The organism is Flavitalea plasmicola (genome assembly GCF_030546645.1).
Taxonomy (GTDB): Bacteria; Bacteroidota; Bacteroidia; order Chitinophagales; family Chitinophagaceae; genus Puia.
Genome location: NZ_JAUOTO010000012.1, coordinates 1 through 115343, shown reverse-complemented (window position 1 = coordinate 115343; position 115343 = coordinate 1). Strand labels below are relative to the sequence as shown.

94 protein-coding genes (1 of these 94 running past the window's edge) are annotated in these 115343 nt (G+C 52.3%); 48 read left to right on the top strand and 46 right to left on the bottom strand.

From position 1 onward, the window contains the following. Together Q4E93_RS33350 and Q4E93_RS33345 are read left to right on the top strand one after the other, a co-directional pair. A protein-coding gene (locus Q4E93_RS33350) for a prenyltransferase/squalene oxidase repeat-containing protein (protein ID WP_303592299.1) crosses the window boundary here: on the top strand, window positions 1-343 show its 3' portion. Its footprint begins 887 nt before the window's first position; the window shows 343 of its 1230 coding nt (coding positions 888-1230); the start codon falls outside the window, past its left edge; the stop codon is at window positions 341-343. Continuing rightward, window positions 325-1137, top strand: coding sequence for a WecB/TagA/CpsF family glycosyltransferase (locus tag Q4E93_RS33345; protein ID WP_303592297.1), 813 nt, complete (start codon window positions 325-327; stop codon window positions 1135-1137). Before Q4E93_RS33350 ends, Q4E93_RS33345 begins: the two co-directional genes overlap by 19 nt. On the opposite strand, the gene Q4E93_RS33340 is transcribed toward Q4E93_RS33345, so the two are convergent. The 9 genes from Q4E93_RS33340 to wecB form a co-directional block, all read right to left on the bottom strand. After that, entirely contained in the window at window positions 1116-3866 is a 2751-nt protein-coding gene (locus tag Q4E93_RS33340; protein ID WP_303592294.1) for an O-antigen ligase family protein, read from the bottom strand. The genes Q4E93_RS33345 and Q4E93_RS33340 overlap by 22 nt on opposite strands. Window positions 3867-3873: 7 nt before the next feature. After that, window positions 3874-6024, bottom strand: coding sequence for a bi-domain-containing oxidoreductase (locus tag Q4E93_RS33335; protein WP_303592292.1), 2151 nt, complete (start codon window positions 6022-6024; stop codon window positions 3874-3876). Beyond that, window positions 6021-6911: a class I SAM-dependent methyltransferase gene (locus Q4E93_RS33330; protein WP_303592290.1), complete on the bottom strand. Its 891-nt coding sequence runs from the start codon at window positions 6909-6911 to the stop codon at window positions 6021-6023. The genes Q4E93_RS33335 and Q4E93_RS33330 overlap by 4 nt, the downstream gene beginning before the upstream one ends. Before the next feature lie 62 nt (window positions 6912-6973). Then, on the bottom strand, window positions 6974-8887 hold the full coding sequence (gene asnB / locus Q4E93_RS33325; RefSeq protein WP_303592289.1) for an asparagine synthase (glutamine-hydrolyzing): 1914 nt from the start codon (window positions 8885-8887) through the stop codon (window positions 6974-6976). A 29-nt stretch (window positions 8888-8916) separates the two neighbouring features. Further along, window positions 8917-10014, bottom strand: a complete 1098-nt coding sequence (locus tag Q4E93_RS33320; RefSeq protein ID WP_303592288.1) for a glycosyltransferase family 4 protein — start codon at window positions 10012-10014, stop codon at window positions 8917-8919. Beyond that, window positions 10011-11114: a glycosyltransferase family 4 protein gene (locus Q4E93_RS33315; RefSeq protein ID WP_303592287.1), complete on the bottom strand. Its 1104-nt coding sequence runs from the start codon at window positions 11112-11114 to the stop codon at window positions 10011-10013. Before Q4E93_RS33315 ends, Q4E93_RS33320 begins: the two co-directional genes overlap by 4 nt. Further along, window positions 11092-12357, bottom strand: coding sequence for a hypothetical protein (locus Q4E93_RS33310; RefSeq protein ID WP_303592285.1), 1266 nt, complete (start codon window positions 12355-12357; stop codon window positions 11092-11094). The genes Q4E93_RS33315 and Q4E93_RS33310 overlap by 23 nt, the downstream gene beginning before the upstream one ends. A 15-nt stretch (window positions 12358-12372) precedes the next feature. Continuing rightward, window positions 12373-13704 (bottom strand): oligosaccharide flippase family protein, encoded by a 1332-nt coding sequence (locus Q4E93_RS33305; protein WP_303592283.1) that lies wholly within the window; start codon window positions 13702-13704, stop codon window positions 12373-12375. 56 nt (window positions 13705-13760) lie between these two features. Continuing rightward, on the bottom strand, window positions 13761-14855 hold the full coding sequence (gene wecB, locus Q4E93_RS33300) for a non-hydrolyzing UDP-N-acetylglucosamine 2-epimerase (protein WP_303592282.1): 1095 nt from the start codon (window positions 14853-14855) through the stop codon (window positions 13761-13763). A 271-nt stretch (window positions 14856-15126) separates the two neighbouring features. Between wecB and Q4E93_RS33295 the strand changes: the two genes are divergently transcribed. The 5 genes from Q4E93_RS33295 (at window position 15127) to Q4E93_RS33275 (ending at window position 19487) form a co-directional block, all read left to right on the top strand. After that, on the top strand, window positions 15127-15861 hold the full coding sequence (locus tag Q4E93_RS33295; protein WP_303592281.1) for a sugar transferase: 735 nt from the start codon (window positions 15127-15129) through the stop codon (window positions 15859-15861). A gap of 326 nt (window positions 15862-16187) precedes the next feature. Beyond that, the gene (locus tag Q4E93_RS33290) at window positions 16188-16943 is read left to right on the top strand and encodes a sugar transferase (RefSeq protein ID WP_303592280.1); all 756 of its coding nucleotides are present in this window, start codon (window positions 16188-16190) and stop codon (window positions 16941-16943) included. Between the two features lie 41 nt (window positions 16944-16984). Further along, a complete protein-coding gene (locus Q4E93_RS33285) occupies window positions 16985-17467 on the top strand; it encodes a hypothetical protein (protein WP_303592279.1) in 483 nt (160 codons plus the stop codon). Window positions 17468-17479: 12 nt separating this feature from the next. Next, on the top strand, window positions 17480-18886 hold the full coding sequence (locus Q4E93_RS33280; RefSeq protein ID WP_303592278.1) for a glycosyltransferase family 39 protein: 1407 nt from the start codon (window positions 17480-17482) through the stop codon (window positions 18884-18886). A 139-nt stretch (window positions 18887-19025) separates the two neighbouring features. Beyond that, window positions 19026-19487: a DUF983 domain-containing protein gene (locus Q4E93_RS33275; RefSeq protein WP_303592277.1), complete on the top strand. Its 462-nt coding sequence runs from the start codon at window positions 19026-19028 to the stop codon at window positions 19485-19487. A 26-nt stretch (window positions 19488-19513) separates the two neighbouring features. Here the strand turns inward: Q4E93_RS33275 and Q4E93_RS33270 are convergent, their stop codons facing one another. The 3 genes from Q4E93_RS33270 to Q4E93_RS33260 all read right to left on the bottom strand — a co-directional run bounded on the left by Q4E93_RS33270 (window position 19514) and on the right by Q4E93_RS33260 (window position 23885). Next, window positions 19514-21058 (bottom strand): YifB family Mg chelatase-like AAA ATPase, encoded by a 1545-nt coding sequence (locus Q4E93_RS33270; RefSeq protein WP_303592276.1) that lies wholly within the window; start codon window positions 21056-21058, stop codon window positions 19514-19516. A gap of 108 nt (window positions 21059-21166) precedes the next feature. Further along, entirely contained in the window at window positions 21167-22483 is a 1317-nt protein-coding gene (locus tag Q4E93_RS33265; protein WP_303592275.1) for a MutS-related protein, read from the bottom strand. 7 nt (window positions 22484-22490) lie between these two features. Beyond that, entirely contained in the window at window positions 22491-23885 is a 1395-nt protein-coding gene (locus Q4E93_RS33260) for a dihydroorotase (RefSeq protein ID WP_303592274.1), read from the bottom strand. Between the two features lie 29 nt (window positions 23886-23914). Between Q4E93_RS33260 and Q4E93_RS33255 the strand changes: the two genes are divergently transcribed. Then, entirely contained in the window at window positions 23915-25618 is a 1704-nt protein-coding gene (locus tag Q4E93_RS33255) for a hypothetical protein (RefSeq protein WP_303592273.1), read from the top strand. A gap of 17 nt (window positions 25619-25635) precedes the next feature. Here the strand turns inward: Q4E93_RS33255 and trhA are convergent, their stop codons facing one another. The 3 genes from trhA to ubiE form a co-directional block, all read right to left on the bottom strand. Beyond that, window positions 25636-26262 carry a PAQR family membrane homeostasis protein TrhA gene (gene trhA / locus Q4E93_RS33250; protein ID WP_303592272.1) on the bottom strand — a complete coding sequence of 209 codons (627 nt, stop codon included), beginning with the start codon at window positions 26260-26262 and terminating at the stop codon, window positions 25636-25638. Further along, window positions 26262-26987 (bottom strand): type IX secretion/gliding motility protein PorT/SprT, encoded by a 726-nt coding sequence (porT, locus tag Q4E93_RS33245; RefSeq protein WP_303592271.1) that lies wholly within the window; start codon window positions 26985-26987, stop codon window positions 26262-26264. The genes trhA and porT overlap by 1 nt, the downstream gene beginning before the upstream one ends. A 177-nt stretch (window positions 26988-27164) precedes the next feature. Further along, window positions 27165-27914: a bifunctional demethylmenaquinone methyltransferase/2-methoxy-6-polyprenyl-1,4-benzoquinol methylase UbiE gene (ubiE, locus tag Q4E93_RS33240; protein WP_303592270.1), complete on the bottom strand. Its 750-nt coding sequence runs from the start codon at window positions 27912-27914 to the stop codon at window positions 27165-27167. 42 nt (window positions 27915-27956) lie between these two features. Between ubiE and yihA the strand changes: the two genes are divergently transcribed. Beyond that, the gene (gene yihA, locus Q4E93_RS33235) at window positions 27957-28565 is read left to right on the top strand and encodes a ribosome biogenesis GTP-binding protein YihA/YsxC (protein WP_303592269.1); all 609 of its coding nucleotides are present in this window, start codon (window positions 27957-27959) and stop codon (window positions 28563-28565) included. A 112-nt stretch (window positions 28566-28677) separates the two neighbouring features. Here yihA and Q4E93_RS33230 read toward each other — a convergent pair whose 3' ends face one another. From Q4E93_RS33230 to Q4E93_RS33150, 17 genes are all read right to left on the bottom strand, one after another. Next, window positions 28678-29151 carry a ribonuclease H-like YkuK family protein gene (locus tag Q4E93_RS33230; protein ID WP_303592268.1) on the bottom strand — a complete coding sequence of 158 codons (474 nt, stop codon included), beginning with the start codon at window positions 29149-29151 and terminating at the stop codon, window positions 28678-28680. 133 nt (window positions 29152-29284) lie between these two features. Then, window positions 29285-29644 (bottom strand): CoA-binding protein, encoded by a 360-nt coding sequence (locus tag Q4E93_RS33225; RefSeq protein WP_303592267.1) that lies wholly within the window; start codon window positions 29642-29644, stop codon window positions 29285-29287. A gap of 27 nt (window positions 29645-29671) precedes the next feature. Next, window positions 29672-30634: an APC family permease gene (locus tag Q4E93_RS33220; protein ID WP_303592266.1), complete on the bottom strand. Its 963-nt coding sequence runs from the start codon at window positions 30632-30634 to the stop codon at window positions 29672-29674. A 19-nt stretch (window positions 30635-30653) separates the two neighbouring features. Continuing rightward, complete coding sequence (locus Q4E93_RS33215) at window positions 30654-31667, bottom strand: TIGR01777 family oxidoreductase (protein ID WP_303592265.1); 1014 nt, start codon at window positions 31665-31667, stop codon at window positions 30654-30656. A gap of 40 nt (window positions 31668-31707) precedes the next feature. Continuing rightward, the gene (locus tag Q4E93_RS33210; RefSeq protein WP_303592264.1) at window positions 31708-32079 is read right to left on the bottom strand and encodes a hypothetical protein; all 372 of its coding nucleotides are present in this window, start codon (window positions 32077-32079) and stop codon (window positions 31708-31710) included. A 159-nt stretch (window positions 32080-32238) separates the two neighbouring features. Continuing rightward, complete coding sequence (locus tag Q4E93_RS33205; RefSeq protein ID WP_303592263.1) at window positions 32239-32757, bottom strand: GbsR/MarR family transcriptional regulator; 519 nt, start codon at window positions 32755-32757, stop codon at window positions 32239-32241. A gap of 169 nt (window positions 32758-32926) precedes the next feature. After that, window positions 32927-33340: an energy transducer TonB gene (locus tag Q4E93_RS33200; RefSeq protein ID WP_303592262.1), complete on the bottom strand. Its 414-nt coding sequence runs from the start codon at window positions 33338-33340 to the stop codon at window positions 32927-32929. Between the two features lie 67 nt (window positions 33341-33407). Further along, a complete protein-coding gene (locus tag Q4E93_RS33195) occupies window positions 33408-34850 on the bottom strand; it encodes a hypothetical protein (protein ID WP_303592261.1) in 1443 nt (480 codons plus the stop codon). A gap of 26 nt (window positions 34851-34876) precedes the next feature. After that, a complete protein-coding gene (locus Q4E93_RS33190; protein ID WP_303592260.1) occupies window positions 34877-36016 on the bottom strand; it encodes an NAD(P)/FAD-dependent oxidoreductase in 1140 nt (379 codons plus the stop codon). Further along, window positions 36009-36716: a methyltransferase domain-containing protein gene (locus tag Q4E93_RS33185; protein WP_303592259.1), complete on the bottom strand. Its 708-nt coding sequence runs from the start codon at window positions 36714-36716 to the stop codon at window positions 36009-36011. The genes Q4E93_RS33190 and Q4E93_RS33185 overlap by 8 nt, the downstream gene beginning before the upstream one ends. Window positions 36717-36788: 72 nt before the next feature. Further along, a complete protein-coding gene (locus Q4E93_RS33180; RefSeq protein ID WP_303592258.1) occupies window positions 36789-37880 on the bottom strand; it encodes a type III polyketide synthase in 1092 nt (363 codons plus the stop codon). Window positions 37881-37937: 57 nt separating this feature from the next. Next, window positions 37938-38795, bottom strand: coding sequence for a UbiA family prenyltransferase (locus tag Q4E93_RS33175; RefSeq protein WP_303592257.1), 858 nt, complete (start codon window positions 38793-38795; stop codon window positions 37938-37940). A gap of 2 nt (window positions 38796-38797) precedes the next feature. Beyond that, window positions 38798-39607 (bottom strand): chitinase, encoded by an 810-nt coding sequence (locus Q4E93_RS33170; protein WP_303592256.1) that lies wholly within the window; start codon window positions 39605-39607, stop codon window positions 38798-38800. A gap of 66 nt (window positions 39608-39673) precedes the next feature. Beyond that, a complete protein-coding gene (locus Q4E93_RS33165; protein ID WP_303592255.1) occupies window positions 39674-41401 on the bottom strand; it encodes a DEAD/DEAH box helicase in 1728 nt (575 codons plus the stop codon). A gap of 546 nt (window positions 41402-41947) precedes the next feature. Next, window positions 41948-43633, bottom strand: coding sequence for a pyruvate dehydrogenase complex dihydrolipoamide acetyltransferase (locus Q4E93_RS33160; protein WP_303592254.1), 1686 nt, complete (start codon window positions 43631-43633; stop codon window positions 41948-41950). A gap of 150 nt (window positions 43634-43783) precedes the next feature. Further along, entirely contained in the window at window positions 43784-47317 is a 3534-nt protein-coding gene (locus Q4E93_RS33155; RefSeq protein WP_303592253.1) for a trifunctional glycoside hydrolase family 18/polysaccharide deacetylase/glycosyltransferase family 2 protein, read from the bottom strand. A gap of 181 nt (window positions 47318-47498) precedes the next feature. Further along, window positions 47499-49367, bottom strand: a complete 1869-nt coding sequence (locus Q4E93_RS33150) for a DNA polymerase III subunit gamma/tau (protein ID WP_303592252.1) — start codon at window positions 49365-49367, stop codon at window positions 47499-47501. Between the two features lie 131 nt (window positions 49368-49498). On the opposite strand from Q4E93_RS33150, the gene Q4E93_RS33145 reads away from it, so the two are divergent. The 7 genes from Q4E93_RS33145 (at window position 49499) to Q4E93_RS33115 (ending at window position 58867) form a co-directional block, all read left to right on the top strand. Further along, complete coding sequence (locus Q4E93_RS33145) at window positions 49499-50671, top strand: hypothetical protein (RefSeq protein WP_303592251.1); 1173 nt, start codon at window positions 49499-49501, stop codon at window positions 50669-50671. Continuing rightward, on the top strand, window positions 50668-51084 hold the full coding sequence (locus Q4E93_RS33140; RefSeq protein WP_303592250.1) for an SH3 domain-containing protein: 417 nt from the start codon (window positions 50668-50670) through the stop codon (window positions 51082-51084). Before Q4E93_RS33145 ends, Q4E93_RS33140 begins: the two co-directional genes overlap by 4 nt. A 74-nt stretch (window positions 51085-51158) precedes the next feature. After that, window positions 51159-51794, top strand: a complete 636-nt coding sequence (locus tag Q4E93_RS33135; protein WP_303592249.1) for a TetR/AcrR family transcriptional regulator — start codon at window positions 51159-51161, stop codon at window positions 51792-51794. Between the two features lie 93 nt (window positions 51795-51887). Continuing rightward, on the top strand, window positions 51888-53291 hold the full coding sequence (locus Q4E93_RS33130) for a TolC family protein (protein ID WP_303592248.1): 1404 nt from the start codon (window positions 51888-51890) through the stop codon (window positions 53289-53291). Between the two features lie 37 nt (window positions 53292-53328). Then, window positions 53329-54411, top strand: a complete 1083-nt coding sequence (locus Q4E93_RS33125; RefSeq protein ID WP_303592247.1) for an efflux RND transporter periplasmic adaptor subunit — start codon at window positions 53329-53331, stop codon at window positions 54409-54411. 6 nt (window positions 54412-54417) lie between these two features. After that, entirely contained in the window at window positions 54418-57480 is a 3063-nt protein-coding gene (locus Q4E93_RS33120; RefSeq protein WP_303592246.1) for an efflux RND transporter permease subunit, read from the top strand. Between the two features lie 133 nt (window positions 57481-57613). Further along, window positions 57614-58867 carry an outer membrane protein assembly factor BamB family protein gene (locus tag Q4E93_RS33115; protein WP_303592245.1) on the top strand — a complete coding sequence of 418 codons (1254 nt, stop codon included), beginning with the start codon at window positions 57614-57616 and terminating at the stop codon, window positions 58865-58867. 28 nt (window positions 58868-58895) lie between these two features. On the opposite strand, the gene Q4E93_RS33110 is transcribed toward Q4E93_RS33115, so the two are convergent. After that, the gene (locus tag Q4E93_RS33110) at window positions 58896-60065 is read right to left on the bottom strand and encodes a hypothetical protein (RefSeq protein ID WP_303592244.1); all 1170 of its coding nucleotides are present in this window, start codon (window positions 60063-60065) and stop codon (window positions 58896-58898) included. 122 nt (window positions 60066-60187) lie between these two features. Between Q4E93_RS33110 and atpD the strand changes: the two genes are divergently transcribed. From atpD to Q4E93_RS33090, 4 genes are all read left to right on the top strand, one after another. Then, on the top strand, window positions 60188-61687 hold the full coding sequence (gene atpD / locus Q4E93_RS33105; RefSeq protein WP_303592243.1) for a F0F1 ATP synthase subunit beta: 1500 nt from the start codon (window positions 60188-60190) through the stop codon (window positions 61685-61687). A 93-nt stretch (window positions 61688-61780) separates the two neighbouring features. Continuing rightward, on the top strand, window positions 61781-62044 hold the full coding sequence (atpC, locus tag Q4E93_RS33100) for an ATP synthase F1 subunit epsilon (protein WP_303592242.1): 264 nt from the start codon (window positions 61781-61783) through the stop codon (window positions 62042-62044). A gap of 231 nt (window positions 62045-62275) precedes the next feature. Then, window positions 62276-62914 carry a DUF4136 domain-containing protein gene (locus Q4E93_RS33095; protein WP_303592241.1) on the top strand — a complete coding sequence of 213 codons (639 nt, stop codon included), beginning with the start codon at window positions 62276-62278 and terminating at the stop codon, window positions 62912-62914. Between the two features lie 29 nt (window positions 62915-62943). Further along, complete coding sequence (locus Q4E93_RS33090; protein WP_303592240.1) at window positions 62944-63564, top strand: outer membrane beta-barrel protein; 621 nt, start codon at window positions 62944-62946, stop codon at window positions 63562-63564. A 57-nt stretch (window positions 63565-63621) separates the two neighbouring features. Here the strand turns inward: Q4E93_RS33090 and Q4E93_RS33085 are convergent, their stop codons facing one another. After that, window positions 63622-64173, bottom strand: a complete 552-nt coding sequence (locus tag Q4E93_RS33085; RefSeq protein WP_303592239.1) for a YqgE/AlgH family protein — start codon at window positions 64171-64173, stop codon at window positions 63622-63624. 249 nt (window positions 64174-64422) lie between these two features. Here Q4E93_RS33085 and Q4E93_RS33080 point away from each other — a divergent pair, with 249 nt between their 5' ends. Then, window positions 64423-65781, top strand: coding sequence for a sensor histidine kinase (locus Q4E93_RS33080; protein WP_303592238.1), 1359 nt, complete (start codon window positions 64423-64425; stop codon window positions 65779-65781). Here the strand turns inward: Q4E93_RS33080 and Q4E93_RS33075 are convergent. Beyond that, entirely contained in the window at window positions 65750-67087 is a 1338-nt protein-coding gene (locus tag Q4E93_RS33075) for an S-adenosylmethionine:tRNA ribosyltransferase-isomerase (RefSeq protein WP_303592237.1), read from the bottom strand. The two genes, Q4E93_RS33080 and Q4E93_RS33075, sit on opposite strands and share 32 nt — an antisense overlap. Window positions 67088-67150: 63 nt before the next feature. Here Q4E93_RS33075 and Q4E93_RS33070 point away from each other — a divergent pair, with 63 nt between their 5' ends. Beyond that, a complete protein-coding gene (locus tag Q4E93_RS33070) occupies window positions 67151-67942 on the top strand; it encodes a GNAT family N-acetyltransferase (protein ID WP_303592236.1) in 792 nt (263 codons plus the stop codon). Window positions 67943-68032: 90 nt separating this feature from the next. Here Q4E93_RS33070 and Q4E93_RS33065 read toward each other — a convergent pair whose 3' ends face one another. After that, on the bottom strand, window positions 68033-68437 hold the full coding sequence (locus Q4E93_RS33065) for a hypothetical protein (RefSeq protein ID WP_303592235.1): 405 nt from the start codon (window positions 68435-68437) through the stop codon (window positions 68033-68035). A 241-nt stretch (window positions 68438-68678) separates the two neighbouring features. Between Q4E93_RS33065 and mraZ the strand changes: the two genes are divergently transcribed. The 14 genes from mraZ (at window position 68679) to Q4E93_RS32995 (ending at window position 86348) form a co-directional block, all read left to right on the top strand. Further along, window positions 68679-69140, top strand: a complete 462-nt coding sequence (gene mraZ, locus Q4E93_RS33060) for a division/cell wall cluster transcriptional repressor MraZ (protein ID WP_303592234.1) — start codon at window positions 68679-68681, stop codon at window positions 69138-69140. Between the two features lie 26 nt (window positions 69141-69166). After that, the gene (gene rsmH, locus Q4E93_RS33055; RefSeq protein ID WP_317505212.1) at window positions 69167-70057 is read left to right on the top strand and encodes a 16S rRNA (cytosine(1402)-N(4))-methyltransferase RsmH; all 891 of its coding nucleotides are present in this window, start codon (window positions 69167-69169) and stop codon (window positions 70055-70057) included. Window position 70058: 1 nt separating this feature from the next. Then, complete coding sequence (locus tag Q4E93_RS33050) at window positions 70059-70460, top strand: FtsL-like putative cell division protein (protein ID WP_303592232.1); 402 nt, start codon at window positions 70059-70061, stop codon at window positions 70458-70460. A 1-nt stretch (window position 70461) separates the two neighbouring features. Next, entirely contained in the window at window positions 70462-72567 is a 2106-nt protein-coding gene (locus Q4E93_RS33045; protein WP_303592231.1) for a penicillin-binding protein, read from the top strand. A gap of 21 nt (window positions 72568-72588) precedes the next feature. Beyond that, complete coding sequence (locus Q4E93_RS33040; protein WP_303592230.1) at window positions 72589-74055, top strand: UDP-N-acetylmuramoyl-L-alanyl-D-glutamate--2,6-diaminopimelate ligase; 1467 nt, start codon at window positions 72589-72591, stop codon at window positions 74053-74055. Between the two features lie 118 nt (window positions 74056-74173). Continuing rightward, on the top strand, window positions 74174-75472 hold the full coding sequence (gene mraY / locus Q4E93_RS33035) for a phospho-N-acetylmuramoyl-pentapeptide-transferase (protein ID WP_303592229.1): 1299 nt from the start codon (window positions 74174-74176) through the stop codon (window positions 75470-75472). A gap of 205 nt (window positions 75473-75677) precedes the next feature. Then, window positions 75678-77018 (top strand): UDP-N-acetylmuramoyl-L-alanine--D-glutamate ligase, encoded by a 1341-nt coding sequence (gene murD / locus Q4E93_RS33030; RefSeq protein ID WP_303592228.1) that lies wholly within the window; start codon window positions 75678-75680, stop codon window positions 77016-77018. Between the two features lie 13 nt (window positions 77019-77031). Further along, window positions 77032-78288, top strand: a complete 1257-nt coding sequence (locus Q4E93_RS33025) for an FtsW/RodA/SpoVE family cell cycle protein (RefSeq protein WP_303592227.1) — start codon at window positions 77032-77034, stop codon at window positions 78286-78288. Further along, window positions 78285-79379, top strand: a complete 1095-nt coding sequence (gene murG, locus Q4E93_RS33020) for an undecaprenyldiphospho-muramoylpentapeptide beta-N-acetylglucosaminyltransferase (protein WP_303592226.1) — start codon at window positions 78285-78287, stop codon at window positions 79377-79379. The genes Q4E93_RS33025 and murG overlap by 4 nt, the downstream gene beginning before the upstream one ends. Beyond that, entirely contained in the window at window positions 79367-80728 is a 1362-nt protein-coding gene (gene murC / locus Q4E93_RS33015; RefSeq protein WP_303592225.1) for a UDP-N-acetylmuramate--L-alanine ligase, read from the top strand. Before murG ends, murC begins: the two co-directional genes overlap by 13 nt. 105 nt (window positions 80729-80833) lie before the next feature. Next, complete coding sequence (locus Q4E93_RS33010) at window positions 80834-81853, top strand: cell division protein FtsQ/DivIB (RefSeq protein WP_303592224.1); 1020 nt, start codon at window positions 80834-80836, stop codon at window positions 81851-81853. 45 nt (window positions 81854-81898) lie between these two features. Further along, a complete protein-coding gene (gene ftsA, locus Q4E93_RS33005) occupies window positions 81899-83287 on the top strand; it encodes a cell division protein FtsA (RefSeq protein WP_303592223.1) in 1389 nt (462 codons plus the stop codon). A 40-nt stretch (window positions 83288-83327) separates the two neighbouring features. Further along, window positions 83328-85271: a cell division protein FtsZ gene (gene ftsZ, locus Q4E93_RS33000; protein ID WP_303592222.1), complete on the top strand. Its 1944-nt coding sequence runs from the start codon at window positions 83328-83330 to the stop codon at window positions 85269-85271. Between the two features lie 135 nt (window positions 85272-85406). Beyond that, window positions 85407-86348, top strand: a complete 942-nt coding sequence (locus Q4E93_RS32995) for a TIGR01777 family oxidoreductase (RefSeq protein WP_303592221.1) — start codon at window positions 85407-85409, stop codon at window positions 86346-86348. On the opposite strand, the gene Q4E93_RS32990 is transcribed toward Q4E93_RS32995, so the two are convergent. From Q4E93_RS32990 to Q4E93_RS32950, 9 genes are all read right to left on the bottom strand, one after another. Next, window positions 86345-87148 carry an ABC transporter permease gene (locus tag Q4E93_RS32990; protein WP_303592220.1) on the bottom strand — a complete coding sequence of 268 codons (804 nt, stop codon included), beginning with the start codon at window positions 87146-87148 and terminating at the stop codon, window positions 86345-86347. The genes Q4E93_RS32995 and Q4E93_RS32990 overlap by 4 nt on opposite strands. Before the next feature lie 5 nt (window positions 87149-87153). After that, window positions 87154-88050 carry an ABC transporter ATP-binding protein gene (locus Q4E93_RS32985; RefSeq protein ID WP_303592219.1) on the bottom strand — a complete coding sequence of 299 codons (897 nt, stop codon included), beginning with the start codon at window positions 88048-88050 and terminating at the stop codon, window positions 87154-87156. 37 nt (window positions 88051-88087) lie between these two features. Continuing rightward, complete coding sequence (locus Q4E93_RS32980; protein ID WP_303592218.1) at window positions 88088-88744, bottom strand: zinc metalloprotease; 657 nt, start codon at window positions 88742-88744, stop codon at window positions 88088-88090. 22 nt (window positions 88745-88766) lie between these two features. Further along, window positions 88767-89891, bottom strand: coding sequence for a TlpA disulfide reductase family protein (locus Q4E93_RS32975; RefSeq protein WP_303592217.1), 1125 nt, complete (start codon window positions 89889-89891; stop codon window positions 88767-88769). A gap of 14 nt (window positions 89892-89905) precedes the next feature. Then, window positions 89906-92308: a 3-hydroxyacyl-CoA dehydrogenase/enoyl-CoA hydratase family protein gene (locus tag Q4E93_RS32970; RefSeq protein ID WP_303592216.1), complete on the bottom strand. Its 2403-nt coding sequence runs from the start codon at window positions 92306-92308 to the stop codon at window positions 89906-89908. A 102-nt stretch (window positions 92309-92410) separates the two neighbouring features. Next, entirely contained in the window at window positions 92411-93049 is a 639-nt protein-coding gene (locus Q4E93_RS32965; RefSeq protein WP_303592215.1) for a hypothetical protein, read from the bottom strand. Window positions 93050-93295: 246 nt separating this feature from the next. Further along, a complete protein-coding gene (locus Q4E93_RS32960; protein WP_303592214.1) occupies window positions 93296-93721 on the bottom strand; it encodes an OB-fold protein in 426 nt (141 codons plus the stop codon). Window positions 93722-93866: 145 nt separating this feature from the next. Then, window positions 93867-96005, bottom strand: coding sequence for a methionine--tRNA ligase (gene metG, locus Q4E93_RS32955; protein WP_303592213.1), 2139 nt, complete (start codon window positions 96003-96005; stop codon window positions 93867-93869). A 60-nt stretch (window positions 96006-96065) separates the two neighbouring features. Further along, window positions 96066-96950 (bottom strand): hypothetical protein, encoded by an 885-nt coding sequence (locus tag Q4E93_RS32950; RefSeq protein WP_303592212.1) that lies wholly within the window; start codon window positions 96948-96950, stop codon window positions 96066-96068. An 80-nt stretch (window positions 96951-97030) separates the two neighbouring features. On the opposite strand from Q4E93_RS32950, the gene Q4E93_RS32945 reads away from it, so the two are divergent. From Q4E93_RS32945 to Q4E93_RS32930, 4 genes are all read left to right on the top strand, one after another. After that, window positions 97031-98056 carry a S66 peptidase family protein gene (locus tag Q4E93_RS32945; RefSeq protein WP_303592211.1) on the top strand — a complete coding sequence of 342 codons (1026 nt, stop codon included), beginning with the start codon at window positions 97031-97033 and terminating at the stop codon, window positions 98054-98056. A gap of 5 nt (window positions 98057-98061) precedes the next feature. Beyond that, entirely contained in the window at window positions 98062-98961 is a 900-nt protein-coding gene (locus Q4E93_RS32940; RefSeq protein ID WP_303592210.1) for a S66 peptidase family protein, read from the top strand. A gap of 87 nt (window positions 98962-99048) precedes the next feature. After that, window positions 99049-99888 carry an OmpA family protein gene (locus Q4E93_RS32935; protein WP_303592209.1) on the top strand — a complete coding sequence of 280 codons (840 nt, stop codon included), beginning with the start codon at window positions 99049-99051 and terminating at the stop codon, window positions 99886-99888. Window positions 99889-100033: 145 nt separating this feature from the next. Continuing rightward, window positions 100034-100864, top strand: coding sequence for a hypothetical protein (locus Q4E93_RS32930; RefSeq protein ID WP_303592208.1), 831 nt, complete (start codon window positions 100034-100036; stop codon window positions 100862-100864). Here Q4E93_RS32930 and Q4E93_RS32925 read toward each other — a convergent pair. Then, on the bottom strand, window positions 100851-102305 hold the full coding sequence (locus Q4E93_RS32925) for a serine hydrolase domain-containing protein (protein ID WP_303592207.1): 1455 nt from the start codon (window positions 102303-102305) through the stop codon (window positions 100851-100853). The genes Q4E93_RS32930 and Q4E93_RS32925 overlap by 14 nt on opposite strands. A 215-nt stretch (window positions 102306-102520) precedes the next feature. Here Q4E93_RS32925 and Q4E93_RS32920 point away from each other — a divergent pair, with 215 nt between their 5' ends. From Q4E93_RS32920 to Q4E93_RS32885, 8 genes are all read left to right on the top strand, one after another. After that, entirely contained in the window at window positions 102521-104260 is a 1740-nt protein-coding gene (locus Q4E93_RS32920) for a carbamoyltransferase N-terminal domain-containing protein (RefSeq protein WP_303592206.1), read from the top strand. 76 nt (window positions 104261-104336) lie between these two features. Continuing rightward, a complete protein-coding gene (locus Q4E93_RS32915; RefSeq protein ID WP_303592205.1) occupies window positions 104337-105272 on the top strand; it encodes a hydrogen peroxide-inducible genes activator in 936 nt (311 codons plus the stop codon). Window positions 105273-105347: 75 nt separating this feature from the next. Continuing rightward, window positions 105348-106112, top strand: coding sequence for an FkbM family methyltransferase (locus tag Q4E93_RS32910; protein ID WP_303592204.1), 765 nt, complete (start codon window positions 105348-105350; stop codon window positions 106110-106112). A 179-nt stretch (window positions 106113-106291) separates the two neighbouring features. Beyond that, window positions 106292-108157, top strand: coding sequence for an asparagine synthase (glutamine-hydrolyzing) (asnB, locus tag Q4E93_RS32905; protein WP_303592203.1), 1866 nt, complete (start codon window positions 106292-106294; stop codon window positions 108155-108157). A 25-nt stretch (window positions 108158-108182) separates the two neighbouring features. Then, complete coding sequence (locus Q4E93_RS32900) at window positions 108183-109949, top strand: carbamoyltransferase family protein (protein WP_303592202.1); 1767 nt, start codon at window positions 108183-108185, stop codon at window positions 109947-109949. A 32-nt stretch (window positions 109950-109981) separates the two neighbouring features. After that, window positions 109982-112081, top strand: coding sequence for an SGNH/GDSL hydrolase family protein (locus Q4E93_RS32895; protein WP_303592201.1), 2100 nt, complete (start codon window positions 109982-109984; stop codon window positions 112079-112081). 13 nt (window positions 112082-112094) lie between these two features. Beyond that, window positions 112095-114167 (top strand): carbamoyltransferase family protein, encoded by a 2073-nt coding sequence (locus tag Q4E93_RS32890; protein WP_303592200.1) that lies wholly within the window; start codon window positions 112095-112097, stop codon window positions 114165-114167. A 271-nt stretch (window positions 114168-114438) separates the two neighbouring features. Then, the coding region (locus Q4E93_RS32885) for a condensation domain-containing protein (RefSeq protein ID WP_303592199.1) at window positions 114439-115343 on the top strand (905 nt) is incomplete at its 3' end.

Here is a 115343-nt window from a genome sequence, read left to right as displayed (position 1 = left end):
AGAGAAAGGATTCCGGTATTACCTGGATAATTTCTTCACCAAAGAAGGTATTCCCAAATATTATGATAAAGCGATATATCCGGTGGATATTCATTCGCCGGCGCAGCTGATCGCAACCTTATATAAACTTAACCGTATTGACCAGCATCGGGACCTGGCAGAAAAGGTGCTGAATTGGACAATTAACAATATGCAAAGCCGTAAAGGATACTTTTTTTACCAAAAAAAGCGTTTTCTCAGCAGCCATATCTGTTATATGCGTTGGGCACAGGCCTGGATGTTTTATGCTTTAACCTATTATTTTATATCCTTAAATACCAAAGAATGGACGAACGAGTTGTAGTATTAGGCACACCGATAGACAATCTGAATATGACGGAAACGGTTAATCGTATTGTAGGAGCTATCCGTGGTGACAGGCATCTGCACCATACGGTGGTGAATGCGGGTAAGATCGTCAATATGCAGCGGGATGCCCAATTGCGGGAGAGTGTGGTGAACGCGGATATTATCAATGCGGATGGCCAGGGTGTGGTATGGGCGTCCAGGATCCTGGGCAAGCCCCTGAAAGAAAGGGTGGCAGGCATCGATCTGATGGAAGAGCTGGTAAGGGTAGCCTACCTGGATGGGTATAAAGTATTTTTCCTGGGCGCTAAAGAAGACATCGTCAGGAGCGTGGTTGAGCATTACTCCGATATATATTCACCCGAGATCATTGCCGGCTATCGCAACGGCTATTTCAAAAAAGAGGATGAACCAGCCATCGCAAGGCAGATAGCCGCCTCCGGAGCCAATATTCTTTTCGTGGCCATTTCTTCTCCTACGAAAGAGAACTTTCTTTTCCAGCAGCGTGATGTGCTGAAGAAAGTGAATTTCATCATGGGGGTAGGAGGCAGCTTCGACGTGGTGAGCGGCCTGGTGAAAAGGGCGCCATTATGGATGCAGAAGGCGGGGCTGGAATGGCTGTATCGCGTTTACCAGGAGCCCAGGCGGATGTTCATGCGCTACCTGGTGGGTAATGCCCGCTTTATCTCCCTGGTGATCAAGCATAGGTTCAGGCCACGCGCTGCCGCAGCCGCCGCACCTTCTGTGGCATTCAGGCCGGCACGACCTGCTTACCACAGGTCCATCAGGTAGGCCGCGCTGTTATATGCTTCGAATGTTCTGAGGATATGTCCTCTTTGCTGCAATTCATTTATCATAGAACGTTCTTCCCCCCGGGAGCCGTCGAAAGGATATACGTGTGAGAATACGAGCCACACATGCCCTTTAACGTCCCGTAATTCTTTTGCATAGCCCGGCCAGTCGCCGGGGTGCGAATTCCCATACAGGGTAGGTATACCTGAAAACAGCACCCTGCCAGTTTCCTTATAGTAATTAAAAGCGTGCCTGCCACCATAATAGATATACGTGGATTCGCCGGGCTGCACGTACCGGTTCATGCTGGCGATGACCGGTCTTATCTCTTCATTGTTCATCGGCAGCAGCCGGAAAAGCCTCAGGGAGAAGGCCACTGTACATAGCCCTGAAAGGGCCAGGACATAGGCGGGCTTCCTCGTTAATAATGTTGTCAGGCCGTAAAGGCCGCCTGCAAGAACGATGATGTACAATGGCAGCTGGTAAAGGATCAGCCGCAGGTCGAAGGGGTACATTTTCAGGGCGGAAAGGAGCAGGTGAAGGGCTATGGGCGCTACGCTGAGGTAAAGGAGCCGGTAGCGCTTTGCCTTTAGCAGGTACAGCAGTCCGCCCAAGTACAAAAGGATCGTAAGCGTTTCGAAGCCGGCAATGCCCGGCAGCAGTTCATAAAAGACCTGGTGTATCCTTGATCCGATCCAATGCCGCCCAGCAGTTCCTGCCGGGTTGCCCGGCATAAACGACTCCCGCCAATATTCTTTCATGATCTTTGCGGTCGGGTGATGCCAGATGAATAGTTTGTAATTTATGGCGAAACAGATCGCCCACAGGGGGAGCGCCGCAAAAACGGCGGTTCTGTCCTTTCCCTGCCGGATGGCCTGATACAGGAGCCATGTCCCGACCGTACAGAGGGGGATCACGGCGATATTGGAGATGAAGATGGCCGCCGCACCGGTGAGGGCCAGGAGCACCAGTCTGTATCGTTGTACAAATGCATTTTCAGAAAAGGCGACGAGATAGATGGCCAGTAAGACGGTGAGGTCCGTCGCATATTGCTTGACCTCGGAAGCGTAATAGATGAATTTGGGTGTAATGCCCAACAGGCAGCAGGCTGTCCCTGCGATGTATTTGTTCTTTGTCAGGGCCAGGCAGGCATAGTATGCCAATACCAGGGCCAGGATGGAGCAAATAAGAGGGAAAAGCCGGAGCGCCATTTCAGAATTTCCGAATATGCGGGTGGAAGCTTTTTCTATGAACAGGAAAAGAACGGGAGCCACCTGGCTATGGTCCAGTGGCTGGAGGAGTCCTGTGAAGCTCTTTTCCACGATGTTCAGGGCCAGCATTGCCTCATCGAGCCAAAGGCTGCGGTCGTGCAGGAACTGGTAGATAGCAATAGCCGCAAGGAGAATGAAGACAAGCCTGGTTAAGGTGGACCAGGAGGAGGCGGCAAAGGATCTCCGGGTGCCGTCTTCACCGCCCGAAGCAGGGTCCCGCCGGGCATAAAGCGCGTAAAAGAACATGAAGTAATTCAACCCCTGCTGTCTTTCCAATAAGGATTCCGTCAGGAATATGAGACAGGTGATCACGATGAAGGCAAGGTAGGAGGTGCGGTAGGCTGTATTCGGGAAAGGCGCCCATAGCATACCCAGGAACAGCAGGATGCCCGGTATCCCATAAATGGCGAGGTATTCCAGGAACTGGTCATGTGCATTGTAGTTGTGTAGTGCGAGGTCCTGAAAATCGGCTGCCAGGTAAGCTTCATGCCGGATGTGTTTAATATCGCCTTCTGTCGTACCCCAGGGGAGATGGTCCCTGGCGATACCCAGGTGTGTCTCCCATTTTGCCATCCGCATGGTGAGGACATTGCGTTCCTCGTAATGATCCGTAGCCTTCAGGTCCCGATGCTTCAGCAGCTCGATCTTTTCCATCTTCAGCGGGTTGAAGTACATAAAAGCGGCTGCGCAACCCAGCAGCAGGCATATGAAGCCTATGCGGGCGCCTGCGCTGATGCCCTGCCGGCCGAGAAAGATGAAGGTGCAATACAGGAGGATAGTGACAAATGCGATCAGTGCTGTCATGGAGTTCAGAAGGAAGAGCGATATGGTCAGAAGAAGAAAGACCAGGGCGGGGAGGATCAGGGAGGGCAGTTTTTTGGGCCGCAGGCGGTCTCCATAATGCCTGATAAGGATAAAGATCGCCTGTACGGCGGACATGGCCACCACGGTGGGATGCCAGTCATTGAACACCCGGGTAAGGCCGTATGAGCTGAACTTATTATAGGGAGCCTGTCCGAGGACCACGGAATGCTGATGGCTGAAGGTCTCGTCGAAGAAGGCATAGACCAGGGCTGCGATGAGGGACAGGCAGACGGAGAAGAGAAAACATCTTTCCGCACGTCGTACCAGATCCTTGTCGATGCGCTGGTATGTTCCCAGTACCAACGGATACAGCAGAAATGGAAGCTTGGTGGACAAAGTGCTTAACGCTTCTCCTTTATCATGGGAGAAGAAGGCTTGTATGACTATATACAGATAGAGTGCGGCGGGAAAAAAGAAAGCCGGCTGTTTGAAAGCAGACGGCTCCCAGAGCCAGTCCTTCTGACATAGGCGACAAATAGCCAGAAGGATCAGCAATGGTAAAGTAAGGAAGTAAAATCCGGAGGGAATGCTGAGGGCCATGCCCAAAATGGCGAAATCTGCGATCTTTTTAAAAGGAGGCCGAGTGTTGGTCATTAACAATTTAAAGGCTTTGAGGGACACCGGTCCTGAGACTGTCCAGGATCTTAAACGTCGCCGCGGTCGTTTGTCGTATAGACTCGAAATCTATCGGCATCTGACTGCCTTCGGACACTGCGCGTAAAAACGCCTGGACCTCCTCTTTATGTCCCTTTCCCTGCAAATTAAGGTTCTTTACCTTATTACGCTGATGCAATTCCCCTTTTTTAAAATCGTGTATGATCCCCACTTTGCCGTCGCCAAAGATCTCCACCCTTTCTTTGGAGAGGGATTTATCGCCCCCTGCCGTATAGGTCAGCGTGCCTACCGACCCATCTTTGAAATGGATGGTAATACAGATATTGTCTTCATTGGTGAGCTTGTCGTTGTCTCCGTTGATACAGGCGGCATATACTTTTACGGGCAGGCTTCCGGTGAAATACTGCATCAGATCGATGAAATGGCACGCTTCGCCGATGATGCGTCCTCCGCCTGTGGCCGGGTCCTGGATCCAGTGTTCTTTTGGAATGAAGCCTGCGTTGACCCTGTAATTGATGACCAGGGGTTGTGCCGGCTTGCCAATGGCTGCTTTTAATGCCTGTGCGACGGGAGAAAAGCGTCTGTTGAACCCGATCATGAGGCGTCCTCCGTGCTGCCCGATATGCTGGCTGATGGCTTCCAGCTCTTCGGGATGGAGGGCCAGTGGCTTTTCGACGAATACGCTTTTGCCGGCCTGCAGGGACCTCAGCACATAATGGGCGTGTGTGTTGTGGGGGGTGGCGATAAAGACGGTGTTGATCTGTCCGTTCGAAAAAACGTCCTGGCTATCGGAGGATGCATTGGCAAAAGAGAATTTCTCCGCCACGTTCTTTGCCGTGATACCCCTGGAGGTTACGACAGTGGTCAGTGCGGCTCCCCAGGTCTTTATGTGTGGGATCAGGTAGTTCTGGGCGAAGCTGCCGGCTCCGATGACGCCGACATGGATACCTCCTGTTGCTGCGGAGGAGGACTGTTTTAAGCGGATGCTGGAGGCGGGAGGCGTGTTACCCGGGGTGTATCTTAGCAGGATGCCGCTGTGCGGCTCCTTCACTTTTCCCAGTACGATATCGTAGGCGGCATCGGCTTTATCGATATCGAAGACATGGCTGATCAGGCGTTTTACGTTGACCTTGCCCTGGGCGATGAGATCGAGGAATGCCTCCATGTTCCGTTGCTCTGTCCATCTCACATAGCTGTAGGGATAGTCCTGGCCATGCTCTTCATAGGAAGGGTCATAACGGCCGGGTCCATAGGAGCAGGACATACGCAGGTCCAGCTCTTTCCGGTAGTAATGCGGGTCCCTGGGGACTTCCATCCGTACGGCGCCTACGACGATCACTCTTCCCTTTTTCCTTGCAATCTCGCCCGCCAGCTCGATGGGGTCGTTGGAATCCGATGCGGCCGTAATGATAATGCTGTCGAAGCCATGTCCCTGTGTAAAGGCGGTAAGCCTGGTTGCCAGATCCGGGTCGTTGCGATGAAGGCTTGCGTCGGCGCCCAGCTCTGCCGCGAGTTCGAGCAGCTTGTCGGAGATATCGATGGCTGCTACGCGGCAGCCATTGGCTTTGAGCAGCTGGCAGGTGATCTGCCCCAGCAGCCCCAGGCCGATGACGGCGACTTTTTCGCCCAGCCGTGGATCTGCCTGCCGTACGCCCTGGAGGGCAATGGCGCCCAGCGTGGTGAAGCTGGCTTCCTCAAAGCTGACGTTGTCGGGAATTCTGGCGACGAGATTGCGGGGAACGCTGACGATCTCTGCATGGGAGGCGTAGTCCTGTCCGGCACAGGCCACCCTGTCGCCCGGCTGAAAAGATCCGTCATTGTCCAAATAGGCCATCACCTCTCCCGCCGTGCTATATCCCAGGGCTTTCAGGGTGTCCAGCTTGGTCCTCACTTTTTCCAGCGTCGCCTTCAGGCCTTCTCTTTTTATATTTTGCAGGACCTGGGCTACCAGGTCGGGTCTTTGTCTTGCCTTTCCCAGGAGGTTGGCTTTGCCCACTTTCACGGTGCTGCGCTCCGTGCCCGCGCTGATCAGGGAATAGTGATTGGCTACCAGTACCATCCCGTCTGCAAGAGAGGGGGGAGGTACTTCATCCACAAAAAGTTCGCCTGTCTTAAAGTTCTGTATAACCTGTTTCATTTAGTAGCTTTTATCCATAAATGCCATCCATATTTATGCGCCAGCGTTCGTTTGAATGCCGCGGGCATGAGATGCTGGAGGCCCAGCAAATGCCGTTCGTTCAGGAAATGAACGGAGGTCGAAAAAGAATGAAAGGCGCTGAACAGCTGTCTGGCCGTGCGTTTGGACCAGACGGAAGAATAGACATTATCGGGTCCGTCTGTGCTGCGGTGCAGAAATTTCTTCATGCTGAAATAGCTGAGGCCTTCATTTTTCAGATGGTGTTTATGCCGGTTGATCCTTTCGGGGCTTTCTCCCGTGAGCTTTGACACAAGCTTGTCCAGGAAAGGGAGTGCGGTAAGGGCCATCAGGCCTGTTCTGCGAAGGAGGCCGATGCTGATGTAATAGTTGAATGACTTTTTGTAGTACAGCATGATCACGGCTTGTCCGCCTGGCTTCAGGACACGATGGATCTCTGCCACGATGGCGCCGATCCTGGGCGAATGATGGATGACGCCATGGGAATAGACGATGTCGAAGCTGTTGTCTTCATATGGGATCTTTTCGGCGTTGGCGACGGTGACCTCCTGGTAAGGTTTTTCGAAGAGGTGGAACCTTTCCTTCACACGCCGTACAGACTCTTCGGTGAGGTCGATGCCGTAATATATGGCGCCCCGGTTGATCAGCTGCATGGAGTCCGCGCCTTGTCCCAGTCCTATCTCGAGGGTCTTTTTGCCCTTGAAGTCGATGGCGTCCAGTTCCTCCAGGATATGGCCTTCGGTCCTATAACGGAAATCGTCGTATTGCGTGTAGAACGTTTTGTCTTTCTGGTAATCAATAAAATTGCTGCCGACGGGATTTTCGTTCCAGAATTTCCTGATATCCGCAGTGTCTTTATTCTCTTGCATGTAAGGTTGTAATGTGGATTTATCCTGGCTGCAAAGTTAGCGTCTTCCTGGTTAATTATACCCTAATTATGGGCGTCTTCGTCCAAATAGGCCCGGCACCACAGCTCGACTGTAAGGAGCTGATAGATCCGGTAAGCATTGTCCTCCAACCCCCGGCGGTCGTCCGCGATGAGCTTTTGGATGCTGGCGTATTGGAAGATGCCTCTTTTTTCCACGGCTTCCCGTGAGAGCAGCCGGTCCACCATGTCTTTCAGCGGACCGCTGATCCAGGACCGGATGGGCGCTCCGAAAGAGGCTTTGGGCCGATAGATGATCTTATGGGGCAGCCATCGTTCGGCGGCTTTTTTAAGAATATATTTGGACATGCCTTTCCGGTATTTAAGACTGCCGTCGATGGACATGGCCGTCTCTACGAGCTTTTTGTCGATGAAGGGGACCCTGACCTCCACGGAGGCGGCCATCGAAGCCCTGTCGGTGTAGGTAAGGTTCAGGCCTACCATGAAGAGGTGGATATCGGTGTTGCACATTTGATTGATAACATCTCCTTCGTAATGTTCGTTGAAAAAATGGGCGTGCTGCTGCCGCAGGCGGGTATAGTCTGCGTTGATATCTTTGCGGAACAGGGATTGCAGTTCCTGCCGGTCATAGTAAGAATAGCTTCGCATGTATGCCTCCTCCACGGGCAGGCCGGCAAAGGAGAGAAAGCGTTTAGCCCAGCGGGTGAGGCGGATGCCTTTGCCGCCGGCCTTTACGGGCAGGGTCCTGACCAGGGCGCCAATGGTTTTCCGGATGACTCCGGGGAGGCGCTGGTAACGGGCTGCCAGGAGGGTTGCTTTCTGGCGGCGGTAACCGAAGAAGAGCTCGTCGGCGCCCATGCCGGACAAGAGGACCTTTACGCCTTTATCGCGGGCCGCCTTGCAGATGAGATAGGTATTGATGGCTGCGGGGTCGCCGATGGGCTCGTCCAATGTGTATACGATACGCGGCAGGTCCTTTACGATATCTGCGTTGAGCATGATCTCGTGGTGATCGAACCCGAATTGTTGCGCCAGCTCCCTGGCATACCGCTCATCCTCGGGCATCTGCTCTATTTTTTTGTCTGCTGTGTCCGTAGCGATGGTGTAAGTGGAGAGTTGAGGGTTGACCTCTTTTGCGATGACGGAGATGAGAGAGGAATCCAATCCTCCGCTGAGAAAGCTGCTGACGGGGACGTCGGCCACCATGTGGCGGTGCACCGACTCACTCACGGACTGCTGCACCAGCGCGATGGCTTCCGCTTCGTCTTTATGGGTGATGCTGGCTTCGGGGCGCCACCAGCGGGTGAGGGTGGGGGTAAGCGGGAATGTCCCTGCGTTCAATTCCATGTAATGACCGGGAGGCAGTTTGTTGCACGCGGCGAACATCGATTCGTTGCCGGGGACCCATAGATAGTTCATTGCGGCCACGAGGGCAAACGTATTCAGGGTCTTATCGAATCCGGGAATGCGGGTGAGGGTCTTCAGCTCGGAGGCGAAGGCCAGCCCCTCGCCTGTCAGCGTGTAGAAAAGGGGTTTGATGCCGAAGTGATCCCTGGCAAAAAAAAGTTGGCGGGTCTGTATGTCAAAGACAACGAAGGCAAACATGCCGATGAGGGAATCCAGGCACCGGGGGCCTTCCAGTCTGTAGAGCTCCAGCAGCACCTCGGTATCGGAGGTGGTATTGAACTGAATGTGGGGCGCCTGCCCGAGGATCTTTTCCTTCAGCTCCCTGTAATTATAGATCTCGCCGTTGAACACCATTGCCAGCCCGTCTTTGACAAAAGGCTGGTCCGACCTTTCGTGAAGATCGATGATGGACAGCCGCTGCTGTGTGAAGATGACATTCCCATTCTGCCAGGCGTGTGCGCTGTCAGGGCCCCGATGGGATTGCAGGCGGCCTGCGATCTCTATCAGCTTCTCCCCGTCCGGCATATTAATAAATCCCGCAATTCCACACATAATTAATGGTTTGGCGACGTCATCCGTGATTACCGGATGATGTCCAGTATTTTCAACATATCCTGCTCAAAGCGAGGTAACGTAAATTTTGTCATAAATCTTTCGCGCGCCGCGGCTCCCATGGCGATCCTTTTTGCCGGGTCTTCCAGCAGGAGCAGGATCTTATCCGCCAGGGCGGAGATGTCGCGCTGGTCTATCAATAAGCCCGACACGCCTTCTTCGATCATATCCGGGATGCCGCCTTCCCTGGTGGTTACGATGGGTAGTCCCCATTGCATGGCTTCCAGCAGCACCAGGGGGAAGGCCTCGTTGGGATAATAAGTTGGGAAGACGAAGAGGTCTGCCTGCCGTAACTCTTCCAGCTTTTCTTCTTTATAGCGGGGGCCGCAGACGGTGATGAGGTCGTTTAGTTTTTTTTGCCGGATATGGTCGTTCAATTCTTCTATGCTGACGTCGTAGGGTTTTCCCACCAGCCGCAGGTGAAAATTCCGATGGGTTGCCGCCACTTTTTCCAGGGCGTCGATGAGGTCTATGATCCCCTTGCTCCGGACATAGTTGGAGAGGAACAGGAGCCTCACCGCACCGGGGTTGGGGACTCTTTCGACGGCTGTTGTCAATTCCACCGGGATCCCATAGGGCAGGATAAATTTTTCCTTATAAGTCATGCCTTTCAGATCGTTGGTCAGCTGTTGTGAGAGCACTATGACATGCGTATGGGAGAATACGCGCCGGGCCACCCATCGGAACAGGGTGCTGTTCCCGGCTCCGGCCGCAATCCCTTTGCCGTGCAGATGGAACAGGAGCTTGCCCCCCAGCAGCTTGACGAGGCCAACGTATGCCGCATCCCTGTAGAAGGCAAACCCGCTGGGGCTGAAAGTAAAATACACCAGGTCGGGGCGGTGCCGGATGAGGCCGGACAATATCCTGAAAAAGAGCCGTAGGCTGTCGAAGATCTTGGTGAGGGACATATGGCCTATCTTCCCGATGTCCCGGGAGGTGGTGATATCGATGACCTTCAGGCGATAGTGATCATTGATCAGGGCGCTATCGACAAAGTGCTGGTTCATGAGGGAAGCTCCATGAACGGGAGGTGGCAGGTGCACGATACATAAGAGTGATCTTTTCATGAGGTTGCTTTATGGTCCTGCGTGGCGAAGGTACAGGCATCGATCAATGCGGTTGCGGCCCTCTCATGCGTAAAGCGTTGCGCGAATGTACTGGCTTTGGAAGAAAATGCGGTCCATTTTTTCTCATCGTGCAGGAGGGCCAGGCATCTTTCGGCCCAGGCTTCTTCCTGCAGGGGTATAATATAGCCATTCTCACCGTCTTTGATCAGCTCTTCGGCACAGCCTGCATAAGGGGTCAGCAGGACGGGTGTGCCGGCCGCCGCCGCTTCGTTGGCTACGACACCCCAGGCGTCATATGCGGTGGGGAACAGGAAAAGCCTGGAACTGGCGTAATGTGCCGGAAGCTCTTCCTGCCGGGCATAGCCGCCGTAGTCGAAATCGATGCCGGCTGCTGTCAGCGCGGTGAACATGGTGTCCTTCAGCGGGCCATCCCCCAGCAGCAGGACCCTGAGGTCTTTCTTTTTCGCTGCAAGGAGGGCCGCCACTTGTATAAAGAAAAGAGGGTTCTTTCTTTCGGTGAACTGGCCGGAGAAGAGCAGGTCGTATTTCCTGTCCTGAAAGGACCGGGTATTACTGAACAGCTCGTTGGTGATGGTGTAATGGCTTATGAAGATGCTTTCGGGGCGGACGCCATAGGTCTGATAGTAGGCAGAACCTTTTTCGCTGCAGGCGATGAAGGCCGCGCTGCGTCCGTACACCAGCCTGCGGACCATTTTATGCGCCCATGAAAGATGCGGCTCCGACAGGGCCCAGGCATCCGAGATGGGAATATGTTTTGCGCCATGCAGGCGGCAGTAAAGGAAGGCGTACAACATGGTGGGATTAAACCCGCCGGTGATGACAACGTCGGGCCTGTATGCCTTTAGCGCCGCGAACACGGACCAGTTGTTGTGCACAAAGGTGGCCCCGTCCTTTTTGGCGGATGTCTTTCCTTCCAGGAATACGTGCTGGAATTGCATAGGGGGGATATTCCATTTCCGGTTGGGCTCGATGCGGGTGCAGAAAAAGATCTTAAAGCCTTCTTGCAGCCGTCGATGGATGATATTCCAGCCCGGCACCCGGTATGGAGCGGGCATATTAGTTACCAGCGCTACCCTCATGGTCTTCTTTTTCGATTCTGTTGATGCTGCCCAGCGCAAAAAGCTGCGCCATCAGGCTGAAAGTAAATATAGTCGTTTCCTCGAAGAACCAGGCGGCCAGGAGGAGCAGGAAGAAAGCCAGCGAAAAGATCTCTTTCCGGCGGATGAAGTGGGCGAGATACAGGCCTGCCATATACAGCAGCAGGATCAGCCCGGTGAAGCCGGCGGACAGTATGGTGGTGAGATAAGCGTTCTCGGTAAGGCTGGAGGCTGCGATGTTGATATTGGGAACGCGTCGTTTCACCGTCAGATAGTGATCGACATTGTTGTTGTAGATGAAATGCTGCCATCCCCCATGGCTGATGGTAACCATGACGGCTTTTACCAATTTGTCCCTGCCAGTGCCGGAGGCGCTGAAGAGGCGGCGGTTGGCCATCATGGCGGCGGCAAAGTCTGCATTACCAGCCAGGTAGCTGCTGTCGGAGGCAAGCGTGCTGTCCCGGGCGAGCATTTCCCTGCGGAGCTGTTCGATCACCCTGGGGTCCATACGGAAGGCGGCCTGCTGCGAGAGCAGGGTCAGCAGTAAAAAAAGACCGATATACATGGATGGCAATAGCAGGAGCGCAGGCATTTTGCGCCAGCGTTTGAACGCGATGATGAAGAGATAGGCTCCGCTCATGCCAATGTACAGGCGGCTTTTTATAAACAGGAATACGAGGGTGAGGGCGCAGATCGCCACCATGAGGAGGATCTTCAGTCCCCGGGACGACGGGAGCCGGATGGTCGAGAGCAGGGTCTCACAGAGATAGATGAAGATGGCGAATACGAGAATGCACAGGGCGTTATGCGACTCCAGGATGAACTTGTATCTTAATGAGCCGTCGTACATCATCAGGTAGAACCAGGGGTAGAAAATGCCCGCGAACAGGACCAGGGCATACAGGGACAGGAAGACTGCCAGCCGTCTGTCCGTCGTTCCTATGCCTGCGGTAAATTTTTCCAGGAAGATCCAGAACAGGGCGATGGAGAAAATGACCCGCAGCACTTCGGCCCTGCGTGTGATGACAAGCAGGGGCACCAGGATCAGCAGGGTGATGACCGTTGATCTTTTTTTAAGAAGGGTTCGCACATTCAGCAATATGAAAAGAATACTGGCCAGGGGAGATATCTTCTTCAGGAAGACTGCCCAGTCGGATATTACTTTTGTGACGATCGCAATGTTGAGGTCGGCTGTCTTATGCAGCCTGTTGAGTATCTGTCTCACAGGTGTAAGGTTGATTTATGAATCAGCGTCCTTGTGCTGTTGTTGTTTCCAGTCTGTCAATTCTTTTGCCAATATTTTCCTGAAGGCGATGAAGCCCGCTATGCAACCCAGGAACTCCAGGACATTCCGGGTGATCAGCACGGGCATCAACCCGTACCGGGGCACCATCACGAGCAGGACAATTATATTGAAGGCAGCGAGGAACAGCTGGACCTGGAAGACCAGTTTGTCTTTTCCCAGGACGATGAGCCCATCGCTGATGAAAACGTTGTTCAATGCCGTAAAGAAGGGCAGGAAGGCCAGCATGCGCATACAGAGGATCATCTGCTGAAAATAATCGCCGTACACCAGCCGGATGATCCAGGGCGCGAAAGCCAGGATGAGGATACCCAGCCCAAAGGTGCTGCCTGCCATCAGCAGAAAATAGCCTTTAAAGTCTTTTTTATAGCGGGGCTTATCCCTGATCCAGGCGCTGGACAGTTTGGGAAAGAACACCTGGCGGATGGGGAAAATGGCCATGACCTGGAAGGCAATGATCAGCTTTAGCGCCGCCGAATAGCTGCCCAGGATGGAAGATGGCAGAAAGAAACCCAGCAGGACCGCAGAAAGGTTGAGCGTGATCTGGGCTATGATACCGCTGGTGAGAAAAATATAGAGCCCTTTTTTCAATGCCAGCAGCACAACGCGCCAGGGCTTCCAACGGATGTGGAGGTGAAAGGTCCTGGTGGCTGCGAAGAAGCTGATGACGCCGATAAGGATATAGCTAAGCGAGTAATTCAGGTTGACCCACTGATAATCGTCTCGCTGGCGGATGGTGATGAACAGGAGTCCTGTGGACAGGGCCTTGATAAGGAAGTTCATCACGGCCAGGGACCGCACTTTTCCCAACCCCTGAAAGATATAGGGAGGATAGAAGTAATGACCGAATACTATGAGATAGGTGAGGATAAACAGGAGGTTGGAGAACCGGTCGGGCCAGATCACGGCCAGCAGGCTGAATAGCAGGGTGGCGGCAAGCAGCAGGTATGATTTCGCAGTGAAGATGGTGCTGAAGAGACTGTTTATTTTCACCGGGTTGTCCACCGCCCTGCTGAAGCTCCTGGTGCCCGTCACATGAAACTCGTAATTCACGATGGTGATGAAATAAAGTGTTATATAGGTGGCGAATTCCGTTCTTCCGAACAGGTCGACGCCGATGGTCCGGATGAGATGAGTGGTAGCGAGGAAGGGAAAGAGATAGTTGGCTGCCTGGATGATGCCCACCCAGAGAACATCCAGCCTTGTCTGCCTGTCAATGGCTTTCAGGTGGGAGAATGAAGAGGAGACATGACCTAAGAGTTTTTGCATCCACAGATAAGTTTAGACAATTCACATGGCGTAATCGTGCGGACATACTATTAAAATCACATTAAAAATTGATAGACTGCCTGGCAGATCCTTTCGGCAGCCTTGCCGTCCCAAAGTTCGGGAATACTTCCTTTCTTGACGTTTCCACCGAGTACTTCGGCAATGATCCGGTCTGCATTCGACATATCTGTTCCTGCCAGGTAGTTTGTCCCTATTTTGACGGTGATGGGCCGTTCGGTATTGTCGCGCAAAGTTACGCAGGGAATTCCGAGATAAGTACTTTCTTCCTGAATGCCACCGCTGTCCGTGATAATGAGCCGTGCATTTTTAACGAGGCACAAAAAATCGATGTACCCGATGGGCTCCGTGAGGATCAGTTCCGGCGAGATGTCTTTTTCAAGACCGAAGGTCCTGATATTGCTCCTTGTCCTGGGATGCACGGGAAAAAGGACCTTTCTTCCCTGTGCGTATTTGTTCAGCAGACGAAGTATGCCTGACAGGCTCTCCGGCGTGTCCACGTTGGAAGGCCGGTGGATGGTGGCAAGAAGATAGCCTGCTTTTGGCAATTCCAGCTGTTGAAGAATTCCGGATGCATCGATAAGAGAAAGGTTGCTCACCAGGCTGTCGATCATCACATTGCCTGTGAAGAAGACCTTGCTTGCGTCGATGCCTTCCTTTTTCAGGTGCTCCAGCCCGCTCTCTTCGGTGACGAACAGCAGATCTGAAATCGCGTCGGTGAGGATCCTGTTGATCTCTTCCGGCATTTCCCTGTCAAAGCTCCGCAGCCCTGCTTCCACATGCGCTACGGGAATATGCATTTTTTTTGCCACCAGGCTGCATGCAATGGTGGAGTTGACATCACCGGCTACGATCACCAGGTCGGGTCTTTGTTCCAGCAGGATCTTTTCAAACGCCACCATGATGCCGGCTGTTTGAACGGCATGTGAACCGGAGCCGATGCCCAGGTAGAAATCCGGCGTGGGCAAGCCCAGCTCGTCGAAAAAGATCTTCGACATTTTTTCGTCATAGTGCTGGCCGGTGTGGCATATCAAATGACGGATCTTATCCTTATATTTCAAAAATTCGAAATGGATCGGCGCGATCTTCATGAAGTTTGGGCGGGCACCTACGACAGAAATTACCGTTTGCATATTGGTCCGCAAATTAGCGAAATAGATATCAGGTCATGCGGAATGAAAGGCGTTTATTTTTTAAAATCCGATATGAAAGCAGGCAAAATATGCCCTGGATGCGGGTTTCAGAGAAATTTTCACATTGCCCGCAATAATAAACAGGAGGGCCGGACGTTTGAGCAATGGTTTTATATTGAAAGAGATGCAACTATTCCGGAATGAATAATGTCAATTTATAATCTGTCCGGAGTTTAACAAAACAGCGCATCGTAAACTGAAAAACACATTCATGGTCGGAAGAGAACAGGAAAGAAAGATGATAACGAAGAGGGCGTTTAAGCGTGAAGAGGGGATGACACTGAGGGGTTATTTCCTGGAGCGAAATAGTTATTTAATTGTTAAACGTTGCTTTGATATCCTCTTTTCCCTGTCGGTGATTGTTTTTGTGCTGAGCTGGCTGTTGCCTTTACTGGCGCTCGTGATCAGGCTGGATTCCAGGGGGCCTGTCTTTTTTATCCAGAAGAGAGTAGGGTTCCTGGGACGCAGTTTTTATTGTATCAAGCTGCGGACGATGTGCGTCAATCCAGAGGCAAACACGCTCCAGGCACGGGAAAACGACCCCCGGGTGACTAAGTTCGGCCGGTTTCTCCGTAAGTCTAACCTGGATGAATTGCCACAGTTCCTGAATGTATTAGCCGGACATATGAGCGTCATAGGCCCGAGGCCGCATATGCATGAGGATTGCCGCGCCTTTTCGCAGGTGGTGGCGGCTTACAAATTCAGGAATATCCTCAAGCCTGGCATCTCCGGACTGGCCCAGATAAAGGGTTATCGCGGACCGGCGAATAGCTTTGATAAGGTCTTTAAACGGTACCAATGGGATGCGTTCTATGTCAGAAACGCCAGCTTTTCGCTGGATATGCGCATTATCCGTGAGACGATCGTGCAGACCCTGGCATACCTGAAACCATCCCGGTCTGTCCTGGAAGCAGAACCCCACCATCCTGCTCTTTCTTCCATTTAGCGCTGTTTTTAATGGTGCGGAGGGGTTTCAGTTCCTTAAAATTTTATTAAATAAAGCGTTAATGCAACGTTTCCAGGCCGGTAGGTGTCATAAGTGGTAGTGATTGATTTACACGATTGTAAGCCTGGTTTTACCCGAAAACAATTCTATTACCAATAAGTGGTACCAGAATTGCCGTATAAATTTGTTTCCTTTGCGCGAAATATGGAATTCTATTTGTTGAGTACTCTGATTACCTGAGCCGCATGATGCGGCTCGTCGAAAGACAGACATTGGTACGGATTTCATATTACAGTATCAAGTGGAAAAAACCAATCCTTATCGACATGCGTAGCACAATCGTTGAATCGAAGATGAATTACCCGAAGAACTGGCAGGATGATGAACAATTGCAGATCCGCGAGCATTTTAATAGCAAGTACCCTTATCTTGTTTATAAGAGGAGCATGGACATTCTCACGTCCCTGCTGATGATCGTACTTGTTTTCCCCTGGTTATTCCCCTTGTTGATCCTGCTGATCAAATTGGATTCGAGGGGCCCGGCCTTCTTTAAGCAAAAGAGAGTAGGCTTTCTGGGCAGGACATTCTGGTGTTATAAGTTCCGCACGATGTATGTGAATGATATGGCCGATACGCGCCAGGCCGTGCGTAACGATCCCCGCGTCACGCGACTGGGCAAGTTCCTGCGCAATACCTGTCTTGACGAGCTGCCCCAGTTCTTCAACGTGTTGCTGGGACACATGAGCGTCGTCGGCCCCAGGCCGCACATGCTGAAGGACTCCCGGGAGTTTTCATCGCAGGTGGCTAACTATAAGTTCCGCTATCTTTCCCGTCCCGGTATCACGGGTCTCTCCCAGGTGAGGGGCTATCGGGGGCCGGCCACCAGCTTTCAAAGCATTTTCCGCCGTTATCAATGGGATGCGTATTATGTACGCAATGTGAGCTTTATCCTGGACCTCCGGATCATGGCGGAGACGGGGACGCTGATGATCAAATCGGTGCTGAATAAGAACAAGCCTGTGCCGGTGGGCAAGAGCGTGTTCGAACGTGGCACGATGACGGCAGCGAAAAAGATCGCTTAGGTATTGGGAGGTTTGGACAGAGATAGTTAGTTTTAAGAACTATGAGGGCATTCCTACTGACCATCATTTCCACATTGACCGTAGCATTGGTGCTTGGTCTCGGCTATAACCGCGTCTGGTTCGTTGATAAGCCCCTGTATTACTGGGGCTCTTTCATTAAGGAGAGCCGGTCTCCGGCGGGGCCCGGGCAGATCCGTAAAGCCCGATATGGGATGGCCTACACCGTATGTATGCAAGTAAAGGAGGCCATGGCTAAACAACCTGTCAGCAATCCAGTCTTACTTTTTGAACCCAACGGCTATTACCGCGACTCACTGCATATGGATCTGCATTTACCGGAGCCGGCGGTCTTTTATTACTATACGGGGCTCAGAGGGGTATGGATGCATTCGCCCGGTGTCGAAAAAGCCAACTATTTCGTACGGTGTAATAATAAAGCAGAAGTGAAGCTGGAACCCATCGGGTCATCCGGACAATTGCAAATAATACTGGCCCGTTATCAGAAATTCCTGTCTATATTGTAGCCTCCATCTCACATGACATTGTTTTTATTGATCTGCTGTCATTTCTTTTCAGGGTACGGGTTATTGGACCTTTTCAATATCCGGCAGAAACCGCTGGTCACGCTGCCGCTGGCACTGTTGACGGGTGTTGCCGTCGCCTCCTGCGTTCCCTTTCTCCTGCAGCTGGCCTATTGCCCGCTGTATCCCGCAACGGTATTCGGCGCCCTGGGCCTCAGCTGCCTGTTGTTGAATATCCGCGGCCTGGCCCGTGCCTACAGGAAATGGCCCCGCATCGGCAGGAACATGATGCCGCGTCTGCGCATACGCGTGTACGAGCTGCCCTTTATCCTTATCCTGAGCTTCCTTGTCTTCGTCAGCGTGTGGAGATGCTATTATCAACCGCCTACTTCCCGCGATGCGCTTTCCGGGCCGGAAGCGATCGCAGAATATGCTGTAAGAGAGCATACCTTGATCAATTCTTTTTTTACGACAGACCTGTCTACCACCAATAATCAATTCAAATCGCCTTACCTCACCAGCCTTCAGGTGATCTATAAAATGGCAGGCTATCCATTCGGGCAGATCTGGTTGAGCATTATTTTCATAAGCTATACCCTGTTGCTCTACCAGGTGCTGAAAGTAACCTTACATCCCATACTGGCCGGATTGCTTTTATTATTGATGACGGCGACGCCGGAGATCTATGCTTATACCTTCCTGATCCTTTACGATTACAGTAATATGGTCTTCCTCTTCCTGAGCCTGTACTTCCTGATCGACAGCCTGGAGAGCAGGCGCAGGTCGTATTTTTATTTTGCCGCGCTGCTGATGGGGATCGCTACCTATATACGGTCCGAGACACTGGTGCTGGCAGCGCTCTTCACGCCCATTCTCTGGATCAGGCAGCACCGGGATGGAGAGCCGATCGTAAAGATGGCGTGGACTACCGGTATATTTATATTGCCCTCCCTGCTGAGCTATTATTTTACCATCAGTTTATATAACAACCATTATCTGCCCGTGCACTATGATATAGCTGCGCTGGTAAACCCTCATCCTTTCCATCTGCGGCCTTTGTTCAAGGCTTATGGGGACATCTTCAAAGAGTTGATGGTCAGCGAATATGGTGTCCGTCTATGGGGATATATCATGTTCGTATGGGCGGGCGTATTCCTGGCGGAGCTGGTGATCCTGCGGCGATTTACCAGGGCGGCCCGCAATTGGCTGTATGCCATCGGTATAGTCTTTGCCGGCCTGGGCCTGCTGGAGTTCCTGCTGCCCTTGTTCGAACTTGCCTACGCGGCAAAAAGGGGGTTGTTCAAGATCATTCCGCTCATGGTGATGTACCTGGCCAATAGCCAGCTGCTTATCCGGCTGTCAGCACGCATCAGTCAATGGGAACAGGGGCGGTCATTGGGAAGCAGGAGCCAGCAGGGATAACATCGGTCGCATGGGCGGATGGTTTAGTGGTAAGATCAGGGCGATAAAATGAAAAATACCATTGAAGCCGTCAAAAACGCAATTGCTGCCACGGGGGCTATGGTAACTTCGTGGCGGGATATCAATAAAGCCCTTTGTTATGTGTGCCAATAAAGACAGCCATCGACCGGGACTGATCATTAGCGTCCTGCGCAATAAATGCCCCCGTTGCCGGAGGGGTGAACTGTTCACCGGGCGGAATCCATACGATCTGAAGCGGATGATGAAGATGCCGGAACATTGCTCCGTGTGCGGGCAGCCTTTTGAGATAGAGGTAGGTTTCTATTATGGGACGGGCTTTGTGAGCTATGCGCTGGCGGTGTTGGTTTCGGCCATCACCTTTATCGCCTGGAAGCTGACGTTGGGAATGTCGCTGCAGGACAACCGGCTGTTCTGGTGGCTGGGGGTGAACGCTATTTTGCTGTTGGCGCTGCAGCCGGTGCTGATGCGGCTGTCGAGGACCATATGGATCTATTTTTTTGTGTGGTATGATCCTGCGTGGATGGAGGGGCCGCCAGGAGTGCCAGAAAGGATCAACGAGGATCTGAAGAATGATTGGTGAGCGTTAGTCAGGCTGAACGGAAAGGACTAGGCTCCCCACCCTTCCTTGTCGAGGCACCTGAACTGGATCGCTTCTGCCATATGTTCTGTCCGGATGTTCTCTTCACCTGCCAGGTCCGCGATGGTACGGGCTACTTTGAGGATACGATCATAAGCGCGGGCGGATAAGTGAAGGCGGTTCATGGCGTCTCTCAGGAGGTGCTCTCCGGCGGTGTCGATGCGGCAGGATTCTTTTATCATTTTACTGGTCATGTGCGCATTGGTGACCTGTTTATTGTAACGCCGGATCTGCGCTTCCCGTGCTTGTATCACGCGGGTTCGGATGGTGGATGAGGTTTCACCACTGCTCTCCGCAGAGAGGTCTGCATAAGGGACAGGCACCACTTCCACGTGCAGGTCAATGCGATCCAGCAGGGGGCCGGATATCTTGTTTAGGTATTTCTGCACGGCGCCGGGATAACAGTTACATTCTTTATCGGGGTGATTGTAATAGCCGCAGGGGCAGGGATTCATAGCGGCCAGCAGCATGAAGTTGGCGGGAAAATCCACGGACATCTTTGCTCTGCTGACAGTGACCCTTCCATCTTCCATGGGCTGTCGCATGACTTCCAGGACTGACCGGTGGAACTCCGGCAGCTCGTCCAGGAAGAGGACGCCGTTGTGGGCGAGGGAGATCTCCCCTGGCTGGGGTATGCCGCCGCCGCCTACCAGGGCATTGGCGGATACGGTATGGTGGGGACTGCGAAAGGGCCGCTGGATGATCAGGGCGCTATGGTCCGGCAACTTGCCTGCTACGCTGTGGATTTTGGTTGTCTCCAGCGCTTCCTGCAAGCTAAGGGGCGGAAGAATGGTGGGCAGCCTTTTGGCCAGCATGGTCTTGCCTGCGCCGGGCGCGCCGATGAGGAGCACGTTGTGGCTACCCGCGGCTGCGATCTCCAGGGCGCGTTTGATGTAGTCCTGTCCTTTGACGTCGGAGAAGTCCAGCTCGTCCGGCTTTGCGGCCGTCATTGCCTGACGGGAAGAAGGGATAGCCGAGCGATCCACGGCTTCTTCCAGGCAACCGTTCCGGAAGAAGCCAATGACTTCACGGAGATGGCTGAATGAAAATATATCCAGCTCTTTTACAATGGCCGCTTCCTGCGCATTTTGCCGGGGTAGGATCAGCCCTTTGAAGCCTTCTTTCCTGGCCTGAATAGCGATGGGCAGCGCACCTTTGATCGAATGAATGGAGCCTCCCAGTCCCAGCTCTCCCATGATGACATAGTCCTGTAATTGCCGCCTGATGCCTGGCAGCTGATCTGTTGCGGCCAGGACGCCCAGGGCGATGGGCAGATCGAAGGCGGCGCCTGATTTACGGATGCCCGCCGGCGCAAGGTTTACGATCAATTTGGTGCGGGGCATGTAGTAGCCATTGGTCTTGATGGCGCTCTCCACTCTTTGTATACTTTCCTTTACGGCATTGTCAGGAAGGCCGACGATGAATGTGTGGAGCCCTTCGGTCACATTCACTTCGACGGTGATCGTGATCGCCTCTACTCCGTACACGGCACTTCCAAAAGTCTTCACCAGCATGACGATGAGGATAAGTTAGCTGACGAAGCTAGAAATTACTTCAATGCGAATGGGAAAAAGATGGGTGAGGTTCCACGCGGTGTTCCACGGGCGCCGTGTAACGGCCGGTCAAAGCCGTTCCAGCATTTCCACGACCTTCTCTCTTTTCAGGATGAGATAGCCGATGCGATCGTTGCTGATGCCTTCCTTCAATTGATAGCTGAACTCCAGCTGATCGTCCTGGACGGCCGTCTCGAAGTACCGGAAGGAAATGTTCGGGTATTGCTTCAGCTCATCACCTATCTCATACAGGTGGGTGGAAAGAATGAACAGGGATTGCCGGATCTTTATCAGTCCTTTGATGACGGCGGTCGAACATTTCATGGCATCCTGGACATTGGTGCCTTTGAACAGCTCGTCTATCAGCACCAGCCATTTCTTTTTATCGCTGATCTTGACCAGGGTGTCCCGGATCCGCTGGACCTCGTTGAAGAAATAGCTTTCCCCTTTAGAGATGTTGTCGACTACATTGATATTGCTGAGGATGCCGTCGAACAGGCTAAGCCGCATTTCTTGGGCGGGCACGCCCATACCCAGGTGTGCCAGGAATACGGATACGCCTACGGCACGGATGAAGGTGCTTTTGCCGGCCATGTTCGCGCCCGTGAGGAAGAGGAAGTTGGTGGTATTGTCCAGCTGTATATCATAGGACACGGGTGTGGGCAGTAAAAGGTGGTACAGCGCGCTTACTTCCATATAGGGATCATCGCTGCTGGTGAAAGTGGGAAAGACCAGATGATATTTCCGGAGGGCCATGGCCATGGAATACCAGGCATCCAGGCGGCTGTAGATCTCGATGAGCCCCTGCATGGGGGTCTTGAACCTCTCCCGGATGTGATAGCCATAGTGGACGACCTGTATGGCATTTAGTTTGGCTCCGGGCGCTTGTTTGGCCAGGGATTGGATGACTTCATGGTCCAGCAGCCTGCGACCTCTTTCCAGAAGGGTCGCCAGCATGGGGGGGCAGTCGGGGGTATGGAGCATGGCGACCAGCTGGGTCATGCCGCGTGCGAAATCCGCAAAATGACCGACGGAATAGCGTACCAGGGAATAATCGGGGGCATGGAAGATCTTATAGCCCCATGCGCCGGGCAGGTTGTGGGACTGAGGTATCGCGTCGATGGACGTTTCATAGAATCTTTCCATCACCATCACGGTGCCGTTGCTGATGGTGAGCGGCCATTCATCCGCCTTTGAAAGGATGAGGGAAATGATCTGCTGGGTTTCCAGGATCGGGCCAAGGCTGTTGAAAGGCTTGTTGAAATAATTCAGCAGCTGATCCCGGCCGCCCTGGGTACGGGTGAGGTCCAGCTTATGGAAGATGGAGAATTCTTCTTCCTGGCTGAAAAGGGAAAGGTCCGAATATGTCGTGTTATCAATTTCCATAAAATTCTTATAGATCAAAAGCTAATCGATGTCCCCATTGAGATTCATCAAAGCCTTGATTTCCATAAACCAGGTGGCCGTTTACGAAAGTATGTGTCACAGTGGCCGGGAAACGGAAGCCTTCCAGGGGACTCCACCCGCATTTATACAGGATATTATTTTTTTCCACCACAGAGGGCTGCTGCAGGTCGACAATGACGAGATCGCCCCAGTACCCTTCCCGGATATAGCCCCGTTCCGCGATCCGGAAGCATTGGGCCACGGCATGGCTCATTTTCTCCACCACCTTTTCCAGGCTGATCCTCCCCTCCCGCACATAGTGCAGCATCAGCAGGAGCGAATGCTGCACCAGGGGAAGGCCCGCGTGGGCCTTTTCGTAACCGTCGCCTTCGCCAGCGGGGGGCGCCGGGACGAGGCTTCCATCTTCCAGGCGGACCCAGCCCTTTTCTTCCAGGGTATGGGGCGCATGATCGGTGGCTATCAGGTCCAGGCGGTCGTCCAGCAGGGCTTTCCATAAAGCTTCGCGGTTGTGGGGCGCCTTGATGGCGGGATTGCATTTGATCCGGTTGCCCAGCGTCGCATAATCATCACTGGTAAAATGCAAATGGTGTACGCATACTTCGGCTGTGATCCTTTTTTGCTCCAGGGGTAATAAATTACTGAAAAGCTGCATCTCTTTTTCGGTGGACAGGTGGAATACATGCAGCCGGGAGCCATATTTCTTGGCGAACTGGATGGCGGTGAGCGATGACTCGAAACAGGCTTCCTCATTCCTGATCCGGGGATGGTCGGCGGCTACGAGACCCCTGTTCTCCTTTTTAATGTTCTCCAGGTTCTGCCGGATGATCTTCTCGTCCTCGCAGTGTGTGGCGATGAGCACTTCACTCTCCCGGAACAGTTTGTCGAGGGTGAGATAATTGTCTACGAGCAGATTGCCTGTAGAGGCTCCCATGAAGATCTTGATACCGCAGACCTCCTTTTTTTTCTCATTGGTGCGCAGCGCTTCTTCCGCATTGTCGTTGGAAGTGCCCATATAAAAAGAATAGTTGGCCAGCGAGCTCCGGGCTCCAATGGCGTATTTATCCTCCAGCAACGCCTGCGTGAAGACGGGGGGCAGGGTATTGGGCATTTCCATGAAAGAGGTGACGCCGCCGGCTACGGCGGCCTTCGCTTCTGTATAGATGTTAGCCTTATGGGTTAGCCCCGGCTCACGGAAATGCACCTGGTCGTCGATGACGCCGGGCAATAAATGCTTGCCTTCGCCGTTGATCTCGGTGACAGCGAAGTCCACCGGGATACCCTTTGCTATTTTTTCGATCCGGCCGTTCTTTAGTAATAAATCTGCGGTAATGATCTTACCTTCGTTGACTATGGATATATTCCTGATCAGGTAATTATGCATAATAAAAATTGATCTACTCTTTGTATTCTATGCAATTTATAAAAACCACTGCAAGACTGCTGATAATTCTGGGAATGCCTGTCTTTTCCTACGCCCAATCCACCTTCCTGCCACAGGGCTCCAAGTTCGAGCATTTCCTGGACAGGATGGAGATCCTGCAGCAACGGGATGCCGAGCTGAACATTACTACCGATAAGCCTATCAGCCGCCGCAGCGCCGTTCGCATCTCTGAATTGGCGGACAGCCTATATAAGTTCTATCCTTACGACGACATCTACCACATATCGAAAGTGGACCGGCAGAACCTGCAATCCCTGCTGATGAACAATACGGAATGGGTTACGGGCAGCAAGGACAGCTTTCAAAGCAAAAAGCCCTGGTGGAATACTTTTTATAAGGACAAAGCGAACTTTCTGCAGGTGAATGAAAAGGATTTTTTCCTGGTGGTCAATCCTGTCATCCAGCAGGTGCAGTCGTATGAGACCGGCAATAAGGCCCGGGTCTTCCTCAATTCCAAGGGACTTACGCTCCGGGGGCTCATTGCGGGGAAGCTGGGTTTCTCCGCCTATCTTACGGATAACCAGGAGCGGGGCCCGGCGTATGTGATGGACAGGGTAGCCCAATTCCAGGCTGTGCCCGGAGCAGGTTATTACAAGACCTTTAAGCAGACGGGCGTGGATTACTATGACAACAGGGCCTCTATCTATTTTAATGCCTGGAAGTACGTCGATTTCCAGTTTGGCTATGATAAGAATTTTATCGGGAATGGCTACCGCAGCCTGTTCCTCAGTGATTTCACAGCCCCCTATCTTTTCCTGAAATTCAATGTCCGCATCTGGAAGCTGAACTACCAGAATATTTATATGGAGCTGGTGACGCAGCATTTACCGGGCGACTATCAGTATCCCAAAAAATACGCCACCATTCACCACCTCAGCGTGAATGCCGCACCCTGGCTGAATGTAGGCCTCTTTGAAAATATCACTTTTAGCCGGCCGGACCATTACGAATTCTCATATCTCAATCCCGTGATCTTCCTGCCGGCAGCGCAGCAGCAGAACGGAAGCCCCGACAAGAGCACGGTGGGCCTGGATTTCAAGGCTAACGTCGGTCATGTGACCCAGGTATATGGACAATTGCTCTTCAATGAATTTGTCCTGAAGGAGATCCGTCATTATTCCAACGGATGGTGGGGTAATAAGCAGGGATTGCAATTGGGCGTGAAATATATCGATGCTTTCAATGTGAAGAACCTGGACGTGCGGCTGGAAACCAATGTGGTCCGGCCTTTTACCTACCAGCACGGGGATTCCATCACCGAATATTCTCATTATAACCAGCCGCTGGCCCACCCATTGGGAGCTAATTTCGCGGAGTTCCTCGCGATCGTGCATTATCAGCCGGCCTATAAGTGGACGATGGAAGGGAAGATCATCTATTATAAACAGGGACTGGACTCTGCCGGGATCAATTTCGGCAGCAATATCTTCGAAAGTTACCTGACACGTCCCCGGGATTATGGCTTCAGCATTGGATCAGGGGTGCCGGCGAAATGTTTGAATATGTCAGGCTATGTATCTTATGAGTGGAAGGAAAATCTCTCCTTTGACCTGTCCGTGCAGTACAGGAAATATTCCGTCGACGATCCCACCAATACATATCATAGCACCAGCTCCACGATGTTCAGCGCGGGGGTGCGGCTGAATATGTTCCGGCGGCAGTATGATTATTAGCCGGGCCGTGATTGCTGCTACATGGCCAGCAATACGGCCACATAATGGCAAAGGGCGGCGGCCAGCACGAATGTATGCCAGACGGCATGGGTGTACGCATACTTGTCCCAGAGATAGAAACATGCACCTATGGAGTACAGCACCGCTCCGGTGATAATGAATACCAGCACTGAGGCGGGCAGATGATCGAAGAATCTTCGTCCACCAGCCACCATTATCCATCCCATGGCCAGGTAGATGATCGTGGAGACGATCTCGTATTTTCCCGTGGAAAAGATCTTGAAAATAGTGCCCGCGGCCGTCAGGGACCAGAGCACTATCAGCAGGCTGGCCCCGAAGGTATTGTCCATGTATACCAACAGAAAAGGGGTATAAGTACCGGATATGAAGAAGAAGATGCTGATATGATCCAGGATCTTGAATATCCGTCTTATGGCCGGGTCCAGGGCCAGATGGAAGATGGTGGATACGGTGAAGGTCATCAAAAAACAAAAGCCGTAAATACCCGATCCAATGATACCGTGCGTATTGCCGTGGGCGGTGGCGATGCCGGTGAGGACAGGCAGCCCGGCTACGCCGAAAAGAATGCCTGCGCCATGGATAAGGGCATTGACGATCTCCTGTTTACGGGTGTAGCTTTCCATCAGCCTTCGAAGATAATGGAGAATATGATCTGCCTGGTCCTGATCTTATCGATGACATTGGAATACTGGAGGCTGGGGTCCCGGCTATGGACATTTTTGATACCCTGGCTGAACTTCAGCTCCGGAGAAAGAATAAATACGGGCATATAGATCTGGAAGCCGATGCCGGCTTCCACGCTGAGGTCGGAAGAGCTGAGCTTTACCAGGTTCTCCGCTTTGCGGGCGGAAGAGTTGGATGCGAGGTCATATCGGTAATTGATCCCGCCCATCATGTAGACCCTGAAATTACCGATGCGGTCCGAGAGGAATTTTACCTGTGCGGGAAAGCCCAGCAACAGGGACTGGATCTGTTTGGTGGTCAACTTTTGCTCGCCATCGGGCGGGTAGTTGATATGGTAGGAAATGCTGTTGCTGCTGAAAATGAACTCCGGGAAGGCAAAGCGAAATTCCAGGTGATTGGCCAGGTGAAAGGTGAACATACCGGAAACGCCGAAGCCACCGCTGTTTACGGGGTTGACATACAATACACTATCGGAGGCCAGGAAGGTCGGATGGGCATTGACCTGCAAATGCGAGTTGTCGTACAGGAAACCAATGCCCAAATAGTATCTTTTGCTGTCATGGTCCGGAAGGTTCAGATAGTCCCTCAATTGAGCCGAAGTCCGGCTTCCCGCCATCATCAACCCCATCAGCAATATCACGGAAAAAATACCCTTCTTGGTCATAAACACGTTAGAATTCATAAATAGCTTAAAATCAGTAAATTAAAATCCTGTTCTGTATGATGACTACGGCCTGAAGGTAAATATTGTCAATAGGCGTGAATTAGGTAGGTAAAAATAACGGTAAAGGGGTAACAAAATTGCGATCCTGCGGGCTAATCGGATGATTTTAGGGACTTGTTAACGGGGTTTTTCGCCGGTGTAAATGGAGCAGATGCCCAGGCTAAGCCGTTTGAGCCGGGTGTGGGCGAATCCATTGGCGCCCAGGATCCGGAGGAGCTCTTTGCCTTCGGGAAAGGCTTTAACGGAATCGTTGAGGTATTGATAGGCTTCGCCGCTGCGGGAGACCATTTTCCCGATGCCTGGGGCTACGATGTTGAGGTAAAGGTTATACAGCTGCCGGATCACCGGGGTCCTGGGATGGGAGAATTCAAGGATCACCAGCCGTCCGCCGGGCTGCAGGACCCGCAGCATTTCATGCAGGCCTTTTTCCAGGTTCTCGAAGTTCCGGACGCCAAAGGCCACGGTGATGGCATCAAAGCTATTGTCAGGATGCTGGATGTTCTCGCTGTCGCCTTCCTGCAGTTCGATCTTTCCGCCCAGCTGTAGCTTTGCGATCTTCTGGCGACCTATTTCCAGCATGCCAGTGGAAATATCGATGCCCGTGATCTTTTCGGGGGAAAGGTACCGGGTCATGAAGATGGCCATGTCGGCCGTCCCTGTGGCTACGTCGAGGATATGACGGGGGCGCAGGTCCAGCAGCTCCCGGATGGCCCGTCGCCGCCAGTAGATATCGATCCCGCCGGAGAGGAAGCGGTTGAGGAAGTCATAGCGGAAAGCGATCCTGTCGAACATCGTAGCTATCTGCTGCTTTTTCCCCAGCTCCGAATCCTTGAAGGGGACGACCTTATCGTGCGTATACTCTGCCATAAGGCGGCAAAGTTACGTAACTTGCCGGCTTAACGAATCATTATGATCATCCGCTCATCCGCTTATGTCATCAGCAGCCCGGATCATACCAAGAGCCCGGCGCCCGACCGGCCCGAATATGCTTTTATCGGAAGAAGCAATGTGGGGAAGTCGTCCCTGATCAACATGCTTACCGGGAATGAAAAGCTGGCCAAGACCTCCGGTACTCCCGGCAAGACGCAGCTGATCAATCATTTCAATATCAATGACGAATGGTATATCGTGGATCTCCCCGGCTATGGCTTTGCAAAGGTTTCGCAGTCGGATCGGAGAAGGTGGGAGCAGATGATCGAAAACTATCTGCGTAAGCGGGAGAACCTGGAGACGGTGTTCGTATTGATCGACGCCCGCCATAGCCCGCAGAAGATAGACCTTGAATTCCTGGAACGACTTCGGAAATGGAATATCCCTTTCTGCCTGGTGTTCACCAAGTCCGATAAAGAAACCCAACGCGTCGTCAGCAAGAATGTCAAAGACTTCCTGGAAAAAATGCGTGCTACCTGGCAGTTCCTTCCCCAGCATTTCGTCACCAGCGCTATCAAGAAGATGGGGCGGGACAAGATCCTTGCCCTGATCGAAGAAATGAATGGAGAGTTCAATACCGAAGGTTGATTACGCGGATATGACTTTGAGCAGTTTTTACTTTATTTTATGGGAGACAATTCCTTGAGCCGTGATGGGATCACGACTGCCAGAGAAGAAAATCAGTCGAAGAGACGACGCGTCAGTTCACTACCTTATTTGCGCAGCTGCTGCTGGCAAATGCTTCAGGTTTTGCTTTGAAGGCAAAGCCCATACCGAGTATGTAGCCCATTGCTTCCTTCAGTGCATCATTGCTCTTGAAATGAGGGTTAGTATTGATGTCGGCATGTACTTCCATGTCTACATCATACTTTGAAAAGAGATTGCATAGTTCATACGCGATCTCGATGCTTTTGGCAACTTCCACCAGCATACGTTCTTTGATCGTGTACTGGTGCCTGGTCTTCTCATTGTGAATGAACATGAAACCTCCATGTCCTTCACGCAGGAAAACGATTACCGTAGCAAATTCCGTTTCAAGGCCTTTAACCTGGGAGTCAGTGCCAATGCAGACTTTCAGACGATAGCCCTTTTCGGTCTCACGTCTGATCGCGTTTTCAACAGCTTCGATGATGGGCAGTTCGATCGGGTCGCCATTAAACTTTCGCCATAGCATATTAAAAAGGATTTTCCGAATTTAACGAAAAACCGGCGATTATCAAAATCGCAGGCAGGTTATTGTAGTGTTAAGTTGTAGGGCGATGGGGCTGTATATGCGCGTGGATAGGGTGGTATAGGTGCAGGGGGCCTTAGTATTGACCGGTGCTGAGCATGACGAGGGTACAGGCTTGCATGGGTTCGATACCGTTGGTTCTGGCCAGCTTTTCCAGCTCGGGGTTTTCGGCGCCGGGGTTAAAGATGATCCGTTTGGGATGTAAGGAGAGGATGTAATCGTAGTACTGCTGCTGCGTCTTTGCGTTCAGGTATAGCGTGACGGTGTCTACATCCGGGATGGCTATTTGTTCGGTGCCGAGGTCTACGTCGGCAACTTTGCCTTTTCGTTTGGCGATGGCGACTACGGGATGGCCTTTGCTGCGGAGCCGGTTGACGGCGAGGTAGCTGTAGCGCTGGGGGTTATCGGAGGCCCCGAGCACGAGTGTCTTTTTCATTTGAGCAGGCATGTCTAAATATAACATTTATCCCTGGCATCTTGTTTGGATGACCTGTAAAATATTGGATTGGATGTCTTTCATGATGAGGCCGGCCCACCAGCTGGCGTAAAAATTAAAGGTTGTCTTCAGGGTGAAGTGGCTGTACAGGTGTAGTCGATAGTAGCTGTCACCCAGCTTTTGCAGTTGGTAGGTCCCATCCAGCACGTCGAAGTAGTCTCCACCGATGACCACATGCTTATCCATGGTCGTGGATGGGATCTTATAAGGATCGGCTTTTATGCTGAAATGCATTTTTTCCCGTGGTATATATTCTTTGACGATCTCTTCGAAGACCAATCCTTTGCTGAATATGGCCTCGCGGCTTCCCCCTACGCCGGCATAGTCCAATTCGGCGCGGATGGGCCGTGGAAACCTCAGCCAGCTGGTAAGTGTGCCATGGTCCTGCTGCTGGCTGATGGACCGGACGCGCACTACATTGTTCCAGATGGTATCCGCGCCGGCATGGATATCGATGAAGGTGTATGCTTCATAGCGGGTGGGAAGGGCAGGAATAAAGTGTTCGATGGAGGACAGCAGGAATGGCAGGCAAAGTACCAGGCTGACCTGGAGCTTGTCAGTAGGATGATCCCGCCGGTGTCGGAAATACCCTGCTGTCAGGCCTCCCAGAGAGGCAAAGATCAGGAAGATGGGCAGGATCATTAACCAGCAGGCCCAGCCTTCGATGGCGAACAGCAGGGTGATCATAAGGAATACGAGAATCGGAATCCAGGGGGCGAAGACCCGGAACAGGATCTTTTTTGTCTTTTCTTTTTCAGAGAGCAGGATGGTGAGATAGCCGACACCGAAGGGTACGCCGATGAAGAAGCTGATAGACATTACTGTTGCAAAACTTCGGAAGATGTCGAGGTCGAAGACCAGGCGCAGGATCAGTGCGTAGGCGACGGGGATCGATAATACGATTAGCCAGGGTTTTAGTTGGGGGTTCATAATCGGCGATTAAAAGACTTCAGAAAAAATGATATTTCTTACGGGGGATCTTTTCAATAACTGCATTCATCGCTTCCCCGACGTCGGGATAACGAAATATGAAGCCTGCATCCTGCAATTTAGCAGGCAGCACCCAACGGCTTTTCAGGACCAGTTCGGTCTCGGTACCGATGAGCAGCGCCCCGATCTTCAACATCCAGGTGAAAGCGGGCAGTCCGAGGCGGTGGCCTGTGGCTTTGCGAAGGCTTTGCATGAATTGCCAGTTGCTGACGGGTTTTGGGGAGCAAACGTTGTAGGTGCCTTCCATTTTGGGGCGTTGATACAGCCATCGCACGACACGGCAAAGATCTTCGATATGCACCCAGCTGTACATCTGCCTGCCACTGCCTTGCTTGCCCCCCAACCCGAATTTCAGCAGATGGAGATAGGGGACGATGACGCCGCCAGGACCCAGGGTGATGGCCATGCGCAACGCTATCTTGCGGGTGAAGGGGGCCCGTTGTTCATCGAAGACCTGCTCCCATTTTTTGCATACGGCTACGGAGAAGCCTTCCCCGGTCTCGCCGGTGTATTCGTCCTGGGGGCGATCTTCTGCATGCCGGTAAATGGTGGCGGAGGCAGCATTGATCCAGACCTTGGGAGGGACGACGGCATCCCGTATTGCCAGGCCGATCGCGCGGGTGCTGTCGACGCGGCTGTCGAAGATCTCCTGTTTATTTTTGGCGGTATACCGGCAGTTGACGCTTTTACCTGCCAGGTTGATCACTAAGTCGCAGCCATCGATGGCCGCTGCCCAATGCTTTTCGATCCGCAGGCCATCCCAGGGAAAGTACCTTATGTTATAGCCGTCGGACTTAGTCAGGAGCCTGTTGGTGTAGGCATTGTTGGCAGCGGATGTGGGATGCGCACCATTTTTTTCGGACGCTGTCCTGCGCCCCAGGATCACCACTTCATTGTCTTTGCCGAAAAAGGCAGCCAGGGCCTGACCGATGAAGCCGGTGCCGCCTGCTATGACTATCTTTTTATTTTTCATAATGCATGTTGTTAAAGGATGAGAGGGGCGCAGTCGACCTTCATTTGCCGGGGTACAATCTCTTTTCCACCAGGGCTTTTTTGCGCAGCTTGAAGAACACCAGCATGTTGAAGAAATGCATGCCGCCCAGGATCAGGATGATGGCCCCCACCTTTACGCTGAGCTCTTCCACCAGCGCCCTGGCGTCGGCAATTCTATCTGTGATGGTCAGCGTATAGACGGCATAGCCGATGTTCACGAGGTAGAAGCCTACCAGGAGCAGGTTGTTCACGGCGTTGGCCAGCTCCTGGTTGCCATGGAAAATATCGATCAGGAAGACCTTCCCGTTACGGAATAAAGTACGGGCTACCCAGATGGTGAGTGTGAGCGTGAGCAGTAAGTAAATGCTGTAGCTGATAAGGATGTAAGACATAAAAAAACAGTTTTGGGGTGATACAAATTGATTTATGTTATTGAACTTTCAATATTTATTGAAAGAATAAGCCTTAAGAAAAGCCGCATCGCGGCTGAAGTGTTATTTCACGGTCAAATGCTTCCTGTCGACAGTCATTCTGTCCGGGCTGCGGCCTTATCAATCTCTCTTTCCGCCGAACAGCTTCATCAGGCTGCCGAGGAACCAGTGCTCATCGGCCCGGATCATGGTGTCCAGCGTCCTGTCGGCCTGGTCGCTGAACTTGCGGATATTGTTGATGGTATCCGTGAAGGTCTTTACTGCCTTGTCCCGCTTGTCTCCTTCCACATCGCTCAGCTCCTTCAGTACGGGGATCATCAGGTCCAGCTCGCGCTTCTTCCGTTCTTTTACGATCTGCCGGGCTACTTTCCAGATGTCCTTTTCCGCGGTGAAAAATTCTTTTCGTTCTCCGGGCACGATAACCTTCTGAACGAGTCCCCAGTCGATGAGCTCGCGGACGTTCATATTTACATTGCCCCGGCTGATGCTCAATTCTTCCATCACTTCGTCTGCGCTGAGGGGGTCGGGGCTTATCAGCAGCAGAGCATGGATCTGGGCCATGGTCCGGTTGATCCCCCAATTGGTGCCAAATCGTCCCCAGTCGGCAATGAATTTCGCTTTCGCTTCTGCCAGTTGCATCCGTCTTCTTTTAAGTTAAACCGTCCGGATGTAGTTCCTTCGCACATCCCCTTGACGATATAAAGATAAGCAAGGTTTCTGAACTTTCAAAAGTTATTGAAAGTTTATTTTTTGGAGAGAATGGGGGGCATCGTTCCATAGCTGCTGTTAAAGCATGCGCGGTAAAGCTTTATTTTCGTTCCAGCCGGAAGACGATGGGTTGTTTTTTCCAGGACCGTACCTTCCTCCCATCCTGCACGGCGGGAATCCATTTTGGGGATTCTTTGATGACCCTCAGGGCTTCTTCCTGGAGAAGTGGGTCGCCGGTGAGGGCGACGATCGAAGACAGGCTGCCGTCCCTTTCGACAATGAATTGCAGCACGACGGTGCCCTGTATTTCCCGTTTGTAGGCTTTTTTTGGATAGACGAAGTGACTGTTGAGAAATTCCAGCCAGGCCTTCGGTCCGCCGGGGAATTCGGATTCGATCTCCACTTTTGTAAAGGGTTGCACGGTAGTAACGTACTGGCGATGAGTGGTGTCGGATTGAGCATGGGCCGTGACGGCTGCTGCAAGGATGAAAAGGGTAAATGCCAGGGGCTTCATGAAAAGGGGTTTAGTCCCACAAGAAAAGAAAAAAACCGCAAACGTTCAACCCGCCGGGATGATTAAATTAATAGGGCGGGCAGCTGTTCTTTTTATCTTCTTTGTCGCTGAAGCCGCTGCCGGGCCTGATCACCAGTGCAAGATAGAGGCCTCCGTTGGCCATCCTGTTCTTCGAGACGATGGTGGCGAGATTGTGGAAGCCCAGTAATAAAGGGCCAGCCTTGGCGGCGCCACCGATCCAGAACTTACCGTCCGTGGTGATATTGATGGGCAGGTAGAGGCCCAGCCTTTTTGTCTCCCATCGGGGAGTGAGGGTGAGCAGGCTGAGATCTTTGACCACCAGTCTTTTTGCGTCGCTCTTCCAGGGCATGTTCAAAGAGAGATTGGCATTGATGGAGAAGTTATTTTGTATGGGTCTGTCCACATTGATGACGAGCCTGGTGGGGTTCCAGATCTTAAAAAGGCCTCCCAACTGGGTAATGTTATTCACGATGGTGGCCAGGCTGTCATTGAATTCGGCAAGAGTGTTGGTCGTGTCGAATTTTGCATTGAGGGCCGAATCGGAGACATCGGTTCGGGGCCTGCTGGCCGCCCGGCTTTGGGAGCCGTATCTATAAACATTCTGGCCGACATCCAGCAAGGCTACGCCGATCTTCCATTCATATTCATGCCAGGCTTCCGTCTTTTCAGCATTGTTGATCACGGCCTGCCGCTTGATCCAGTACTCCACTCCGAGGTCGACGGCTGCCCCGGGCCGGCTGTTGCCGAAGAGGTCTTTCAGGTTCTGCGAGGTGCTGTGATCGTTCTTCCATCTGTCGTAGTTGCTGGAATAGCCATACCGGGCGCTGCCGGCTTTCATAAAATAGATCGTTTGGGCGCCGGAGACTCCTCGGCCAACGGTGGCGCCATTGAGCTGGGCGAAGGCGCCGGAGACTCCTCGCATAGCCTTGAGGGTTATGCCCGCATTGAGCCGCCTGGCTTCATCGTCTATGAGGGTCCGGCTGTACGTGGCAAAAAACTCCAGCCAGCTGCTGGTGGTCATGCTCCCGTTGTAGACGGTGCCTTCGTTGATGTTGAAGAACTGGTTCATATTCCGGAGGGAATCGTGGTAATTGGCGGGTCCTGTCCGGACGGCCCCATATCCCCTGAGGTTGGCTCCGAAAGCAATGGCTTGTTTTTTATCAAGCGCTATACGGGCATTTAATAGATGGATATTGAAGTCAAAAGCGATAAAGCGTTTAAAGTTGCCTGGTTTCCATTGATAGCCGATGGTATCTCCTGCTTTCAGCATTGACCAGTTATGGAGGACGACGGCGTTGGTGGAATTTTTCACCTGGGTGGAAAACAATGTTATATCCCAGGGATAGGGGGTGCTGAGGATGGAAGCGGGATTGTTGGCTACGCCGAGGCTGCCGGCAAAGGGAGATCCTTCGATGGCATGATAGTTTTGCGCAAGGCAGACGACCGGAAAGATCAGCCCCCATAAAAGTCCATAAACTACGGATCTCATTTTATTATTGATTTTGTCCAAACCCCTTAGAACGGCTGCCCGTGGGTCTGCCGGATCAAAAATGACACCAATTTAGGAAATGGTTTCAGGGAATGAATTAAAAGATTGGTACGTTTTTCACTTCCGAACCAGCGCTGGAGCTGGCGCCCCACCCATAAGCGCCTGCCGAACTGATGGCTCCACTGGTCTTCGTATTCCTGTTCCATCTCATGCCGCGCGATCTGGCCTTTTAAAAAGGCGTCGATGCTGCGGAACGCCATCTTGCTGCCATGCAGCGCCATGCTCATGCCGTTGCCGGACAACGGAGGGATCATCCCGGCGCAGTCCCCTACGAATAGGATATGATGCTCCACCCTGGCCCTTCGTTCAAAGCTGATCTGCGAGATCGTCAACGGCGCTTCGAATAGCTTTACCCCTGAAGAAAAGATGTCGGAAAGATAAGGGTTTTGCCAAAGGATATTTTTTTCCATCTCAGGAATAGAATTACCGTTCGCCTGGAGGTTGGCCGCGGTGGTCATATAGCATAGGCAATAGCGTCCATCTTCGATCCTGGAAATGCCGCAATAGCCGTCCCTGAAGTTATGCAGCCCGATGAGATCTGCCGGGAGATTGGTCTGAAGGTGGTATTTCACCCCGATATAATTATTCAGCTTGTCGGATCTTTTCCGGGTGAAAGGCCGTTTCCATTTGATATCCAGGTTGCTCCGCTTGCCTGCTGTAACACAGGCGACCCTGGCCTGGTAGATAGCGTCGGCTGTATGGATACGGAAAGCAGACCGTTGAAAAACAATGTCTGTGACCCTGGTTTCTTCCATCACGACCACGCCGCAGTCACGGGCAATGGCTGCCAGCGCAGCATCGATCTTATACCGGCTGATGCCAAATCCGCCCAGTGGCAATTCATGTTCGATGGACTCGCCGTTCGGCGCCGAGACCAGGACCCTTTTTATCACCGGCAGCCCCCAATCGCTCAGTGGAAGGCCCAGCTCTTCCAGGAAATTCCAGCTTTCAAGGCTTATATATTCTCCGCAGACCTTATGAAAAGGATAGCGGTCTTTTTCGAATAGCACTACAGCATATCCTGCCCTGGCCATCTGTATGGAAAGCGCCAGCCCGGCCAGTCCCCCGCCCGCAATGGCAATGTCATATGAAACGGAACTATTCAACTAAAAAACTTTTGCTTATCAGCCATCGGAATGCCCACTTCCATTGGATCCTGAAACCGTCGATACCTGCAAGGCGGAGCAATTCCCGCCATTCCCTGCGGGTAAAGCCTCTCAATACGGAGAGTGGAGCATCGTTTTTCACCAAATAGGATCCGGAGAACCATTTCGTCAGCCATCGGATGGACTGGTAAGCCAGGTAATGCCGGTGCAGGTCATTGATAAACCATCCAACTCCCGTATTCGCCTCCATCCATTTCAATTGGAACACCAGCTCGTCGTCCGTAAAATGGTGACAGAACAAGGAAGAGAAAATAATATCCGGCTTCTCCCTGCCGAAAGTAATGTGGCGGTAATCGGAATGTATCCACCGTGCTTCCCCGTCCTTCCATCCTTCCTTCGCCACCTCTATGCAGTGAGCATTGTGGTCAATACCGGTGACGCGTAAGCGTATATGCTTCCTGCGGCACCAGCGTACCAGCGCGCGCAGGTTGTCTCCGCCACCGCACCCTATCTCACAGATGCTAACATCCTTTCTGCCGGCGAGCAGCTGCCGCAACCCGCTGACACTGATGGCATGACCGCCCAGCCAGGTGTTGATGACATCCAGCTCAAACATATTCCGCCGGATATCTTCAAAAGGTATATCGTCCCTGTCCAGCAATTCCTTCTGATAACTTCTCTTTGACAGATCTATGGTCATGCGATTAATGGGGTAACAACGTTGAACAAAATACGAAGGATAAATGGATCGTCCGCTAAAAAGGTGTTAAGATTAGCGCGTACTGGCTATAAAGCTTTCCATGGTGAGTCCAGGACCGAAAGCGGCTCCGAACACCACATTCGGTGTACCATAGTCGAAAGACGACAGCATACGCTCCAATACAAACAAGATCGTGGCAGAAGACATGTTCCCGTATTCTTTTAGTACCTGGAAGGAGGTGTCCAGGTGACCGTTGGTGAAATGCATGCTTTTATAAATGGCTTCCAGGATCTTTTTGCCCCCCGGATGGATACACCAGTGACTCACGCTCTTCCGCGGGATATGGTGTTTTTCCAGTGCATGGCTTACCAGCCCCGCGAAGTCTTCTTCGATCAGTTCCGGGACATAGCTGCTCAGCCCCATCTGGAATCCTGTGGAAGACAGCTGCCAGGACATGTCCTTTTTCCCCTGGGGCATGATCTCCGAATAAAAGCCGTCAATATGGATGCCTTGTGCCGGATCGTCGTCTTTGGTCACGAGTACGGCAGCCGAGCCATCCGAAAATAAAAGGCTGGACAAAAGGTTGTTCATCGTGGGTTCCCGCTGGAAATGCAGGGTGCACAGTTCCGTACATACCACCAGTATTTTCGCAGCTGCGCCGCTGTTGCACAGCGCATCGGCCAGCTTTAGGGCATGGATAGCCGCATAGCACCCCATGAAATTGACTGAAGTACGAAAAACGGTATTGGGCAAACCCAACGAGGCGACGATCTCCAGGTCCAGGCCAGGGGCGCTCATGCCGGTGCAGCTCACGGTAATGAGATGAGTGACCTCTTGCGGGTCGAGCCTGCCATCCAGGCATTTCCGGATTGCTTCCAGGGAAAGGGGCGCCGCATACTTCCCATACCACTGCATCCTTGCCTCCAATGAAGGAAAAGGCTCCAGGTTCTCCGTGGCCGGGTAAAACTGCCATTCCCGGGCGGGCCTGGTATAGTCGCTGATGACGGAATACCGAATGTCGATGCCGCTCTGGTGATAAAGGAATTGAAGTTTCCTGTTGCCTGCTTCATTCATGGCATAGATCCGCTGCATAAATGAGAGGATCTCCTGCTGCCGATGTGCATAGGCCGGGACTGCCGTACCGATAGAGACTATTTTGCTCAAAATAAAGGAGGTTTTAAGCTACTATATACGGATCAAATGATTGCCAAGATTGTGCCATTACGCTGAACCCATGATCAACACGGCGATAAAACCGGCGTTGGTGCATAGGGACGCCAGCAGGTTCATACGCATCGTGTTGGCAAAATCAGCCTTTCCCGGATCTTTCCATACTTTCCCGGCCCATATAAAAAAATAAACGAGGATAGGCAGCATGCAGGTTGCCAGCACATAAAATTCTCTTATCTGAAGGGTTACAAAGAAATACCCGGTCATCAGGAGCATGGCCACGGTGTAGATCGTTGCGGTAAAAATAAAGCTTCCCCGCAGGCCCAGCAGCATGCTGATCGTTCTTACGCCATCTTTTCTGTCAGCCTCATGTTGATATATCTGTGTGAGGGGGTAAAACCCTCCGATAAGCAAAGAGCTTATGATCATCGCCTCCGGGGGCACATCGAAGGTTCTCCGCACATGACTTCCATGGTATACGATGAAAAATACCAACGCGCCCTGGCAGATGATGACGGTAAGATAACCGATGACAGGCAGTCGTTTCAAACGTATCCGCCGGTAGCTATAAGCCCTTGAAGCCAGGATATAGATGGCCAGTCCCGCGATGAAGGTGGGGCTGATCAGGATGCCGAGCAGGAGGGCCAGGAGATCCATGGCGACTGTGATGCGAAAGAGCTGGGGAGTGGGGGCGGGAGGATGTTCCAGTCCGCCGATGGGGCTGGTGTCCCTGTCCATATAGCTGTTGTATCCGTTGCTGGCGGGGTAGACCAGCACATGCAGGATAAAGAAGATCAGCAGTGCGCGGGGCCAATCCCTTTCCAGTACCTGGCTGAGGGCAAACCAATACACGGGCATCAGGAAAAAGGAGAAGTGAAAACGCAGTAGCTGTAAGGTGCTCTTGTACATAATTAATTTCCATATGTCCCCATGCCTTTGCAATCGCAATCTTTTTCTACGGAGACTTTTAGCAATACGGCGAAATGCCGGTAGAATCCTATTCTTTCCTGTCTTGCGTCTTTGCCTGCAGGGGTCTCTGTCCTGCATTCGACGCCGCCATTGATGATGTTGATGGTCATGCCGAAACCGGGCGTACGCCGGGCGGCGCGGTCGGCGGCGGTGGGCTGCCATTTGCCGCAGATCACATCGTGACAGGAAGGTTTTGGCGTCTGGGCTTTCATCCAGAACCAGAGGGCTGTCCGGAAAGCGACGGCTCCATCCTTGCCGACCATTTCGGGATTTTCCAGCAGCGGCAAGCCCAGTTCCTGGCCTGCCAGGCCATAGTTGTAGGCATAGGTCAGCTGCAGTGGGCCTCTGCCATAGTATGATTTGCCGGCCACGGGCTTATAGGGGCTGGTCCCGCCTGTGTTGTATTGGGTACAATGCCCGTCCAGGCAGGCCTGTTCGTCTGTGTAGACCAATCCCCAGGAATAGGGGCCTCCCTTTGCGCCAGACCATCCACTGGTAGTCTCGTGAGCGGCATGGGCAAAAAAGGCGGCCAGCTCCCGAAGCCGGATTTCTCTCGTGCCTTCTCCCGCAAAGGCGGGAAAGGTTGCGGCGGCCTTGATAAGGGCTTCGTAAGTATAGATGGGGTGGTGATGAGGAAATAATTGCTCATACTGTTGGCGCGTGAGCAGGGATGCGAGCCCTTCACCGGCAGATGGCCGGCTGTCGCCGAAGGGGGCCAGCGATAGCAGGAGGATGAAGGAAAGTGCGTACATGACTACAATGTACGCAAAAAAAAAGACCGGCATTTGCCGGTCTTTTTAAATTCCTTTTTTAAGATATTACCATTTCTCGTCCCCTTCGCTCTGGTTGAGCTTCAGGTTGGCAAGAAAATTCTTCTGCTCTTCTGCCGTGCGGGCCGGCTGCTGTGGTTCCCGTTTGACGGGTTCGCGTTGCTGCGGTTCTCTTTTGGGTTCGCGCTTGCTGAGGTCCGGCTGCTGGGGTTCTCTTTTAGGCTCACGTTTGTTGAGATCCAGTTGCAGGGGTTCTCTCCTTGCTTCGCGTTTGGAAGGGTCCAGCTGCTGCGGCTCTCTTCTGAGTTCCCGTTTGTTATGATCCGCCTGCTGATCAATATTCTTTTGTACAGGCTGCTGGGGCTGGCTTTCCAGCGCCTCGAGCTCTGCAAGGGAAGAGACGGCGCCTTTGCGGATGACGTCCTGCCCGGGTCTTTGCGGCCTGCCGTTGCGTCCGGCGGGTGCTACATTGCTGCGACCGTCCCGACGGCCGTTGTTTGAGCGATCGCTATGCTGGCGGCCATTGTTCCCATTGCCGTTGTTTTGACGACCTCTGCTGCCACCGTTGCGGTTGCCTGCTCCCTGAACGGACGCTTCAACTGTCCTGGCGACGGTGTAGTTACCCAGGGGATGCGGATGATCTTCCACTACGGGCACTTTCAGACCGATGAGCTTTTCGATGTCGCGGAGAAATTCTTTTTCCTCGGCGTCACAGAAAGATAGGGCGATACCGCTGGCGCCTGCACGACCCGTTCTGCCGATGCGATGCACATAGGTCTCCGGTACGTTGGGTAATTCGAAGTTGATGACATGCGTCAGCTCGTCAATGTCGATGCCCCTGGCGGCGATATCCGTGGCTACGAGGATCCTTGTCTGGCGTGTCTTGAAATTCAGGAGCGCACGTTGACGGGCATTCTGCGATTTGTTGCCGTGAATAGCCTCGGCGCGGATACCCGCGCGGGTGAGGCCCTGGGCAACTTTATCCGCGCCATGTTTGGTGCGGGTGAAGACAAGCGCCGTGGCGATGGGTTGCGTCTTCAGGATATGCAGTAATAATGACCGTTTGTCTTTCTTATCGACAAAGTACATGGATTGCTGAATGGTTTCCGCGGTGGAAGAGACCGGTGTCACTTCAACTTTGGAAGGATTGACCAGGATCGAAGCCGAAAGCTTCTGGATCTCCGGCGGCATGGTGGCGGAAAAGAACAGGGACTGCCTTTTCTGGGGCAGACGGGCGATGATCTTTTTCACGTCGTGGACGAAACCCATGTCCAGCATCCTGTCCGCCTCGTCGAGTACGAAGAAGGCGATGTCCTTCAAATTGATATGCCGCTGTTCCATCAGGTCCAGCAGGCGGCCGGGCGTGGCCACGAGGATATCGATCCCCCTGCGGAGCGCCTGTACCTGGGATTGCTGCGGAACGCCGCCGAAAATGACCAGATGCTCCATTCCCGTATGCCTGCCATAAGCGGCAAAGCTGTCCCCGATCTGGATGGCCAGCTCGCGGGTGGGAGTGAGGATCAATGCTTTTATAGGACGCTGTGCCCGGAGGCCTGTGTCCTGTTTGACGCCGGCGGCATCCTCGCAGAGGAGCTGCAGCATGGGGATGGCAAAAGCTGCTGTCTTGCCCGTACCTGTCTGGGCGCAGCCCAGCAGGTCTTTTCGTTCAAGGATGATAGGTATTGCTTGTGCCTGGATAGGAGTCGGCGTAGTATAACCCTCCTCCTGTACAGCCTTTAGTAAAGGCTCTATGAGCTTTAAATCTTGAAAAGACAATTGAAAAACATTTAAATTGAAAAAAGGACCTGTCTACTCATCAATATCCTTCAGGAGTTTACACGAAGGTTGTCACGAAAGCTGATAGAAAGGAATAATAACGCATGCAAAGGTAAGCATTTCATTTGGGATGACCTAATCTGGGTGACTGGAGGCCTTTTTTGGGAGATTTTTTAACTTTTTCTCAAATTCAACATAAAAAAATTTTGTGGTCTAAAAAGGCCGCACTATATTTGTTCTGTCAACGGCTAAGGACAGAGAAAACAACCTCCTGGTTAAGGCTTTTAAGGTTGGTCCGGGGCCGGAAATATAGAGAGATTCGCAAGGCAGGTGATTCAAGCTTGCCCACTCTGATTCGTAGGTCAATTCCTGATTTATAAATAATTAAGACTTTTAAAGTTTGGTTGGAATAGCAAGGACACAGTTCTGAAGGGCCGGTGTGTTTACACGTGTGCCTTAAAGGATAAGGTTTAAAAAAGGGAGCTCATTTCTATGAGCTCCCTCTATTATTTTAGTCCATGAGGGTTTAAATAAGCCCTCACCAGCCTATAGCATCATTCTAAGCGGCTCTTCCAGCAACGTCTTCAAGGTCTGGAGGAAGGCCGAACCCGTAGCTCCGTCTACCACGCGGTGGTCACAGCTGAGGGTCAGCTTCATAATATTTCCCGGGACGATGGCGCCGTTCTTTACCACAGGCACCTGCTGTATGGCGCTTACGGCCAGGATACAAGCGTCCGGCGGATTGATGATCGCGGTGAACTCATCCACGCCGAACATGCCCATGTTGGAAATGGTGAAGGTGCTGCCCTCCCATTCGGACGGCTGCAGCTTCTTGGCCTTGGCCCTTTGCGCAAGATCCTTTACTTCCGTGGCTATCTGTGACAATGATTTCGTATCGGCAAAACGTACCACGGGCACCAGCAGCCCGTCTTCGATGGCCACTGCAACGCCGATGTTGACGTGGTGGTTGACCCGGATCTTATCGCCCATCCAGCTGCTGTTGACGGCGGGATGCTGTTTCAATGCAACGGAGGCGGCTTTCAGCACGAGGTCGTTGAAAGATATTTTAACGGGAGAAACTTCGTTCAGCTTAGCCCGGCTTTCCACTGCCTTGTCCATATCGATGGCCATGGTGACGTAGAAGTGGGGAGCAGAGAATTTACTTTCCGCCAGGCGTTTGGCGATGACCTTACGCATCTGCGATACAGGCACGTCGTCGAAGCTTACCTGGCCCAGCGGGGCGGCGGGTATAGCGGATTTGGCGGTGGCGGCTGCTGGTTGTGATGTCTGTGCTGCGGGCGCTGTGGCTTTGCCGGGGACAAAACTGTCCACGTCCTTTTTTACGATGCGTCCGTTGTCGCCACTGCCGGCGACCTGGGTGATGTCGATGCCTTTTTCGGCCGCCAGCTTCTTGGCCAGGGGAGAAGCTTTTATGCGACCATCCGCGCTTACGGACATTCCTCCTGCAGCGGGGGCGGCTCCATTGGCGACAGAGGCCGGTGCAGCTGCGGCGGCAGGCTGCGCCGTTCCGGCTGCGACTGGCGCTGCAACACCTTTATTTTTGGCGGCGGCGACAATCTTTTGCAGGTCTACCTTGGATTCATCACCGATGACAGCCAGCAGATCGTTGACGGCGATCTTTTCTCCTTTCTGGGCGCCTATATGCAATAGTTTTCCATCCTTATAGCTTTCCAGCTCCATCGTGGCCTTGTCGGTCTCGATGTCGGCAAGCACCTCACCCTTTTTAACGGTGTCCCCTACCTTCTTATGCCAGTCGGCTATCACGCCTTCGGTCATGGTATCGCTGAGGCGGGGCATGAGGATGACGCCTTCTAATTTTGAGATGTCCTCTGCCTGGGCGGCCGGCGCTGCGGGAGCGCTTGCGGGGGCCGCAGTTGGTGCGGGAGCTGCGGCCTGAGCCGGAGCGGCCTTCTGTTCAGCCGCCGGAGCTGTCGTCGCCCCTCCGCCTTTTACCAGGGAGGAAATATCCTCACCGGGAGCGCCGATGATGGCCAGCAATTCGTTCACCTGTACCTTACCTCCCTTATCCGTGCCTACAAACAGCAGCGTACCATCCTTATAACTTTCCAGGTCCATGGTGGCCTTATCCGTCTCTACCTCAGCCAAAAGATCCCCTTTCTTAACGGAATCCCCTACTTTCTTATGCCAGGCGGCAATTACCCCTTCGGTCATCGTATCACTTAATCGGGGCATCAATATAACTTCAGCCATAACGCAGTCTTAAAATTTGAGCCGTGAAATTACGGAATTTATCAACAACAGCTTCAAGCGACAAGCTACAAGCTGCCAGTGAGCTTATTTAAGCTGGGAGAGATATATAAAGTCCTGGCTTGTAGCTTGCGGCTAGCGGCTTGTAGCTTCTTACGCGGCTTTGACGTTTCCGGTACGTTTAAGCACTCCCCAATGCTGCAATTCGCCTTTCAGCGCCCGCCGGACGGCCCTGAACAATACGGACCAGGTCAGCCAGCGCCAGATCAGCCGCTGGGGTATCAGCCACACCAGCTTCGTCAACCGCTCCTTCTCGAAGCTGAAAGCCAGCAAGGCCACCAGCAGGTCTACCAGCATGAACACCAGGTAATAGCCTGCGATCTTGGACGCATTCCCTGTCAGCAGCCCGACGAGCATAAAAAAATCCGCCAGGGGTATGACAAAGGGTATGATATATTGAAAGATCAGGATGTTGGGTAATGCCACCCAGCCCAGCCATCTGTATTTCCAGTTGAGCAGAGCGTCCCTGTTCTTCCAGAAGGTCTGCATGACACCATAGCTCCAGCGGAAACGCTGTTTCAGGAACATCTTCAGGGTCTCCGGCGCCTCTGTCATAGCAATGGCCCTATTGTCATTCTCGATGACATAACCACAGCGCAGGATCCGCACCGTAAGATCGCAGTCTTCGGCCAGCGTGTCGGTGGTAAAGCCTCCCGCCTCTTCGATGGCCTTTTTACGGAAAGCCCCGATAGCGCCCGGCACCACTGTAATGGCATTCAGCCAGGCGAAAGCTTTTCTATCGAAATTCTGGCTGCTGATGTATTCGATGGATTGCCACCGGGTCAGCAGATTGACCTCGTTGCCTACTTTCACATTCCCTGCCACGGCGCCCACAACGCCCAGCCCTGTCATGCCTTCATCGGTGACGAGGCGGCGCTCCTTCACGCTCCTGCCCCTGCGCTCGCCAAAATGCTCCATCAGGCGGGAAACGGCATCCTTCTTAAGCTTTGTGTCCGCATCGATGCAAATGACATAATCGGCTGCGGATTGGGCAATGCCGTAGTTCAGGGCGGACGCTTTGCCGCCATTGGGCTTATACAGCACCCTTACCTTGGGGTTGCCCGCAAAGGCATTGTTCACCCGCTCGTAGGTATTGTCATTACTGCCGTCGTCTATAAATATGATCTCGAAATTAGGATAGTCTCCCAGGAGCAGGCTTTCCACCGAGCTCACGGCATTTACTTCTTCGTTATAGGCCGGTACGATAACGCTCACCAGGGGCGCATCCTTTCCATCGGGTGACCAGAAAGGCGTCATGGCATCTTTCTTTTCCTTAATGAATTCCCGGGTGGCGATGAATGCCATGAGAAGTACCCTGCCTACCGACAGGATCATGAATACGATGAAAAGAGAGAAGAGAATATGCCCGCTCCAATAACCCAGTTCGGCAAAGTAATAATTGATCTGCAGCAGGAAATAACCACTGCTTTTTGGTACGGGCGGCATCATCTCTTCCTTTGTTTTGCCCAATATGTCGGCCACCGTGGTGAACTTGAATTTTCTTGCCTGGAAATATTCGATGATCCTGGGGAGCGCCTCTACCGTGGCGCTACGGTCATCACCGCCCGCGTCATGCAGCAGAATAATGTTGCCGCTGAGGCCCGAGGCCGTCATATCGTTTTTCCGCTGGACGATCCTGTCAAATATACTGTCCGCCGGAGTCCCGGGTTCCCAGTCCAGGGGATCGATGGACTCTCCGATGTCCAGGTAGTTTTTTGTACGGGCAATGGCTACCGGGATCAACTCTTCCCATTTTTCAGGCTCGAAATCCGCATTGTAGGGCGCCCTGAACATGATAGTGGAATGACCTGTTATACATTCTATCAGCAGACGTGTGGACTCCATTTCCAGGATGGCCCTTCGCTGGCTGACCTTGGCGATGTTCGGATGGGTGAACGTATGATTGCCGATCTCATGTCCTTCCTTGAAGATCCGCTTCACGATAGGGATATTGTTTTCCGCGTTGATCCCTACGATGAAGAAAGTGGCGGGGACATGGTATTTCGAGAGTATATCCAGGATCTTTGGCGTGTAGTTGGGGTCCGGGCCGTCATCGAAGGTCAGCACCAGCTTCATGGAATCATTGGTGCCGTATTTCCGGGCGACAAAGCGGGAAGGCAGGGTGTCGTAGGATTCTTCGCTGATGAGCATCTCGCCGGTGTTGACTTCCGGCGTGATCCGGCCATTGGTTGGCGTAGCGATGATATCCAATATCTCCCCGGAACCTTCATAGTCCACAAAGTCGGCATTCGCCATGGCATCGACCTTGCTGAACTCGGAGAAGTTGAAATGGCCCAGGGCATTCTTCTGCATGTCTTTATCATAAAAATACCAGACCCGGGGATCCTCGTCCCCCAATCTCCAGACGGCGGTGCCTGCGATGCCATATTCCGTGGCAAAACGCAGCGCGTTGAAAACGGTTGCCGCATCCGTGAACTGCACCTGGTGCCGGACGCTGTCGTCATCTTCGTATTCGTAATGAAGGTTGTAAGAGTCATTGTCAAAATCGATCTTGGCTTCGTTGTCCTTGGCCGTAAACAGCGCCTGCTGGTAGCTGACGGTCCTGGCGGAGACCTCTTTGCCCATTTTCCAGTCATAACCATAGGCCGCCAGGCAGAGTATCAGCTTTTGCATGGGGATCTTTTTGACGGCGTCGTCCACGGCCCCTTCGATCCACCGCTGATGGGACACCGGACCGGGACCCGTGTTATCCGAATACTGATCGTAGGCCATCAAAAAAACATAATCATTGTATTTGGACAGCTCTTTGAAGTTGTAGTCCTCATTGAAGGGAATAACGTCCTGGGTTACCAGTAAGTGCCTGGCATGGAGCTGGTTGTACAGGTCGCGCTGGAACTCCACCAGGGGCTCGTTCTTTTTCTCCTGCAGCTCTTCGAAATCGACATTCACGCCCACGAAGTCGTTTTTCTCCAGTATTTTGATCACATCGTTGATCAGGCGTTGTTTTTTCACCGGGTCGTTGATGATCCTGTGTACGGCATCACCCCGGAAGACCTCCTTAAAGTTATTGGACAGGATGGGCATGATCTTCACGCCCGAAGCCTTCATGACCTTCCAGGCCCGGTCGTCAATGGTCGTGAACACCGTGTCCGCCGTCGGGTCTATGAAGATCCATTCGGGTATTACCAGGTTGATCCTGGAAATATATTCCTGCAGGGATAAAAAGCTTTGGGCGTCCCAGTCTACGTAGAAAGCGGCCCGTATGCCCGTGGGGAATTTGGTGAACGAGCGGAAGCTGGTGTCTATCCGGAAGTTCTGTATGATGGACGATTTGTCGGAATCCCTCCTGGACTGGCCGGGAAAAGCTCCTGAGCGGTAAGGTACTTTTTCGTTGATGTATTTGCGGAACCCCCCGTATTGTTTGAGCAGGTTATTGTCTTTGTTCAGGAGCCGGTTCGTATCCAGCACTTTCTTGTACAGCTGGCTTTGTTCCTTGATCCTGGGCAGGTCGGGCGTATAGCCCCTGTTGACGGCTATGGAAAAAATGACAATACCCAGCAGAAGGAGCAGAACGATCAGCCTTCCTCCCCATTTCCACCGTTGCCAACGGCCGGGGGAACTTGTTTGAAATATCTGCCGTTTGGAGTGAGTCGAATTGCCTGTCATAGATAAGTAAATGTCCGGAAAAAGGGTTTATCGAAAAAATACCCCTTTTCCCGGAAAAGTTTTATGTCTGTCCTTTGGACGACGGACCTTTGGTCCTTATTGGCAAAATTCCCGCCAACCAGGTATATATCAAAAATCTGATATTTTATTTAACTGGGATTTATAAAATGGCACCACGCCATCAATAGTCGAGCTCCAGTTTGAGACGATCCTTCAGCTCTTTCACCAGGGGGTATTGCCCGACTATTTGCTGGAATTGTTCCCGTGTGTTCATCGGTCTTTCGACGGGCTCCTCCGAACCCGCCCTTTCCTCAACGATCACGGTGAAAGAGACGGCCCTGTTGGCGAATTCTTTTTGCAGGAATTCCGATAAGGTCCGTTTTTCACTTTCAATGAACCGCTGTTCGAGGTTATTGGCGGTGACGGCGGTGAAGTTTTGGGCATCTATGATCCTTAGCTCGGCCAGCTCCAGGCTTTGTACGGCCGGGTTCTTGTTCTCGCGCAGCTGCTGTGCGTAGGCTGCCCATGCTTTTGCCAGGGCGGCCGGCTCCAGCGGCCGGGCTTCCGAGCCATTGCTTTGCTGACGGGAGGAAAATTGCTGCCTGATCTTTGACAATGATCCCAGCGAGGCGTTCCCGGCTGTCTTTACGGCAGTGTCGACCATTAGTCTGGCGCCTTTTGAGGGTGAGGCTGTCGAAGTGGCAGCGTTGGCAGGTGTCCCTTGGGCCGGCCCGGTCAGGACTTCCTGGTGTTGGGGTGCAGCGGGTTGTTCTGAAGCTTTTGCCATGACCTGCGTGGCGGCAACAGCTGTTTCATTCGATGCTGGCGCGCTTATACGGACAGTGGCCTTTGGATTCACCGGCTCCATAGCCGGAATATTCCGGAAAGACACGGGTCTTACTGTGTCAAGGACTTTTTTTTTGCCGCCCCCGGGTTCCCCTGTCAGCTGAAGGGCCTGTCCCAGGTAGGCCAGCTTGATCAGTGCCAGCTCCACGTGCAGCCGCTTGTTACGCGCCGCCTTATAATTGATCTCGGCCTCGTTCAATACGTTCAATGCGCTGATGAGCCAGGCGGCATCGGTTCCCCTGCCCGCGGCAATATACCTGTCCCTGAAGCTTTCTACCACTTCCAGCAGGGCGGCCACTTTCTCGTCCTTGCAGACCAGGAGGTTCCGGATGAATTCGGCCAGGCCGTTGATCACGAGGTCCCCTTCAAACCCTTTCCGGTTTATGTCATCATAAATGAGCAGGGCGTCTGACAGCAGCTGCTGCTGCATGGCTTCGAGGAGCCTGAAATAATAATCCGCATCCAGGATATTCAGGTGCTCCAGCGTATTCCTGTAGCTGAGCGCTCCATTGGTAAAGCTGACGATCTTATCCAGTATGCTAAGCGCGTCCCGCATACAGCCTTCGCTCTTTTGGGCGATCACCTGCAAGGCTGCTTTTTCTGCTTTGATCTCTTCCTTATCGCATATTTCCTGCAGGTGCTCCACCGTATCGATGGTGGTGATCCGCTTGAAATCGAAGATCTGGCACCTGGAGAGGATGGTGGGAAGGATCTTGTGCTTTTCGGTGGTCGCCAGGATAAAGATCGCGTAGGGGGGCGGCTCTTCCAGGGTCTTGAGGAATGCATTGAAAGCCGAAGAGCTGAGCATATGCACCTCATCGATGATATAGACCTTGTACCTGCTGGACTGGGGAGGTGCGATCCGGACCTGTTCCACCAGCGTCCGGATATCATCCACGGAGTTGTTGCTCGCGGCATCCAGCTCATGGATGCTGAGCGAAGTGCCCTCGTTGAAGGAGACGCAGGAGTGGCAAATATTGCAGGCTTCCCCATGTTGGTCACGGTTCTCGCAATTGATGGTTTTCGCCAGAATACGGGCACAGGTGGTCTTTCCTACTCCCCTGGGGCCGCAAAACAGGAAAGCATGTGCTAATTGATTGTTTTTGATGGCGTTCTTGAGGGTAGTCGTGATATGTGACTGCCCCACCACCGTAGAAAAATCCTGGGGCCTGTACTTTCTTGCCGAGACAATAAATTTATCCATGGGTATAGCTCCTATGGCAAACCTACCACAAATCCCACTATAGGCAATGAAATTTTTGTCCTTCTTGCCGTAGACAGGAGACCTGGGTTTTTTGGTATATTTGGGCCTGCCGGTAAACCGGCGCAAACCTTATGCGCAAGAAAAAATGCCCTGTCCTGTTGCTGCTGTTGATGGCGATAGTGCCCTCTTTTCTATCCACCAGCTCCTGTAAAAAAACAGTTACCCACACCATCATCGATACATTCCGGCATGCCTGGCAGCCAGTGACTTACTTCAATTTTTATGGAGAGCCGGCATTGAACAGTGTGTCTGCAGGGGATACTGCATTGCTGGTAGCCACCAACGGAGGCGTCGTCAGCCTGCCTGTGACTCATCAAAGCTTCGATTATTTCTTCAAGCTGCCCTTCCCCGCCATAACCCTGGACCATCCTGCCAGCGGCCCTCCTTTTATCAATGGCCGCCTTTGCGTGTACGCTACGGACAGCTTGCTGCAGCTGTTCAATGTGGCCGGGTATAATTCATTGTCGGTGCTCACTTATAAACCCGTTTATTCAGACGACGCGTATCCCAGGTTCCAGACTGCGCATACACCCGCATGGGACCGATGGCCTACCTCCGACTTCCCCGTCATCAGGAGCCACTACCTGCTGACCCCCGTAGAGGATGCCCATGACAGGAGCACGGTCCGCTTCGATCTGCTGACTTTCGATTCGGCGAAAGCCCTTTCTCCTACGAGCTTCGGCGATACTTTCGGCATAAAGCATTTGTTTCTTCACCCGGCGCCGGGCACCCTGGGCTTTAGCGGCAGCGCCTATCTGTGTGCCACCTTCTTCGATAAGTTCTTTGTATTTTATGAGAATCAGTTCTTCCGGATTGACACGACGGGGGATATTAAAGCCTTTGGGTACACGCCGGCGCCTTATTCCCAGGGATTATTCATCAACAATATGTTCACTTATGGGAATATCCTGTTCGTAAAAGGGTTCGGTGTCTTTTTCTATTCGTTGGACCAGGGTGAAAGCTGGCAGCTGTACAATGAATTCAACAATTCCGTCGGCATCCTCACCTTCCGCAACATCGGCAATGACCTTTATGCCACGGCCACTACCCTGGATATGCAAATATGGAAAGTAGCCCTCAATCAACGCAACCTGGTCTTCAGCGAGCTCAATAATGACGGACTGCAAGGCAATCTTGTCACGTCCATCACCCGGTGCGGTAAATACGTTTTTGCCACGACCCCGACCGGTGTATATCACCGGGATACTGCTGTATTTGATCAACTTAAAAACCCTGTCAGATGAACCGTCCGTTGAAATGGATATGCGCCCTGTTGCTTGTCATTCCAGCCGCCGGAATTTTTTGGGGCTGCAGCAAGGACAAAGGGTTGACGCCCGACGCCCTTGTGGGCCGATGGCAATACCAGAACAGCACATACGACACCAGCGCCACCGGGAAGAGCGCTCCTCCCGTGACAATTTATGACGCCAGCTTTGCGGCCGATGTCGGTGAGACCCTGGAGTTTAAGAAAGGCGATACCGTCTATTATTCTTACCAGGGTGTGACTACCTGGAGCAATTATGCTGTTAAAGGTCATCAACTCATCCTTATTGGCAGCGCCTTCAGCGATACGCTGATGATCTACGCTTTGAATGCCAATCTATTAACCATTGGCTGGGAAAAACCCACCTACAAGGCGCATTTCAGCCGGCAGTAGTATTTTAAAAAAAAGAGCCTAAAAATTTGGATTATTTACAGCGTTAAGTAAATTTGTGCTGTTAATAATTTAATATGGGAATCGCAGAGAGAAAAGAGAAGCAGAAACTGGAGATCCGTAAAATGATCCTGGAGGCCTCGATGCAGCTGTTTGTAGAAGAGGGATTCAATAATGTGTCCATTCGCCGTATAGCGGACATCATCGAATACAGCCCCACCACCATCTACCTTTATTTCAAAGATAAAGACGAGATCTTTTTCAATCTGCATGAGATCGGCTTTCAGAAGATGCTGGAGATGAACAAGGAACTGGATGATATCCAGAACCCTTTATTGCGTCTCCGTAAAATGGGAGAGAACTATATCCGGTTTGGCATGGAGAACCCTGAATACTATGACCTGATGTTCATCCAGCGGGAGCCGATGAAAAAGCTGACGGAGATGGGATGTGATTGGAAGAACGGGGACGCGGCGCTTACCCGGCTGAGGGATACATTGATAGAAGCCATGGAGAAAGGGTATATCGCTCAAACGGATCCGATTGTGCTTAGTCTTTCTATCTGGAGCATGGTGCATGGACTGGTGTCCCTGGCAACGCGGGAACGACTGGAAAAGCTGGTGCCAGAGAAGGGGCAGATCCTGCCTGTGATCATGCAATCCGTCGACTGGCTGGTGAAGTCGCTGGATATTTCAGGCAAGGCTGCTTTATAGTATCCTGTATTTGCCCTGTGTGCCCTTGAGGGCATTTTTTTCACCCTATTACTTAACATCGTTAATAAAATTCACGACACCAATAAATTAAACATGGTACCAAAATTAATTTCACTCTGCTTTGGGTTGCTGTTGGCCCTTGGCGTTACCGCACAGGATAAAGTGCTGGAAGGATATATCCGCTATGGGCTGGACAGCAACCTGGTGCTGCGCCAGCAGGGCTACGATCTGCAAAAGGCACTGATCGATCTGAAAAGAGCGCAATCCCTTTTTTATCCCCAGGCCGGCTTTAGCTCCCAATACACACTGGCGCATGGCGGCCGTAGTCAGGACATACCCGTGGGCGATCTGCTGAATGGCGTTTATTCCACGCTTAACCAGCTCACTGCCTCCAATAAGTTCCCGCAGGTGGGTAACCAGACCATCCAGTTCCTGCCTAACGATTACCATGATACGAAAGTGGAGGTGACCCTGCCATTGATCAATACGGACCTCCGGCATAACCGGGAAGTCAGCGGCGAGATGATCAATGCCCGGCGGGCCGACCTGGATGTTTACCGGCGGGAGCTGGTGCAGCAGATCCGCCAGGGTTACTACCAATATCTACAGGCGGGCAAGGCAGTGGAGATCTATACCAATGCACTGGGGCTGGTGAAAGAGAACCGGAGGGTGAGCGAGAAATTCGTGGAGAACAGGATGGCCACGAAAGAGATCGTTCTCCGTGCGCAGGCGCAGGTGAGCCAGGTGGAATCTTCGCTCATCGAGGCAAAGAATAAGATCCGCAATGCGAGGGCTTACTTTAATTTTTTACTCAACAGGCCGCTGGATGCGGACGTACAGACGGATGAAGCGTTGTTCTCATTGAAGACGGACACCACCGGGGCCATCGCGCGCGGAGGCCTGCCACCGACTGTCGCGGATGCCGCCGTACTCCGTCTTTCTCCCGGTGTGCCTGCAGGCCGGGAAGAGCTGGCCAAGCTGGGCAGCATGCAGCGGATACTGGCCTCCAACCTCCGGTATACCCGCAATTATCTCGTTCCCAAGCTCAATGCTTTTTATGATGTGGGGTTCCAGGGTTTTGGCTTCCGCTTCAACAGCGATCAGTTCTACCAGATGGCAGGCCTGCAGCTGGTGTGGCCCCTTTTTAAAGCAAATGATAATAAGTATAAGGTGCGTCAGTCGGAGATCGATGTCAGGGCGGTGGGAGATCAGTACAGGCAGCTGACGCAGCAGCTGACGCTGCAGGTACAGACAAGCGCCAACGATTATTCTTCGGCGGTGGAAGCGCTGCAATCCCTGATGGATGAGGTCGCGAGCACCCGCGAAACTTACCGGCTGGCGGAACGCCGGTTCAAGGAGGGCAACGCCATCCAGATCGAGCTGATCGACGCGCGCACGCAGATGACGAGCGCGGAGCTCCGGTATTCCCTGGCATGCCTGACTGTGTTGAACCGGGCTGCCGAGCTGGAAAGAGTGACGGCAGCTTACAAATTCTGACCTGATATTTCAAATAAGTAATGATAAACTACAAACCATGAATCGGACATTTTTACGGAGCCTTCGTTTTCCCCTCGCGGCAATCCTTGCATTCGCCCTGGTGAAATGCGGTGACAATAAGGCTGCCACTGCCAGCCAAAGAACGGGAGAGGATCCCATCCTGGTAAAACAGCAGCCCATCACGGTGGGCAATTACAGCCGTACGCTGCAGTATTCGGGACTGATCGCTTCGAATGCGGAAGCCCGTCTGTCATTCAAGATAGGAGGCATCGTCTCCCGGATCTATGTAAAAGAGGGAGATCATGTGGCACGGGGGCAGCTGCTGGCAACGCTTGATCTGACGGAGATCGACGCACAGGTGCAGCAGGCTTCGCAGAACCTGGAAAAATCAAAAAGGGATGAGGGCCGGATCAACAACCTGTACCGGGATACGGTGGCTTCCCTGGAGCAGCTGCAAAATACCCATACGCAGGTGGGCGTGGCTACGGAAGCTTTGCGTATCGCCCGTTTCAACCAGCAATATGCGCAGATCCATGCTCCCTCCGCAGGCGCCATCCTGCAGAAATTCATGAACGAGGGGGAGCTGGCCACTGCAGGGAACGCGGTCTTTCTTTTTAACGGTACGACCGCTGCCGATTGGGTGGTCCGTTTTGGCGTATCGGACCGCGACTGGGTGGTGTTGAAAAAAGGCGATAAGGCGACGGTCTATATAGAAGCCTACCCCGGTGTGTCCTTCACCGGTGCTATCACAAAAATGGCAGAGGGCGCCGATCCTACGAATGGCACCTACCCCATCGAAGTGACGGTGTCGGCGGGTGGCCACAAGCTGGCCCCGGGGCTGTTCTGCAATCTGACCTTGCAGCCTTCATCCCGCCAGCCCCTGACGATCATTCCCATCGAAGCGCTGGTGGAAGGCGACGGCAAGACCGGGTTCGTCTATACGTTGAATACAGATCGCCGTACGGTGAGGAAGCGCCCCATAAGGATCGCCTTTTTGTCGAAGGATAAAGTGGCGGTGAGCGAAGGGCTGGACAGCGTGGACCGGGTGATCACCGAGGGCGTGAGCTATCTGACGGCGGCGGCTGTGGTGAAAGTTGCTAATGATACCATTTCAAAATAACTTCTTATGCGAATTACGGATTTTTCAGTTAAGAACTACCAGTTCACCCTCATCGTATTCGTGATGCTGGCAGCCATTGGCGTAAACTCTCTGCTGAACATGCCCCGGGGTGAAGACCCGGACATAAAAGCGCCCCAGTTCTCCGCCATTATTATCTACCCGGGCACCAGTCCCAAGGACATGGAAGAGCTCGTGGTGGATCCCATCGAGAAAAGGATCAATGAAATGGATGATATCAAGCGGATCCGCAGCCAGATAGACGACGGCCTGGCCGTTATCCAGATCGAATTCAAGTACGAAATGGATCCGGATAAGAAATATCAGGACGTGGTCCGTGAGCTGGATGCCATCCGGCCGGACCTCCCCGCGGACATCCAAAGCATCAAAGTGCAGAAGTTCACGCCTTCGGACGTCAATATCCTGCAGGTGGCCCTTGTAAGCGAGTCGACCCCTTATAAGGACATGGAAGAGTGGAGCAAAAAATTGAAGGAGAGGCTGGAGAAGATCAAGACACTTAAGAACGTGGATAACTGGGCTTTTCCAAAGCAGCAGGTCCGCGTGTCCCTGAACCTGGAGAAGCTGGCGCAAAATAAGATCCCGCTGAATGTCCTGCTCCGCGCCATGCAGAGCGAGAACGTAAATATTCCCGGAGGCAGCATCGAGATGGGCGCGCGTAAGTTCAATATAAAGACGAGTGGTGATTATAAGAACGTGGAAGAGATCCGGAATACCATCGTCAGCAGCGTCGGCGGCAGGATCATCTATGTCAGGGACCTGGCGGATGTGGACTTTAATTATGAAGAGCAACAGTACATCGGAAGGCTCAATGGCAAGCCGGCTGTCTTCGTCACGGCCAGCCGGAAGTCGGGTACGAATATCTTTGCCGTGGAGAAGGAGATGGAGCCTGTGCTGGAAAAGTTCCGGAAGGAATTGCCGCCTTCGATCGTGTTTGAGAAAAGCTTTAACAATGCGGAGAGCGTCCATACCCGCCTTGGTCATTTTACGATGGACTTTGTCATAGCCATCTTTTTGGTGCTGCTGACCTTACTTCCGCTGGGTCCCCGTGCCTCTGTCGTGGTGATGATCTCCATTCCGCTGTCCCTGGCGATCGGATTGTTCTTACTGGACCTTTTTCATATCACCATCAATCAGCTGAGCATCGTCGGTATGGTGGTGGCCCTGGGGCTGCTGGTGGACGACAGCATCGTGGTGGTGGAAAATATCGAGCGCTATCTGCGGATGGGTTATGGGAAGAAGGAAGCCGCCATGGCCGCCACGCGGCAGATCGGACTGGCTGTCCTTGGCTGCACGGCGACACTGATCTTTGCCTTTCTGCCCCTGATGTTCCTGCCGGAGGGCGCGGGGGACTTTATCCGCAGCCTTCCGGCAGCGGTGGTCACTACGGTGCTGGCCTCCCTGTTCGTATCGCTTACCATCGTGCCTTTTCTTTCCAGCCGGATCCTCAGCGGGCACGAGCACCCCGATGGCAATTTCTTTTTGCGCGGCCTGAAGAAGTTCATCAACGGATCTTACCGCCGGCTGCTGCATGCCGCGATCGGCCGGCCTGTGCTTACCCTGCTGGTGGCCCTGGCGATCTTTGTGGGATGTCTTTTTTTGGTGCCGGTGGTGGGATTCAGCGTCTTTCCGGCCTCGGAGAAGCCGATGTTCCTGGTGAATATCGAGACGCCGCTGGGCGCCAGCCTGCCGGCGACGGACTCCGTGGCCCGATGGGTCGAGCAGGAGATCAACCATGTACCGGACCTGAAGAACTATGTCACCAATGTGGGCAGGGGCAATCCGCGGATCTATTACAATGTCATACCACAGAACGAGGTGAGCAACTATGCGCAGCTGTTCATCCAGCTGAAGGAGACGCCGCCTGTCAAAAAGAGACAGCTGATCGACATGCTGCGGAAGAAGTTTAAAGACTATCCCGGCGCCCGCATCGAAGTGAAGGACTTCGAGCAAGGACCGCCGATTGAGGCGCCCATTGCCATCCGTCTCTTCTCCGATGACCTGGATACTTTGCGCTCGCTGGCATTTCGGGTGGAAGATCTGCTTAAGCGGACGTCCGGCACCTTGTATGTGAAGAATGAGCTTACGACGTTGAAGACGGATATCAAGGTGAAGGTCAATAAAGACAAGGCCGGCATCCTGGGTGTTCCTGTCAATGAGATCGACCGGACCGTCCGGCTGGCAGTTGCGGGACTTGACATCGGTAAGTTCCGAAAGGAGAATGGAGATGACTATAACATCAATGTCTGTCTGCCCCGGGCGCAGCGGCAGTCGCTGGACGCATTGGATAAAGTGTATGTCAGCGCTTACAACGGCACTTCCATTCCCCTGAGCCAGCTGGCCGACGTCCAGTTCCAGAGCAGCCCTACCAGCATCCACCATTATGATAAGGATAGGTATACTACGGTGACGGCTTTTGTACAGAATGGCTTTAATACGACGCGTGTGACGGATGACGTGCTTGGACAGCTGAATAAGATGGCTTTTCCCAGGGGCGCTTTTTACAAGGCGGCGGGTGAAGTGGAAAGTAAGGAAGAGAGTTTTGGCGGCCTGGGCACGATCATCCTGATCACGGTGTTTGGCATCCTGGGGATCCTTATTTTGGAATTCAAGACCTTCCGGGGTACGCTCATCGTGCTGTCCGTAGTGCCGCTGGGGATCATCGGCGCTGTGCTGGCACTCCTGTTCTCAGGGAATACTTTCTCTTTTGTGGCGGTGATCGGTATCATTGCGCTGGTGGGCATCGAGGTGAAGAATTCCATCCTGCTGGTGGATTATACAGATCAGCTGCGCAAGAATGGAATGGGGCTGGATGAGGCGATCCAGGAGGCAGGAGAGACGCGTTTTGTACCGATCATTCTCACGACCCTGACGGCCATCGGGGGATTGATCCCGCTGGTGGCGGAGAACAATCCGTTGTATTCGCCCCTGGCGTTGGTGATCATCGGCGGGTTGCTCAGCTCGACGGTGCTGACGAGGGTAGTGACGCCTGTGTTGTATAAGCTGCTGGCGCCGCGGGTGGAGGTGGAAGTGGCCGGCGGGGAAAAGCTCTAAAGTCACAAATTGTGATCTTAGAAAATCGCCCCTTCCTCCTGAACCCGGGAAATAGCTATCTGAAGGAGTATTTGGGGCATCCTTAACCATAAAGGATGCCCCTTGTTTTCTGTAACTTCCCTGAAAACTGCCCATGCGCTCTTTTTACCTCCTTTTGCTGTCATCCCTTTGCCTGGCGTTGCCGGGCCAATCCCAGCCCGGGCCGTCGTCAAGGGCACCCGTGGCGCCCACTCCCGCCGGGACGGATGACTTTTCTTCACTGCCTGTGCTGGCGTGGAAATTTTCCGCAAGGCAGCCTTTTTTTGCCTCGCCTGTCATCGATGACGGTAAAGTCTACGTGGGCAACAATGACAGCACGCTGTATTGCCTGGACATCGGCTCCGGTGAGCTGGCATGGAAGTTCGCTACCAGGGGCCCGGTGAGGTCAGGCGTCTGCGTCGGGAAGGATCGGCTGTACCTGATCGGCGGGGACAGCGGTGTTTACTGCCTGAACAAGGCAAACGGCCGGGTGCATTGGATCTTCAGGACGGGGGGCGAGCGGATGTATGATCAATATGATTATTATCAATCCACGCCTGTGATCAGGGGGGATACGCTTTTCTTCGGTTCCGGTGACGGGAATATATACGCGCTGAATAGCAGGAACGGGACGCTTATCTGGAAGTTCAGCACGGGCAATGTGGTTCACGGAAAGCCTGCGTTGTATAATGGGCGTCTGTTCGTAGGATCTTTTGACGGATACACCTATGCGCTGAACACCAGCGATGGGAGCCTGGTATGGAAACTCAAATCACTGGGCCAACGTTTCTTTCCAAAGGGGGAGATGCAGTTCTCTCCTGTGGTTGCGGGCGGTCTTGTGTTCATCGGCAGCAGGGATTTCAACCTGTATGCCATCGACGTAGAAAAGGGCTATTGCCATTGGAACAGGCAGTATCCCCGGGGATGGGCGCCTGTCATTACTGCTACGCATCATGATTCGGCCGTGCTGGTGGGCACTTCGGATGATAAGGTGTTGCTGCTGCTCAGGACGGAGGATGGTAAGGAGATCTGGCGTACGGACGTGAAATTCAATGTCTTCGGGTCCAGCGCTCTGACGGCCGGCATGTGTTATACGGCCACGCTGATGGGAAAGGTATTTGGAATTCACCTGGGAACGGGGGCTATTGCCTGGAGCTTTGCCACGGAAAGCTATCGGGCTAACCGGTTGCAATATTTCAAGGAGAATGATACTTACCGGGACGACATTTTTTCCATCATCCATTCGCAGGAGGAATACCTTGCGTTCCTGAATAAGATTGGTGCGGTGTATAGCTCGCCGGCGGCGGATGGAACGCACATTGTTTTCAGCAGTACAGAAGGGACAGTGTATTGCCTGAAAAAGGTTTGATCTGCCGGATATCCCGGGCTTGACTGCACTATGCCGACAGCATGGGATGCCTTTTGAATTCCTTTCCCCTGTCAAAAAGGTAACGGTAGGTCACGAGCCTCCTGCTTATAAAGGTATCTCCCAGTGTTTTGGCGATATTAACCATTTTGGGGTTGAAATCCCCGATCCATTGCATTTCATAATGGGTATAATTCGTCCCGGGCTGGATCACTTTGGCGGCTTCGGCGATGATGTAGGCATCGACCCCTTTTGCCTGGAACTCGGGGACGGTGGCGAAAACCAGTCCGGTGAAATGGTGGCAGGCGCCGCGGAATTGGAGCCAGAGGAACTGCAGCTTCTGGAAAAGACCGAATTTGCCGTTGAAATGTTTGAAATATTGGTTCAGATCGGGAATATTAATAAAAAAGGCGATGGGCTTATCGTTGTGGTATGCGAACCATACGATCTTCTCGTCCATCAGGGGCTTCATTTTTGAAAAGAGGGCCATCACCTGCTCCTTTCGCATCTCCTTGAGACCCCCATGACCTGCATATGCGCCATTATAAATGGCGACAAAGTCCTCCGCATATTTCTCCAGCCGACCTTTTTCGATCATCCGGGCGCTGTAGGCGGGGTCGGCGGCGATGGCGGCATGTCGCTGTGTGATCTTTGGGCTCACGGGTCTTTTAGGGTCCAGGCCAAAGCATAGCTGGTAAAAGAAGGGTTTAAAACCATAATTTTCAAGCAATTGCGGATAATAGGGAGGATTGAAGTTCATCCCATAGGAGGGTTCGCCGAAGCCCTCAATGACACAACCCCACCATTTGTCCCGCTCGCCAAAATTAATGGGTCCATCCATGGCTTCCATGCCTTTTTGGGTGAGCCAATGCCGGGCTACGTCCAGGAGCATATCCGCTGCCTGCTGATCATTGATGCAGTCGAAAAAGCCCATTCCCCCCACAGGGACGTCATCCCCTTTATTTTTATAGCGTTTGTTCACAAAAGCAGCTATCCGGCCAATAAGGCGACCTTCGTCATCCTTCAGGACCCAGCGGGCGCATTCCCCATGCCGGAAGGCTTTATTCCTGGCGGGGTCGAAAACCTCCCGGATCTCGTCGTCGATGGGGCGGATGTAGCCGGGGACTGTGCGGTTCAGCGTAACGTTCACCTGTATGAAATCCTTTTCGAGCGCGGGGGTATTGACCGATAGTAATTGCATAATTGGAGGGCAAATTTAGCCCTTCGGCCTCAACTTTTCGTGCAGATAAACTTCAAACAGTTTTTTGGACTTTCCCTGCTGGCCCTTACCTTTGCAGCCAAAATTAAAACCCTGTTTAATATATGGCTAGTACCGGTAAGATCAAGCAAATCATCGGCGCTGTAATCGATGTGCAGTTTGAAGGGAAACTCCCCGAAATTTATAATGCCCTGGAACTGAACCGTCCCACCGGCGAAAAATTAGTGCTGGAAGTTCAGCAGCACCTGGGAGAGGACAGCGTACGTTGTATTGCCATGGATGGTACGGAAGGGTTGGTTCGCGGCCTGCCTGTTACGGACACCGGCGCCGCCATCGCTATGCCGATCGGCGAGGGTATCAAGGGTCGTCTGTTCAACGTGACGGGTGATGCCATCGACGGTTTGCCGGCGGTTTCTAAAGTAAATGGCCGTCCGATCCACAGCAAACCCCCTGCCTTCGAGAACCTGAGCACGAGCACGGAAGTATTATTTACGGGTATCAAAGTAATCGACCTGATCGAGCCCTACGCAAAGGGTGGTAAGATCGGTCTGTTCGGTGGTGCGGGTGTAGGTAAGACGGTTCTTATCCAGGAGCTGATCAACAATATCGCTAAAGCATATTCGGGTTTGTCCGTTTTCGCCGGTGTTGGCGAGCGCACCCGTGAAGGGAATGACCTGATGCGTGAAATGATCGAAGCGGGCATCATGAAATATGGCGACGACTTTAAGCACAGCATGGAGCATGGCGGATGGGACCTGAGCAAGGTCAACATGACGGAGCTGGCCGATTCCAAGGCTACCTTCGTGTTCGGACAAATGAACGAACCCCCCGGAGCCCGTGCCCGTGTGGCCCTCAGCGGTCTCACTATCGCGGAATACTACCGTGATGGAGATGGAAAAGGCCAGGGACGCGATATTCTCTTCTTCGTGGACAACATCTTCCGTTTTACGCAGGCAGGTTCCGAAGTATCCGCCCTGTTAGGCCGTATGCCTTCCGCGGTGGGTTATCAGCCGACACTGGCGACGGAAATGGGTCTCATGCAGGAAAGGATCACTTCAACCAAGAATGGTTCCATCACCTCCGTTCAGGCCGTTTATGTACCTGCGGATGACTTGACTGATCCGGCGCCTGCTACCACCTTTGCCCACCTGGATGCCACGACGGTACTTAGCCGTAAGATCGCCGACCTTGGTATCTACCCGGCGGTGGATCCCCTGGATTCCACTTCCCGTATCCTTACGCCATTGATCGTCGGGGATGCGCATTACAACTGCGCCAACAGGGTTAAGCTGATCCTGCAGCGTTATAAAGAGTTACAGGACATCATCGCGATCCTGGGTCTGGATGAATTGAGCGACGAAGATAAGATGACGGTGGCCCGTGCCCGTAAAGTGCAGCGTTTCCTGTCCCAGCCCTTCCATGTGGCTGAACAGTTCACCGGTCTAAAAGGCGTACTGGTTCCCATCGACGAGACCATCCGTGGCTTCAACATGATCATGGACGGTGAAGTGGATGATTATCCTGAAGCGGCTTTCAACCTGGTAGGTAACATCGATGACGCGATCGAAAAAGGTAAGAAGCTGCTGGCTCAGGCACAGGGTTAAGCGACGAAGCTCACAAACGACAAATATTAACTGATGAAACCGAGCATGATAATGCGAGGTTCCATCAGACCAGTTAAAGACAAATATCAGCTGATGAATCTCGAGATATTAACACCCGAAAAAAAGCTGTTCAGCGGCGATGTATATGGCGTACAATTACCCGGCGTGACTGGATTGTTCGAAGTACTGGAGAAGCACGCACCGCTGGTAAGTGCGTTGAAAGCAGGCAGGGTGAAAGTATTGAAGGATAAGAATAATCACCTCGCTTTTTACACGATCCAAAGCGGCTTTGTGGAAGTCATTAATAATAAAGTGACCGTATTAGTGGAAGGTGCGGCGCCCGTGGAGACAAAATAATTTGTACCGTCTTTTCCGGTCCAGAACCCAAAGAAAAAAATGTTAGTTTCTCCCCTTGGTTTTTGCCAGGGGGATTTTTTATGTCCTGTAGCCCGGCTAACCCAACCAATTTAATCAATTTTTAACGTCTGTTAGCCCTCTGTTAAAGCCCCCTTGTTCTTTAAACGAAGGCATTTCATTTGCGTCTAAGTGCTGTAAGAAACTATTACGTAAACTAAATACAGCACCAGTATGAAAAAGACGGGATGGTTAACAGGGGCAGCGTTGCTGACAATCATTGGATTTGGAAGCTGCAAGAAGGACCCGCTGAATAACCTTACTAACGACGAGTCGCGTATCTACATTACGAATTACGACACGACCGCCAATTTCTCCAGCTACAAAACATTCAGTATCACGGATTCCGTGGACGTCATCCAGGACAACCAGCTCACCGGCAGGGAACGCACTGCTTTTGATTCCACTGTCATTGCCGCCGCCAGCAGCAGCCTGCAGCAGCGGGGCTATCACCTGGTGGGAAGAGAGTCCTCACCGGACCTGGCAGTGGCAGTCTCCAGGGTGTATAATACATCGACGGGTGTCTTCAGCTATGGGGACTACTGGGATTACTACGGCGGATACTGGGATCCCTACTACTGGGGTTATGGAGGCTATGGATATTATCCGCCTTACTATGCGGTAGGTGTGTATTCAATTCAGAGCGGAGGGCTGGAGATCGATCTGCTGGACCTTAAGAACGCGGCTGCGCACGGCAATAAGATCACTGCTGTCTGGACGGGGCTGGCAAGAGGCGAGCAGGTATTCCGTGCAGCCAATGCCGCATCCGAGGTGCAGGCCCTTTTCGATCAATCCACCTATCTTAAACATTAATCATCGCAGAAACAGCAAGGAGGTATAAAATGCGTACAATTCTCAAATTTGCGGGCACGGCGGCTATTATCCTGCTCATTTCCTGTCCCGCCCTGCATGCGCAGGACCAGCTGCAGGTGACTGCAGGCTATAATGTCAATATTCCTGCGGGGTCATTCAGGGATTATGTTACCCATCCGGCGTATAAGGGTTTCAATGCCGGTCTGGCCTATCCGATCAATCCACAGTTGAGCGTGGGGTTGAGCTTCGGTTACAATGACTATTACCAGAAATATCCGCGGCAGACTTATGACGACGGAAAAGGCAATACGGTCTCGGCGGTAGTAAGTAATTCCGTGCAGCAGATACCTGTGTTGCTGACGGCCAACTATACGCTGGTGAAAAAAGGATTTATCCGTCCTTATGTAGGGGCCGGGGCGGGGGTGAATTTTGTAACGTTTGACCAGTACCTGGGCGAATTCGACGACCCGCATTCCACGGCCAAATGGGCGTTGAAAGGAGAAGCTGGCTTCTATATCCCGTTGAGCACCTACTCATCGACGGCGATCAAGATCGGCGGTAGTTATAACTATATGCCGTATAACAGGGATGGGGTAAAGAACCTGGATACGTGGGGGATCGAGGCGGGGATAAGATTTCCGATCCACTAAGGATATTTGTTGATCCATACTCTTTCGGCCCCCGGGGATCCGGGGGCTTTTTCCTGTCTAGTTAAGCTGTGGATCGATGGGGAAGTTGATCATGATCTCATAGTCCCCGCCGAGATGGCGTAGCGCATCCTTCCATATTTCGTCCGGCTTTTTATGGAAGACCAGCTTACGACTGGCCTGTACCGTAAGCCAGGATTTTTCTTTCAGCTCATCGGCCAGCTGGCCGCTGCCCCAGCCGGAATACCCGATGTAGAAGCGGATCCTGGCGACATCTATCTCTCCCGCCCGGATCAGATCGATGGCCGTCTCGAAGCTGCCGCCCCAGAATACGCCGTCGATGATCTCATAGCCTCCACTGATCTTGTCAGGGTACTGGTGCAGAAAATGGATGGTATCCATCTGTACGGGTCCTCCCAGGTAAACGGGAAGCTTCAGGTCGTCCAGACCGCTGACCAGCTCATTCAGGGTGTAATCATAATTCTTGTTCAAAACGAATCCAAAGCTTCCCTCGTCCTGGTGTTCGCAAAGGAACACAACGGTCCTCATGAAGTTGGGATCTTTGAGAAAGGGATCTGCGATCAACAATATGCCAGGTGCCGGGCTCTCCATATAATCTAAATTAAGTAAATCTGGGACATAACAAAATGCGATTATCCTCAGATGGGTGAACCCCGGGATGTCGCCGGGTAATGGATGGAAGGGGCTTCCGGAGGCTGGGGGAGGCGGATTTTAGCCCGAAATCCCTTTTCTTTGTGAAACCTTCGTTAAATACCCGCTCCGGCATGGCCCGGAAGTGGGTAGCCCTTTGACCTTTAGATAACTTTACAGTTGTTAGTTTTTGCACCAAAATAATATGGATTGAAAAAAATTTTTCCTGTCATTATTATCCTGATCACCCTATCCCTTATCGGCATTATCTATATCCAGATCAACTGGATAGTGACGATGGTGGAAAGCAGGCAGTCGTTGCTAAAACACAGGCTTATCCTGGCCATGAACGATGTCGGGCATCAGCTGGTGGAGCAGCGGGGTTCGTCCTCCAGTCTCAAGTCCCTGCGGCTGCGGCCTGGGCTCACCTGGAGTCCTTCCGATCAGTTCATGAGGGAGCTCATGCGTCCTCCCACCATTGCTGAGAAGTTCTCACAGGAAGATATCAATGACAAATTGCGAAAATCCCTCAATGTCCAGGGATTAAAGGATACCAAGTTTGAATTTTCCATCTCTGCGGACCTGGGCGCCAGCCGTTTCTCCTTTCGTCCCCCTGATATCCGGAGCCCGAACTTCCTGAAGGAGCTGGAAGATACGGTGAATAATTTTGCGGCGTATTACCCGCTGCAGGCCCCGGAAAACCTGGGCGCGGCCGGTGTGTTGCCGGACGAGCTGCTGGTGGTGGTCATCCCGGATTTCCGGAACATCGTGTTAAAGCAAATGCGGCTGATGATCGGGGGCGCCATTTTCTTTACATTGGTGATCATAGCGGCTTTTTATGTGACGGTGAATGCCCTGCTGCGGCAAAAGAAGCTCAGCGAGATCAAGAACGACTTTATCAACAACATGACACATGAGTTCAAAACCCCGCTGGCTACCATCTCCCTGGCCGTCGATGCGCTGAAGAACGAGAAAGTGATCCAGGACAGGCAGAAATCGGAGTATTTCACGGGTATCATCAAAGAGGAGAACCGTCGCATGAACAAGCAGGTGGAGACGATCCTGCAGGCTTCCCTGCTCGACAGGCAGGAACAGCAGCTAAACCTGGTGCCTATCCACGCTCATACCATCATACAGGAGGCCATGGAAAATTTCCAGCTGCAGCTGGACGGGAAGGGCGGAAGATCGGAAGTGCAGCTGAACGCGAAGAACGATCTGATCGATGCCGATGAGGTGCATTTTACGAACCTGATATCGAACCTCATCGACAATGCCATAAAATATTCGAAGGAAAATCTTCTTATCCGCATCACCACGCACAGCACTTCCAAAAGCCTGATCATTCGCATCGAAGACAATGGCATAGGGATGAGTAAAGAGACACAGCGACGCATTTTCGAGAAATTCTACCGGGCACATACAGGCAATCTTCATAATGTGAAAGGCTTCGGCCTGGGGCTCAGCTATGTCAAGACCATCGTGGAAGCCCATCGGGGAAAGATCAAAGTGGATAGCGTGGTAGGCAAGGGTACGACGTTCACGCTGGATTTTCCGTTGAAGGCGGATTGATCCCGAGGGGCAGCAGCAGGCATCCATCTCCATAGCTGAGAAAGCGGAAGTCATGTCCCAACGCGTAATCGTATACTTTTCTCCAATCCTCCCCGATGAGGGAGGCGACCAGCAATAATAAGGTGGATTCGGGCTGATGGAAATTGGTGATAAGCCCCCCTGCGATCCTCCACCGGTAGCCCGGTGTGATCAATAGCTGCGTCCGGGTGATCAGCTGTGAAAGCTGGTGTTCCCGCATCCATTCCAATAAGGCCGTCAACGCTGTCTTCGCATCAGTCTCCGGAGCGGAGGGGTCATAGGCGTCCCATTGCTCCACGACGAGATTTTCAGGTGACAAGGCGGGATGCCGTATCGTTTTTACGCCCAGCCAATACAGGCTTTCGACGGTGCGCGCCGAGGTGGTGCCGACGGGTATTGTCGGATGGTGGAGGTTTTCAAGTAATACCCGGATCGTCTCTTTTGTCACGGCAATCCACTCCACGTGCATGGTATGGTCGGACAGGGTGGGTGCTTTCACCGGGAGGAAGGTGCCTGCTCCAACATGCAGTGTGACAAATGTCTGCCGGATATCTTTGGCGGCCAGGGTTTCGAAAACATGCTCCGTGAAATGCAGCCCGGCGGTGGGCGCTGCTACGGACCCGTCATGTTGTGCATAGATGGTTTGATATCTTTCGGCATCGGTGGACTCGGGCGCCCGGCGGATATAGGGGGGGAGGGGGATCAGCCCTGCCCGGTGCAGCAGCTCTGAAAAGCTGAGGTCCGCGGGCTGCCAGGAAAATTCTATCAGGAAGGCGTCGTCCTGCTTACCGACATAGCGGGCCTCCAGAACAATCTCCTCGCTCACAGCTCGCAGCTCACCGCTTGCAGCTGGCGTCTCCCCGCCTGTATCTCGCAGCTCGCCGCTTGTAGCTTGCAGCTTGTAGCTTGCAGCTTTCCTCAGCACCTGCCCTGCCTTCCATTTGGAAGCGCCTCCGATGAGGCATTTCCACCGTACTTTGCCCGTCTGCGCCATGGCTGCCGCAATGCCGCCATATTCCGCCGGCGGCTCCAGGCAGAATAATTCGATCTGTCCTCCTGTGGGCTTGCGGAACAAAATTCTTGCTTCCACTACTTTGGTATTATTAAACACCAGCAGCGAGCCGGAGGGGAGATATTCCACAATATGGCGATAAATATCCTCACTGATATTCCCTTCTTTGTATATCAACAGTTTGCTGGCGTCTCTTTCGGCCAGCGGATAATGGGCGATCAATTCCGCCGGAAGGGCGTAGGTGTAGTCGGCAATGGAGATGTTTCTGGGATCCATGGGCTGAGGCGGCTAACTGCCGCCGGAGTTATCTGGCAAAATTATTGAACTTTTGGTATACCTATGCCTATCACCCAGCTTCCCACCCCCGATCATGCTACAAGCCGGCAATTGGAACAGGCTGCCGCATCCAATCACACAGAGCTGTTTTGTCAGAATGCCCTGGCGCGGGGTGGAGAGGTGGCGCACCGGGACGGGATGACCTATACCTATGACGGGCCGGAATATCAGTCGATGATCGCGTTCCCTTCACTTGACCCAGGTTCGGCCGATCACCAGCTGGACGAGATGATGGCCTGGTACGCTTCCCGCCCTAATAAGGGCATCGGGTGCTGGAGCCTGGACCCGCCAGTGCCCATGGATCTGGGCGACAGGCTGAAGGCAAGGGGTTTTCAGGATGGCTGGCGCCCCTGCTGGATGGCGCTGGGCCTGGGAGCGATGCGCGAGGATCATGCCTATCCCAGCCGACTGCAGATCGTCATGGATAATGAAATGTCATTGGAATCAGTGAAGGGCCTGCCTTACGTGGGCCGCGACGGGGCCGTTTCCGCAGCCATGCTGCGTTATCATCCGGACAGGGTGCGGCGGTTCGTGGCTTTATTAAAAGGGAAGATCGTGGGGCATAGCGCCGTGTTCTTCTCCACGGGAACATACGGAGCCGCGGGCGTTTATAATGTGGCGGTGATACCTTCAGCAAGGCGACAAGGGATTGGTAAAGCGCTGGTGGCGGCCGCTTGCCTCCTGGGGAAAGAGAAGGGGCACCTGTACGCCGTACTGAACGCCACCGGCCGGCAAATGTATGAGCAGATGGGGTTTCAGTATGTGGGCGAAGGGTTCACGTGGTGGCGGTTTTGAGCGGCAAGCTTCAAGCTGCAAGCTGCAAGCGAAGGATTTATTAGGTCCTGCTCATAGCTTGTAGCTTGCAGCTTGTAGCTTATTTTGGTGCTACCGCCTTTTCAGAGGCACCACCAGCTTCAGGCCGCTCCATTGCTCACTCACCGCGCAGACCTTGATGTCGACCAGGCCATTTTTCAGCGCATACTCCCGGATCAGATCCTCTGTGAGATCCGTAACGATGCCGGAGCTTTTTTTATACCAGGATACCCAGATGACGATGGCTGGGTTCTTATTCCAGGCGATCTTCAACGACTTCATTTCTCTCTCAAAATCCTTCCGGGAGGGGGCAAACAGGTGCACCCAATCAGGGATCTCTTTCGAAGCGCAAAGCTGGGAAGAGACGTCAGCATTCAGCCATTGGAAATAATCGTCCGGAGGGTTTATCAGCCTTAATTTCAGCCCTTCTTTCAACCCCAGTTTCTTCAATAGGGGAGTGCCGGAATAACCTGCCATAATAAATGATCGATTGGTATTATTAACATTGAAGACGCGCTTATCAACAGGTTATCCACCGGAATTCACACTCATTGCACATGCCGGATGGCCCCGGAAACCTTCAAACCATTCCTCAACGTCTCTGCATCAAGGTAATACACTACTGTGGAAAAATTAAATTTTTCAAATTCCTACATCCTGGTGGGAAAAAGTGTTATTTTGTGTTAGTTTTAGTATAATTTGATTCAATCCTTCATAAATGGTTGGTTTTCTGGGCGAATACGAAGCTACGCTAGACTCAAAAGGTCGCTTCTTGCTCCCGGTCGGCTTCAAAAAGCAGATGCCGGAAGAAGGGGCCGCGCAGTTCGTGGTGAACAGAGGGTTTGAAAAATGTCTAAGCCTCTATCCCATGAAAAGCTGGGAACCCATATTCGCCAGGATAAGCCAACTAAATGATTTTGACCCCGAAGTTCGGCAATTCAGGAGATATTTCCTGAATGGCGCCACGATGGCTGAACTGGATTCCGCGGGAAGGTTGCTGATCCCGCAAAACCTGAAAGAGCATGCCGGCCTCGAGAAAGACATTGTGCTGGTGGCTGCCGTTGACAAAATTGAGATCTGGGATAAAAGTAAGTACCAACAGTTCTTTGAATCTTTTTCACCGGAAGCATTCAGCAGCCTGGCTAAGCAGGTGATGAACCCGGGAGGGCTCTCGCAGTGATGAGTCCGGAGCACAACAGCTACCATGTGCCCGTACTTTACCACGAGGCGCTGGACGGACTGGAGATTCGGCCGGAAGGCATTTATGTCGACTGTACGTTCGGTGGTGGCGGTCATTCCAGGGGTATCCTGGAGAGATTGGGTCCGCAAGGCAAATTGTATGCTTTTGACCAGGACAATGATGCCCGGCAAAACCTGCCCAACGACGCCCGGATCACCTTCCTGCCCCATAATTTCCGTCATCTCGCCCGGATGCTCCGTCTGCACAATGTCACACAGGTCCACGGGATACTGGCCGACCTGGGCGTCAGCAGTCACCAGTTCGACCAGCCTGAGCGTGGTTTTTCCACCCGGTATACGGGCGACCTGGATATGCGGATGGACCAACGGCAGGCGCTGACCGCCGCTGAGATCGTCAATACGTATTCCGAGCAGCAGCTGCATAAGCTCTTCGAACAATACGGGGAGGTCACCAATGCAAAAACGCTTGCCCGGACCATCGTAGACCTGCGACGGTCCGTGCCGCTGAAGACCATTGCGAATTTCAAGACCGCTCTCAACAGCGTGGTGAAAGGGAATCCCAATAAATACTTTGCCCAGGTGTTTCAGGCCTTACGTATCGAGGTCAACGATGAATTGGGAGCACTAAAAGAATTGCTGCAGCAAATGCCCGCCCTGCTTCTGCCCGGGGGCCGCGCAGCTGTGATCACCTTCCATTCGCTGGAAGATCGCATCGTGAAGAATTTCTTTAAGAGAGGTTCATTCGAGGATGAGGATCTTTCCGACCCTTATGGGCAAACAAAGGCAGCCCCCCTCCTGAAAGTCATTACCCGCAAGCCGATTGTACCCGGTGACAAAGAATTAAAGCAAAATCCAAGGGCCCGCAGCGCAAAATTACGCGTTGCTGAACGCTTATAAAATGAAAGAGAAAGATCAACATATCCCGGTGGAGCATGATGCCGAACCCGAAGAGGTCCATGCAGCGGCGAAAGCTTCTGCCAGAGCCGCGGCGAAGCAACGCTGGAAGCCGAAATTGAGCTATCGCTGGATCATGAAGAACATCACTTTCTTCCTTTTCCTGGCGGCGCTTGCGGTGGTCTATATCTACAATGGCCATTATGCTGACAAGATCGTCCGGGATATCAACCGGACCAACAAAGAGCTGAAAGAATTACAGTACGAATATAAAACCTTGAAAAGCGAAGTGATGTTCCGCAGCAAACAAAGCGAACTTGCCAAAGCCGTCGAACCTTTCGGTCTGAAAGAGCTGACACTGCCGCCAGTCGTTTTGATTGACTCGACTACCACCGCCAGCAACTGAGATGGAGGTCAAACGCGACATATTGTGGAGAGTATATTTATGCTTCATCGGCATCACGGCGCTTTGCCTGGTGGTGTTGGGTAAGGCATTCTATATCCAGCGCGTTCAGGGTGCCTACTGGAGAAGCCTCAGCGACAGCCTGCACCAGAAATTTATCGAGCTGGACGCGGAAAGAGGGACTGTCTACAGCGAGGACAGCAGCATGCTGAGCACGTCCATTCCCAGTTTCAATATCTATATTGATTTTGGCGCGGATGGTCTCCGGGAAAAGAACGGCAAGCGATTTACCGAGAACCTGGACTCGCTGTCCCTTTGTCTTGCCGGGCTGTTTGGAGATCAGTCGTCACAGGCGTATAAAAAGGACCTGCAGCGTGGCTATCGCACGAAGGACCGATATTACCTGCTGCATTCCAATCTCAGCTTTGACCAGTATAAAAAGCTAAGAAGCTTCCCGCTGGTCCGTCAGGGAAGGAATAAAAGTGGCTTTATCGCGGAAGTGAATAATAAAAGATTGAATCCGTTCGGTTTGCTGGCCAATCGTACCATTGGCCTGGCAAGGGCGAATGCCCAGAACGTGGGATTGGAGCGTACCTATGATACGCTGTTGAAAGGACAGGTGGGCAAACGGCTGGTCCGCTATATTGCCGGGGGCACTTATATTCCTGTTGAAGGATATGAGATCGAGTCGGAGAACGGGAAGGACATCGTCACGACACTGGACGTGAATATCCAGGATATCGCTGAAAATGCGCTGCTGAAAGGAATGTTGGACAATGAGGCGGAGCATGGCACCTGCATCGTGATGGAAGTCGGCACGGGTAAGGTGAAGGCCATCGCCAACCTGGGCCGCCAATCCGACGGTACGTACTGGGAAGACCTCAACTATGCTATCCGCGCTACGGAACCCGGCTCTACTTTCAAGCTGGCTACCATGCTGACATTGCTGGAGGATCATAAGATCAGGCTGTCGGATAATATCGACCTGGAGGGAGGCGTCTGGAAAGTGGCAAGGCGCACGGTGTATGATTCGGAGCCGCATGAGAACAAGACATTCACTGTCAAGCAGGCTTTTGAGATCAGCTCCAATGTGGGCATGGCCAAGCTGGCCTGGGCAAATTATGCGGGTAACCCGAATGCATTTGTCGATCATCTGAAGAAATTAAAGTTCAACCAGCTGACGGGTATCGACCTGGTGGGAGAGACCACTCCTATTATAAAAACCCCGAAGTCTCGTACCTGGAGCGCTACCACCTTACCCTGGATGGCTTTTGGGTATGAAGTGCTGGTAAGCCCTCTGCAAACGTTGACCCTTTACAACGCGGTGGCGAACAACGGCCGGATGATGAAACCCTACCTGGTCAGCGCTATCCAGGAAGCAGGCATCACTGTCAGGGAAAATTCCCCGGAGACGATGATCGAAAAGATCTGCAGCGATGCCACGCTGGCGCAACTGAAAGAGTGTCTGAACGGGGTAGTTACAGAGGGTACCGGCAAAGACCTGTTCAAGGGCTCTTTTTACAAAGTGGCGGGAAAGACGGGAACGGCGCTGGTAGCGAATGGCAATCGTGGCTATGCGGACCATATTTACCAATCCTCCTTTGCGGGCTATTTCCCTGCCGACCATCCGAAATATTCCTGCATCGTGGTGATCAAGAATAAACCCTTTGCGAAAAAATATTATGGCGCCGCAGTTGCGGGGCCTGTCTTTAAAGAATTAGCCGACAAGCTGATGAGTTCCGAATCCGGCCCTATGGAAGCGACAATTCATCCGATGACCAGGGACAGCGCTCAATTTTTGTACGCAGGTTCCACCCACGACATGCAGCAGGTGATCCATACGCTGGGGGTGGGATACACGGACTCTGCGGGCAAGAATGAATGGAGCCGTCTCTATGCCGCCAACTATCAACCCGTACTGAATAAGGAGGTGATCACACGGCAAACCATGCCGGATGTGAAAGGCATGGGTCTGAAAGACGCCCTTTTTTTACTGGAGAGCATGGAACTCAAAGTGGCGGCTAAAGGGAGGGGAAAGGTCAGGGTGCAGAGCATCCAGCCCGGATCAGCCCTTAGGAAGAACGAGCCGGTAACGATACAATTAGACTAATATTAGAACATCGCATAAGCAATGGCGAATCTGCAGGACATATTATATAAGGTAAGCATCCGCCAGGTCCATGGGGGCCTGGCCAGGGAGGTACATGACGTGCAGATCGACTCCAGGAAAGTGGGGCCGGGTTCGTTGTTCATTGCGCAAAAGGGTACGCATACGGACAGCCACCAGTACATTCCACAGGTGACGGCAGCGGGCGCCGCGGTAGTGATCTGCGAGGAGCTCCCCGCTTTGCTGGCGGATGATGTGACTTATGTGCAAGTGGAGAACAGCGCCGCGGCCGCCGGCCATATCGCCCATAATTTTTTCGGCCATCCTTCTGAAAGGCTGCGGCTGGTGGGCGTGACGGGCACCAACGGCAAGACGACCATCGCGACCTTATTATACAAGCTGTTCACAGCCCTGGGATATAAATGCGGTCTGCTGAGCACGGTGCAAAATCACATTGGCGACCGGATCGTGGAGGCCACGCACACCACTCCTGATCCCATCCAGCTGAACAGCCTGCTGAAAAATATGGTGGAAGAGGGATGTACGTATGCGTTCATGGAGACCAGCAGCCATGCCATCCATCAGCAGCGGATAGCGGGCCTCCATTATGCGGGTGGAGTATTCAGCAACATCACGCATGACCACCTGGATTATCATAAGACCTTTGACGAGTATATCCGGGTGAAAAAGTCGTTCTTCGACTCCCTGCCCTCCAGCAGCTTTGCCATCAGCAATGCTGACGACAAGCGGGGCGCGGTGATGCTGCAGAACACGAATGCAAAAAAGTATTTCTATAGCCTTAAGACCGTTGCTGACTTTAAAGGAAAAATACTGGAGAACAACCTCACCGGCCTGGTCATGACCGTCAATGACCAGGAGGTACATTTCCGGCTGATCGGCGAGTTCAATGCTTACAACCTGCTGGCTGTTTATGGCGCGGCCATCTGCCTGGGCGAAGAGAAGGCGGAGATCCTCCGGTGTCTCAGCGTGCTTAGCGGCGCTGAAGGGAGATTTGATTATATCATATCTCCGAACGAACGGATCGTCGGCGTGGTAGACTATGCCCATACGCCCGATGCCCTTATCAATGTGCTGGCCACGATACAGAAGCTTCGCAAGGGCCACGAGCAGATCATTACGGTGGTAGGCTGCGGGGGCGACAGGGACAAGACGAAGCGGCCGCTGATGGCTGCCGCTGCCTGTGAGTATAGCGATAAGGCCATCTTCACTTCGGACAATCCCAGGAGCGAAGACCCCGAGCAGATACTACTGGACATGGAGGAGGGGCTGAATACGGCGGCAAAGAGAAAGTATAGCAAGATAGCGGACAGGAAAGAGGCGATCAGGATGGCTATCAACCTGGCCAGGCCGGAGGACATCGTGCTCATTGCAGGGAAAGGCCATGAGAAGTACCAGGAGATCAAGGGAGTGAAATATCCTTTTGACGACAAGCAAATTTTGCTGGAGATGTTCGACTTGCTGCGCAAGTAGCTGCGAGCTACAAGCTGCAAGCCACAAGTCAGGTTTTGAAAGGAGAGAGAAGAAATTGATTAACTAAATAAAAAAAGTTGCACGGTCAGCCACAAGCTTGCGGCTTGTAGCTTGAAGCTTGCAGCTCAATAAAGAGATGCTGTATCACTTGTTCGAATGGCTAAAGAATGCCGGTATCAAGGTGCCGGGGAGCGCCCTGTTCCAGTTCATCACGTTCCGGGTGCTGCTGGCCGTCCTGTTCTCGCTGATCATCAGCATGATCTTCGGGAAGCGGCTCATCAACTACCTGCTTAAGAAGCAGGTGGGCGAGACCGTGCGCGACCTGGGACTGGAAGGACAGCAGAAGAAGGCGGGTACGCCTACCATGGGTGGCTTTATCATTATCCTGGCGATCCTGGTGCCTACCCTGCTGCTGGCTGATCTGAATAAAGCTTATATACGGCTGATGCTTTTCAGCACGGTGTGGCTGGGGTTGATCGGCTTCATTGACGACTATTTAAAGCTAAGGGCCAAACGCATTGCAAAAGAACAGGGCATTCCCTATAAAAAAGGAGATAAGGATGGTCTGGCGGGTTGGTTCAAGATCCTGGGGCAGGTGGTATTGGGTATCGTGGTAGGCGCTACGCTATACTTCAATACCAATACGACGGTGTATCGGGAGTATGTAGGGCAGACGCTGCCGGCAGACACTACGGGATTCAAGGTCGTGCAATTGGGAAAAGAGAAGAAGATCTTCGTACCGGCAAAAGAGCCGATCACCTCTATCCCTTTTGTAAAGAACCATGAGTTCAATTATTCCAAGCTGCTACCGCAGGCTTTGAGAGGATTTACATGGGTACTGTATATCGTTGTCGTCATCTTCATCGTGACGGCGGTGTCGAATGGGGCCAACCTTACGGACGGGCTGGACGGACTGGCGACGGGAACCAGCGCCATCATCGGCGGCTGCCTGGGCATCTTCGCTTATGCCAGCGGCAATATCCGGTTTGCGGAATACCTGAATATCATGTATATCCCCAACCTGGGCGAGCTGTCCATCTTTATCGGGGCCCTGATCGGCGCCTGTATCGGATTTCTCTGGTACAATGCTTTCCCGGCGCAGGTCTTCATGGGCGATACGGGCAGCCTTACCCTGGGTGGGATCATTGCCGCCCTTGCCATCATCGTCAGGAAGGAATGGCTGATCCCTATCTTCTGCGCCGTATTCCTGGTGGAGGTCCTCAGCGTCAGCATCCAGGTGACCTATTTTAAATATACGAAGAAGAAATTCGGCGAAGGGAAGAGGGTCTTTTTAATGAGCCCGCTGCACCATCACTACCAGAAGCTTGGATATCATGAAAGCAAGATCGTGACAAGATTCTGGATCGTAACGATACTGTGCGTGGCATTTGCCATAGCTACTTTGAAGATCAGATAACTTAGTATGAAAAACCGATCCCTGGAACCATCTTAAAGAATGGGACCCGATGTTAACCGAATGAAGAACGAAGAAATTGTGGTGCAGTAAACGTCTATACTCTTGAAGAACCAACAAATCCGTACTGACGGATTCATCGAGGCCATTAAAAGATATTATGGTTCGAGATAAATCCGCCCTTGACCGGGAACGAACTGGAGGATCCATGCAACAACGTTTAGTCATACTGGGCGGTGGCGAGAGTGGTGTCGGCGCGGCAATACTGGCTTCGAAGGAAGGATATGATGTATTTCTTTCGGATGGCGGCCCTTTGAAGGATATCCACCGGCAGGAGCTGATACAGCTGGGGATTGCTTTCGAGGAAGGCGGCCATACGGTGGAAAAGGTGCTGCATGCGGACGAGGTCATGAAAAGCCCGGGTATACCCGAAAAGAACGACCTGGTAAAACAGGTACGTGCGAAGGGCATTCCGGTGATCAGTGAGATCGAGCTGGCTTATCGCCACAAAGGGAAAAGCAGGATCATCGGCATCACGGGGAGCAATGGGAAGACTACTACGACGGCCATGATCTACCATATCTGCCGGCATGGGGAGCTGGATTGCGCCCTGGTGGGCAACATCGGTTACTCATTCGCCCGGCAGGTGGCAGAAGACCCTAAGGAGTGGTATGTGGTGGAGATCAGCAGCTTTCAACTGGACGACATCGTCACTTTCCGGCCCGACGTCGCCGTCCTTACCAATATCACTGAAGACCATTTGGATCGTTACGAATACAAGTTCGAAAACTACATCCGAAGCAAGTTCCGTATCACCATGAACCAAACCGGGGACGATCATTTTATTTACAACGATGACGACCCTGTGATTAAAGAGCATTTAGACCGGTATCCCATTCATTCTAACCCATTACCATTTACTATGCAACACGAGACTAACAAAGGAGGATTTATCAACAAGGGACAAATGAACATCGAGACAGGTAACGAGAAATGGCAAATGAGTATTTATGATTTTGCATTGAAAGGCATTCACAATCAATACAATACTATGGCAGCAGGTATCGCGTCGGCCACCGTCGGCATCCGCAAGCAGAAGATCCGTGAGGCGATACAGAGCTTCGAAGCGCTGGAACATCGCATGGAGTATGTCAGTACGGTAAGAGGAGTGGAGTTCATCAATGACTCCAAAGCTACCAATGTGAACAGTACTTGGTATGCGCTGGAAAGCATGGATAAGCCTACCATCCTGATCCTGGGTGGTGTGGACAAGGGCAATGACTATGGCCTGATCAGAGACCTGGTAAAGGAGAAAGTGAAAGCCATCGTGTGCATGGGGGTGGATAACAGGAAGATCCACGAAGCTTTCCAGAACGACGTAGCCCTGATGGTCAACACGGCCAGTGCGGAAGAGGCAGTGAAGGCGGCCTTTCATTTTGCTACCAAGGGGGACGTAGTGCTGCTGAGCCCGGCCTGCGCCAGTTTCGATCTGTTCAAGAACTATGAGGACAGGGGCCATCAATTCAAGGAAGCGGTGAGGGATCTATGACAAAAATAATTTGATGAGCAATACGACGACGATAGAAAGAACTCCCTTCAGGAGTCTGCGATCCAGGACCAGGGGCGACAAGGTCATCTGGACCACGGTGGTGCTGCTGGCAGTAGTGTCTCTCCTTGTCGTGTATAGCTCTACAGGATTGCTGGCGTACAAGATGTACAAAGGCAATACGGAAATATATCTCTTCAAGCAGTTTGCCTTTATCATGGTGGGCGTCATGGTCATCTATTTTGCCCACCAGGTGAATTATACGATCTATTCGAAGGTGGCGAAGATCCTGTTCCTTATATCCATACCCCTGCTGATCTACACGTTGTTCTTTGGGGTCAAGCTGAATGAGGGAAGCCGCTGGATCCGTCTGCCCATCATCAACATGACCTTCCAGACCTCTGACCTTGCCAAGCTGTCCCTCTTTATGTACCTCAGCCGCCTGCTGAGCAAAAAGCAGGATGTGATAAAGGATTTTAAGAAGGGGTTCCTGCCCGTGATCGCGCCCGTCGCTGTGGTATGTGTGCTGATCGCTCCGGCGAATTTATCCACGGCGCTGCTGATCGGGGCAACGAGCCTCATGCTCCTGTTCATCGGGAGGGTCAAGGCTAAGCATTTGCTGCTGACGATCTGTTTTGCCATGATACCTGTAGTGATCCTGGTGATGGCAGCCGTCATCCGGCACAAGGCGGACGACGGTGTGGTGGAAAAACCAAGGGCTGAGGGCCGGTCGCGTCTCACGGTCCGTGTCGGCACCTGGGTCGGCCGCGTGGAGGCTTTTATGTATGGGGCGAAGGAAGACAATGACGACAATAATTACCAGGTCAACCAGGCAAAGATCGCCATTGCCAAAGGCGGTATCCTGGGGCTGGGACCGGGGAATAGCCAGCAACGTAATTTTTTGCCTCACCCTTATTCCGACTTTATCTATGCCATTATTATAGAGGAGTATGGTCTGGTAGGCGGGGCTTTCATCGTGTTTGTCTATTTAATATTTCTTTTAAGGAGCATCCGCATTTTTCGCAGATGTCCTTTTGCCTTTGGCGCCTTTCTGGCATTGGGGCTGAGCTTTACCCTGGTGATCCAGGCGTTGGCGAATATGGCAGTGAATGTCAACCTCTTTCCCGTCACGGGTGTGACCCTGCCGCTGGTGAGCATGGGGGGCAGCTCGTTCCTGTTCACCTGTCTGGCCATCGGTATCATCCTGAGTGTGGCGCGCAATGTGGAGAAGGAAGCTTTGGAGGGGAAGGAAAAAGAGGGGGCTGTGGCATGAGCAGGAAGATCATCATAGCGGGCGGAGGTACGGGGGGGCATATATTCCCTGCCATTGCCATCGCAGGGGCATTGAAGAAAATAGATCCGGGAATAGAGTTGCTTTTCGTGGGAGCTAAAGGAAAGATGGAGATGGAAAAGGTGCCGCAGGCGGGCTATAACATAGAGGGGATCGATATCGCGGGTCTTAACAGAAGCTCTTTGATAAAAAATATTGGATTGCCTTTCAAGCTGGTGAAGAGTTTTTTCCAGGTGAGGGGGATCATCCGGCGGTTTATGCCGGATGCGGTGGTGGGTGTGGGGGGGTATTCCAGCTTCCCGGTGCTGCGTGCTGCACAGTCAAAAGGCATCCCCACTTTTATTCATGAATCGAACTCCTTTGCCGGCAAGGCTAACCAGTGGCTGGGGAAGAAGGCGACGGGCATTTTTGTCGCCAGCGACGGAATGGAAAAGTTCTTTCCGGCGGAGAAGATAAAGGTTACGGGCAACCCGGTGCGGGCTCACCTGACCAGCAGCGTCGTGGACAGGGCCACGGCTATCCGGTCTTTTGGATTGGATCCGGACAAGCCGACGCTGTTATGTACAGGCGGCAGCCTGGGAGCGAGGGGTATCAACGAGGCGATCGCGGCGCACCTGGAGGAATTTGCGGTGGATGGCGTGCAGCTGATCTGGCAGACGGGAAAGCCATTTGCGCAGCAGGCGGCGACGCTTTGCAGCGGCAGGCCGAATATCTGGACGGCGGATTTTATCACGAAGATGGAATATGCATTTGCCGCCGGTGACGTGGTGATATCGAGATCGGGGGCTATGTCCATCGCCGAGCTTTGTGTGGCCGGGAAAGCTGCGGTCTTTGTGCCATTTCCCTTTGCGGCGGAGGACCATCAGACGGCGAACGCGCAGCGTCTCGTCGACAAGGGAGCAGGTATCCTGGTGAAGGACAGCGAAGCAAAGGAGAAATTAGTGGCTACGGCTATTGGATTGTTGAAGGATGAAGCGAGGCGGCGGCAGCTGGAAGAAAATATACACAGGCTGGCGGTGACGAATGCGGATGAGGTGATAGCAGAAGAAATATTAAAACAATGCTCGAACTAAAAGATATTAAGAAGATCTATTTCATCGGCATCGGCGGCATTGGTATGAGCGCATTGGCAAGGTACTTCCGGTTCCATGGTGCAGCCGTCAGCGGGTATGATAAAACAGCTACCGTTCTCACCCGGCAACTGGAAAACGAAGGTATACCCGTCCACTATGAGGATGACCCGGGGCAGGCGCCCAAAGATGCGGATGTGGTGGTGTATACACCGGCCGTGCCGAAGGATCACCAGGAACTGTTGTATTATCAGCAGCATGAGTATCCTGTTCTGAAGCGGAGTGAGGTGCTGGGTGTGATCACCCATAGTTCTTTTAATATTTGTGTGGCGGGGACGCATGGCAAGACGACCATTACGACGATGATCGCTCATGTGCTGCGGCACAGCGGCTATGGCTGCAATGCTTTCCTGGGAGGTATTGCCGTCAATTACAACAGCAATTTCTGGAGCGACAAACGCAATGTCTGCGTGGTAGAGGCGGATGAGTATGACCGCAGCTTTTTGAAGCTGAGCCCTGATATAGCAGTGATCACGGCCATGGATGCCGATCATCTGGATATCTATGGTACGGCCGGCGCGGTGGAGGAGGCATTTATAGATTTTTCAGGGAAGATCAAGCAGGGCGGGACTTTGATCAGCAAGTGGGGATTGACGCGGGCGGCGGATCTGAAGGGGGGGAGCAAGCTGACATATGGATTAGCGGTGGGAGGGCCGGACTTTTACGCGACGGATGTCACCATGCACGATGGAAGCTATAGGTTCCGGGTGGTGAGCAAGGATTGGGTGCTGGATGATGTCGTCCTGCATATGGGCGGTATGCACAATGTGGAGAATGCGACGGCTGCGATCGCGGTGGCGCATCAGCTGGGGATAGAGGACGATAAGATACGGGCGGCGGTGGAGGCATTCAGGGGCGTGAAGAGAAGGTTCGAGTACGTGCTCCGGAAGGACGGCCTGGTATTCATCGATGATTATGCGCATCATCCCGAGGAGCTGCGGGCGTTGATCAGCGGGGCGAAAGGGCTTTTTCCCGGCAGGAGGTGCACGGTGATCTTTCAGCCGCACCTGTTCACGCGGACGAGGGATTTTGCAGACGGGTTTGCGGAAAGCCTGGACCTGGCGGACGAAGTGCTGTTATTACCCATTTATCCGGCAAGGGAATTGCCTATCGAAGGGGTCACGAGCCGGATGATCGCAGACAAGATGACCAGGGGTAAGGCAGTGCTGACGGATAAAAAGGAATTATTGGATAAGATACAAAATAGAAGAATGGAATTAGTGATCACGGCGGGGGCAGGAGATATCGATGCGCTGGTGGGGCCGATCCGGGAGATATTGGACAAGAAGTAATAGAAGACAATAGGATCTGATCGTGCACGGGAATTATCTACCCGGACACTTTTGTACCCGTCTGACGGTCCGCCAGGTCGTCGGGCGGGTCTCAAAGAAATTCAAATGGCTGTTAAAATAAATATCAGGAGGATCTTTTTCATCGCGTTGTGGTGCACCGTGGGCGCCGGCGTGCTGGTGTTATTGGTGGCTGCCATCGGTTACAGGAACAACAAGGTTTGCAAGGGATACAGGATCGATATTGCGGGCGGTGCGGGCACGTTGTTCATCGACAAGAAACAGATATTGGACCTGCTGACCAGTGCGGGCGCCGGTAAAGTGCAGAACAAGCCAACGGCCACCTTTGATCTTCGCCGCATGGAGGCTGTGCTGGAGAAAAATGTCTGGATAAAGGATGCGCAATTGTTCTTTGACAACAACGGGATCCTGCGGGTGAATGTCACTGAGCGGGAGCCCGTCGCCAGGGTGTTTACCCAAGAGGGGAATAGCTTTTACATCGACAGCAGCGGGGTGCAATTGCCGCTGTCCGACAAGCTGACGACCAGGCTGCCTGTGTTCACCGGCTACCCTGCCCCCAGGATCAGGATCCGCGGAGAGGACAGCCTGCTGACCGTGCAGATCCGTCAGCTGAGCGCGTTCATCCGCAGCGATTCGTTCTGGATGGCGCAGATCGCGCAGCTGGACATTACGCCCGAGAAGAATTTCGAGCTGGTCCCGACGATCGGCAACCATCTCATCGGGTTTGGTGATGGCAGCGATTACCAGGCAAAATTCCACCGCCTGTTCGTGTTTTATAAGCAGGTGATGAGCCAGACGGGCTTTGACAAATATTCCCGGGTGGACGTAGCTTATGCGGGACAGGTGATCGGCACAAGGAAGGGCAGTGAAGGCAGCCGCCAGGATTCGATACAGGGGATGAGGAATATCCGGGCGATGATCCATGCGGCGCAGCAATTGCAGTCAGATACGATCCATCAGCGGGATATGCGTCCGTTGGAAAGGCCTGTTCTGACAGAGCAGACGCTGACCAATTACGATCTGATCCCTGCGGGAGGAGATAGTGCGCGGGGAGCAGCCCAGCCCAGGCCGAGAGCGATCATGCCAAACAATAAACCCCATAAATAAACCCATTAACTATTAAAAAACAACTGAAAAAAATAAACTAAACTTATGAATCTTGAGCAACCAATAATTGTCGGACTCGATATTGGGACGACAAAGATCGCTGCCATAGCGGGCCGTAAGAACGAGTACGGTAAACTGGAGATACTAGGCTTTGGCCGCGCCAACTCCAATGGGGTCAAGCATGGACAGGTGCTGAATATAGACGAGACGATCAAGGCCATCCAGATGGCCCTGGACAACTGTTATGCTTCCAACCCCAACCTGGAGATCTCGGAGGTATACGTAGGCATTGCCGGGCATCATATCAAGAGCCTTCAGACGAGGGGCGACATCGTCCGGCAGAATACGGATGACGAGATCACCCGCCGGGAGATCGACCAGCTGATAGCCGATCAGTATAAGACCTATATTCCCGCGGGCGACCAGATCATCGATGTGATACCGCAGGAGTTTACGGTCGACAATTTCCAGAACATTCCCAACCCCATTGGTTATGGCGGTGTGAAGGTGGGCGCCAACTTCCATATCATTACGGGCGATAAGAATGCGATTCGTAATATCAACCGTGCCGTGGAGAAGAGTAATCTCCTTACGAAGGACCTGGTCCTTCAGCCGCTGGCTTCCGCGGCCGCGGTGATGGGTCAGGAGGACCTGGAAGCGGGCGTCGCCATTGTGGACATCGGCGGCGGAACGACGGACCTGGCCGTGTTCTACGAAGGCATCCTGAAGCATACGGCCGTGATCCCTTTCGGCGGTGAGAACATCACCAATGACATCAAGACGGGCCTGGGCGTATTGAAGACGCAGGCCGAGCAGATGAAGGTGCAGTTCGGTTCCGCTCTTTCCAATGAGGCGAAGGCCAATGCTTTTATCACTATACCCGGCCTTCGCGGCATGCCCGCCAAGGAGATCAGCGTGAAGAACCTGGCCAACATCATCCAGGCGCGGATGAGCGAGATCATGGACTTCGTCACGTATCACCTGAAGCAGGTGGGGCTCGATAGCAGAGCGCTCAATGGCGGCATCGTCATGACGGGCGGAGGATCGCAGCTCCGGCATCTCATCCAGCTGACGGAATATGTGACGGGGCTGAACGCCCGTATCGGCTATCCCACGGAGCACCTGGCGGCGGGGCATATCGAAGAGCTGGCCAAGCCTACTTATTCCACGTGTATCGGGCTTATCCTGAAAGGCTACAGCGATTACGAGCACAACCGCAAGCAATTCGATAAAGGGTTCCGGAGGATGGAAGTACCGGACAACCTGCGGAAAATGGGCGTTCAGGAGGAAGAGGAGGAAGTACGGACGGCGCAGGACAGAGAGCTGCTGCAACAGGAAAAGGTCCGCAACAGGAAAGGGATGAAGGATTTCTGGGGAAAATTCAAGGACGGCATCATCGATCTCTTCAAGGAAGAGGAAGATCATGCTCTGTAGTAATAATCAATTTTGTTTTTTGTAGTAAACATTTATAGTTATGATCCATTTTGATCTACCGAAAGAAAAATCATCCATCATCAAAGTCATTGGTGTGGGTGGTGGTGGCAGCAATGCTGTGAATCATATGTTCAGCCAGAACATAGAGGGGGTAAATTTCATCATTTGTAATACGGATGCCCAGGCTATCGCGACGAGTAAAGTTCCCAATAAAGTGCAGCTGGGACCTCACCTGACACAGGGATTGGGTGCGGGCGCGAACCCGGACATCGGTAGACAGGCGACGGAAGAGAGTCTGGAGGAGATCAAAAATATCCTCGAGGTAAATACCAAGATGGCCTTCATCACGGCCGGCATGGGCGGCGGCACGGGTACAGGAGGCGCGCCTATCATCTCGAAGATCTGTAAGGACCTTGGTATCCTCACGGTGGGGATCATCACTACGCCTTTCTCCTATGAAGGGAAGAAACGGCAGCTGCAGGCCGAGGAAGGTATCCGGGTGATGAAGCAGTACGTGGACACCCTGCTGGTGATCAGCAACGACAAGCTGCGTCATCAATTCGGTAACCTGAAGATGAAAGAGGCTTTTGCGAAAGCGGACAACGTGCTGGCGACGGCTGCAAAATGTATCACGGATGTGATCAACAGCACCGGCCAGATCAATGTCGACTTTGCGGACGTTTGCACCGTCATGCGCAACGGCGGTGTAGCGATATTAGGAAGTGCGGCAACCAAAGGTGAGAACCGCGCACAGAAGGCGATCGAAGAGGCGCTGAGCTCACCCCTTCTCAATGACAACGATATCCGGGGCGCCAAATGGATCCTCATCAACATCAATTCCGCCGAAGGCGAGCACGAGTTCACCATGGATGAAGTAGAGATCATCCAGAACTACCTGCTCAGCCAGGCAGGGGAGCATACGGATGTGATCATGGGTCTTGGCTATGACAATACCCTGGGCGCGAGCCTTGGCATTACGCTGATTGCCACAGGCTTTGAGCATAGAGATCCCTTTACAAAGGCGGCTGATGCAAAACCCGCTCCTAAGAAAGAAGATAAGATCGTCATGACCCTTGGGCAACCCGAAGCTGAACAGACGCTGGAGAAGCGGCCTGTCCTTACCACTGTAAAGGATCCGTCAGTAGAGGAGCAACCTGTGCACGCTCCTCTACCTGATGCCCTGCTCCCGAAGCTGGTGGACATGACGCTGGAACCGGAGCCGCCTGTGCTGCCTGCAGGGGCTGCCCGGGAGGAAGTGAGCATCTGGAAGGAAGAAGGGGTGTCCAATGTGGACAAACCAGTGGAAAAAAATGAAGATACCACCAGAATAGAATGGGTACTTTCGCCTGAACCGGGGCCTGCTCCGGTGGAAAATATCAAGGTGCAGCACACAGCAAGTACCGCAAAAAGTTCTCCGTCGTCTGCAGCGTCCGGAGGATACCTTGCAAGGCCATCCAATATCTATGCAGAAGAGCCACGTGCAGACAGACAATCCAACCCCTCGTCGGCGGCCGAAGGTTTTCCGAAGGCTATGCCGGAACACAACACACCTGTAAAGGAACCTATCCGGAACACGACTGTACCAGATCCGTCAAAAGAAGATGAAAACGCTCCCGAAATGCAACTCGTGTTCAGAGATAACAGTCCAGCGGCGGATGAGCCTGGGGCCTACCAAACTCACTCGCTTTCGGTGCCGAACTCACCCGCAGAGGAGCCTGCAACGCAGGACGATACGGATGATCCCAAACGCAGGGCAGCCGAACGGATAAACAAGTTGCGCAACTTGTCGTTCAACATCAATGCTGCCGATCCGAATAATGAGTTTGAAACTGTGCCGGCGTACATCCGCCGTAATTTAGAGCTGTACAACACTATCTCCAATGTGGAGAATTTCTACAGCAATTATGAAGTAAAGACGGATGAGAATAACAATACGGAGATCAGTACGATCAATACCTTTCTGGACGGGAAACGTCCGGACTGAAAATCGGGTTACAATTCATTCATCATAGTTTGTTTTTAGTTGTTTTATTCCCCCTGGTTCTCCGGGGGGATTTTTACTTCCCGGAGGGACTAAAAATTTAATAGGTAAATTACATAATTATAAACCGGACCATATATGTCTACATTCCTTATCACGGGCGGTACGGGTATGATCGGCACGGCGCTCAGCAGGATGCTGGTAGAGAGAGGCCACCAGGTCATACTCCTTTCGCGTAGGGGCTCTCCGCCAGGTGATCCTGCCATCCCGTCCATCCGCAGAGCCCACTGGGATCCTTACAAGGAGATCATCGATCCCGAGGCTGTCCGTGCGGCGGATTTCATCATACACCTGGCGGGGGCGGGAGTGGCTGACAAGCGGTGGACGGCCCGCCGGAAGAAGGAGATCGTGGAGAGCCGTACGCGCAGCAGTGCCCTGGTGGTAAAAGCATTAAGGGAGATACCCAATAAAGTGCAGGCCGTGATCAGCGCTTCGGGCATTGGCTGGTATGGTCCCGATCCTGTTATCCCCAATCCCCGTCCTTTTGTGGAGACCGATCCCGTGGACGAAGATTTCCTCGGCGAGACCTGCCGGCTATGGGAGGGGTCCATTGCACCTGTAACATCAATGGGTAAACGATTGACGATCTTTCGCATCGGGCTCGTCCTCAGTGACAAGGGCGGGGCCCTGGCGGAATTCCGGCGACCTGTGAAGCTGGGTGTGGCGGCCATCCTAGGCAGCGGAAAGCAGGTGATGAGCTGGATACATGTGGATGATCTCTGTCGCCTGTTCCTGCAGGCGGCGGAAGATAAGACCATGACGGGTGTATACAATGCAGTGGCTCCGCAGCCGGTGGATAACCGAACGCTGACCATCGAGCTGGCCAGGCGGGTGAAAGGCAGGTACTATGTGCCCGTCTATGTACCTTCTTTCCTGCTGAAGATCGTGGTGGGGGAGCTAAGTGTCGAAGTGTTGAAAAGCGCTACGGTCAGCGTCGAAAAGACGCGGCAGACGGGATTTCAGTTCCTGTATCCTTCCATTCAAAGTGCATTGGACCATTTGTTGGGGCGCCAGTCCTAGAGATCGCTTTTCAGGAAACGTCTTGCCGTGAAACCTCCGTACAGCATCAGATAGAGGAAGGCTACGATCAGGAGGGACGGAATGAGGTGCTCCCATTGAGGCGTGTCACGGGCCAGCAGGGCTTTGGCGTAAGGGAATGGGATGAGCCTGTCCGCCACTTCCTCAGGCAGATAGTTCGCTCCCTGGAATTTTAATTTGACGCGCAGGAAGCCGACGGCGATCTGTTCCACCAGCATATAGATGAGGAAGATGCCGATGGAGAGTCCGGCCCGTTTGATCAGGATGCTTAGCAGGAAGGCGATCATGGAATAGGTCATCATCTCAACGAAATAAAATAAGATAAACCGGCTGTTCTGCAATACGGAAATGCCTGCCTGCACTTTATTTCCGAAGTACCCGAAGCCCAGGACGGTGAGCAGGACGATGATCGTGCACAGCACGGACAGCAATACGATCTCGAACAGCTTAACACTGATGAATTGTTGTCTGCTCCAGCCGTCGATGACATTCTGCCGGTGGGTCTTAAAAGTAAATTCGTTGGTGGTAAGGGTAATGATGAGCAGGGCGGGGATAATGAACAGCAGGCTGGAATTCCAGGTGACCGTCTGCCAAACGTCCGGGAAGGCGAAAGGGCTGCCCAGGATCATCGTGGCCCCTTTGGACTTGGGGAAGCTGTTGTCCATAATATCGTACAGCATGTAGCTGATGCCGGGAATGCTGACCACTGTAATAGCCAGCAGGATCCAGAACGTACGATAGTTCTTTACCTTCATCCATTCCACTTTGAGCAAGGAGAGCATATAGATTATTTTGTCAGTTCCATGAATTTCGATTCGAGGCTTTTCTTGCGCAGCTGCAGGTGATTCAATACCACGCCTTGCTGAAAGCAATGCCGGTTGATCTCCGACAGGGGTATGGACCCGTTCTCAAAGAAGAGCTGCAGATGGCCTTCCTGTTCTTTCAGGTGCCGGACGCCGGTGAGACTGGCCAGGGCGGACCGCAGTTGTTCCAGGCTGCCGCCCTCTGTGCCCAGCTCGACAAAGTCCTCATTCGTCAGCACTTCATTGACGTCGCCGGCCATCAGCAATTGTCCTTTCTGAAGGATGGCCACATGCGTACAGACTTTTTCCACTTCATCCAGCAGGTGGCTGGCCAGAATGATGGTCTTGCCTTCTTTGGAAAGGTCGCGGATCAGCTCCCTTATCTGGGCGATGCCGACGGGGTCCAGGCCATTGGTGGGTTCGTCAAACACGAGGACGGAGGGGTTGCCCAGCAGGGCGGAGGCAATGGCCAGGCGCTGCTTCATCCCCAGGGAATACGTATTGAATTTGGAGGCCTTTCTGTCGCTGAGCTTTACCATTTGCAGTACGCGGGGTATATCGTCCTGGCCCCTGCCCTTGATGGCGGCGGCGACCTGCAGGTTCTTTTCTCCCGAGAGGTAGTGGTAAAAATTCGGCGTCTCCAGTAATGTCCCTATCTGCCGCCGCTGTTTTTCGGAAGGCGGCTCGCCGAACCAGGAATAGCTGCCGCTGTTCGCTTTCAGCACATCCATGACAATACCGAGCAAAGTGGTCTTGCCGCTGCCGTTGGGACCGAGCACCCCGAAAACGGATCCGGGCGGCACGTCGAAGGACACCTGGTGCAAGGCCCGGACGGGGCCGTATGATTTTGTAACGGACTGGATGGAAAGGATGCTGCTCACGGTGATAGGTTATAGCCAGGTAAGATAGCCATTCCCTTCAACTTTCCAAATGCTTCTGATGATATAAGGATGAAAATTCACCAAGAACGGAAAAAGAGTGATGATCAAAGGTGAGGCGGGAAAGCTTCAAAGCCTGGATATCCGTATCCAGCACTTTGCGGGTAAAGGGGTTCAATGTTCCGCCTTTGGCGCCGGCAGGCGCGGCAGGGTCATACTGGAAAGCAGGATCGCACAGGGTTCCCCGGGGATACATGATACCGGGTTGGCCTTTGCCCCGGATATCGAGTACTTTGGGATGGTCCAACCCGATCGTATGCCCATATTCGTGAGCGGCGGTGGTGGAAAGGTTCTGGAGGTTCGCCCTTTTGAAATAGCCGGTGTTCGAGCCCAGACCGTCCACAAAAGAAATATCATGCAGGGAATATTCTTCCACCCGGAAATAGTTGAGGCGGGGATTGGTATTATGCCAGACGGTCGCGGGCGCGAGGTCGGGAGCATAGATGCCTTCGATCTCGAACCGTACTTCATACCATTCTTTCCGGATCTTCACCTGTGCTTTTGGCTCGTTCCAGTGCAAGGCTATCTCATCAGCTACCTGGACGGATAACTGCTGATCGGCGGCTTCTCCGTAGAAATATAAGGTACTGCGTATGACAATTCTGTGGTTGGAGGTATACAATTCTGCTTCGCCCATGCACTTCGTTTGGGATTCCTTTCTATTTCAGTAATTCTGCCAGCTTCTTTTCCAGCTCTTCTCCCCGCAAGCTCTTGGCGATGATCACACCATCCTTGTCCAGCAGGTAGTTCGTGGGAATGCCTTTCACGCCGTAAAGTTCGGCCACGCTGTTCTGCCAGCCTTTCAGGTCCGAGACATGTGTCCAGGGCAGCTGATCTTTTTTAATAGCAGCCAGCCATTTTTCCTTGCTGTCATCCAGGGAGACGCCCAGGATGGCAAAGCCTTTAGGATGATAAGTTGTGTAGGCTTTTACCACATTGGGATTCTCCGCCCTGCAGGGGCCGCACCAGCTGGCCCAGAAATCCACCAGCACATATTGTCCTTTGAAGGAAGCCAGGGACACGGGCTTGCCATTGACATCGTTCTGCACGAAGGCGGGGGCGGGTTTACCAATGTCCGTCAGCAAGGCGGCATCGAGGGCTACCTTGATCTGCCTGCCGAAGTAAGAAGCCTGGATGGCGGGATCCAATGCTCTATAGAGGCTGTCCAGTACGGGTACTTCCGGGTTGTAGCTATAGTTGGCATATATGGAGTAGGCGGTGACGTAGCTGGCGGGGTGGGTGGCCGCGTACTCCTTCACATATTGCAGTTTTTTCTTTTCCAGCTCGCCGGAAGCTTTTTCCACGCTGTCCATTGTCTGCTTGTTGTCATTCATCCTGGCCTTCTTATAGATGGCCGAAAGCTTTTCGTCCACTGCGTCGAGGTCCTTCTGGCCCTCATTGAATTGCTGGAATTCATCCTGTACCGGGGAACCTTTGACGATGGCTTTTTCGATCTCATCTTTTTTACCTGTGAGGGCAAGCTCCCCGCTTTGGAGGAAGAAACCCAGCCGCCATTCCTTTCTATTATTGGGGCCGGGTACACCCAGGAGACAGAATTCAGGAGCGGATGAATAGCCCTTGATGATAAAGCTGCCGCCTTTAACTTTTGCCGAGTCGATCTGCTTTTCCGTCTGACGGTGATAGATCCAGACCCAGCCATCGGCCAATCCTTCTATCTTTCCTTTGAGGGTGTAGGCGGAATCCGCGGGTTTGGGGCTTGCCGCATATGACCGGGTGCCGTAGCAAGCCAGCAGGATGCAGGTGGTATAGAGTATCTTGCGCATGCGGCAATTTACTATTAATTTCTCAGCGGCTTTCCTCCTTTCAACACGCTCTGTATCCGTTCTAATGTTTTTTTCTCGCCGCAGAGACTGAGGAAGGCTTCCCGTTCCAGGTCCAGGATGTATTGCTCGGTCACGGGGGTGGGCTCGCTGAGGTCGCCGCCGCACATGACATAGGCGAGCTTTTTGGCTACCAGCACGTCGTGGTCGGTGGCGTAGTTGCCCCGCCACATGCCGTTGATGCCGGCATAGAGGGCGCCCAGGGCGGATCGTCCCAGGACCTTTATGTCGTTGCGGACGATGGGCTGTACATATCCGTCGTCGTATATTTCAATGACGGACTGTTTGGCTTCGGCAATCCTGCGGCCCTGGTTGATGCTGACGATGTCACGGCCTTTGCGCAGGATACCCAGTTCGTAGGCTTCAAAGGCGGACGTGGATACTTTGGCCGTGGCGATATTGAAGAAGCGATTTTTTAATGTAATGGTCTCGGGTTCATCTTCATGCATTTCGTCGGCCGCCCGAAGGGTGAACTCTTTGGTGCCGCCGCCGCCGGGTATCAGCCCTACGCCCAGCTCTACCAGCCCGATGTAGGACTCGGCAGCAGGCACCACGCGGTCTGCATGGAGGCTCAGCTCGCAAGCGCCGCCGAGGGTAAGCCCATGCGGCGCCACGACCACGGGCACCGCCGAATAGCGGGCGCGCATCATCGTGGACTGGAACTGGCGGATGGCCATATCCAGCTCGTCATAGTCCTGCTCGATAGCCAGCATGAAGATCAGGCCGACATTGGCGCCGGCACTGAAATTAGGTCCTTCCCCCGCAATGACCAGCCCTTTGTATTTCTCTTCGGCCAGGGCGACGCTTTTCTGGATACCTTCCAGCACTTCACCTCCGATGCTGCCCATTTTTGTATACCATTCCAGGCCCAGCACCGAATCACCCAGATGATAGGTCCTGCAGGCGCTGTTCTTCCATACCGTCTCGCCCTGGAAATTGCGCATCACCAGGAAGGCTTCGCCGCCGGGAAGGGGTTTATAGGTTTTTGAAGGGATGTCATAATACAGGCGCCGGCCTTGCTGGACCTTATAAAAGGTGCTGGCTCCGGACGCAAGCATTTCGTCTATCCAGGGGGCTACGGCATAGCCGGCCTCTTTCATCTTTTTCACGGTGCCTTCCACTCCCAGCGCATCCCAGCTTTCGAAGGCGCCGATCTCCCAGCCGAAGCCTGCCATCATCGCATCGTCGACGCGATAGATCTCATCGGAAATTTCAGGGATGCGGTGGGAGATATAGGAAAAGAGACCGTAATGGAAATGGCGATAGAACTCGCCCGCCTTGTCTGCACCCTGTACCAGGGCTTTCAGCCGGGTCTTCAGGTCATCGATGGGCTTGGCTGTCTCCAGCGAGGCGAATTTGGGTTTCTGGCGGGGGGCGTATTCCAGCGTCTTCAGGTCGAGGGTCAGGATCTCTTTTTCGCCGCCGGCCCCTTTTGTTTTTTTGAAGAAACCCTGGCCTGTCTTGTCTCCGAGCCATTTATTAGCGACTAATTTGTCCAGCCAGGCGGGTGTGTTGAAAGCGGCCTTCTGTTCGTCCTTCGGACAATTGTCCGCCACTCCTTTCGCCACTTTCACCAGGGTGTCGATCCCTACGACGTCGGCTGTCCGGAAGGTCGCGGATTTGGGGCGGCCAATCACCGGTCCTGTCAGCGCGTCCACCTCATCGATCGTCAGGCCCAGCCGTTCTACCAGCCCGAAGATGGCCATGATGCCATACACGCCGATGCGATTGGCGATGAAGGCGGGGGTGTCTTTTGCCAGCACGGTGGTCTTGCCCAGATATAGATCTCCGTAATGCATCAGGAAGTCTGTAACGGCCGGGTCGGTGTCGGGTGTGGGAATGATCTCCAGCAACCGCAGATAGCGGGGGGGATTGAAGAAATGGGTCCCGCAGAAATGTCGTTTAAAGTCCTCGCTGCGGCCTTCGGTCATCATGTGGATGGGGATGCCGGAAGTATTGGATGTGATAAGGGTCCCCGGCTTGCGGTATTTTTCCACTTCCGTGAATACCTGCTGTTTGATGTCCAGGCGTTCCACCACCACTTCAATGATCCAGTCATAGCCGGCGATGTCCTTCATATTGTCGGTGAAGTTGCCTGTCTTTATTTTCTTTATGACGTCCTTCGTATATACGGGTGAGGGATTGGACTTGACAGCCGCGGCCAGGGCTTCGTTGACGATGCGATTTTTGACGGCCGGATGGTCGAGGGTCAGCTTTTTTGCCGATTCGGCTTCTGTCAACGCCGTGGGAGTTATGTCCAGCAGCAGGGTCTGTATGCCGATGCCTGCAAAGTGACAGGCGATCCTTGATCCCATTACACCACTTCCTAACACCGCTACTTTTTTTATGATCCGGTTCATATGGTTTGAAATTAGTTAGTTAAACAACTATCTGGATTAAAGGTAATAAAAAAAGGGCAACCGGAAAAAAGCCCGGTATGCCCTTAATAATATGGTAAAAGTTTACAGGATCTTGCTCAGGCGATCGATCTCGTAATCTTCCGCTTTGCTGGATTGATCGATGCGTACTTTCATCTGGTCCTGCATGAGTTTTTTCGGTTGAGCGTCGCCGGTGATATAGCTGACGGTGAGATAAACTCCTTTTTCGATGATCAGCTTGTTGCCGCAGATATCCGTCATATATACCTTTTCCTGGTTCTCGAACGAGCCGGAGCATTGGTATTTGGCCTTGATGGAGTTTATCAGGATCTCGTTGGTCTTTTCCGTAAAAGAAAGGAAGCTCAGCTGGGAATAGTAAAAGATCCCCTGGATAAAATGGAATTGGATCAGCACTTTCTGGCGCAGCAGCTTGGTGCGATAAAAAAGTATCTTATGGTCCTTGAAGTCATTGATGTCCTTCAATTGAAAGGAAGGCATACCTGTTTTCCAGATGACCTTTCTCGGAGATGCTCCGAACTGTATATCCTGAGGCGCGATGATGGTGTTGGTGAAATAGGGGGAAAGGTGCTCCTGGGACAGCATCTGGTGTGCAAAATCCAGGTAATACTGATTGATAAAGCTCCTGTAAAAGCTCTCCCGTTCCTGGTAGAAATTGTTGTAACGGTTGTACGGCAGGATCTTGTATTGCAGGTTCTGTTTCATAACACAAAAGGGTTGTGCTGATATTAGATTTTTTTCGATTTTTCTTCAGGCCTGAAAGGTTGGACCCGCCGGGTTGGGAATAACTGTTTTTTTAACAGTGCTCCTTAATAAGACGCTCTAAGACATTCCAGGTTGCTGATGAAAGGTTATTCAATTAATACAACGGCATTAAGTGGTCCTAAGTATGGAATTTAAAAGAAGTAAGGGATAATACCTAGATTTTTGTCCTTTGAAGCGCTACAGTTGTTATTTTTCAATAATACATTGGAGGAGAATGACGTCTTTGAGACAGCCGGCGCAGTTGCCCTGGATGGTGCAGCTGTCTCCTATGTGAAGCTCGGGTTGACGGCTGTTGTAGAGGGTATCGAGGGTACAGCTGACAAATTCGGGGAGCGCCGGGCCCCCGCCCAGCAGGACGGTGATACCGCCCTTATTTTTTTTAACTTTTCGCACGACCCCCCGGACGGAGAGTATTTTGTAAAGGTATTGATGATTGAATAGGGCTTCGTCTTTATCGGAAAGCCCGATCAGGTCGCCTGCGTTGACGGGGACGGGGGCTTTAGCGGATACCAGGGGTGATTTGCCCGGGCGAAAGTAGAAATATCCATATATGAACAAGCCTGCAATGAGGCTGATGAGCAGCATACCGCCTGTTTTCACTCTTTTCTCCATGGGGTTGGGTGTGGCCTTGTCCCTATATACGTAGAAAAGAGAAGGGGAGATTTAATTGCCAGCTTTTAGCTACAAGCTTCAAGCTACAAGCGAGTCTTACATAAGCGCTCACAGCTTGTAGCTTGCGGCTTGCGGCTCGCAGCTATCAGCTTACCCCCGACCCTGCCTCGATGGTCTCTCCCGGGCTGACAAAATGAAGCTTTCCGCTCTTGTCTTCGGCCATCAGGATCATTCCGTTGCTTTCAATGCCTTTCATTTTCCTGGGTGCCAGGTTAGCCACGACGACTACCTGCCTTCCGATGATGTCTGCGGGGTTGAAATGCTGGGCGATACCGGATACAATGGTCCTTTGTTCGGCGCCCATGTCTACCAGCAGCTTCAGGAGCTTATCGGCCTTTGCCACTTTCTCGGCCTGTACGATGGTGCCAACTTTCAGGTCCAGCCTGGCGAAGTCGTCATAGACGATGGTGGGCTTGGCTGCTGCAGTGTCGGCTCCAGGGGCAGGGGTTTCGGTGACGGGTTGGTCGGGTGCAGTGGTTGGGGCTGCCAGCGCGGCTTTTGAGGCCAGGAGCTTGTCGACCTGGGCTTTCACTTCCTCGTCCTCGATCTTGCGGAACAGCAGTTCCGGCGCCCGGAGGCTGTATCCGACGCTGAGCAGGTTGAGCTTGCCGGCGTTTTCCCAGTCGAGCATTTTCTCCACTACCTTCATCATGTGCAACATTTTCTTTGCCGTGAATGGCAGGAAGGGGTTGATCAGGATGGCCAGGTTGGCGGTGATCTGCAGGCAGATATGGAGACAGTTATCTATCAGCTGTTGATTCTCCGGCGTTTCCGCCAGGGTCCGGGCCACGATCCAGGGCTCCTTTTTCTGCATGTATTTGTTGGCAAGGTCGGACAGCATGATGACCTCAAACTGCGCTTCCCGGAAGCGGTAGCCTTCCAGCAGCTGCTCTACCTTGGTTTTTGTCGTTCCGATGGCCGTCATCATCTCTTCGTCGGTGGCATCAAGACGGTCTTTGTGCAGCGGGGGCACTTTCCCATTACAGAGCTTATGCATCAGGACAAAAGTGCGGTTCACAAAATTCCCGAACTTGGCCACCAGCTCGCTGTTATTGGCGTCCTGGAAGCCTTTCCAGATGAATTCGCTGTCTTTTGTCTCGGGAGCGATCAACGTCAGGTAATAGCGCAGGCTGTCGGCCAGCTGGGTGCCGCCGTTGTCCTTATTGATAAAGTCGTCGATATAATCCTGCATGTCCAGCTTCCAGCCCCGGCTGGTGCTCATTTTTTCCCCTTCCAGGTTCATGAACTCGTTGGCCGGGACGTTTTCGGGCAGGATATTGCCGTGCAGTTGCAGCATGATGGGGAAGATAATGCAGTGGAATACGATGTTGTCCTTGCCGATGAAGTGCACCAGCTTCGTATCCTTGTCATACCAATAGGGCTTCCAGTCCCTGCCTGTATCCAGGCCCCATTGGCGGGTGGCGCTGATATAGCCGATGGGGGCGTCGAACCAGACGTACAATACTTTTCCTGCCGCGTCGGGCAAGGGTACTTTTATACCCCAGTCCAGATCGCGTGTGACGGCCCTGGATTGTAGTCCTCCATCGATCCAGCTCTTGCACTGCCCGACGACGGTGGACCGCCAGTCGTCTTTGTGCTGCTGCAGGATCCATTCCCGGAGAAAGGGCTCGTGTTTTCCCAGCGGCAGGTACCAGTGCTTTGTATTCTTTTTCACCGGGGGCTTACCGCTGAGGGTGCTATGAGGATGGATCAGCTGATCCGGGCTCAGGGAGGTCCCGCAATTCTCACACTGGTCGCCATAGGCCCGCTGGTAGCCGCAGACGGGGCAGGTGCCCATGATATAACGGTCCGCCAGGAAAGTCTTTGCCTCTTCGTCATAGTATTGTTCGGTCTCCTTTACTTCCAGCTCGCCGCGATCGTTCAGGTAGGTGAAGAATTCCTGCGAGGTCTCATGGTGAATGGGTTCGCTGGTCCTGTGATAAATATCGAAGGAGATGCCCAGGTCGGCGAAGTTCTGTTTGATCAGCGCATGGTATTTGTCGATGATGGCCCGGGGCGTGGTGCCTTCCTTCATGGCCTGGATCGGGATGGCTGTTCCATGCTCGTCGCTGCCGCAAATAAATGCCACCTCGCGTTTCTGCGCCCGTAAGTATCGTACGTATATATCGGCCGGCAGATAGGCCCCTGCCAGGTGGCCGATGTGCTTCAGCCCGTTGGCATAAGGTAATGCTGCCGTGATCAGGTATCTTTTTGGTTGATCCATTCGTTGGTCCTATTTGATAGGACGGCAAATTTACGAATTTCCGGGGTCAGACCAATGTGTTCATTCCTGCAGGCTGAATTCCACCGAGGCATTGCGTTTATAGTCGGTAGAGAGGAAAAGCTCATAGGTCTTCCCGTGGATAGTGACTTCCATCAGGGCAGTATTGGGGGGCAGCTTGCCCAGGTTTTCAGCGAAGAGCACCAGCTTGTTCACCGGGAGGCTTTTATCGATGGGGATGACAAGGGTTTTTGCTTCGGCGGTGAGCCTGACATGCGCCACCACCAGTTGGTTATTCAGGTACAGGCTGACGGAGTCGCCATCGATCTCGCCATTGTCGTACAGGTCTACCCTTATCGAGTCGGTGCCACGGGGGGCGGGGATAAAGGCTGCCACGACGGAGGACCGGCCCATGAAAGCATCATTTTGTTTCTGCTGCACGGAGTCCTTTTTCTTGTGGGACGGAAGCACCACCGGTATGAAGGGCGGGATCTTTTTCTCCAGGCGGATGGACAGATCGGGATATTTGTCACGGGTGCTCTTATCGGGGTTGCGCCAGTGTCCTTCCAGGAGATCCCTATGCCCGACCCGTTTGTAATAAAGGACATAGAACCCGCCCGGAGGGCGGCCTATGGACCTTTCCTCGCCGGCGGGGTCTCTCGTTCCTTCGGGCCTGCCACTGCCCACGCTGTCCTCCCGGATGGTGAGGATGGAGTCCTTGCCGTAATAACGCCCGCTGAGGATGAAGTGCCTGATATAATGGGATTCCGGAAAATACCAGTGCAGGACCCCCCCGAAAGAAGAGTCGCCCGATACGATGTTGAGCACTAATTTCTGTTTTCGGTCCGTGAAGACGACATCGCCAGACCATTGGCCAGTGAGATCCTGCGCCGTCGCTGCAAGTTCACAACCCCATCCCCACAATAAGATCACCATTAACCAACGCATTACGTAATTCTATTTTTAAAGTCGGCAAGATATGTTCAAATTTAGGATGATCCGAAAAAAGTTTATTTAACTTCGGCTCTATGAACCGCAAGCATTTTCTCACCTCCGTTCTTACCGCAGGCGCTGCTGTTCCTGCATGGAGCGCGGGTATTCCAGGTACAAAGGTCGCTTCACTGCCACGCATCCCCTCCTACCTCGTTCCGGGCGATGTGATCGGCATCACCTGCCCTGCGGGATTTATTACGCTGAAGGAGATCGAGCCTGCCATCCAGCAGATAGAGAGCTGGGGTTTTAAAATAAAGGTGGGCGCTACGGTTGGCAAAAGGGATTTCAGCTTTGGCGGCACTGACGGGGAAAGGGCGGCCGATCTTCAGCAAATGCTGGACGACCCATCCCTGAAAGCCATCCTTTGTGCCCGCGGCGGGTATGGCGCGGTCCGCATTGTGGACCAATTGGACTTCAGCGGTCTTTCCAATCACCCCAAGTGGGTGATCGGGTTCAGCGACATCACGGTCCTGCTTTGTCATATCCATCGCAACCTGAACATGGCCTCCATCCATTCGAAGATGTGCAACAGCTTCCCGGATGACTGGAGCAAGGCAGAGCCAGTGCAGGTGGCTTCCATCCTTTCGATCCGGGAGGCGCTTACCGGCGTTCCCATGCAATATCCTACCGCGGCGCATGATAAGAACAGGACGGGTGTTGCGGAAGGCGTACTGGTGGGCGGCAACCTGAAGACCATTGAAACGCTTTCGGGCAGCCGCTCGGACATGGACACCACCGGCAAAATATTATTCGTGGAGGATACGGGCGAATATCTCTACAGCATCGATCGGATGTTCTGGCACCTGGAGCGTACGGGCAAACTGGCGGGCCTGCAGGGCCTGGTGGTGGGAGGCTTTAAGGTAAAGCCTGATGATCCCGGTGAAGAGTTCGGCCGTACTTTATATGACATCGTACAGGAAAGAGTAAAGCCGTTTCATTTCCCTGTCGCCTTCGATTTTCCCGTGGGCCATCAAAAGAATAATTTCGCTTTGAAATGTGGGATGCCTCACCGGCTGACGGTAACGGCCGAAAAGGTGATCCTGGAGGATATACATTCATGACAGTCATGCCCCCTTACTTAGCGCCCGGCGATACCATCGCCCTTGTCTGCCCGGCAGGCTATATGGCTCCTGAAAAAATGCAGACCTGTATCGACACGTTGCGTGCCTGGGGGTATGCCGTGCGTGCAGGAACCACTCTGGCCAGCCACTCGGAAAATTATTTTTCCGGTACGGACGAGGAAAGGCTGGCCGATCTGCAGGAGGCGCTGGACGACCCATCCGTCAAAGCCATTCTTTGCGCACGGGGCGGCTATGGGCTGAGCCGTATCATCGACCGGATAGATTTTTCTCATTTTATCAAGTATCCGAAATGGATCGCCGGGTTTAGTGATGTCACTGTCCTGCATGCGCATATCCATGCTAACTTTAAGATAGCGACGCTGCATTCGCCCATGGCCGGGGCATTCAATGACGGGGGGGCGGAGAGCGTGTATGTGGCATCATTGCGGGACGCGCTGGAAGGAAAGAAAGCAAAGTATATATGTGACGTTCACCCGCTGAACAGGAAGGGCGAGGCGGTGGGAGCGCTGGTGGGGGGTAATCTTTCCCTGTTGGCGCACCTGGCGGGGACGGCATCGGATATGAAGACGAAGGGAAAGATACTTTTCCTGGAGGATGTGGGGGAGTACCTGTATAACATCGACCGGATGTTCTGGCAGCTGAAGCGCAATGGCAGGCTGGACAGACTGGCGGGACTCATCATCGGAGGTTTTACTGATATGAAAGATACGACCCGTCCTTTCGGGCAGACTGTCTATGAGATCATTTACGATGTAGTGAAGGAGTATGACTACCCTTTGGCTTTTGGGTTCCCCGTTAGCCATGGCGGGCATAACTATGCGCTGAAAGCAGGCGTGGGATACAAGCTGAAGGTGGGGAAGAATAAGGTAACATTGGAAGAGTAAAGATTTGACGGCGCTTCTTTTATGGCCTGATGATTGTATAGTGTAGAGCTTATTCATCGAAGGTATTTGTAACCTCAATCTACTAACATGAACAAAGCCGTCCATCTTGGCCTAAGCATTATCGCAAGTATTTTACTGTTAACAAGTTGTGTATCGAATAAGAAATTCAAGGCTTCCCAAAGCGCTTTGGAGTCCGCGAGGAATGACAGCGCCCGGCTGGCGGCCAAAGTAGCTGACCAGGAGGCAACGATTGGGCAATTAAAGCAACAGGTTGGGGACCTTACCAATAAGGTCAATGACCTCACGAACCAGGCGGGGCGATTGTCCAGCGACGTGGCCAACAAGAATTCCCAGCTGGGAAAGAGCCAGCAGGAGCTGGCTGAGCAGCAACGCAAGCTGGAGCAACTACAGGCATTGATGGACCAGCAGAAGAAGGCCATCCAGGAGATCCGTAAAAAAATGAGCGATGCGCTGGTGGGCTTCAATTCCAATGAGCTGACGGTAGCTATCAAGAACGGGAAAGTATATGTTAGCCTGCAGGAGAATTTATTGTTCCCTTCCGGCAGCGCAGTGGTAAATCCCAAAGGCAAGGAAGCGCTGGGCAAGCTGGCGGGGGTCCTGAATAGTAATCCCGAAATTACCGTGAACATCGAAGGGCACACGGACTCCGTACCCATCCGCACGCGGTTTAAAGATAACTGGGACCTGAGCACGGCCCGGGCCACGGCGATCGTACGCATTCTCACTATCGATTATAAAGTGGATCCTGTCAGGGTGGAAGCCTCCGGGCACAGCCAGTATGATCCCGTGCAGACCAACAGTACTTCCGAAGGAAGGGCATTGAACAGGAGGACGGAGATCATCCTTTCACCCAAGCTGGACGAGCTGTTTAAATTATTAGAGACGGGCACTACTACGGACAACTAAGAGCACACGACGGACACGCAAAGGCAAATGGCCCGGGTAACGCCGGGCTATTTGTATTTTAAGCCTGCAGACGGATTGCGTATGTCGATCCGATTGTATATTTTTGAGCACGAAAAAAAACTATAAAACTTTATCAATCCTGATCATGCCCCCAAAAACAGCCCTACTTTGTACGATCGCCTTTTGCCTTATCCTTTTATCCTGTCACAAGAGCGATTCGTCCAGCCAGGGTAATCCGGTGAATAATTCCTACCTGGCTTCCTGCCGTTCCTATGCAACGGATTACCTGCAAATTGATTCCCTCCGGTATGACGCAAATCATCACCTGATCCGGCTGGACCAATATGTAAAGGACAACAGCAATGGCAATCAGATAGACGACAGCTTGAATTTCGTATTTACGTATGCTGGCAATGGTTCTCTGCCGACGGGATATGAATATGCGCATGAACAGGCGGGACAGTATGAAACGCACCAGCTGACCTATGACGGGCAGAACCGGATCGTGAAGGACACAGGGGTAAATGGCTCCGGCTATGTAACCTATTTTGCCTATCCGGGCGATAAGATCGTTGCCACCGTGTCTTTTGACGGATCGGTTGACGGCAGTCAGATCGACACGTTGACTGTTTCCGGTGGGAATGTCACACAGGAAAAGGTTTATATAAATGAAAGCGGCTCATGGAACAAGCAGGGAGATGTTGCTTTCGGCCATGTTGCCGGCGCCAATCCCGGCTATAAGGCGGAAATTGCGGGGAGCCTGGGGCCGTTGCTGTATATACTGCAGGTCAACGGATTTGGGGGCTACAGTGATTATATCTCAAAAAGCCTGACCAATAAGGTCACCGGGACAGCGGAGGGATTACCGGGTGCAGGCATCAACTATACCGTAGGTGTGGATGCCACCGGCAGGATCAGCTCGATCACACCTGCCGGGGCGCCTGCGGGGACGAAGATGGTGTTCACTTATTATTAACGGGGATGGCTGTGATCTTTTTCGCCCTCTGCTTATGATCGATCAGGAGGCCGACGATCCTTCCATTGTCGCGTATGAACTGAAGATCGCTGTGGTCGTCGTATAAAAAGAAATCGTCCGGCGAAGTGAAATGAAGCTGCCACTGATCGAAGCGCACGTCGAGGAATAATCTGCCATCCCGTTGTATGATGTGAACCGTGTCTCCCCCGACGATATACCGGCCCGCGTATTCTTCCAAAGCAGCCGGCGCGTCAATCTCTTTTTTAACCACGGGCGCATAGAAGCCTTCCCATTTGTATACAGTGGCGACGCTGTTGATGATCTCATCCATGATGGCGCCATTATCTGAATTCACCATCACCACTACGCCCTTTCCGCCATGGAGGCTCCCAAAATATTGCGACCGGAAACCTTCGTTGGCGCCGCCGTGCGAGAAATATTTGCCGGGCCCTCTTTGCTGGATGAATACGCCCAGTGCTGCATTGCTGTCGATATAAGGTGTGAGCCCTGTCCTTGTCATGGCTGGTGACAGGACGCCGCCTTGCTTTCCTTCCAGGGATAGCTGGGAGGCGATGATAAAGCGGCAGAGGTCAGTGGGGTTTGTCCAGAGGCCGGCGGCCGCCTGTTCGGGATAGATATGATACTTGCCATGTATGGCGGCACCATTGTTCTTATATCCTGTGGCCAATAAGGCCCTTTTGCCGGGGCCGGGAGGCTGGGTGTAGAAGCTGGCGGTCATGCCCAGGGGTAGCAGGATGCTGTCATGCATATACCGGTCATACGGCAGGCCGGTGATATTCATCACCACCAGCTGAGAGAGCGTGATGCCTCCGCCGGAGTATTGTGAGCGCAGGCCCGGCTCGAACATAGAATATACCCGGGGACTGTTGGCGGGCCGCCGTCCGTCGAGGATCTGTTCGATGGAAGGGATGCTGTCTTGTATGTCGTACCCGGGGAAGCCGTGTACGGAAAGACCGGCTGTATGGCTGAGGAGATGGGCCATCGTTATCTTTTTGCCTTTTGTCAGGGTGTTGTAGGTGAGCTTCCAGTGCTTGAGATATCGATTGACGTCCATGTGGAGGTTCAACTTTCCATCCTGCACGAGCTTGAGGACACCCATGGCGTTGAGCGACTTGCTGATGCTGGCTGCCTGGAAAAGCGTCGATGTGGTAACGTGGCGGCCCTCACTGCTGTCTGCCCATCCATAGCCTTTGGCCCATTCGATCTTATAGTCATTGACAACGGCGATGCTCACTCCTTTCAGGTGATAATGAGCCATGCGTTCGGAGAGGGTCCAGGTGTGGTCATGTTGCGTTTGCACCCACCCGGCGAGATGGGTCTCCACTTCGTGGATCTTTTGCAGCACCTCTTTGGATTGGGAAAAGCCGGCAGTGCATAGCGCAAAAAGGAGGAGCAGGGCAAGAACGGGCGTTTTTATCATATGGGGCTGTTCATACAATATACTTATTCTCAGGGACACCCCGGGATAATTTATGATGGGCGCGATCAGTTCGCCCTTCCCTGTTCTTCATCCGCACCATTGATTCATCCGGGAATAGCGGATATGCTCCGGTGTCTCAAAATTTTTTCTTGTTGAACAGGTGAAGGAAACATAATTTGGGTATTTTTACTTGAAAGGGAAATACTGTAAATTATATGACCATACTTGGTATTAAACTAACTCATGATGCCGCGATAGCGCTAATCGAAAATGGCCGGCTCATTTTTTCATATGAGATGGAGAAGCTAAACAATTCCCCCCGGTACTCACCTTTCAACATTACAATTGATCAGGTGGAAAGCATATTATCTGAATACGGGCACAGCTTAAAGGCTATTGACAAAATAGTTATCGATGGCTGGAGCATTTGGGAGCTGGATAATTTTTCCAAATCCACCAACATTGAGGCGTCCATCATAAAGTTTAACTTTTTGGGAAAGGAGGTCGATATTACAACTAAAAAAGTTGCGGATTATGGTCATTATGTAACTTCCGAAGAAAATATCATGGAGCCTTGTCATTTTTCCTTTTATGATCAGGGCCTGGTCTATAGCAGCTATCTGCATGTTGCCGGACATGTTGCTGCGGCATATTGCACGAGCCCCTTCGCAAAAAAAGGAGAAGACGCAATGGTACTTGTATGGGATGGCGGTATGCCGCCTCAGCTGTTCTATTTTTCCTACAATGAAAATGCGGTACGGAATTTAGGCTCTCTTTTTCCATTGCTCGGCAACATATATACAAACTTTTCCCATGCATTTAAACCTTTTTCCGAAATGCCCAATAGTTTATCGATTGCGGGCAAGGCGATGGCATACATGGCTTTGGGAAAAGTAAATGCTCAGATACTGCAGCAGTATCACAAGATCTTTTCAGATTTGACGCAAGGATTCGATGAGACAGAGCTTTCCAAGGAGATCATAAATACAGTTACCAATCAATTTATCACAGCCGCGAAACAATTTTCAAGGGAAAACAAATTTCCCGATACCGACATGCTGACCACCTTTCAGGAGTTTCTACAAGAACTGCTTCTTGAGCACTTATCGGCGCAGTGGAAGCGGCAACCGGAATTAACTTCCAATTTGTGCCTGGTGGGGGGATGCGCACTGAATATCAAATGGAACAATAGTATCAGGAATAGTCCGTTGATAAAACACGTATGGGTACCCCCCTTTCCTAACGATGCAGGCAATGCGCTGGGTGCGGCATGCTGTGAAATGCTTCGCAGCGAGGGAATTAGGTCATTGGAATGGGATGTATACAGCGGGCCCGGATTAAATGAGTCTGGCCTGACTGATGATGCAACAGAAGGTAGGAATGACTTTGTTTGCTGTGACTGCCGGATAGAAGAACTGGCCGAAATCCTTCATAAGTACAACGAGCCAGTGGTATTTCTCAACGGACGCGCGGAATTAGGGCCGCGTGCCTTAGGCAACAGAAGCATTCTTTCACCTGCACATTCATCAGGCATGAAAAAAAGGCTTAATGAAATTAAAGGTCGCGAGCAGTACCGTCCTGTCGCACCTATCTGCCTGGAAGAATATGCGCCCGAGGTTTTTTCTCCCGGCTCGCCCGATCCATTTATGCTTTTTGAACATTTTGTCAGGAAATCATGGAAAGAAAAAGTGCCCGCGATCTGTCATTTAGATGGTTCTGCAAGACTTCAAACGATCAACAATAATGAAAACCCTGTTATTTATCGTTTGTTAAGAAAATATTTTGAAAAAAGTGGCATACCATTGCTGTGCAATACAAGCGCCAACCTAAATGGCAGTGGATTTTTCCCGGACGTTCGCAGCGCAATGGAGTGGAATAAGGCGAATCTTATATGGAGCGACAACAAATTATATGTTAAAAGTACGTTCGTTCATTTTACTGACATCCTGCAATGAGTTCCACAGTTGCGCACGATATCTCCGCGTTTGGGTGGTATGATTGATTAATTTTAACTTTACATAGATTTAATCTATGACATTCATACAGCTGGAATATATCGTAGCCATCGACACCTATCGCCACTTTGCGACAGCCGCCGCCAATTGTTTTGTCACGCAGCCTACTTTGAGCATGCAGGTGCAGAAGCTGGAGGAAGAGCTGGGGGTCAAGATTTTCGACAGAAGCAAACAGCCGGTGCTTCCCACGGAGGCGGGACGGGAACTGATCGAGCAGGCCCGGAAGATCCTGGCCGAAAAGGATATTATCCAGGAGATCGTGCAGGCGAAGAAAGGGGTGCTGACGGGGGAATTGCGTATCGGCATCATCCCTACCCTGGCGCCTTACCTGCTGCCTTTATTTGTACAGGGCTTTACAGCAAAATACCCACTGATCAAGCTGGTTGTGAATGAAATGACTACCGAGACGCTGGTAGGCCGTCTCCGGGAAGGGCGCATCGATGTGGGCATTTTGGTCACCCCTCTCCAGGAGAATGGCATCCGCGAGCATGTGCTGTTCTATGAGGAGCTGCTGGTCTATGTCTCCCGGAAGAATGCGGCCTATAAAAAGACGTATATGCTGGCCCAGGACATCGACCCTAATAAGCTTTGGCTGCTGGAGGAGGGGCACTGCTTTCGCAGCCAGATCGTTCGTCTCTGCGAGCTGCGCAAAGCCAGTAAGGAAGGCAGCCATTTCGATTACGAGGCGGGCAGCCTGGAGACGCTGCGGCGGATGGTGGAACTTAATGACGGCATCACGATCCTTCCGGAACTGGCGGCTATGGACCTGACCAAAAAGCAGACGCAGCTCGTACGTCATTTCAAACGCCCTGCTCCCATGAGGGAGGTGAGCCTGGTGGTTCACCGGGATTTTGTAAAACAGCGGCTTGTACAGGCGTTAAAGGAAGAGATCATTCAATCCATCCCTGAAAAGGTGCGGCAGAATAAAAACCAGAACGTGGTGCCCATCTGACCGGAGCACCGGCAAGCGCGTGAAGGATGGGAAATTTCGCCGGAAGCTCGTAGCTTGCGGTCAGAACCAAATTGTATGGGAATCAAAAAGGTCTTGATCAAACTATTAGGGGAAAAAAGATACCTATCCTTGCTGGCAGGCACCTTTCAACGACTGTATCCCACGGGCAAACTGGGATTGATCTACCAGGATGTTTATTTCCTTAAGGATATTATCGAAAAGGGAGCTTTTTGTGTGGACATTGGCGCTCATCTCGGCTATTATACATTGGAAATGAGCCGGCTGGCCGGCCCTTCCGGCAAGATCATTGCGATCGAGCCCATACCCGGGTTCAATGAGGTGCTGGGGAACCTGCTGCGGAGCAAGAAAGCGGATAATGTCGAGCTGATGCAGGTGGCCCTGGGCGGAGAAGGGGACTATGTGGAAATGGGGATCCCCAGGGTGGGTAATAATAAGCAATTCGCGTATGCGAGGATCAAGCGGGCGGGGGAACCTTATGTGTATGCGGAGTCGGTGAAAGTGAGGAATGCCTCGGGCGATGCCTTGTTCAGTGAATTGCCAGGATTGGATTTTATCAAGTGTGATGTGGAGGGTTTGGAGATCCAGGTGTTTTCTTCCATGATGGAGACGTTGAGGAAACACCGGCCTATCCTGCTGGTGGAGCTGGTTGCTAAGGGGGAAAGGATCCGGTTCTTTGAAATGATACGTCCGATGGGGTATGAAGTTTTCTACCTGGAGAGTGGAAGATTACGGCCGTTGGATATATATGGGGATGTGTTCCCGGTGAGCCATAATCATTATTTTATCCCGGAGGGACGAAAAGGGATATGGATGAAATAAATTTTTTTTAAAGCTTGTCCAATTAGTTATATTTGGTTAGTTAGGTCCTGATTCATTAGCACTATGTGCCAGGCAGGGGTTTTGCAAGACGCTCGCCTGCATTCTTTGTATTTTCCATTATCTATAATCGACAGTTAGCATTTAATATATCAGAAAAAAATAATCTGAATAGGAGTAGCATGTGTGGGATCACAGGAATATTTGATAAATACAATAAATATGAGGTCACGGATGAGCTGCTCCTGAGGATGATGGAACGGTTGAATCACCGGGGGCCTGACGACTCCGGATACTATATTGATGGTGCAATTGGATTGGGATTCAAAAGGCTTGCCATAATAGACATGACCACGGGCAACCAGCCGATGTTCAACGAAGACAAGTCCCTCGTCCTGATCTGCAACGGCGAAGTATATAACTATGTAGATTTGAAACGGGAGCTGATGCAGCAGGGACATGTTTTCAGATCGGCATGCGATGTAGAAGTTATCTTACATTTATACGAAACCTATGGAGTAGATTGTCTTAACAGAATAAACGGGCAGTTTTCCTTCTCCATCTATGATAAGAATAAGAAAGCCCTCTTCATTGCCCGGGACCAGGTAGGCATCGCACCTTTATTCTATACTTTCCAAAATGATGTGTTTGTTTTCGCTTCGGAGATCAAAGCGCTGCTGGCGCATCCTGCAGTTACGCCCAGATTGAATCTGACAGGACTGGATCAAATTATTACATTTCCAGGCATGGTAAGCCCGACTACTATGTTTGATAAGATCAATAGCCTGCCGCCGGGACACTTTATCATGGTAGATGAAGGAGGGCTGGTCATGAAAGAATATTGGGACCTGGTATACCCTTTGGAAAGTGAAGCGGGGCCGGCATTGCCGGAAGATTATTATGTGGAAGAACTCGATCAGTTGCTGAACCGTTCCGTTAGCTACAGACTGAATGCTGACGTGCCTGTTGGATATTACCTCAGCGGGGGAGTGGATTCATCGTTGATAGCGGGGTTGGTCAACGGATTAACCGATCAGGTAAGTCAATCCTTCTCCATTGCCTTCAGTGATGTTGCGATCGATGAGAAAAAATACCGGAATGCTATCCTGCCATCCCTGCGGTCAACCCACCATGAATTGACCTTTGATCCCGGGGACATCGGGTCCAGACTGGCGGATGCCGTGTATTATTCCGAAGCTCCATTGAAAGAGTCGTATAATACCTGCAGCCTGGCCCTCTCTGCTGCTGTGAAAAAAAATAATATCAAGGTGGTGCTTTCCGGAGAAGGGGCGGATGAGCTGTTCGGAGGTTATGTCGGGTATAGATTGGATGCACGGAGACCCAATAGCCTGTACAGCCACAATGACTGCGACGAGATGCTGGAACGGGAGCTCCGATGTGATTTATGGGGGCACGACAGCTTCTTTTATGAAAAGAACTATTATGCGTTCAGCAGTATAAAAAGATCGTTGTATTCGGATGAGCTGAATGAGACTTTCCATTTGTTGGATAGTGTCAGGGAAGGGATTGTCGATAAGCGTAAAATCCGCGGTCGTAATATTTCACATATCAGATCCTATCTTGATTTCAAGTTCCGCGTCTCAGATCATTTATGCGCGGATCATGGAGACAGGATGAGCTATGCGAATTCTGTGGAGGCTAGATATCCATTCCTCGACATCGATCTTATCGAATTCATTAAAACGATACCGGTAAAGATCAAGTTCAGCAGCATCACCGAGAAATATATTTTAAAGAAATGTGCAAGGAAATATGTCCCGTCATCCATTATCGACAGGGAAAAATTCAGTTTTGTCGCTCCCGGCAGCCAGTTTCTCCTTGGCAGGAACCTAGAATGGGTGAATGACATGCTGTCGTATGACCGTATAAAGAGACAAGGGATCTTTAATCCGGACACGATCGAAAACCTGAAGAGAATATACAGCGGCAGGAATTTCAGTTTGAACCAGACTTTCGAGACCGACCTGTTGATGATCGTGCTGACCTTTGGTATCTTCCAGGACCTTTTTAAAGTTAAAAATTCATAAGAACCATCACAGACCAATATCCATTATGGGATTAAATATCATCGGTATCTCGGCTTTTTATCACGATTCGGCCTGCTGTATCCTCAGGGACGGCGTCCTGATCGCCGCTGCCCAGGAAGAAAGGTTTTCCAGGATCAAGGCAGATGCTTCCCTTCCTTGCCAGGCGTTCTTGTATTGCCTGAAGCAATCGGGGCTGGCCATTACGGATATAGATCTTATTGCGTATTATGAAGATCCGGAAAAAAAAGCATCCCGGCAGATATGGAGCCGCATCCCGGAGGTGTCCTCGTCTTTTCTGCTTCAGCTCGACCCGGGCAGGCCGGAAAGGGAGATCCGGGAGGTCCTCGGCTATGAGGGGCCCATCAGATTTGTGGAACATCATATGTCGCATGCCGCAAGCAGCTTTTTTTTCTCCGGATTCGACACCTCGGCTATCCTGACCGTGGATGGAGTGGGGGAATGGGCAACCACTACCTATGGCGCCGGCAATGGCAATGCCATTCACCTGTTTGAAGAAGTTCATTTTCCGCATTCTTTGGGATTACTTTATAGCACCATTACAAGCTTTCTTGGGTTCGGGGTCAATGACGGAGAATACAAGGTAATGGGGCTGGCTCCTTATGGGAAACCATTGTACGTAAAACAACTCATGGATCTCCTCCAGCCGGAAGCGGAAGGACAGTATAAGCTGAATATGGGTTATTTTGATTTTTTGTCCGGCGAAAGAATGTTCTCGGATGCGCTGCCGGGATTGCTGGGGCATCCTGCCAGGCGGCCGGACTCGATAATCGCCCCATTCCATAAAGATCTTTCCAAAAGCTTACAGGTAGTACTGGAAGAAATGCTGCTGGAAAAGGCGCGCTATCTTCATCGCAGGACGGGTGAAAAAAACCTGTGCATGGCCGGCGGTGTCGCGTTAAACTGCGTTGCCAACGGGCGTATCCTGAGGGACGGCCCTTTTGAAAAGCTTTTTGTACAGCCTGCTTCCAATGATGCAGGCGGCGCCATCGGCGCGGCAATGGCTATCCATGCCGTTGAGGGTAGGGCATTGCAGCAGAAAAAGCAACTTGACCATGTATACTTTGGTCCGGAATTTGCCGCCGACGAGATCGAGCAATTATTAAAGTCGACCTCCCTTCAATACCATAACTATAGAGGAAGCAGGGACCTGATGCTGAGCATGGTGGCAGGCAAGCTGGCGGAAGGGCTTGTCATCGGCTGGTTCCAGGGGAGGATGGAGTTCGGGCCCCGGTCGCTGGGAGCGCGATCGATCCTGGCCGATCCCAGAAACGCGACCATGCGTGACAGGATCAATGCGATGGTGAAAAAAAGAGAAGGTTTCCGGCCCTTCGCTCCCGCAGTGCTGGAAGACAAGGTTGCAGAGCATTTCCAATTAGATCATCCATCCCCCTTTATGCTGGAGACCTGCCAGGTGTCCTCGACCATCGATCTGCCGGCTATTACGCATGTGGACGGTTCGGCAAGGGTCCAGACCGTGAATGAACATACCAATCTTCCCTTCGCGTTATTGATCCGGGAATTTGAAAAGCTAACAGGGTGCCCTATCCTATTGAATACATCCTTTAATGTCAAAGGAGAACCCATCGTATGCTCTCCTGAAGACGCCCTTAAATGTTTTATAAAGACGGACATCGATTGCCTGGTCATGGACGAATTTGTCATAATAAGATCAGAAAACTCACTTCATGCGCTGAAGCTGATACTGGAAAATTATGACATCGAAAAAGAGAAAAGAGCAGGTATCAGGCACGACGTGTACACTTTTGTTTAATCACCTGGTAAAGCAGTACAGACCTTATACTTATGAACAGATCCTATTCACTGGCAGCAGAACTTGCCCGGGTAGTGACCGGCGGAGAAGCCAGCGCTGTAAAGCTGGATACGCTTGCATCCCTCATAAACGGGCCGTCCCCCGATGCCGCAGCGCCCGAACCCACGCCTGTCCTTAAGGATAATGAGCCGCCGGACCAATATGACCGGATAGGTATATGGTCCTTGAAACAGCAGGAAGGCATGGATCTCTACGTGCGGGATACCCGCTTTGCAGCGGACTGGAGGCTGTGGGCCAATCAGCATGTCATATTTCCAAAAAAAGGGAAAAGGGTGGTGTTATTAGGCGAGTCCGTCGCGCGCGGATATTTTTACGATCCCTTTTTTAATCCTGCCATCGAATTACGTTCGCGCTTGCAGGCAGTAGAAGGATTTACCGATTTCGAGGTCGTAGACCTGGCGAAAAGCGGCCTTACACTGGAAGAACTTTCGAGGTTAAGCGAATCCTGTTTAAGGCTCGACCCGGACCTGATCATTATTTTTGCAGGCAATAACTGGGCGTACAGCTTGTATGATTCACCTGTCTTTTCAGAATATGAAATTCAGTCTTTGACAAATGCCTTGCATTCCCTGGACCTTATGCAGGTGAAAGAAAAGCTGGACGATAAATTGGCCGAACTGGTCAAGAACTATATGGCCACCATGGCTTCGTTCTCTGCCAGGCATGGCATACCCGTTCTGTTCATCATCCCTGAATATAACCTGGATTCCTGGAAAAGCACTCCGCTGGAGAAGATCGTTGCCGGGCTGCCTGAAGACAATACGGACAAATGGATCGCGGCTGGGAAAAGGGCAAAAAGGTATTTACAGTCGGGCCGCCTGCCGGACGCACAGAAGGAGTCCGAACAGATGATAGCGCTGGACCCCACGAACCCTCTTGGATACGAGTACCTGGCCGAATGCCACCTCAGGAATGAAAAATACGAGGAAGCCCGTCACTTGCTGGAATCCGCCCGGGATACATCGATAGTAAAGCGGCTTACAAACCACACCCCCAGGTGCTTTTCCTCCTGCCGGCGCACCATTCTTGAACAGTCAAAACTGTATGGATTCCATGTGGTGGACCTTCCTGCCGTATTCAAAGATCATCTTGGAGGCAAGATCCCGGGACGGGACCTCTTCCTGGATTATTGCCATCTGAATCATGAAGGGATCAAACTGGCAATGGACGCCGCCTTCGATGTCTTGCTGCCATTGTTTGATGGAAAAAAAACAGATGTGAAGTCGTCATCCGCCCGTGAATTAAGCACGGACCTGGTCGCCCTGGCACATTTGTTGGCTGCTACCCTTAATTCCAGGTTTGGACAACCGCGCGAGATCCTGAACTACCATTGTATGCAGGCTGTGAAGATTTCCCGTATCTCCGCAAGGTTCATGACGCTCTTCTCTTCGCTGGCCTGCAGGAAAGCTTCCACTGCCCTTTGTAAAAGTTACGGGCAAATCCTGGCGGAAGGGCTCGCCGATCAATATAATAAAGGTACGGGCCTGCTGCATGCGGAGAATGCCAAGACACTGGACTATGAGCTCATCCATGCCATGATCGCTGCATTGCAAACCGTTGGGATCGACATTCATGGTCAGATCGAAGTGTTGCTGAACAGGGAGCACGGTGTAAAGAATGCACCGGTGAATTTATTGGAATCATTTTACCATATGTTCTCTATTCAGAAGGTGGCCGGCGCAAGCAGCTGTTATTACAAAGCGTATGACATAACATCGGAGTTCCTTTTCTTCATGGAAAGAAATGTCCCGGTGTATGCAGATATCACCTGGCGGATCCCTGCTACTGAAAATGGAGGGAAAGCAAGGCTATTGCTGAATGACGCGCCGATCGATGAAATGGACGTAGGTAACAAATGGCAAACGAAGAAAGTGTTATTCCCTTCCGCGGGGTTGATAAAGGGAGCGAACAGGCTTCTGATAAAATGGCCGGCAGGCTCGCGGGTGCCCCGGAAAAAAGCCGAAGATCGGAATGGTCTTTCCGCCGCCGGATCATTAGACAGGTCGATAGGCTCATTGTACCATACTTTCGGCGAGATCCATACATTAATGATCTCCGCCGTACAGGAATAACTATTTATAATCCATGGGAAAGAAGCACACTTACGTTCTTGGCACCGGCCTGCTGCATGATGGGTCCGCCTGTTTGCTGAAAGATGGGAGAATTTGCGTCGCCATCGAAAAAGAAAGAATCACCCGGATAAAGCATGACGGCTTCAATGACACGCTTGCCATTGAATATTGCCTGGATGCGGAAGGGATCACCCTGGGAGATATCGACCTGGTAGTGCAGAACGCTACGCAGCACATGTTTGAATATGGCAACCGGGAATTTTACGGGCCCCGGCTTTTCGTGGATGAAGGCTCCCCTCCCGTCGTCTCCATTTCACATCATCTCGCTCATGCATACAGCGCTATCGGCACCTGTCCCTTCGACGAATTCAATATCCTGGTGATAGACGGGAAGGGAAATTCCTATGACGACTGTATGGACCTGGACGGGGCCATTATTCCTGATAAAGAGCAGATGGAGCTTAATAAGCACCTGTATGTTGAACGGGACAGTTTTTATGGCTATTCCAATGCCGGCTTCCAAAACTTATATAAAGGGTTCTCCGTACTTGGATACGGAATGAAAGGCTTTCCCATGCATCCCTCCGTGAAGGATTCCATCGGGGGTATTTATTCCGCAGCAAGCAAATATTGTTTCAGGGATATCAACGACGTAGGGAAATTGATGGGATTGGCTCCCTATGGCCGTCGGGGTATATATAACGACAGGATCTTTTTATTGGAGGATGGGCGTGTCTTTATCAATTATGAAGCCTTAAAAAAGTTCGACAGGCCATCCCGGAGCCTGGAAAGTTTCAAGAACAACTTTCAATATTATGCTGATGTGGCATGGTGGGTCCAGCACGAGATAGAGAAAGCCATCATATATATCATTCAATGCAGGTGTGAACTGAATGGCGTCAGAAAGCTCTGTTACAGCGGAGGCGTCGCTTTAAATGCAGTGGCAAACGCCAGGATCCGGCACCTGACCCCCGTCACCGATCTCTATGTCACACCGGCTGCCGGAGACAATGGGGTTGCCATCGGATGCGCGTATTACGGCTGGCTGGAAGTGCTTAGAAAAGAGCGGATCGTCCACACCGGGAGCACCTGCTTTGGCAAAGTGTATCCTACGGCTATGCTGTATGGTGCATTGGACAGCTATGTCATCAACAATGAGCCGCGGGTTACCGCGGCATACATCGATCACTTTTTTCAGCTGGTGAACGACGTTCCTCTAAACGGGCTAGCGGGCCATGAGTTCGTCCTGCAGTTCAACATCCCGGATTATGGGGTTTACCAGATCGTGATGGAGAAAGACACGGTGAAGGGCTTTAAAGGTTTCGACCGCCGGCCGGACGGGACCTTCGAGATCAGCGGCGACGACTTTTTCCGCAGCATCATTGCTCCCGAATATTTAAGCGATATCATAAAGCTGGAAAGGATCAGGTCTTCCAATTATTCTCTTGCCTCCCTTTTTACGAGCGCCTTCAATTTCTCCGGGATGGCCAGGTTGCTGCTGGATAAAAAGCTGCATGGAAAAAACGATCAAACAGTAAAGTGCGTCTATCTCAATGAATACATTGAAAGGTCTGCCAGGCTGCTGGCGGATGGGAAAGTCCTGGCATGGTACCAGGGGCGCTCAGAGTTCGGCCCGCGGGCGCTGGGCAGCCGCAGCATACTTGCTGATCCAAGGAACCCCGGAATAAAAGACTTCATTAACCTGCAGATCAAGCTGCGGGAGGACTTCAGGCCTTTCGCCCCTTCCGTTCTAAAGGAGGACGTAACGATCTATTTCGAGGAAGACCAGGATAGCCCCTATATGATCCTTGTAAACAGGATGAAGGATGAATGGAAAGAGAAACTGAAGGCAATTACACATGTCGATGGCACTTCCCGTGTCCAGACGGTCCATTCCGGGCTGTCCCCCGACTATTACAAGCTGATCTCGGAATTCAAGAAGATCACGGGTATATCCCTGTTGTTAAATACCTCGCTTAACCGCCGTGGGATGCCTATTGTGGAGACACCGATGGATGCGCTGGATTTCTTCTATACCTCCAGGATCGACTATTTAATAATGGACCGCTTCATTATTAAGAAATAATAAACATGCGTGATTTTATGTATTTTTTTTGTTTTTTTTATGATGAGATTTAGTTATCTTGACAAGTATTCATTATAGTCCACTTGCAAGTAGTTTATTTGATCAATTCGATACCCTCTCCAAAATTCAAGCAAAGCGTAATTATTTGAGACTGTAAAATTATTGACCAGGCGTTCCTGACCCCCAGGAATGTCAGAGGAAACGTCTGTCCAATAGTTTAGTGCCTTTTAAGACCGAGACCATCCTTGAAATAAATATTTTGACTGTCGCTATGGATCTATCCTCTTTCCTGAAAAGATTGAACGATCTGAATCTCTCGTTGGAAGTAAGAGAAGAAGCTATCGTTGTAAAAGGGAACAAGAAAAAGCTGTCTCCACAAGAACTCGAATCGATCAGGAGCAACCAGGATCTGATCGACTATATCCGGTCCCACCGGGAAGAGCTTGTCGCTTATCTGAATAGTGGACTATTCAAATCAAAAAAGCGCTCAGAGAATATATCATCCATTCATCCGCTGAGCGGATTACAACAAGGTATATTATTTCATGCCATTTACGATGGGCATTCCAGCGCCTACTCGGTACTGTTCAGCTGTGTGCTGGGAGAGATGGACGTGGATCTGTTCCGCCGGAGCTGGGAGCTGCTGTTGATACGGCACAGCATTTTGCGGAGCGGTTTCCATTATGCGGAACTGAGCATTCCGGTGCAATGCGTGTACCGGAATGTGGAACTGCCGTTTGAGGTGGTGGATTACCGTGAGCTTGGGGAGGAGGATCAACGGCCGGCAGTGGAATCATTTATTAAAGAGGAACATGGACGGGGGTTTGATTTTGACCGGCCGCCGTTGATGCGCGTGACGGTGATCCTGCTGGGCGGAGGTCGTCATCAGCTGGTGTGGTCGATCCATCATATTTTGGTGGATGGATGGTCGATGCCGGTGCTGATGGAAGAGGTGATGGATAATTATGAACGTTTGTGTGAGGGCCGGGAGGCGGGAGGGGGAGCAGAAGACAATTATGGAGATTATATCCGGTTTATACGAGGGCGGGATGAACGGGAGGAGCGGAAGTTCTGGGAAGGTTATTTGCAGGGGCTGGAACGGGGGACCTTATTGCCCTGGGTGGAGGAGCGTGGGGACAGGAACAAGGGGATGGGGGAATACCGTCACCGGGAGCT

Bases quoted from the DNA above. Each gene is read 5' to 3' on its own strand.
- Q4E93_RS33345 (WP_303592297.1), top strand. From the start codon at position 325: ATGGACGAACGAGTTGTAGTATTAGGCACACCGATAGACAATCTGAAT.
- Q4E93_RS33340 (WP_303592294.1), bottom strand. From the start codon at position 3,866: ATGACCAACACTCGGCCTCCTTTTAAAAAGATCGCAGATTTCGCCATT.
- Q4E93_RS33335 (WP_303592292.1), bottom strand. From the start codon at position 6,024: ATGAAACAGGTTATACAGAACTTTAAGACAGGCGAACTTTTTGTGGAT.
- Q4E93_RS33330 (WP_303592290.1), bottom strand. From the start codon at position 6,911: ATGCAAGAGAATAAAGACACTGCGGATATCAGGAAATTCTGGAACGAA.
- asnB (WP_303592289.1), bottom strand. From the start codon at position 8,887: ATGTGTGGAATTGCGGGATTTATTAATATGCCGGACGGGGAGAAGCTG.
- Q4E93_RS33320 (WP_303592288.1), bottom strand. From the start codon at position 10,014: ATGAAAAGATCACTCTTATGTATCGTGCACCTGCCACCTCCCGTTCAT.
- Q4E93_RS33315 (WP_303592287.1), bottom strand. From the start codon at position 11,114: ATGAGGGTAGCGCTGGTAACTAATATGCCCGCTCCATACCGGGTGCCG.
- Q4E93_RS33305 (WP_303592283.1), bottom strand. From the start codon at position 13,704: ATGCAAAAACTCTTAGGTCATGTCTCCTCTTCATTCTCCCACCTGAAA.
- wecB (WP_303592282.1), bottom strand. From the start codon at position 14,855: ATGCAAACGGTAATTTCTGTCGTAGGTGCCCGCCCAAACTTCATGAAG.
- Q4E93_RS33295 (WP_303592281.1), top strand. From the start codon at position 15,127: ATGGTCGGAAGAGAACAGGAAAGAAAGATGATAACGAAGAGGGCGTTT.
- Q4E93_RS33290 (WP_303592280.1), top strand. From the start codon at position 16,188: ATGCGTAGCACAATCGTTGAATCGAAGATGAATTACCCGAAGAACTGG.
- Q4E93_RS33285 (WP_303592279.1), top strand. From the start codon at position 16,985: ATGAGGGCATTCCTACTGACCATCATTTCCACATTGACCGTAGCATTG.
- Q4E93_RS33280 (WP_303592278.1), top strand. From the start codon at position 17,480: ATGACATTGTTTTTATTGATCTGCTGTCATTTCTTTTCAGGGTACGGG.
- Q4E93_RS33275 (WP_303592277.1), top strand. From the start codon at position 19,026: ATGTGTGCCAATAAAGACAGCCATCGACCGGGACTGATCATTAGCGTC.
- Q4E93_RS33270 (WP_303592276.1), bottom strand. From the start codon at position 21,058: ATGCTGGTGAAGACTTTTGGAAGTGCCGTGTACGGAGTAGAGGCGATC.
- Q4E93_RS33265 (WP_303592275.1), bottom strand. From the start codon at position 22,483: ATGGAAATTGATAACACGACATATTCGGACCTTTCCCTTTTCAGCCAG.
- Q4E93_RS33260 (WP_303592274.1), bottom strand. From the start codon at position 23,885: ATGCATAATTACCTGATCAGGAATATATCCATAGTCAACGAAGGTAAG.
- Q4E93_RS33255 (WP_303592273.1), top strand. From the start codon at position 23,915: ATGCAATTTATAAAAACCACTGCAAGACTGCTGATAATTCTGGGAATG.
- trhA (WP_303592272.1), bottom strand. From the start codon at position 26,262: ATGGAAAGCTACACCCGTAAACAGGAGATCGTCAATGCCCTTATCCAT.
- porT (WP_303592271.1), bottom strand. From the start codon at position 26,987: ATGACCAAGAAGGGTATTTTTTCCGTGATATTGCTGATGGGGTTGATG.
- ubiE (WP_303592270.1), bottom strand. From the start codon at position 27,914: ATGGCAGAGTATACGCACGATAAGGTCGTCCCCTTCAAGGATTCGGAG.
- yihA (WP_303592269.1), top strand. From the start codon at position 27,957: ATGATCATCCGCTCATCCGCTTATGTCATCAGCAGCCCGGATCATACC.
- Q4E93_RS33230 (WP_303592268.1), bottom strand. From the start codon at position 29,151: ATGCTATGGCGAAAGTTTAATGGCGACCCGATCGAACTGCCCATCATC.
- Q4E93_RS33225 (WP_303592267.1), bottom strand. From the start codon at position 29,644: ATGAAAAAGACACTCGTGCTCGGGGCCTCCGATAACCCCCAGCGCTAC.
- Q4E93_RS33220 (WP_303592266.1), bottom strand. From the start codon at position 30,634: ATGAACCCCCAACTAAAACCCTGGCTAATCGTATTATCGATCCCCGTC.
- Q4E93_RS33215 (WP_303592265.1), bottom strand. From the start codon at position 31,667: ATGAAAAATAAAAAGATAGTCATAGCAGGCGGCACCGGCTTCATCGGT.
- Q4E93_RS33210 (WP_303592264.1), bottom strand. From the start codon at position 32,079: ATGTCTTACATCCTTATCAGCTACAGCATTTACTTACTGCTCACGCTC.
- Q4E93_RS33205 (WP_303592263.1), bottom strand. From the start codon at position 32,757: ATGCAACTGGCAGAAGCGAAAGCGAAATTCATTGCCGACTGGGGACGA.
- Q4E93_RS33200 (WP_303592262.1), bottom strand. From the start codon at position 33,340: ATGAAGCCCCTGGCATTTACCCTTTTCATCCTTGCAGCAGCCGTCACG.
- Q4E93_RS33195 (WP_303592261.1), bottom strand. From the start codon at position 34,850: ATGAGATCCGTAGTTTATGGACTTTTATGGGGGCTGATCTTTCCGGTC.
- Q4E93_RS33185 (WP_303592259.1), bottom strand. From the start codon at position 36,716: ATGACCATAGATCTGTCAAAGAGAAGTTATCAGAAGGAATTGCTGGAC.
- Q4E93_RS33175 (WP_303592257.1), bottom strand. From the start codon at position 38,795: ATGTACAAGAGCACCTTACAGCTACTGCGTTTTCACTTCTCCTTTTTC.
- Q4E93_RS33170 (WP_303592256.1), bottom strand. From the start codon at position 39,607: ATGTACGCACTTTCCTTCATCCTCCTGCTATCGCTGGCCCCCTTCGGC.
- Q4E93_RS33160 (WP_303592254.1), bottom strand. From the start codon at position 43,633: ATGGCTGAAGTTATATTGATGCCCCGATTAAGTGATACGATGACCGAA.
- Q4E93_RS33155 (WP_303592253.1), bottom strand. From the start codon at position 47,317: ATGACAGGCAATTCGACTCACTCCAAACGGCAGATATTTCAAACAAGT.
- Q4E93_RS33150 (WP_303592252.1), bottom strand. From the start codon at position 49,367: ATGGATAAATTTATTGTCTCGGCAAGAAAGTACAGGCCCCAGGATTTT.
- Q4E93_RS33145 (WP_303592251.1), top strand. From the start codon at position 49,499: ATGCGCAAGAAAAAATGCCCTGTCCTGTTGCTGCTGTTGATGGCGATA.
- Q4E93_RS33140 (WP_303592250.1), top strand. From the start codon at position 50,668: ATGAACCGTCCGTTGAAATGGATATGCGCCCTGTTGCTTGTCATTCCA.
- Q4E93_RS33135 (WP_303592249.1), top strand. From the start codon at position 51,159: ATGGGAATCGCAGAGAGAAAAGAGAAGCAGAAACTGGAGATCCGTAAA.
- Q4E93_RS33130 (WP_303592248.1), top strand. From the start codon at position 51,888: ATGGTACCAAAATTAATTTCACTCTGCTTTGGGTTGCTGTTGGCCCTT.
- Q4E93_RS33125 (WP_303592247.1), top strand. From the start codon at position 53,329: ATGAATCGGACATTTTTACGGAGCCTTCGTTTTCCCCTCGCGGCAATC.
- Q4E93_RS33120 (WP_303592246.1), top strand. From the start codon at position 54,418: ATGCGAATTACGGATTTTTCAGTTAAGAACTACCAGTTCACCCTCATC.
- Q4E93_RS33115 (WP_303592245.1), top strand. From the start codon at position 57,614: ATGCGCTCTTTTTACCTCCTTTTGCTGTCATCCCTTTGCCTGGCGTTG.
- Q4E93_RS33110 (WP_303592244.1), bottom strand. From the start codon at position 60,065: ATGCAATTACTATCGGTCAATACCCCCGCGCTCGAAAAGGATTTCATA.
- atpD (WP_303592243.1), top strand. From the start codon at position 60,188: ATGGCTAGTACCGGTAAGATCAAGCAAATCATCGGCGCTGTAATCGAT.
- atpC (WP_303592242.1), top strand. From the start codon at position 61,781: ATGAATCTCGAGATATTAACACCCGAAAAAAAGCTGTTCAGCGGCGAT.
- Q4E93_RS33095 (WP_303592241.1), top strand. From the start codon at position 62,276: ATGAAAAAGACGGGATGGTTAACAGGGGCAGCGTTGCTGACAATCATT.
- Q4E93_RS33090 (WP_303592240.1), top strand. From the start codon at position 62,944: ATGCGTACAATTCTCAAATTTGCGGGCACGGCGGCTATTATCCTGCTC.
- Q4E93_RS33085 (WP_303592239.1), bottom strand. From the start codon at position 64,173: ATGGAGAGCCCGGCACCTGGCATATTGTTGATCGCAGATCCCTTTCTC.
- Q4E93_RS33075 (WP_303592237.1), bottom strand. From the start codon at position 67,087: ATGGATCCCAGAAACATCTCCATTGCCGACTACACCTACGCCCTTCCG.
- Q4E93_RS33070 (WP_303592236.1), top strand. From the start codon at position 67,151: ATGCCTATCACCCAGCTTCCCACCCCCGATCATGCTACAAGCCGGCAA.
- Q4E93_RS33065 (WP_303592235.1), bottom strand. From the start codon at position 68,437: ATGGCAGGTTATTCCGGCACTCCCCTATTGAAGAAACTGGGGTTGAAA.
- mraZ (WP_303592234.1), top strand. From the start codon at position 68,679: ATGGTTGGTTTTCTGGGCGAATACGAAGCTACGCTAGACTCAAAAGGT.
- Q4E93_RS33050 (WP_303592232.1), top strand. From the start codon at position 70,059: ATGAAAGAGAAAGATCAACATATCCCGGTGGAGCATGATGCCGAACCC.
- Q4E93_RS33045 (WP_303592231.1), top strand. From the start codon at position 70,462: ATGGAGGTCAAACGCGACATATTGTGGAGAGTATATTTATGCTTCATC.
- Q4E93_RS33040 (WP_303592230.1), top strand. From the start codon at position 72,589: ATGGCGAATCTGCAGGACATATTATATAAGGTAAGCATCCGCCAGGTC.
- murD (WP_303592228.1), top strand. From the start codon at position 75,678: ATGCAACAACGTTTAGTCATACTGGGCGGTGGCGAGAGTGGTGTCGGC.
- Q4E93_RS33025 (WP_303592227.1), top strand. From the start codon at position 77,032: ATGAGCAATACGACGACGATAGAAAGAACTCCCTTCAGGAGTCTGCGA.
- murG (WP_303592226.1), top strand. From the start codon at position 78,285: ATGAGCAGGAAGATCATCATAGCGGGCGGAGGTACGGGGGGGCATATA.
- murC (WP_303592225.1), top strand. From the start codon at position 79,367: ATGCTCGAACTAAAAGATATTAAGAAGATCTATTTCATCGGCATCGGC.
- Q4E93_RS33010 (WP_303592224.1), top strand. From the start codon at position 80,834: ATGGCTGTTAAAATAAATATCAGGAGGATCTTTTTCATCGCGTTGTGG.
- ftsA (WP_303592223.1), top strand. From the start codon at position 81,899: ATGAATCTTGAGCAACCAATAATTGTCGGACTCGATATTGGGACGACA.
- ftsZ (WP_303592222.1), top strand. From the start codon at position 83,328: ATGATCCATTTTGATCTACCGAAAGAAAAATCATCCATCATCAAAGTC.
- Q4E93_RS32995 (WP_303592221.1), top strand. From the start codon at position 85,407: ATGTCTACATTCCTTATCACGGGCGGTACGGGTATGATCGGCACGGCG.
- Q4E93_RS32990 (WP_303592220.1), bottom strand. From the start codon at position 87,148: ATGCTCTCCTTGCTCAAAGTGGAATGGATGAAGGTAAAGAACTATCGT.
- Q4E93_RS32980 (WP_303592218.1), bottom strand. From the start codon at position 88,744: ATGGGCGAAGCAGAATTGTATACCTCCAACCACAGAATTGTCATACGC.
- Q4E93_RS32975 (WP_303592217.1), bottom strand. From the start codon at position 89,891: ATGCGCAAGATACTCTATACCACCTGCATCCTGCTGGCTTGCTACGGC.
- Q4E93_RS32970 (WP_303592216.1), bottom strand. From the start codon at position 92,308: ATGAACCGGATCATAAAAAAAGTAGCGGTGTTAGGAAGTGGTGTAATG.
- Q4E93_RS32965 (WP_303592215.1), bottom strand. From the start codon at position 93,049: ATGAAACAGAACCTGCAATACAAGATCCTGCCGTACAACCGTTACAAC.
- Q4E93_RS32960 (WP_303592214.1), bottom strand. From the start codon at position 93,721: ATGGAGAAAAGAGTGAAAACAGGCGGTATGCTGCTCATCAGCCTCATT.
- metG (WP_303592213.1), bottom strand. From the start codon at position 96,005: ATGGATCAACCAAAAAGATACCTGATCACGGCAGCATTACCTTATGCC.
- Q4E93_RS32950 (WP_303592212.1), bottom strand. From the start codon at position 96,950: ATGCGTTGGTTAATGGTGATCTTATTGTGGGGATGGGGTTGTGAACTT.
- Q4E93_RS32945 (WP_303592211.1), top strand. From the start codon at position 97,031: ATGAACCGCAAGCATTTTCTCACCTCCGTTCTTACCGCAGGCGCTGCT.
- Q4E93_RS32940 (WP_303592210.1), top strand. From the start codon at position 98,062: ATGCCCCCTTACTTAGCGCCCGGCGATACCATCGCCCTTGTCTGCCCG.
- Q4E93_RS32935 (WP_303592209.1), top strand. From the start codon at position 99,049: ATGAACAAAGCCGTCCATCTTGGCCTAAGCATTATCGCAAGTATTTTA.
- Q4E93_RS32930 (WP_303592208.1), top strand. From the start codon at position 100,034: ATGCCCCCAAAAACAGCCCTACTTTGTACGATCGCCTTTTGCCTTATC.
- Q4E93_RS32925 (WP_303592207.1), bottom strand. From the start codon at position 102,305: ATGATAAAAACGCCCGTTCTTGCCCTGCTCCTCCTTTTTGCGCTATGC.
- Q4E93_RS32920 (WP_303592206.1), top strand. From the start codon at position 102,521: ATGACCATACTTGGTATTAAACTAACTCATGATGCCGCGATAGCGCTA.
- Q4E93_RS32915 (WP_303592205.1), top strand. From the start codon at position 104,337: ATGACATTCATACAGCTGGAATATATCGTAGCCATCGACACCTATCGC.
- Q4E93_RS32910 (WP_303592204.1), top strand. From the start codon at position 105,348: ATGGGAATCAAAAAGGTCTTGATCAAACTATTAGGGGAAAAAAGATAC.
- asnB (WP_303592203.1), top strand. From the start codon at position 106,292: ATGTGTGGGATCACAGGAATATTTGATAAATACAATAAATATGAGGTC.
- Q4E93_RS32900 (WP_303592202.1), top strand. From the start codon at position 108,183: ATGGGATTAAATATCATCGGTATCTCGGCTTTTTATCACGATTCGGCC.
- Q4E93_RS32895 (WP_303592201.1), top strand. From the start codon at position 109,982: ATGAACAGATCCTATTCACTGGCAGCAGAACTTGCCCGGGTAGTGACC.
- Q4E93_RS32890 (WP_303592200.1), top strand. From the start codon at position 112,095: ATGGGAAAGAAGCACACTTACGTTCTTGGCACCGGCCTGCTGCATGAT.